The following is a 115,343-nucleotide window of genomic DNA, read 5'->3' as shown; positions in this document are numbered from 1 at the left end:
ACACGGCGGGTCGTCGAGATGGCGCATTGGGTCGGTGCCTCGGTGGAGGGTGAGCTCGGCGTGCTCGGCTCGCTGGAACACGGCGGCGGCGAGCAGGAGGACGGCCACGGTCTGGAGGGCAAGGTCAGCCGCGAGCAACTGCTGACCGATCCCGACCAGGCGGTCGATTTCGTCCGCGCCACCAAGGTCGACGCGCTGGCGATCGCCATGGGGACCTCGCATGGCGCCTACAAGTTCTCGCGCAAGCCGGATGGCGAGATCCTCGCCATGAACGTGATCGAGGAGATCCACCGCCGGCTGCCGAACACGCATCTTGTGATGCACGGCTCATCCTCGGTGCCACAGGCGCTGCAGGACATGTTCAACCAGTTCGGCGGCGAGATGCCGCAGACCTGGGGCGTGCCGGTCGAGGAGATCGTACGAGGCATCCGTCACGGCGTACGCAAGGTCAATATCGACACCGATTGCCGGCTGGCGATGACCGCGATCTTCCGCAAGGTCGGTGCGTCGTCGAAGGTCGAGTTCGATCCGCGCAAATTCCTGAAGCCGGCGATGGATTCGATGCGCGAATTGTGCCGCGAGCGCTTCGAGCAGTTCGGCGCCGCCGGCAATGCCTCGAAGATCAAGGTGCTGCCGCTGTCGGAGATGGCCAAACGCTATCGCTCCGGCGCGCTCGATCCACGAATTGGGGGAATGACTGCGGCCGCGTGAGACCCACACCACAACGACAATCAGGAGGAACACATGAACGATCAATCCATCACCGTGCGCGGCAAGGATCGCTACAAGTCCGGCGTCATGGAATACAAGAAGATGGGCTATTGGGAGCCGTCCTATCAGCCCAAGGACACCGACGTGATTGCGCTGTTCCGCGTCACGCCGCAGGACGGTGTGGATCCGGTCGAGGCCTGCGCCGCGGTCGCCGGCGAGTCGTCGACGGCGACCTGGACCGTGGTGTGGACCGATCGCCTGACTGCCGCGGAGAAGTATCGCGCCAAGTGCTACCGGGTCGAGCCGGTGCCGGGCTCGCCGGGCAGCTATTTCGCCTACATCGCCTATGATCTCGACCTGTTCGAGCCGGGTTCGATTGCTAACCTCACCGCCTCGATCATCGGCAATGTGTTCGGCTTCAAGCCGCTCAAGGCGCTGCGTCTGGAGGACATGCGGCTGCCGGTCGCCTATGTGAAGACGTTCCAGGGCCCGGCCACCGGCATCGTCGTCGAGCGCGAGCGGCTCGACAAGTTCGGCCGGCCGCTGCTTGGCGCCACTGTCAAGCCGAAGCTCGGCCTGTCCGGCCGCAACTATGGCCGCGTGGTCTACGAGGCGCTGAAGGGCGGTCTCGACTTCACCAAGGACGACGAGAACATCAACTCGCAGCCCTTCATGCATTGGCGCGAACGCTTCCTGTATTGCATGGAGGCGGTCAACAAGGCGCAGGCGGCCACCGGTGAGATCAAGGGCACCTATCTCAACGTCACCGCGGCGACCATGGAGGACATGTATGAGCGTGCCGAGTTCGCCAAGGAGCTCGGCTCGACGATCATCATGATCGATCTCGTGATCGGCTACACCGCGATCCAGTCAATGGCGAAATGGGCGCGCCGCAACGACATGATCCTGCACCTGCATCGCGCCGGACACTCGACCTACACGCGGCAGCGCGCGCACGGCGTGTCGTTCCGCGTGATCGCCAAATGGATGCGGCTCGCCGGCGTCGATCACATCCATGCCGGCACCGTGGTCGGCAAGCTCGAGGGCGATCCGAACACCACGCGCGGCTATTATGACATCTGCCGCGAGGACTTCAATCCGATGCGGCTGGAGCATGGCGTGTTCTTCGACCAGCATTGGGCCAGCCTGAACAAGCTGATGCCGGTGGCGTCCGGCGGCATTCATGCCGGCCAGATGCACCAGCTGCTCGATCTGCTCGGCGAGGATGTCGTGCTGCAGTTCGGTGGCGGCACCATCGGCCATCCGCGCGGCATCGCCGCCGGCGCCACCGCCAACCGCGTCGCGCTCGAGGCGATGATCCTCGCCCGCAACGAGGGCCGCGACTACGTGCATGAGGGCCCGGAGATCCTGGCCAAGGCGGCGCAGACCTGCACGCCGCTGCGCGAGGCGCTGGAGATCTGGAAGGACGTGACCTTCAACTACGAATCCACCGACTCGCCGGACTTCGTGCCGACCGTCACTCCCGCCGCTTAACCCGGTTCGAACCGCCGCCGCGCTGCGGGCCGGACACCGGCTCGCCAGGCTGCGCCACATCAGGAGATATCAACATGCGCGTGACCCAAGGCTGCTTCTCTTTTCTTCCCGATCTGACCGACGACCAGATCGCGGCCCAGGTCCAGTACTCCCTCGAAAAGGGCTGGGCCGTGAACATCGAGTTCACCGACGATCCGCACCCCCGCAATACCTATTGGGAGATGTGGGGCCTGCCGATGTTCGACCTGCGCGATGCGGCCGGCATCATGCACGAGTTGGCCGAGTGCCGGAAGATCTATGGCGACCGCTACATCCGCATCTCGGCGTTCGATTCCAGCCACGGCTGGGAATCGACCCGGTTGTCCTTCATCGTCAACCGGCCGAAGCATGAACCTGGCTTCCGGCTCGATCGTCAGGAAACCGTCGGCCGCAATCTGCGTTACTCGACGCGGTCCTACGCGGCCGAGCGCCCGGAAGGCGAGCGCTACTCATAACGACGGAAGCGCTGAAGTCCCCCGGGAAGAGCGGGACTTCAGCGCCGACTCTGCCGCAACGACGAAATCCGATTTGACGGCGTCCCCTGTTTGCCGGAGTTCGCGGGAGGAGCTGCCGCCAGTGCATGCGAACTTCGGCAAGCGGAGCACGGATCCATGATGCAGGCTACGCAGGCGGACGCCAGCCAGGCCACTCCGGTCGATACGATCGACTTGCGCCGCGAGTTCGAGAGCGTCGAGATCGCCCCCGTCCTGGAACAGCTCGACCGTGAGCTGGTCGGTCTTGCGCCGGTCAAGACGCGGATCCGCGAGATCGCCTCGCTGCTGCTGATGGAGCGTATCCGGCGCAAGATGGGGCTGGCGACGACCTTTCCGACGCTGCACATGTCATTCACCGGCAATCCCGGCACCGGCAAGACCACGGTCGCGCTGCGCATGGCCGGCATCCTGCACCGGCTCGGCTTCGTCCGCCGCGGCCACGTGATCAGCGTCACCCGCGACGATCTCGTCGGTCAATATATCGGCCATACCGCACCGAAGACCAAGGAGGTGCTGAAGAAGGCGATGGGCGGCGTGCTGTTCATCGACGAGGCCTATTATCTCTATCGGCCCGAGAACGAGCGGGACTACGGCCAGGAATCGATCGAGATCCTGCTGCAGATCATGGAGTCACAGCGTGAGGACCTCGTGGTGATCCTCGCCGGCTATGCCGATCGCATGGAAAAGTTCTTTCAGAGCAATCCCGGCTTCCGCTCCCGCATCGCCCATCATATCGACTTCCCGGACTATTCCGAGGGCGAGCTGCTGACGATCGCCGAGATGATGCTGGAAGGGCAGAACTACCGCTTCTCGCCGGAGGCGCGCGCAGCATTCGAAAAATATATCGCGGTGCGCCGCACGCAGCCGCTGTTCTCCAATGCGCGCTCCATCCGCAATGCGCTGGATCGCGTCCGCCTGCGTCAGGCCAACCGCCTGGTGTCGCGGCTCGACCGTGTGTTGACGTCCGATGAAGTGATGTCGATCGAGGCCAGCGACGTGCTGGCGAGCCGCGTGTTCGCGCACGGGCAGGGTAAGACGGAGGCGCAGCCATGAGTCTCGCGCTGGTGAAAAACGCCCCGCTCGACGACCTCAAGCGCCGGATCGCCGATGCCGGTGCGCTGATCTTCGATGTTGACGGCACGTTGGCGGAAACCGAGGAGCTGCATCGCGAGGCCTTCAATGAAGCCTTCGTGGCGACCGGCATCGATTGGCACTGGGGACGCCGTGTCTACAAGGAATTGTTGCGGGTGGCTGGCGGCAAGGAACGTATTCGCGCCTTCGACCAGATGCGACGGACGGGGCCGCCATTGAGCGATGCCATCATTGCCCGGCTGCATCGGGTCAAGACCGAGCGTTTTGCCGCGCTGATGGCCGACAAGGGCTGTCCATTGCGCCCAGGAGTGAGAGCGCTGCTCGACGCGGCAATCGGTCGCGGGCAGCGGATCGCAATTGCGACCACCACCACGCGGGTCAATATTGATGCGCTGCTGGCCCCCGTCTTGGGGCAGGATTGGGAGACGATGTTCGCAGCGGTCGTTGCTGCCGACGACGTCGCGCGGAAGAAGCCGGCGCCGGACGTCTACATCGAGGTGCTGTCACAACTCGATCTGCCTGGTGCAAGCTGCCTGGCGATCGAGGATTCAGGCAATGGGCTGATGGCGGCGACCCGCGCCGGCGTGCCGGTGCTCATCACGCGGAGCCTCTACTTTCACGATGATATTTTCGACGGCGCGCTCGCAGTGCTCGACGACCTCAGCGAGCTCGGCGTTTGAGGTCTTTCGATGAAGTGAGCGTCTTCAAGGGTTTCCGATGTTGTACGCCACTATGCGTGCGCATAGCTGCTCCCACAATCGCGTTCTATCGCGGCGGCGCCCAGACCGTGTAATGCGTTATCGACATGTTCACATGTCGACTCGAGGTCCGGGAGTATGGCCCGCACGCTGGCCAAGGTTAAGCGAAGTGCCGTAGCGCGGGATGCCGTGCGCGGTCGGGTGGGCCGGCCTCCGAAGGCATTGGCCGGCGACATCGAAGCGCGGATCCTGGATGCCGCGCGCGAGGTTTTCCTGGAGCGCGGTTTCGACGGCACCAGCATCGATGAGATCGCGGAACGGGCGCCGGCGTCCAAACCGACCATCTATGCGCGATACTCCGGCAAGCCGGCCTTGTTTGCGGCCATCATCGAGCGCTCCCTCAATGAACTGATGAATTTCGGCTCCTACACGGCGCCCGCCGGAACTGTTCAGGAGAAACTGGTCGGGCTGGCGACGACCATCGTCAATCGCGGGTTGAAGGAGACGCTCGGCCTGTTGCGCGTAACGATCGGAGAGGCCTATCGCTTTCCCGATCTCAGCTGCGAGGTTCACGAGGTCACGCGCAAACGTGCGGCGCACGCGGTGGCCGTGCTGCTGGCCGAAACGTTTCGCTCCCCCGGAAGCGGGGCGAGACGCCCGCCTGCAAAGGCCTGGGAGGCCTCTGCGGAGATCTTCATCGATCTGACCGTCCTGCCGCTGATGATGCGCGCGCTGATGGGATTGGACGAGAAAACCCTTCGCAAGCAGATGCCCGTCTTCATTCGCGAGCGGGTCAAGATCTTCCTCGCCCTGCAAGGCAAGGATTAGGGAGCGCGATCAGCGCCGCCGTGGCGACGTGGGCTCCAGCGTGACTTGCTTCAGATCCTTGCCGCTGACCACCACCACGACAAAGGCGAGCTTGCCGTCCTTGGTCATCAGGCCACCGCTGATGGCCTTGCCTGCCGCGGATCGCTCGGCGATCCGGATCGCATCCGACATCTTCAGAGACACCGTATCGAGCGCGGTCAGGCTGTTGCGGTCGCTTTCATTCAGCCCCTGGACCGTCGAGAACAGCACGCTGTTCAGCACCTTGGCGGTGGAGCAGTCGATGTCGGACTCCCAGATCTGTCCGCTTTGCAGCGTCCGGACCTTGTAGACAGGCACGTCGAGTCCGCCTTCGAAGCTGATGTCTGCGGTTTTCGAGCCGGGATGAATCTTCTCGGCGATCCGCAGCGCCTGGTGCAGCGACACCTCGGTGCGGCGGAACCGGTCGAGCTCGCGGTCGATGGTTTCCTGGCTCAGCGCCGGATCATTCGAGCTGGAGGTTTGCGGATCCGAGGCTTGCCCCCCCGCCGTCGAGGCGTTGGGGACGGCATGGGCCAGGGAGCTCCACGACAACAGCATCAAAGTGAACAGAATGATTCGTCTCATGGCTCCCCGCTGTCTCGGACATCGGTCGGTGCTTGTAGAGGATTCCCCGCCAAAGCAGTAAGATAAAACGAAACTGTATAGTTTTATAATTCCTTTCCTCGCCGCTGTCAAGATCGCGGCGGAGCGGGGGTCTGGACCCAGAACTGCCCGGAGCGGGCGCTGTCATAGCCAAGTGCATATAACGAGCGCATATAGTCGGTATCGAATCCCACTCCCGGGCCTTCGGGAACGGATGAGTCGATCGCGGTCATGTTGAAGGCGAGCCCGTTGTGCTTGGCAAATTGATAGGTCGCCGACAGATAGCCCTGGATCTCGCGCTTGCTCTTCATTCCCAGTGAGCGGATCGCGATTGCCTTGGTGCTGTTCTCGACGGGCTGGAATTCGGTCGAGATCCGGCCGTTCATGATGATGTAAATCGCCGGTTTCGGTGCCGCCATGCGCCGAGAGGTGTCGGGCTGCATCAGCAGGCGATCGGGAAAGGTGAAGACCTGCGTCGAAACGCCGCCGTCGACATGCATCTCCTCGATCGGCTTGCCGTCGGAGGAGGCGGCGATCAGCGATGGCGGGAAGGCGACGGGAACGCTGGCCGATGCCGTCAGCACCTGCCGGAATAAAGCGAGCGCCTGCGGCGTTCGCGCCGACGCGATTTCACCCATGTTCCATAGCACCGGGCGGCCCGCATCCAGATCGGTGGTCACGACGAACAGCCGTCGCCCCTTTGCGTGTTCCTTGGCAATCGCTTCTAGCAGTTCGGCCGTTGCATACCGGCTGATGGCGTCGCGAAGCGGCTGGTTATCGAACAGTGCGGAGCCAAATACCGCCCCCAGCGCATTGGGAGAGGCGGCGAACGAACTGGCGAGGCCGCTCGTATACATCTCCTTCAGCGTCGGATCGTAAGCCGGTCCGAGAAACGCAAACGGCGCGATCAGGGCGCCAGTGCTCACGCCCGAGACGACCGTGAATTCAGGACGCGCGCCGCTCTCGCTCCAGCCGTTCAGAATTCCGGCGCCGAACGCGCCGTCGCCGCCGCCGCCCGACAGCGCAAGATAGGCGAAGGGCCGGTTCGGCTGTGGCCTCGGCGTGAACGACGCCACGTTGAAGGTCTCGGGGGGCGCATCGGCCCACATGCGGATTGCGCCGAAGCCGTCGATGCGGGCCCGCTTGGCCTCATCCGCCGAGTAGGTCGCGCGCTGAACGGACGCGCAGGCCGAGAGCAGCAGCGCGGCAACGCAGATTGCGACGGCCACGCTGCCCGCCTGCTTGGAACCTGGTTTCACGCCGCACTCCACCTGTTAAAAACGATACCGTATAGTATTGTTCATGTATATTAATCAAGCCTGAAAGGAGCGCCGCCCATCGTGGCGCGCAGACCGGACCTCGATCGCATAAGCAGGCTGTTGAGCCCAGCGATGCATGCGCCGCGACAGCCACCGCGTAGATGGGAACCGGCTTGGGTGCGATCCAACGCCTGCGGCTAGGACATGGACGTCATTTCCGATAGGTTGCGGCGGTTCAACAGCGCGGCACAGCAATGCCGATCACCGCGTTGATCGCGCGTGCAGGCGCATGAGTCGCTCATGGAAACACAAGAGCGCTCGTGCCACAGACCAGAGAAGAGGACGGCGGAATGACCAAGGGCCAGGCCACGATCAGGACGGCTTTGACCGCGATGGTGCTGCTTGCGGGACTGAGTGGTGCGCAGGCGGCGCAGTGCGGTACGTCGCCTGCGGGCTTCGATGCCTGGAAGCGCGAGTTCAGCGAGGAGGCGAGGGCCAAGGGCGTCGGCGGCACCGCGATCGCGGCGCTGATGCAGACCAACTACGCGTCCGCCACCATCGCCGCCGATCGCGGTCAGCGCAGCTTCCAGCTGTCGCTCGACCAGTTCCTGGCCAAGCGCGGGGCCGCTGCGATCGTTGCGCGCGGCCGGCAGCTGAAGCAGTCGCAGGCGGCGATGTTCGCCTCCATCGAGCAGCGCTACGGCGTGCCGCCGGGCCCGTTGATCGCGATCTGGGGCATGGAGAGCGCGTTCGGCAGCCAGCGCGGCAACCAGCACATGCTGTCGTCGATCGCCACGCTCGCCTATGATTGCCGCCGGCCGGAATTCTTCACCGAGCAGCTCTATGCCGCGTTGAAGCTGATCGACCGCGGCGTGCTGTCGGGCAACACGCGCGGCTCGATGCATGGCGAGGTCGGGCAGACCCAGTTCATGCCCAAGAACATCCTGGCCTATGGCGTCGGCAATCTCGACGTCGCCGCCAACGCGCTGGCCTCCACCGCCAACTTCCTGCGCGCCAATGGCTGGAAGGCCGGCGCTGGCTATCAGCCCGGCGAGCCGAACTTCGCCGCCATCGAGGCCTGGAACGCCGCCGGCGTCTACCAGAAGGCCATCGCCCTGATGGGCCGCCAGATCGACGGTGGTGGCTCAGCCGCGCAGCGGTAAGACGTGCCCTCAGCGCCGGGTATGTAAACATGAAAAAGCGGCGCTTCATCGCTGAAGCGCCGCTCTTCTCTGATCCGATCGGCCGTGACGCTAAACTCAGGCCTTCAGATCGAAGCGGTCGAGGTTCATCACCTTGGTCCAGGCGGCGACGAAATCCTTGACGAACTTCTGCTTGGCGTCCGAGCTGGCATAGACTTCAGCCAGCGCGCGCAGCTGCGAGTGCGAGCCGAAGATCAGGTCGGCGCGGGTCGCGGTCCACTTCACGGCACCGGACTTGCGGTCGCGGCCCTCGAAAGTGTGCTCGCCCTTGTCGACCGGCGTCCAGGCCACGCCCATATCGAGCAGGTTGACGAAGAAGTCGTTCGAGAGCGTCTCGGTCTGCGCCGTGAACACGCCATGCTTGGAGCCATTGGCATTGGCGCCGAGCACGCGCAGGCCGCCGACCAGCACGGTCATCTCCGGCGCGGTCAGCGTGAGCAGCTGAGCCTTGTCGACCAGGAGCTCCTCGCCGGATAGCCACTGCTTGCCGCTGAGATAGTTGCGGAAGCCGTCATGGGTCGGTTCGAGCACCGCGAACGACTCGACGTCGGTCTGCTCCTGCGAGGCGTCGGTGCGGCCCGGTGCGAACGGCACTGCCACATCGACGCCGGCCTTCTTGGCCGCGGCTTCGACACCCGCATTGCCGGCCAGCACGATCAGGTCGGCAATCGAGATCTTCTTGCCACCGGTGGCCGATGCATTGAACTCCTTCTGGATACCCTCGAGCGTCGAGAGCACCTTGGCGAGTTCGGCCGGGTTGTTGACCGCCCAATCCTTCTGCGGAGCAAGACGGATGCGCGCGCCATTGGCACCGCCTCGCTTGTCCGAGCCGCGGAACGTGGAGGCCGAGGCCCAGGCGGTCGAGATCAGCTGCCCGACCGACAGGCCCGAAGCGAGGATCTTCGACTTGAGCGTCGCGACATCCTTGTCGTCGACGACGGGATGATCGAGCGCCGGCACCGGATCCTGCCAGACCAGATCTTCCTTCGGCACCAGCGGGCCGAGATAGCGCACCTTCGGACCCATATCGCGGTGGGTCAGCTTGAACCAGGCGCGGGCGAAGGCGTCGGCGAACTGATCCGGGTTCTCCAGGAAGCGGCGCGAGATCTTCTCATAGGCCGGGTCGAAGCGCAGTGCGAGGTCGGTGGTGAGCATCGACGGCGCGTGGCGCTTCGACGGATCATGCGCATCCGGCACGGTGTTGGCGCCAGCGCCGTGCTTCGGCTTCCACTGGTGTGCGCCGGCCGGGCTCTTGGTCAGCTCCCATTCATAGCCGAACAGGTTCCAGAAGAAGTTGTTGCTCCACTTGGTTGGCGTCGTCGTCCAGATCACCTCGAGACCTGAGGTGATGGCGTCGCCGCCCTTGCCCGAGCCATATTTGCTGGCCCAGCCGAGGCCCTGCTGCGCGATGTCGGCGCCTTCCGGCTCCGCACCGACCAGCGACGCGTCACCGGCGCCGTGGGTCTTGCCGAAGGTGTGACCACCGGCAATCAACGCCACCGTTTCCTCGTCGTTCATCGCCATGCGGGCGAACGTCTCGCGGATGTCGCGCGCGGCAGCCAGCGGGTCGGGGTTGCCGTTCGGGCCTTCCGGGTTGACGTAGATCAGGCCCATCTGCACGGCGGCCAATGAGCCGGCGAGCTCACGATCGCCGCTGTAGCGCTCGTCGGCGAGCCACTTGCCCTCCGGACCCCAATAGATGTCCTGCTCCGGCTCCCAGGTATCGGCGCGACCGCCGCCGAAGCCGAAGGTCTTGAAGCCCATCGATTCCAGCGCGACGTTGCCGGTGAGCACGAACAGGTCGGCCCAGGAGATCTTCTGGCCGTATTTCTGCTTGATCGGCCACAGCAGGCGACGGGCCTTGTCGAGGTTGGCATTGTCTGGCCAGCTGTTCAGCGGGGCGAAACGCTGCTGACCGGTGCCGGCGCCGCCGCGGCCGTCGCCGATACGATAGGTGCCGGCGGCATGCCAGGCCATGCGGATGAACAGCGGGCCATAATGACCGAAATCGGCCGGCCACCATTCCTGCGAATCCGTCATCAGCGCGTGCAGATCCTTCACCAGCGCGTCGAGATCGAGGCTCTTGAATTCCTTGGCGTAATCAAACGCCTCGCCGAGCGGATCGGACAGGTTCGAGTGCTGATGCAGCACCGACAGATCAAGCTGGTTCGGCCACCAATCCTTGTTCTTGAATCCCTTCACGCCGCCCGAAAACGGGCACTTGCTGACATCATCCATTTTTGCCTCCTGACCTGATCGGCATGGTTTCCCCCTACGGGCGCGGCCGGACCCTACGCGGTGAGATCGATCAGGGGAAATTGACTTTGGTGATTGTCACGATAAGATAATCTGATGATACATTTGACGATGCGACAGCTCCGTTATTTCGATGCGCTGGCGCGTCTCGGCCATTTCGGCCGCGCGGCCGAAGCCTGCTCGATCTCGCAGCCGGCGTTGTCGATGCAAATCAAGGAGATGGAGGACGCGCTGGGCGGCGTCCTGCTCGAGCGCAATGCGCGGCAGGTGGTGCTGACGCGTTTTGGCGAGCAACTCGCGGAGCGCGTGCGCGAGATTTTGCGCTCGGTCGACGAGCTCGGCGATTTCGCCCGCGCGTCTCGCGATAAGTTGATCGGCCGACTCCGCCTCGGCATCATCCCGACAGTCGCGCCCTATCTGCTGCCGCGGGTGATCGGGAGCCTGATGCGCAAGCAACCTGAGATCGACATTCATGTGCGGGAATCGAAGACGCCGACCCTGCTCGAAGAGCTGTTGGAGGGGCGGCTCGATGCCGCCATTCTCGCGCTTCCGGTGTCCGAGCCGTCACTGACCGAGGTCGCGCTGTTTGCGGAGAATTTTCTGCTGGTGCGGCCGCCCGAGTTTGAAGGCGCGCCGGTGCCGAGCAGCGAGAGCCTGCGTGAGATGCGACTGTTGCTGCTGGAGGAGGGGCACTGCTTCCGCGACCAGGCGCTGTCATTCTGCAATATGCAGGCGCCGCGCGAGATGCTCGATGCGTCCTCGCTCTCGACACTGGTGCAGATGGTCGGCGCCGGCATGGGGGTGACCTTGATCCCGGAGATGGCGGTCGGCGTCGAGACGCGCTCGGCCGCGGTATCGCTGGCGCGCTTTGCCGAGCCGCAGCCCTCGCGAACCATCGGCATGGTCTGGCGCAAGACCAGCCCGCTGGCCAAGCAGTTGCTGCACATTTCAGAGATCGTGGGCAGCGCCGCAGAGGGCCTGCGCAAACAGGCCAATGTGGGGCAGGGACGTAAGCGGCGGAGGTGAGCCGCTGATCGTATCGACCTCCCCCGCCTTGCTTGCCGCGAGGCTGTGACGCGGTGGGCATGTTCTCAGGGGCGCCTTGTCTGACGGCCGCCGCGCCGCGCACACATATCACTGACCCAGCGGCCGCCGCACGCCATCGCGCAGGACGCGACCGGCGCGCTCAGAACCGAACGTGCCAGCACCGGCCTTGATCGTTCCGGCGGTTCGAGCAGTCCGCGTCGGCACTGCGCGGATAGCCGCTATGCGCGCGGGCTGATCAGCTTTCTCCATTGGAACCCGGGTGCGTACCGGCGGTTCGTAGCGTTGAGCAACTCACGTGCTCGAGGCCGTCGCCGTCGCGACGGAGGACCGTGGCGGATGATTTTCGGCGCACGGTCAAGCGTGATGACCTTCGGTCGAGGAGTGTTGCAATGCGAAGCTTCAACTATGTTGCGGCGCTGGCCCTGTCGGGCGCGCTGCTGGCCGGTGCGAGTGCGCCGGCCTCGTCTGCGCCCATGACCGGGCTGTCCGCGGCCGCCAAGCCTGACGCCGCCGCCTCTGGCACGGTTGCGGTTCGCTATGGCGGTCGCGGTTTCGGCGGCGGATGGCATGGTGGCGGATGGCACGGCGGTGGCTGGCGCGGTGGCGGCTGGGGCTGGGGTGGTGGAGCACTCGCCGCCGGCGCCTTGTTGGGCGCAGGGATTGCCGCGACGACAACGCCCTTTGCCTGGGGTGACCCCTATGATTATTACGACGGCCCAGGCTACGGCTATGTCGGCATTGGCTACGCGCCGTATTACGCCCGCCCCTATTACGCTAGGCCCTATTACGGCCGACCCTATTGGCACCATCGCTATTATGGTGGCTGGGGCGGCCCCTGGTGGTGATCTCGGCGCTTTGATCTGATGATGATGCGAGACTGCGCGAGCCGTCACAGTCTCGCATCTCGAAGTTTGGGGCAGGACGCTTGGGCAGATGCTCATTAGGCGGTGCGCCGCCTGACGTCTGGTTCGCCGTCGACAGCGGTTGAAGTATGAATGGTCTCCGAGGTTGCATTGTCTAACGCAGCGGACAACCTGGCTACAACGTCCCCTAACCGCCAAGATCTTCTGTCGGCGCTTAGGATGCAGAACGGCGATGGGCCAAGCAGGTGACTTTTCATGAGCACATTCTATACCGACGAACAAATCCGAGAAGCTATCTTGGCCTTGGAGAATTACTCGCCGGGAATCTGGGAGATCATGAAAAAAACCGAAATCGCTGAGCCTGACCTCGAAATTTACGAGCAAGAGCAGCTCGCCATTGTACGTGCCCTGACTGTTGTCTTGCTCAGAATGCCATTTGTCTCTCAAGCCGAGAAGCCGCACTCAGCCGAGGTTCGTTTACTCATAGACGTGCGTAAGGCCGTTCGAGGTGCGGTCAATCCCAAGCGAACTAATTGCGGGCAATGCGGCGGAAGACTCACCTAAGCCACCGACACCTCGAGCTTTCGCAGAACGTCGGCGATCTTGGCCACGGCAATCGCCGAGTTGGTATCGGACGTGACGCCCGCGAAATGGATTCCGAAGCCGGGCATCTCCTGGTCCGTCCAGGCCAGCACGAACGAGCCCGAGGCGCCGCCGAATGTCGTTGCGTCATGCCCGAACACCGAGCCGAGTGTGTCGTGCTCGTCGAAACCGAGGCTGCGCCTGAATTTGCCGGGCGCGAGCCGCTTGAAGCCGAACAGGTTGCCGAACAGCGCATTGGTGACGAAATTCCAATCGACGTCCGTGCCGCCGCTCATGGGCGCGGGGCCGGGGAAACCGATCACCGCCAGGGACGGAACGCCACCATTGGCGAAGGCCGCGCGCGCGTCGAGATGGACCTGTCCTGCCGGCAGACGATCGCCCGCCGTGATCGGCTCAAGCCGCAGCAGAGCTGCGTCAACGCTGCCGAAACCTCGCCCGAAGCCGTCGGGCAGGATGGCCTCGACCACCTTGAACCGCCTCTGGTCGAGCGTCGCCGCTTCTCCGGCGAAATCGACTTCCAATCCGGCCGGTATCGACAAGCGGTTGCCGTTGGCGGTCATTGGAATCAGCCACTTCCGTCTGGCATCGTCGACGACGTGATAGTTGGTGAGCGCGAGGCCTCGTGCCGCGTCGACGATGGTGGCGGTGCCGATGAAGTTGGACGCATTGCCGTGCGTCGGCTGCACGCGTCCGACGCATCCGGCGACGCGCTGAATGTCCTCGCGCCGTGCGGCCATCGTCGCGGCCCAGATTCCGAGGAACGGATGCGACGCCGGCGGCAGCCCGTTCTCCAGCAGAAAGCTGGGCCGCGAGCCGTCCGCGATCACGATCGCCTCGAGCGCCATGCGCTCGCTGGCGGCGAAGTGCTGCGGCGGGCCGAGTCCGACGTCGGGAAGCTTGCTGAGCGCCTGGCCGCCGTGCCGGTACATGACCTCCAAGGCTTGGCCAAAGGCGACGGGGTCGCCGATTTCGCGGGGCGGCATCGCGGCCATGACCGCTGATACACGTTGAAGGATGTCGTCGGGATGCGGCATGGGCGCGTCCGGCGGCAAGGATGATTCGAGATCGATCGCATCGGCGAGCCGCAGGTCGCCGGCCCCGGCACTCTCCAGATTTCCGGTTGAGCGCTCGGCGGCATGGCGCGCCGCAATCATCTGCTTCAACTGGACGATGCGCCCGTCAGCGGGCTGTCCGGCATCGCTCCGCGCAGGACGGATCGCAGGCGCGATGCTGCTGTCGGTGACGGCCTCGAGCGCCTGCCGCACTTTGAGCGGGACCTCGACCTCCGCGCCGGCCGCCGACTCCAGACCCGGCGCGGTCCGTCTCAGTTTTTGCTGAAGAACGGCAAGGCTGGTCTCGCCGCCGAATTTCATCCAGTCGACATCAGCCTTCAGGGCCGGCGGACCGAAGGCTTCGAGGGCGAATTGCCGGAGCGATTCATCGCCCCGACGGACCATGTCGGGCGCGCGCGGCGCCTCGATGCCGATGCCGGCATCAAGACCGGCTTGCAGCAGAGCAAGCGCATCGGCGATGCCGACGCCCATGTTGAATGAATCCCAATCCGGGGCCGGCTTGCGCGCCGTGGCGCGCAGCAGCCGCCGGAACATCTCCTGCACGGTCTCCTTGCGACGGCGCGCTTCGGCGATGATGGTGCCGCGACCATGATGTGCCAGCCAGCAGGCGGCAACACCTGCGATCAGCGCCACCGCGAAACTGGTGCCTTGCCCCTGGCCGGATCGTCCAGTGGTCGCAGCGGCGCGATAGACATTCTGTCCCGGCGCCGAGATCGCGACCGTGGGGCCCCGGCAGGAGCCGATCCATGGCTTGTCGTGGAAGTCCGTTCCGGCCACGGCAATGCAGTCGTCGAAGCGCGCCGGCCAGACGACGAGCCCGACGCAATTGCCGGCCGCTGCGACCACGATCACATCGGCGGCGACGGCGCGCTCAAGCGCGCGCTGCAGCGCCCACGACCAGATGCCGCCAAGCGACAGCGAGATCACGTCCGCGCCCAATGCGACGGCCCGATCCATCGCCTCGGCGACGCTGGTCTGCGAGATGCGGACGACATTCTCGATCGCGCGAATGGGAATGTGCCTGGCCTTGGGAGCCGCGCCGACGACGTCGAGAGATTCCGGACTGATCGCGACGCTGGCGGTGGCGGTGCCGTGGCCGGGATTGCCCGCGTAGTTCAGCGGATCGGTCGGATCTTCCGGCGTCGTGCCGTCGCCGATCACGTTGTAGGAGCCTGCGCGAACGACCCCCGCCAGCTCCGGGTGGCTGATGACGCCGGTATCGATTTGACAGATCGCCACGCCCGCGCCGCGGCTGGGCCGTCCCAACTCGTCGGAAAGCTTCCATGCGTCTTGCAGCCGCAAGCGGCTGACGGCCCATGACTTGTTCTGCTCAATCTCGGATTCCTCGTCGACCCAGCAGCCTGGCGGGAATTTCTCGACCGCCTCCAGCTCGCGCCGGTCGTCGAGCTGATCGATCGGCATGATTGCGTGAATCAGCTCAGGCTCGATCGGTGCAAGGCCGAGCGCGTCTTCGAGCGCGTGCGCGGCGAGGAAAGCGCCCTGAGCGGGACCGACGAAGGTGCGGTCCGGAATGGTGATGACAAGATCGCGCGGCGCGGCGCTGGACAGCGCCGACACGGTGGCGTGCAGCGGAGCAAGCTGGGATGCGATCTTGGTCTTGGTCGCGGCGATGTCATCTCCCGCGGGCGCCACCAGGAAGAAGCGGGCAGGGGGCGCTTGCGGCTTGACGACATTCGGCGAGGTGGCCGACATGATCGCGACGATGGCGGTATCGGCTGACATCGCAAGCTCCCCGTGGCTCGACCGTTCAGGTCGAGGGGTAAATCTGAAGTCCGAGCATGCCGTCCATGACCGGCGCGTAGATCCCGTCGGCCCATCCCAATTTGCTGACCTGTCGCGCGATGAGGGCCTGCCGCGTCTTCGGTCCGAGCTGAGCGTTCGCTTGCGGCGCGATGCCGAGCGCCTGCTGGAGCGCGGCGACCCGCGCGCCGGACGAGCCGTGGCGCAGCCGGCTGATGTCCGCGCTGGTTCGTGTCCCGGCCCTGACCTGTGCGGCGACGGCGGCGTCGAGCCCGGTGAGGAGCATCATGGAAAACTGCTTGCCGTTCGAGCCGGAGGTAACTCCGAGGGCCGCCCGGAAGTCGCTCCAGATGCCGGTATGCTGGCCGTTCGCATAGAAGCCCGGCAGCGTCAGGCAGCCGGCCGACGAGAAGCCGCGTGACATCTGGCCGGGATGAACATTGTCCGCCGGCGCCGTGATCATGAACGCATCGAGCCGGTCGTAGATCGTGTCGGTCAGCGAGCGGAGAACGACGGCCGATGACGCGCCGCTGGCGCTGTCCGACAGCCGCAACACGGTGGGTATTTCCCGATTGGTGCCGGGATGATGTGTGCCGACCGTGTAGGTATAGCAGCCGGTCGGCAATATGTTGCCGGTCAGGTTGGCCGTGCTCGCGCCGACCTGAGCCATCGCATAGCATTTGAAGACATAGGCCGCGTTGGGAACGGTCGAGGCCTGATAGGCGCTCAGCGTCTTCCGCTCGCGATCATAGACGCCGATGATGCAACGGAAGTTGCGGTGATCCGGTCGCTGGTCCGTGATGACGATGCTGGTCGCGTCCTCGCGCTTGGCCGCGCCCAATGAGGCGCCGCGCAGCGCGAACATCATCTTGCCCGGCAGCGGCGCGAATTCATTGGCGGCGATCAGCGCATCGAGATCGCCGGGTGTGAGCTCGAAGGCCTTGCCGGCCAGCGACGTGTCGAGGTGCCGATAGTCCGGCTGCTCGTCATCCTTCGGGTTCCAGCGCACCGACGCCACAGTCAGGCCTGCCGCTTCGAGGTCCTGGTCGGCGAGGATCGCATTGATCTCCGCGACGTCGGCGTCATCGCTCTGCGTGGCCTCAGCGCTCTCGAACGTCTCCACGATCGGGGCGCTTTCGAGCGCGCTCTCGGTCGTCCCCGTCGCATGGGCCGCGATCCGCGCGGTCATCCGCATTTCGGCGAGCCCGGCTTCGAACAAGCGAGCCTCGCCTTCTCTCCGTTCGGAAAGACTGGAGCTGGCGCCCCAGAGGCGCTTCATGCCGCGGATCAGGTCCGGAATCCGGGCGACATCGTCCAGGCTGCCTGCGCGCATCGCGGCTCCGATCTCGCGCATCTCGGTGAAGCGCGGACCGGGCGCAGCAAAAGCCGCGCCACGATTGAATGTCAGGCTCAGCAGCGCGCCCCTGCAATGCGGATGGAGCCGGTCGAGATTGTCGAGCGCCTGATAGAACTGACGGATCAGGGCGGGATATTTCACATTGTCGAACTGGTCGATCGCCACCGACCAGGGCACGACGATATCGCTGAGGCTGCGGATCAGGGCTTGCGCCTGCGTCACCTTCGCGGCGCGACCAGGCTCGACCGTGCGAAAGCCGATGGTTGGGGCAAGACGGTCGAAATCGGCGCGCGCCAGCTGCGCGCCCCATTGCGACAGGAACTCCTGCTTCGTGTGGTAGCCGAGATCCCAGCCGCAGCCGATCGTAATGCCGGACGAATAGCCAGGCCAGATCGGGCGGCCCTTGATGACGTTCTCATAATAGGATCGTCCGCCGGTCTCCCAACGAACGATGAATTGGTATCCTGTGAGCGAGATGGTCGCACGCCAGTCCGCCGGCAGTTCGGTGGACTCGAGCTGTGGCGCGCCTGGCAGTTCGCTAATGGGGTCCTCGCGGAATCCTGCAGCCTCCGTCACGGCCTCATCAGTGATATTTCCGAGCAACTGCTCGGACAGCGGCGACAAGCTCTCCAGGGAGTCCCGTGTGGTGATCGGAGGAGGCCGACGGAGCACGCTCAGGTCCGGCAGCTTTCGAACGTAGCTGGCGACGTGATCGGCGAGCTTTGACTTGATGTCTCCGCGCACGCCGGCGAGCACGTCCGCGTCGATCGTGACCTTCCCTTCGAAATGCTTGAGCTCGGCCTCGCTGGTGCGGAACTTGAAGAACAGAACCTGGGTGAGGGTCGAGCGGGCTTCCAATCCGAACGCCATCAGCGTCACCAGGAAGCCGTGCTTGTCATCGGGCTCGGCCAGCGTCACCTGGAACCGCGCTGTCTTGCCGGTCTGGCTCTCGCGATTGAAGATCGTCATCCACGGACTGTTCGCATCCATGCTCTTGAGGGCGTCGAGCGTGGCCTTCACGACGGCGAGCGCGCCTGTGCCCGGTCCCAGCAGCGTCGTCGCAAGGCCGATGATCGCTTCATGCGCCTGAAAGCCGGCGCTGTCGGTGTGGTAGGTTGCGAACTGATCGACCTGAACGACCCAGCCGATGTTCTTCAACACGGTGAAATATGACTGGTACCATTCATAGATCCTGTTCGCGTCGGGCACCTCCACCTTGGCGACCAGCTGCGCCAGCAGCGCCGAGTTGATCAGATCCTGTCGCTGTTCGGTGGTCACGCCGTTGACGAAGGAGATGACGTCAGAGCCGACCACGGCCGCTTGATCCTTCGCCCGCGACAGCGCCTGATCGACCGGAGAGGCAGCGTCTTCCAGAACGGCAAGGCGAGGCGGCAACGGAGCGGCTTGGACGAAGTCACGCGCCTTTGAAACGGCTTCGAGACTCATGGCGTGGTCCTCCCAATGTTGAGGCTGCCTCACTTCTCCAGCGTCCAGGCGGGAGCATTAATCGACAAATGAAAAGGAATTTGCGGCCGTCAGCCAAGCATGTCGCAAAATGATAATGCAAATTGTAGTTGTAGACAATACAGAAGCCCGTGCTGCAGATGCGTCCTGCGTTCTGGTAGTTCGCGGAGCTTGCGCGCCGCATCATGAGGTCGCCTCCGGCATAGAAATGTTTTGACTGCTGAGTTGAACCGCTGCTCGTGTGACGTGACACACGTCTACGGTCGCCATTCTCGACCGTGGCATCTGATCGCGATTGTTCGATTTTCAAATCGGCATTGATCATGGTCACGGGCGAAGCAGCCAGATGGTCTGGTTGCTCGGACGTATAAAAGTCTTTTGTTTCAACGAGCGATAGGTCGCTTGTTGAGTTCCACAGGCTCGTGAAGCTCTGACGACGCCTCTTAGGAATCCGGCTCTTATATTACGGCTTTTTCGACAGTGCATTTCGCTGTCGCGTGTTGATCAATAGCAGATGGGTCAGTCTGGTTGCCTTAGCGGTGCTGGCCAGGTGACGACCGCTTGGCATGTCTTCCCGAATGAATGCTCGGAAGACAGCGGATGAATCTGATTGTGGCCTCGGCGCGGATCGCCGCAATTATGGCGATCGCAAATGGTCCTCGCTGTCACGACGGGGACTGGGAGACCTGCGGCCGCGAGCACCTGAAGCACGATAAACGCGGCAAAGCGGAGGGCACGACATGAGCGATCCGGCGAGCGGCCAAGGGCCCAATGCAAGCTTTGAGCTGAACGTCAGACCCGCGGCGGAAGTCGCGCAAGAGATCATGCGCTCGGGAGACGATCTGCATGTCGATCCCGCCGCGCCGCCGGAACCTATGCTTGAGGCCGCGGTCAGCCGCTGGCGCGTCGCGAAGTCGCTCGAACGCCTGCGCGCCCAGGTCAATGCGGCCTTTCCAAATCGCAGCACCGCCAGTGACGGTACGATCGGTGATATCCGCCACCAGAGCCGAGAATCCGACCACAATCCCTGGATCGTTGACGCGGGCATCGGCGTCGTCACGGCTCTGGACGTGACACACGACCCTGCCCATGGCTGCGATGCCGGCAAACTCGCCGAAGCGATCCGCGCCAGCCGGGACGACCGCGTCAAATACATCATCTCGAATCGCAGGATCGCCAATTCGCAGCCGGTCGGCGCCGCAGCTGCCTGGGCTTGGCGAACATATACGGGCTCAAATCCGCACAATCATCACTGCCATATCTCGGTGAAGTCGGACAAGGCAGCCTATGATGATGTGAAGGATTGGGATATTCGGCCGCGTCCTGACCTGGAATCTGCCGGTGGGGAGGCGGGTGTGGCGCCGTCCGACCTGTTCGCTGCCGCGCTTGACTCATTGCCGGGCAATGCCGACCGCCCGATCTTCGAGCGGCTGATCGATGCCCAGGACGAGATCGCGAGATTGCTGGCCTCCTATGCGACCAGTGAGCGCCCGGTTCGGGCGGAGGAGGACGAAGAGGCGGCGCGGCCAAGCTTTGACACGCTCAAGGCGGGCTATGAGGAGCTGTGGGCGAGCTGTCGGATTCGCCCGGAGCGCGCGGACAGCGTTGCCTGGCATCGCGCGAAGCTGTTGCAGAACAAGCCGCGCTACGAACAGGTCAGCGCGGCGACCGGCGCGCCATGGTGGTTCATCGGCATCGTCCATGCGCTCGAGGCCAGCTTCAACTTTCAGGGCCATCTGCATAATGGCGATCCGCTCCGCGCGCGCACGGTCAATGTGCCGGCCAATCGGCCACCGCGCTGGAACCCGCCAAACGACTGGCTGTCGAGTGCCATCGACGCCATCACGTTCGAGGGATTTGCCGGACAGTCGGACTGGAGCATCGCGCGCACTCTGTATCGCTTCGAGGGATACAACGGCTTCAGCTATCGCACGAAGGGGATCAACTCGCCTTATTTGTGGAGCTTCTCCACGCATTACACCCGGGGCAAATTTGTCCGCGATCACGTCTATGACGAGAATGCGGTCTCAGCGCAGTGCGGTGCCGCGGTCATGCTGAAGTCGCTGCAATTGGCGGGCGAGACGCTCGCGTGAGCCGATCGGCCGTTCTGCGCCGACATGGCGAAGCCGGGGTGGGAGCTATCACGCCGGTCAAGATGACGTGAGCGCGGTCCGCGATTTGAAGGTGATCGTTGGGGCTCTTCGGTTCGAAGGTCCAGGTAAAGCTCGCGAACAGGGATTGCACGCGCCGCGCTGACCGGCCGTGCTGTTCCGGATCACCGGACGAGCCAGAGCAACACCAGCATCACGGCGACGATCGCCGTGATGAACGCGCTTCTCGTCAGCGCCGCCCCGGGTGAAATCCGGTCGTCTCCCGAGTCGTCTTCTTTTTTGTGCCCGATCATCGGGTGTGTCCCCCACCGCGACGGAATTCGCATCGTCTCAGCCGAATCGGCGGCCGGGCGCGAGCTGTTGTTTTCGATAGCTCCCCCATCTGGTGGATCTATGTAAAAAAAGGTGCATAGCGCAGCGCCTGCACACGTCTGGATGGGGCTGTCTGGCGACGAATAAGCGGCGCCGGCCGTCCGTCTCAGGCCAAAAGCGGGAAAGAAGTATTATCGTAGTGGCAAGGTGGAACTGGTGCGGTCGCTCCTCTTCGTAGACGATCATCCCATCTACAGGGATGCCGTGCGCCGCACGCTTGAACTCGAGATCGAGGATCTCAGTGTGGCAACTGCGGAGAACTGCAGCGCGACACTGGCGTTGCTCGCCGCCCACGAGGTCGACCTCTGTCTTTCCGACTATCGTCTCCCGGACGGCGATGGATTGTCGCTGCTCAAGGAGGTCAGGACGCGATACCCGCTCATCGCGGTGGGGCTGCTCTGTGCAGATCTCTCGCCTGCGCTTGCGGAAGGCGCGGCGTCATTGGGCGCCGTGGTCTGTCTCTCCAAGGACAAGACCTCGGCAGATCTGGTTGCTGCCATCCGTATCGCGTTTTCGGGAGGCCGGGTCTACGACTCCGTCGGCGCCGCTTCGGACGGCACCACGCTGTCGCTTCGGCGCCGCGAGATCCTGATCTATGCGAGCCAGGGCCTGCTCGACAAGCAGATCTGCGAGCTGCTGGGCGTCAGCGAAAGCACGATCCGGGCGCATTGGGGGCGGATCTTCGAGCAGTTGCAGGTCGGCAATCGCACAGAGGCCGTCACCCGAGCTTTGCGGCAGAGGTTGATCTGAATGCCCGCCGGAACAGCATCGCGCATGCGGGCGCTCTATCGCGAGCGCATCCATCTCTTCTTCGGCACGCGGACCCTTCCTTATCTCGGCGGCATCCGCGTTCTCCAGGCGATTTCGACAAGTGGCGCGGCGTCCGCCGGACTGCTCGTCTGGCTGTTGTGCGACCTGTCGCCGGTCCGGGCGGCGATCTGGACCTTTCTCGTCGTGCTGACCGAGTGCCTCATCACCAACATCAACGACGCGTTCCGCGTCGTGTGCCCCCCGGACGAAACTCTGTGGCGCTGGGGCTGGGCCAAGGCGGCGTTGTTCGGTCTCAACGCGTTCGCCTGGTCGCTCAGTCCTCTGCTTCTCCACGTCGACGGTGCTCCCGCATCGGTGCTGTTGCCGCTGACCGCCGTCATCTTCTTCGTGACGAGTGCGACGTGGATCGTCGGAGCCGACTATACGCCGAGCATGTGGATCGTGATGGTGGCGGCGATCGTTCCGGCGGCGCTGTCGTTCCTGAGCTTTGATGGCGAGCTCGAGCGGGTGGCCGGCATCACCCTCCTGGCGCTGTTGCCCTTCGTCCTGGCGACCGGTACCAAGGCGGCGAAAAAGGCGGAGGCTGCGATCAACATCCGCCTCGACATCACCGAACTCCTCGACGTCAAGGCGCGGCAGGCGCAGCAGATCGAGGAGCTGTTCGCGGAGAGGACCCGCTTCTTCAGCGCGGCCAGCCACGATCTGCGGCAGCCGCTGAACGCGATGGGGCTGTATTTCGAACTTCTCGCACGCTCGCCCGATCAGGAGGACCGCAACGAGATCATTGCGCGGCTGCAGGATTGTGCGACGAGCCTGCTCCGGCAATTCGACGCGATCATGGGCGTGTCGGCCACTGATGCCGATATCAGGAACGCGAGCGTCAGGGCCGTGCCTGTCCATGAGATCTTTCTCAGCGTGGCTTCGACGCTCGATCTCGAGGCCCGGCGCAAGTCGTTGCGCCTGCGGGTGCGGCCGTCCGATCTGTGGTGCTCGGTCGATCCGGCTCTGCTCGAGCGTGCTCTGCTCAACCTCGTCGGCAATGCGATCAAGTACACCGAGACGGGCGCCATCCTCATCGGCGCACGCCGCCGCGCCGGAGCTGTGAGAATCCAAATCGTCGATACCGGGATCGGCATCGAGCCTCGCCATCTCAACGCGATCTTCGATGATTTCTTTCAGGTCGGAAATCCCGAACGCAACCGCGACAGGGGGCTTGGCATCGGGCTCGCCATCGTTCGGCGCCTCTGCAAGGCGATGGACTGGCCGCTCGAGGTGAAGTCGGTGATCGGACGCGGCACCAGCTTCAGCCTTACCGTGCCGATGGCGGATGCCGCACCGGCAAGCGTCGACACAGATTCGATGAATCGGGAAATAAGCGTGCCGGATCGGTCGGATCAGCCGGGTGTGCTCGTGATCGACGACGACGCGACGACACGCGATTCGCTCGGTCGGCTGCTGACCAATTGGGGCTATGAATGCGCGCCCTTCGAGGGCGGAGCGCCTGCACTTCGTTTCCTGGGCCAGGCGGCGGCACGAAAGCGATGGCTCGTCCTGCTCGACTACCGCTTGGCCGGCACGGAAACCGGGCTCAATATTGCTGACAAGATCATCGCGGCTTACGCGGACCGCACGCGGCTGGTTCTGATGACCGGAGACATCGGTCCGGAGATCGCGGAAGGCGCCCGTCAGCGCGGCGTGCTGCTGTTGCGCAAGCCGGTGCAGCCGATCCGGCTCAGCGCGCTTCTGAGCTCGGACATGGCAGCGGAATAGGACGATCGCACATGACCGTTTTTTGCGATGAGAGCGTCTGCGCGTCGCAGCGCGAGCCCGCATCCACCTTTGGTCCTTTCGACGCGAATTGGAATCACTGAGCCATGCACGTTCCGGAGAGTTCGGTCATCGCCTCTATCGGCAACATCTATCAGGCCGCTCACGACCCGAAGCTCTGGCCGCAAGCCGTCGAATCGCTCCGGACGCTGTTCGATGGATCGAAAGCCTGCCTGGTGCGGATCGGGCCCGAGCGGAGGCCCGACGACCTGATTGCGCCCAGCAACGATCCGGCCTTCCAGGACCGCTATCTCGTGGAGTTCGCCGACGAGCCCAACATCATCGAGCACGCGGTCGCAAAGGCGGAGGTCGGGGCGACCTACAGCGATCTGAGCTTCATCGGCAGGGAGACGCTGCGAGCGAGCCGTCTCTGGAACGAATGGATGGCGCCGCAGGACATGTATGGCGGCTTGACCTGCAAGCTGGCCTCGTCCGGGCCGTCGACATGGTTCTTCGACGTTCAGCGCGGCCGCAATCAACCCCCGTTCGACGCGGCCGATCTCGCGCTCCTGAGGACGATCGTGCCGCATCTCACCCGCGCGGTCGAGATCTCGCGGCAGACCAGGATCGAGCAGTTGGTGTCCACGAGCCTGTCGCATCTGCCGTTCGCTCTCATCGCCGTCGACGCAGGCCTGCGCATTCTTGCCAGGAACGAGGCGGCTGAGCAGATCCTGTCGGACCGCGACAGCGGCCTGTCCCAGAGGCGCGGCGTGCTGCTGACATCGGACATTCAGAGCACGACCAGGCTGCAGCGGCTTGTTGCCGACGCCTGTTCCGCCGGGCGCGGCAGCCTGCCGGGTGTCGGCGGTGATCTTCTCATCGTTCCGGCCCTCCCGGCGGGTGATCCGGCCGCGCTGGCGATTTCCGTCGGTCCCTCGATGGGTGTCGGCACCCCGACGATCGCTTTGGAGCCATGTGCGGTCGTGATTGCGCGCAGGTTCTCACAGGAGCTGCCCGCAGGGTTTGCCGAAGCGATCGCCCAGTTCTTCGAGCTGACACCGCAGGAGGCCCGCGTCGCCGCAGCCATTGCAGCCGGTCAGTCGCTCAAGCAGGCCGCCGGCCTGATCGGGATTCGGGTGAGCACCGCGCGTACCCATCTCGGGCGGATCTTCGGCAAGACCGGCACCAGCCAGCAGAGCCAGCTCGTTGCGCTGTTGCGAAGCGTGCAAGTGACGCTGCCACGCAACTAGGCGAGCGACCTTCCGGTCAGGTCATCAGGCGTCCACACGCCTTGGCGAGGGCCAGCGCGCCGAGCCCCATCAGCAGCAGGCTGGCCAGCTTGTTGCTCATGTTGAGGATGTCCGAATCGAAGCGCAGGCGGACGATGGCTATCGTCGTGCTCAGAAGGGTCCACCACAGCGCCGAACCGAGGAACACACCCGCCGTCAGCAGAAGTCCTGCCGAATGCCCGACCAGCGTATGCAGCGCGGCGCAGAACAGGACGATCGTAAGCGGGTTGGTCACGCCGAGTCCGATCGCGCTCGCATAGGCCCTGATCAGGCGGATGTGATCGCCTCGATCCGTGGCGGGAAGCGCGACAGGCTGCTGGCGAATCCGCATGGCGAACCAGAGCAGGGCGAAGCCCGACAGTGTGCCGAGCACGAGCGAATTGGTTTCGACCCACGGCTGGACGATCACTCCGATGCCGGCGACTGCGAGCGCGCTGTAGGCCAGGTGAACCGTGGCCGCGCCCAACCCCGTCGCCAGCCCCGCCGCTGCGCCGGAGGTCAATGTCCGCTGAATGCAGAGGATCCCCATCGGTCCGACCGGCGCCGCGACCGTCAGCCCAACCCCGACGCCGGCGATGAGCGTTGCAACAGATTGAGGCAAGGACATCCGAGAGCTACCGATTCATGTCGGCGCTCTGCTTAGCGATGCCGATGACTCGCCGCGTCATTCATTTGACTGACGACAGCAGTGTCACGACGCGTCGCTGTGGCAGCCTCTCCGTTGCCAGGAGCTCTCCTGCACGATCGAGCCGTCCCGACGCTGCCGTGAGCCAACGGATGCCGGCCTTGCGCATGCGGGAGCCAATCGCGGCAGGATCAGATCGAGCGTGGCGCTGAAATCGCTGGTGGGCCCGGCAGCCGCCATATGAAGCTGCTTTTCTTGAGGGGTTTCTTGGTCTTATCAAAATGTTGATTCAACGGGTACCAACAAAGATACCAACAAAGTTGCCAAGGGGAAGAAGATCGGTCCGCCGGCCCTACGTGCAGTCGCCAGCGGCGCTCTGGTCGTCCATCGCGTCCGATCGAACTACGAAGGTAGCTCGATCGCTATCAGTCGGGAAAGTACTTTTTGAAGTTGGTCCGGCACGAGCAGCTTGATTGTCGGTGCCACGGCGGGCTGCAGGTCAATCTTGCATTTAGGCGCTAATATCTAGCGAGGCCCGTGATCGCCCTGGCTCTCATCCGATTCGCTCAGGTGCCGAAGCCGCGCCATAAACGCGGCAAGGTCGGCAGCGTAAAACAACGTCTTTTTGCCGAACTTGACGCGTTTGAGATCACCTCGTTTGACCGCTGCGTACAGCGCAGTGCGGCCGATACTGAGCAACTCAAGTGTCTCGTCGACCGCGTACGCTACTTTCGTAAAACCGAGGGCCGAGGGGTCGATCGGATCAACTCCGGTACTCTTATCGTTGTCCACACTCGACACTGCCTTGTTCGTCGAAACGTGGTCATGGGATCTGCGAGGATGAGCCATGGTACGCATTGTGTCACGCGTCTTGGCGTAGGTGAACAGCCCAAGTCTGCGCTGTGCCACGCTATGGCGTCCGCTCAGCGGGCGGTGAGGCTGTCTGTTTGGCCACAAGCTCGGTCAGCCGGTCGGACAGGGCGCGGTGCCAACCGCGTTGCTCGATGACGAGCGCGATCTCCGCGATGGCCTTTCCTGGCTTCGGCAAGCTCGTGGCGGGTGGATTCCAATGAGCTTCGGCGCTGGCGGTTGAGTCGATTGGTTTCCTGCGAATAGGCGCGCATGACCTCGGCGTCGATCTCCGGCGTCATCATGCGCTCGCGCAGCCCGGTCAGCACGCGGCTTTCCAGCGCCTTGCGGTCCACGGCGCAGGCGTCGTCGCAGCCGTTGCCAAGCACATGGTTGGTGCAGGGCATAGCAGTCCGGATTGGGAGCGCTATCCGCCTTGTCTGCTTGGAGAGCCCAAACCGGGGCGGCGTCAGGCCGTCAAGGCCGAAGCCGCGAAGCGGGGGGCGACAGCGCCAGCCTTTACGGCCTCAGGCCGGTCCGGTTCACTGCTGTCAGCAGCAAAAGGACATGCCGCCGGATGGTCTGGCCGAAGGCAGGCAACCACTGACCTCAGCGGACTTCATCGAACTCGCCTGTCGGACGCCATCCGACAGGATCTGCGATCCAGCGGTTGATGTCGGATTCATGCCAGCCGGTCCCGTTGGTGCTGATTTTGAGCTGAGCCGGGAACGTGCCTTCGGCGATCTTGCGGTAGATGGTGGACCGGGACAGCCCGGTCCGGGAAAGGACAGTTTTCAGACGGATGATACGGTCCGGTTCGCGCATGGCCGCGCGGCCTCCTGCTGGCTGTTTCTGACGGCTGCTGAGACCAGACAGGCTGGCGTTCGAAGACGCGCAAGAGGGGTTTTTCGACTCGTTGGAGCGTGGCGGAGAGACGGCGGAAAATAGGATGGGTCAAATTCCGATGCCTCGGCCGCGGCCAAGGTCGATGCCGTGGGTAAAGGCCAACTCCTGGCCGAGCCGGCGGCCTGATTCGAACGCGATGCCGAGGTCTTTCTTGCGGTTGGCGAGGATGGATTCCATTTGCGGATCGCGTTCGAGGCTTTTGGCCATGTCGCCCATCGTCGAGCGCGTCGCGTTGTAGCCGGACATGTCGCCAGCCTGATATTGACGCTGGCTGGTGTGGTCGAGCTTCTGCCAGCGTTCCACGAAACGGTCGGCGCGGCGGCTCGGATCGGTCCGCAGCTCGGTTTCGAGCTGGAGCGCGCGGATGGCGCGGTTGACCTGGCCGCCAGCCGCCTCGCGGGCGAGTTCCGGATTCTTCTTGTAGGCGGCTTCGGCGTCGTGCGAGCCATAGGGCCGCACCCCCTCGAAGACCTTGCGGGCCTCCTGCAATTCCTTCACCTGTGTCGGGCTGGCCTTGCCGCCCCGCTCATGGATATCGAAGATCGCATCCACGGCTTGGGCATGGCGGAGCAGCGCCTTGGTGCGGGCCTTGCGCAGCGCCGCTTCCAGGTCTTCCACCGACTTCTTTTCCGACGCTTCCAGTTCCAGCCTCCGCGTGCCGTCCGGGCCAGGGACGGCGTGGGGAGACGGCCGCAGGCCGTCGAACATGTTGCGCACTTTCTCCGGCACGATCTTCTTGACAATTTCGGCAACGCGCTCGCCGAAGGTGATGCCGCGCCGCTCGGCATAGCTCTGGACCGGATCGCGCTGCTCGTAATCCAAAGCCATGTCCTTCGACCGGTCGCGCGACAGGGTGCGGGTGAGCCGGTCCCGATTGGCAAAATCGTCGCGGCCATAATGCAGCTCCACGCCGTCGCGGTGTCGTGACAGGGCGACATAGCTGCTATGGGCATCCATGCCCGGTGTCGCCAGCACATGGATGCGGTCCACCGTCATGCCCTGCGCCTTGTGGATGGTCGCCGCATAGCCATGGTCGATGCGGTTGAAATCTTTGAGATCAAAGTGCACGGATCGGCCATCGTCGGTCTGAACGGTGATGGACTGCGCGCTCACCTGTTCGATGGTGCCGAGGGTGCCGTTCTTCACGCCGAGGCCACGTTCGTTTTGCAGGAACATGACGCGATCCCCGCTGGCGAAGCCGCGGTCGCCGCGCTCGACGGTCAAACGCACCTCATTGCCGAGATCACCGGCGGCACGCATCCGCGTCCGCGCAGCCTCGTTGAGCGCGCGCACCTCGTCATTGGTATGGGTGAGGATGATGCAGGCACGGTCCGGCGATGCCTGCCGGTCGCGGTCCCAGCGGTCGATCAGATCGTCGCGCGCCTGCTCGCGTGTTTGGGCCTCATGCACCATGCCGTGAGAGCGATAGGCCTCCAGCGCATGGCCGGTTTTGCCGTTGGCGAGATCACGGGTGGCGTCCTGCTGCCAGTCCTGGCGCTGACGGCGCACCTCGCCGATCTCGGCACCGCCATGGCGTTCATGGATCGAGCGGAAGGCCGCTCCCGCTTCTATTGCTTGCAGCTGTTGCGGATCGCCGACCAGCACGACCTTGGCGCCGGCGTCGGCAGCATGGGACAGTACGCGTTCCAACTGCCGTGTGCCGACCATGCCCGCCTCGTCGATGACAAGCACGTCGCGGATCGTGAGCAGGTCGCGGCCCTGTCCCCAGCCATGTTCCATGCTCGCAATGGTGCGTGACGAGATTCCCGATCCGCCTTCGAGGTTTTCCGCCGCAATGCCAGACAGTGTTACGCCCCGGACCTCGTAGCCCGCTGCTTCCCATGCCTCCCGCGCCACGCCCAGCATCGCGCTCTTTCCCGTTCCGGCATGGCCGACCACGACGCCCAAATCGCGCCCATCCGTGACATGCGACAGCGCATCAGCTTGCTCGCTCGAAAGGACAAGGCCGCGCGCTTCCGCACGCGCCAAAGCCGCTTCGCGATCCGTGTCACGCAACTCATGGCGCTCCCGTTCCGCCATGAGTTCGGCGGCGCGGTGCAGGCGCTGTTCAGCCTCGATCATCTCGCGGGTGGTGAACCGATCCTCGCCGCGAGCGTCATTGCCGAGTTCGACAAGATCTGGAGCGCTACGCATCGCGCCCATGACCTCATTGAACTGGTCGAGACCGTCGCTGTGACGGTGGGCGAACTTCGCTATGTCTCGCTGCGTGAAGGTCGATTGCTGTCGCGTGATCGCGTCCAGCCCGAGGGAAGGATCGGCGATGATCCGCGCGCCATTGCCGCGCGCGATCTCGCGGTGCATCTCGGCGCGGTCGGCCTCGTTTCCTTCGCGCTCGATCCGTTGCGCGGGTGCGCCGATCTGGCTTTGCGGCTCCAGCGCGATCCCCTGCGCCTCGAAGCTGCGATGGTCGATCCGCGCGTCGATGTCGAGTTCCGCCAGCCGCTCATTGGCAAGCCCCGCCCAGCGTTCGCGCCAACGCTCGATCATCTCCGTGCGGTTCCAGTCCCGGACCTTGGGACCAAAGCCATTCTCGTCCATCGCGCGCATGGTCAGCATGACGTGGGCATGGGGTTTGGCCAGACCGTCTTCGCCGATGTCCCAATGCACATTGAGATCGGCAATCATGCCCAAACTTACAAACTCCGCCTGCGCGAAGTCGCGGGCCAGTTCGATGCCTTGAGCTTGCGTCATCTCGCGCGGGATGGCGAATTCGACCTCACGGGCAAGCTGGGCGTCCTTGCGAACCTCGAACGCCTCGACATCGTTCCAGAGCCGTTCACGGTCGCTCCACGCTTCCGGCGCATGTTCAGGCAGCATCACCTCGGAATGAGCGACGCCGCGCTTGCCGGAAAAATCGTGGCTGCGGTCAAGCCGCTCGTCGCGCAGCCGCGAGCCCGAGCGGTAGGCGGCCGACGCCACCGCGCTGGAGCCAGACTTGCGGCCAATGACCTTGACGTGAAGATGATAGATCGCCATCGCGACCGAATCATCTACACGGAGAAGCGCACGTCGGAACGACGTATAAGCGCGCCCTCCTTCGAAAAATTCTCGGGCGGGATTACACCGTCTCAAGCCGTCCCGGTAACCTTACAGCATTACACCGGGCGCTCGACTATCATCACTCCATCAACATTGCTGGAGAACGTGATGCGCAAGCCACGGGATTTCGATGGGGAACTGAAAGCACTTCAGGACAAGGCACGCGACCTCAAGAGCCGCAAGGTGCAGCAGCTCGGCGAAGTGGTCATCGCCACCGGAGCAGATAGCCTCGGCGCCGACGAACTGGCAGGCGCACTGATCATGCTGGCAGAGACGAAGGACACTGCAAGAAAGGAGGCATGGGCAAAACGTGGGGCCGCGTTCTTTCAGGGCCGGGCGCGGCGAACTGCACCGGCAGCTGAGCGCAACACTGGCGGCGCTCCGGCGAAACTGGGCGGCGCGCAACCGTCGCCAGGCAGCAAGGGCTCGGCATGATATGCGCACATGGCAAGTCGAGCGCCGCAAGCGCACGCGGCATCTGATCGAACTCGGCGGGCTCGTCGTGAAAGCTGGACTCATCGACCTGACCGGCGATGATCGCGCTACCATCCTTGGCGCGCTGCTTTGGATGGCAGACAAGCTCAAAAGCGATCAAGGCGCACAGGCGCGCGAGCTATGGGGCGCAAAGGGGAAGCAGGCGTTCGAGGCGGATCCGGCAACACAGAAGGGGACAGATCGAACTGTTTCAGGAGTTCGTCGTTGATGCATGACGATGGGATGTCAGCCGAACGACTGCGTGCCGGGGTAATGTTCGATCATGCAAACGTCGCCGCAGGTTCTCCGACGCAAACTGAACCAAGACGAACCAAAATCGTCCGATCAGAAGGCGTCAAATTGCTTCAAAATGATCTCTTCACACCTGTACATCAGGTCGATGCTTGGCCCGCCATCGCAATTCGCTGGCCGGTGTCGTGAGTGGCGAGTTCCTCTCAGCACATTCCAGAGGTCAGGATCGGCCTCTCCAGCAAACCGAGATTTCAGCCCGAGCGCGAATGCGCCGTAAATCAACGGTTCGAATGCGATAGTACGCAGATGGTGATTGAGCTGGTTGAGAAGACGGAAGGAGGCTCAAGAAGTCCTAAGGGCTATTGTGGCGCGTTCGTCGTGTGTGGCTTTCGCAGTCCGGCATTCTTGCTCCACCGGGCTTCTACAGCGTCATTCTCAATTCCGCGGCTTCACTCCTGAAGCGAGTGATCGACAATTCCATCAATTCCTGGGTTCGCGGATCATTGTTGACGCTGTGGGAATACAAGATCGAGGCCCCGCGGGGCACCCGCAGCATTTTGCAATCGATGCTCGTTGCGCGATCGGCTCCGACGATGGTCTCGATACGTTGAGGACTGACGCCGATCTTCTCGCACATCCATTCGTGGACGGAAGCTCCAGTAAAGCCCTCCATGAGCCACTGCGCATTAAACCCAAACAGCAATTGCCGGATCCAGCAAACGGGCTCGTCGTCCATATACCGAACGGTGGTGACCTCGCCGGTCGGGTCCCTTTGCAGGACGCGGCGACAGATCTGGAGCGAGGTGCGGGACGGGAGATCCGCGGCCGAAATCAATTCCGTTCTGGGGGTAACGCCTGCCGCCAGTGCCGACGCGGTGAAACTCGTATTGAAGGTGATACGATGGTTGAGCCGCTTCTTCGTCACGACACTCCGGGCGCCCCAGGTCGTTGAAATTATGCCCGCCTTGTTCAGCGCTTCGATCGCGCGCCGGATCGTATTCCGGTGCACATTGAACTCGTGCGCCAACGCGCGCTCCGACGGCAGCCGGTCACCCGATTTATAGGCGGCGCGGATACGTCCCTGAAGCTGCCGTGCAATGTGAAGATAGACCCCGCGCTCTTCGTGGTCCGACCGTCGCCGGGCTTGCTGCTGTTCGCTCATGATGACATCGCATCGAAGATGGTTGCTGTCGGGAATAATGCGGCTCGGTTGCGCTAACGTAGACCACTGCGCGGAGAAGATAATTTGTAATGCTTATGTCGCGAAACTGCAGCGGGTTTCGTGTCTGCTGCAGGAGTCTTTCTGCATTCATGACAATCAACACAGCCATACAACTGGTCTAAGCCACTTGTCTAATCGAACAGTCGATCCAGGCAGTATTTTTGCGCAATGGAGCGAATGTCGCACCACCGACACATACTATACACGCCCCTGTCACCGCAGAGAGCTATCAGAACAACGCGGGTTGCCAGCTAGCTTGAGTGGACAAGTGAGCGCTGGAGGGGATTTCGAACGGGGCGGCGTCGCTGATCGCGCCGCCCGTCACCAGGAAGGAGCGGAGCATGTTGACGGATCGTCACGTCGCCGAATATCACACCAAAGGTTTTACCGTCGCCGAGGGGCTCTTTGCCGAACAGGAGATCGGCGAGTTGCGGCGTGTCACTGACGAGTTGATTGTCGAAGCCTCAGCGCTAACAAGTCCGACGCCGACCTTCGAGCTCGAGCCATCCCACACTCCGGAACAACCCGCCGTTCGTCGAATCGAGATGCCGCACAGGCACTTCGACTTCTTCAGGGAGTTCGTGCGACATCCCGCCCTTATCGATAGTCTCCAGAAGCTGATCGGCCCAGACGTACGAGTACACAACTCCAAGATCAACCTGAAGCCGGGCCGGATCGGTTCGCCCGTCGAGTGGCACCAGGATTGGTGCTTTTATCCGCACACCAACGACGCGTTCCTGACGGTGGGCGTGTTCCTGGACGATATCACCAGTGTTAATGGGCCTCTGCTGTGCCTGCCTGGCTCGCACCAAGGCAAGATCTACGATCACCACAACCCTGATACCGGGTACTTCTGCAGCGCGGTCGATCTGGATGCCGATCCTGTGAACGCCACCGGCGCCGAAGAGTGCGTTGGTCCGGCAGGGACCGTGTCGTTCCACCATGTCCGTACAATGCACGCCTCCGGACCAAACATGTCCGCCCAGCCCCGCCGGTTGCTTTTGATTGGATATGCTGCGGCTGACGCGTGGCCGCTGTTGGGCGTGAGGAACTGGGACCAGTATGAAGCGGACATGGTTTGCGGACAATCGACCCGCAACCCGAGGATGGTCGCACTGCCGTGCCCCGTGCCCTTTCCGATGCCGCCCGAAGCGCAAGAACGGTTCAGCCTGTTCGACAACCAGAAGCGGGCGCGGCGCTTGCTCTACGATCGTCCCGCCGAGGTGAATTGAGCGCGCAATCCTTGGGTACAACCGCGCGCGTTTGATTCTTGCGACGTGCGGGTCAGGGCCGATGTCGCCGTCAGTTGCGAAGCCGGATTTGCGCCGCAGGTCGGGCTTACGGCGAATTTTGCGGAAGCAAGTGGAGCGATCTGGGTGTGTCCGCCCCGTTTCTGGAAACGGGGCTTGGATGAAAGAAACTCGGTCCGTGCGGTGCTGGTCGCCGGCGGAGCGCTGTACGTCGAGTTCGCGAGCGAAGGCATCAATCTACAGACCCTTAAGTTAGTCCTTATTCGATCTAGCAATGTGTGGAGACGTTATGAGCATTAACAGACGCAAGTTCCTGGCGACCACTGCGGCAGCGGCTGCGGCCACTTCAGTTTTTCGGCCAGCCATCGCGCAGACCAAGAAGCTTCGGTTCGCGGTTGGGCCGCTTCTGCCCAACCCCGAGGACACGAAAAAGGCGTTCGGACCGGTATTTGCCCACATTGCAAAAGAACTCGGTGCAGATTTCGAGCTGGCGGCGACCACCGATTGGGCCGGGATGGCAGTTGCCATGGGCGGCGGTCAGCTCGATCTGGCGTGGATGGGGCCGTGGGGCTACATCATTGCCAACAATGCGACCGGTTGTCGGGCGGTCGCCACCGCCAAATATGATGAAAAGCCGACTTATCAGGCCATCATCATTGCGCGGCCCGATCTCAAGGTGACGAAATTCCCCGACGATACGAGGGACAAGTCGATTTCCTTTGCCGACGTCGGCTCCACTTCCGGCTGGTTGATCCCGACCTTCTACGCAAAGGAAGTCTGGAAAATCGATCCCAAGGCCTTCTGGAAGTACAGTGACGGGGCCACACACGCGGCCAACGAGATCGCCGTCTCGTCTGGCCAAGTGGACATGGCTACCGACTTCGACCGCAACCGCAATGCAATGATCGCGTCCGGCCGGGTCAAGGAGGACTCAAACAAGATCATCTGGACATCAGACCCGCTGCCCAACGATGCCATCGCGGTACCCGCCAACGCTTCCGCCGAGATGTCGAGCAAAGTGCAGGCCATCCTGACCGCGATCACGGTCGAACAGGCAAAGTTGCTGCTGCCGAACCGGTACACCGGCTTCGTCGCGGCGACCCATGCCTCCTACAGGTCGATCGAAAATGCCGGTATCTCCGTCGGCAAGATCAAGGCAAAGGTGTGAGATGAACGCTACGGGAGCGGGACGTCTCCTCGACGGTGCGATCACTCGTTACGGCGGGATGAAAACCGCTGCAGAAGCGCTGGCGAAGCTCGAAGCCGCGCAACGCACATTCAGCGTTGCGCGAGTCAAAGGCTGGCTGCTCGTTGCGGCCATTGTTGCGTTCTATCTCGTGGCCGCCGATCTCGCACAACTCGACCTCGGCAAGCTCGGCATGGGTCTCCCTAAACTTTGGGACTGGCTGTCGCGGGCCTGGCCGCCGAGGTTCGACGAGCTCCCGCTGTTCCTTTGGCGAACGGCGGAGACGGTCGCGATGGCAGCGATCGGCACAACGCTGGCCACACTGATCGGACTGCCGTTTGCAATCCTTGCGAGCCGCAATATCACGCCTTTACCGTGGCTGTATTTCCCGACGAGATGGTTTCTGAATGCGCTGCGCGGGATCGATTCCTTTGTGTTTGCGCTGTTGTTCGTGGCGGCGGTCGGGCTCGGGCCGTTCGCAGGTGTGCTCGGCATAATGCTTCATACGGCCGGCACGGCCGCCAAGTTCTTCGCCGATCAGATCGAAAGCACCGACCTCGGTCCTCACGATGCGATCCGCGCAACCGGTGCGGGACGGCTTACTGCACTCACATATGGGCTCCTGCCGGATATTCTGCCGCTTCTGCTCTCAACCTCGCTGTTCTGGCTGGAGTTCAATGTCCGCGCCTCCACGGTGTTGGGCGTTGTCGGCGCCGGCGGCATCGGTCAGGAGCTGAAGAACAGCATGGACCTTCTCGACTTCTCCCGGCTCTTCACAATCATAGCGGTCATCCTCATTGTCGTGACGGCGCTGGACTGGCTGTCGGGGTGGCTGCGCAAGAGGCTCGTATGACCAATGGGTGACCCCGTGAACAGGATATCTGCCGATGGGCTCGCCTTTTGCCCGCAACCGGACATTGTCGGCAAGCCGCCGGTACTTTCCGTCGAGAGCTTCTCGAAGAGCTTCGGTGCGCGATCGGCGGTAGAGAATGTAAGCTTCACGTTGATGGAGCATGAGTTCGTTGCGGTTCTGGGGCCGAGCGGCGCCGGTAAAACCACGCTGTTTCGCTGTATCACCGGTTCGGCCAAATCGGACACGGGGCGCATTCGCTTCGGCGGCACCGAGATCGAGCGGCTGACGCCCCGCGATCTACGGCAAATCGCGGTCGTCTTCCAGCAATTCAATCTGGTGCGGCGGCTCACGGCTCTCGACAACGTACTTGCCGGGCGGCTCGGCCATTTACCGACCTGGCGGGGTGTATTCCGCCGTTTCGAACGCGCGGACAAGCTCAAGGCGTTCGAATGCCTGGAGCGTGTCGGCATGCTCGATCACGCACTCCAGCGCGCCGACACGCTTTCGGGCGGACAGCAGCAGCGGGTCGCGATCGCGCGCGCGCTTGCCCAGGAGCCACGGTTGATCGTCGCCGACGAGCCGGTTGCAAGTCTCGACCCCAGTTCGGCTGCCGGGGTCATGCAACTTCTCAAGGACATCGCCCGCGACGAAGGCGTTGCCGTGATTTGCAGCCTGCATCAGGTCGGCTATGCGCGAACCTTCACCGATCGCGTCATCGGTCTTGCGCGCGGCTGCGTTGTCATCGATGCGCCGACGCGGAGCTTGAACGAGGCTGCTTATGACGCGCTCTACGGTTCCGCGTACGCATCCGACGAGCGCCGTCTTGTCTGATGCGGTATATTTCGCGAAGCGTGTGACCTTAAGTCTAGCTTTAAGGTCATCAGGCGATGCGGGTCGAGGTTTTAGGCGGGTTGGAGCGGCGGCGGCGCTGGTCGCAAGATGACAAGGCGCGGATCGTCGAGGAAACCCTGGTACCGGGCGCCAAGGTGACAGATGTTGCGCGCCGCAACGGTGTCGCGGCCAGCGTCGTGTTCACCTGGCGCCGCCAGGCCCGTACGGTCGTGAATGACGGGCCATGTTTTGCGCCGGTGCAGATCGCCGCAGCGGTGGCACCGAGCGCGGAAGAAGCGAAGCCGCTATCCAAAGATGACCGACGGTTGCAGCCCATGCCGACCGCGCGGAGTGGCTTGATCGAGATCGATCTTGGCAACCGGCGACGCATCCGGGTGGATGCACAGGTTGATCCCGAGGCGCTGGCGCGGGTGCTCGACGTGCTTGAGCGCCGATGATTGCCATACCGGGTAATGTGCGGGTGTGGCTTGCGACCGGCCATACCGATATGCGGCGCGGATTCCCGAGCCTGGCACGTCTGGTTCAGGAGAGCTTGAAGCGGGATCCGCACGTTGGTGATCTCTATGTTTTTAGGGGCCGTCGGGGCGACCTGATCAAGATCATTTGGCATGACGGCCAGGGCGCGTGTCTCTTCACGAAGCGGTTGGAGCGCGGCCGCTTTCTGTGGCCATCGGTGGCGGACGGCGTTGTCACGATCAGCGTTGCGCAACTATCCTATCTCTTGTCCGGAATTGATTGGCGGATGCCGCAGGCAACCTGGCGGCCGCAGGCTTCCGGATAAGCTGTGGCTTTTTGACTCACGAAGGAAATCCGGCGGGATTTTTAGCGGCGAATATGATTGATTTGTCGGTGTGACGATGTCCTCCGATCCGCTTCCCGCCGATCTTGCCGCTGCGCATGCGATGATCCTTGCGCAGCGCGAGCAGCTGACGCTGGCCAAGAGCGAAGTGACCGTCGGCCGCCTGGAAATCGAGCGGCTGAAGCTGATGCTGGCCAAGGCACGGCGCGAGCAGTTCGGGCAATCTTCTGAACGCGGCAGGCTGCTGGTCGAGCAGCTTGAGCTGGCCATCGAGGATCTTGAAGAGACCCAGGCCGAGCAGGAAACCAGGGCCGAGATCGCGGCACCTGAAGCCGCCAAACAGAAGCGCGCACAAAATCCGCGGCCGCCGCGACGTCCCCTGCCAGATAATCTGCCGGTCGAACGTATCGTCGAACCCGCGCCTTGCGCCTGCGGTAAGTGCGGCAGCGAGCGGCTGCACAAGCTTGGCGAGGTTGTATCGAAGACCCTTGAATGCGAGCCGCGGCGCTGGAAGATCATCGAGCACGTCCGCGAAAAGTTCTCCTGCCGGGACTGCGAGGCGATTACCGAGGCGCCGGCACCGTCCCATCCGATCCCGCGTGGCTTCGCCGGGCCGAGCCTGCTGGCGATGGTGCTGGTCAACAAGTTCCTGCTGCATCAGCCGCTGAACCGGCAGAGCCAGACCTATGCCCGGGAAGGGATCGAGATCGATGTCTCGACCCTGGCGGATCGGATCGGGGCCTGCGTGGTGGCGCTCGCCCCAATTATTGAGGCTATCCGGACTCATGTCATGAGCGCGGAACGCATCCATGCCGATGACACGACGGTGCCCGTGCTGGCGAAACTGAAGACTGTCACCGGCCGGATCTGGACCTACGTTCGCGACGACCGGCCGTTTGGCGGTCGGGATCCACCGGCGGCGGTGTTCCATTACTCGCGCAGTCGTGCCGGGGAGCATCCGCAAGGCCATCTTGCCGGCTATGTGGGCCTCATGCAGGCCGATGCCTTTGATGGATACAACCAGCTCTACATGGCTCAAAGGAAGCCGGCTCCGATCGTTGAAGCGGCTTGCTGGAGCCACGGCCGGAGGAAGTTTGTCGACCTGGTAAAACAGGGAGAGGCGCCGGTCGCCAGCGAGGCGGTGCGTCGTATCGACATGCTGTTCGAGATCGAGCGCAGCATTAATGGCAAAACCCCGGAACAGCGGCTTCTCGTACGCCGTGAACGATCGCGGCCGCTCGTTGCCGAGCTTGAAATCTGGATGCGCCAGCAGCAAGCGTTACTCTCCACCAAGAACGACACCGCCAAAGCGATCAACTACCTCTTCAACGGCTGGGCAGCGTTCACCCGCTTCCTCGACGACGGTCGCGTCTGTCTTACGAACAACGCCGCCGAACGAGCGTTGCGGGGTGTGGCGGTCGGAAGAAGGAATTGGACCTTTGCCGGTTCAGACGTTGGCGGCCATCGGGCTGCCGCCGTCTATACCTTGATCGAAACTTGCAAGATGAACGACGTCGATCCGCAAGCCTGGCTCGCGGACGTGCTGGCCAGGCTTCCAGATCACCCCGCGAACAAAGTCAACGAATTGCTTCCCTGGAATTGGAAGGCGAACCAACGGTCAAAGGCCGCCGTTGCTGCCTGAGCGCTTCGCGGTAGTCATCGTGCCTGGGGTGCTGGCCGGATGCGTACGGTTCCGCGGACCCGCGATCGAACACTGCGACGACCGGGCACTCCGGGATGCCGGACCGCTACTCGACCGTGGAAAAAGAACGCAGCGCGGTCCTTGGTTTGGGTGATCGGGATCCCGTCTTGGTTTCCGATGGCGTTTGAGCCCGTCCGTCGGTTAGCCCCGTCGCGCAGGTGAGGATCGAAAGCGCCTGCGAGCACCAATTTTGGAGCTTGCCTCAATCGGCGCATCTTGCACCCGACCCATTCACAGCGCGGCAAGAAAATGCAACTGGTCTAAGCCAATCGCGTTCACCTTGAGCGGACTATCTCAGCCGACCATGGTTGCCGAACCCCTACGCGGACTCGGATACAGCCTCTCTCTCTCCTCCATACCAAGGAGCCAGCGCTTTGACGCAGATGTCGAACACCCTATTCACGATCAAGCTTCCCATGCCGAGAGCAATCAGGCCGACAAACATCAAGTCCACCCGGAACACTTGCTGGGAGATTTGCACGAGGTAACCAAGCCCATACACGGCACCCGCTAGTTCTGCCGCCACAAGCGTCGAAATTGCAGCCGACAAGCTCACCTTAAGACCCGTGATGATGTAAGGGAGTGCGGCCGGCAAGTGCACGAAGAAAAACATCTGCCATCGCTTTGCTCCAAGGCAAAATGCTGCCCGCACCAGAAGCGGACTAACCTCCCTCACGCCTGCTTCCGTGTTGACCCACACTGGAAAGAAGACGCTCCAGGCTACGAGAGCAATTTTGGAGGTTTCACCGATTCCAAACCAAAACACGCCGAAAGGTACGAGGGCAAGCGGCGGAATGGAGCGAAACATTTGCAGAAGTGGGTCTACATAGGCCGCCAAGCGGGGAAGCCGTGCCGTCAGAAGGCCGATAACGATTGCCGGCAGGGCGCCAACCACGAATCCGCCCGCCGCCCTTCTGGCACTTATGGCCGCATGTTTGGCGAGCTCACCACTTTGCAGAAGTTCAAGGCTGCTCTTGAATATGTCTGTCGGAGGCGGAAGCAGCACAGGGTCGACCATTTTGGTCACGCTTAGAAATTGCCATGCGGCCAGGAAAGTTGCGATGCCGATCAACCCCTTGGCCAGATTGACGCCGTTCATGCTTCCCCGGTGTTGCCTGGTCATTCGATCTGCCTCGCGCCCAACGCAGTTCCAAGCCTATTATACAATTCATTGAATTCCGGCCCTGTGCGCGATCGCGGATACTCGCTCGTCACCGGCAAATCTTCGATGATTTGGCCGCCCTGGCCGAGCACGATGATACGTGTCGCCAATGATATCGCCTCTGCAATGTTGTGCGTAACGAATACAATGGTCATTCGGGCTTGCCTATAGATCGCAAGCAATTGTTCCTGCAAATGGGCCCGCGTCATCGCATCCAATGCGGCAAACGGTTCATCCATTAACAGGGCGCGCGGATTTGCGGCCAGCGCTCGTGCAATGGCGGCGCGCTGCTTCATTCCTCCTGAAAGCTGGAACGGATAGTTGCCAGCAGCCTGACCCAGTCCAACCAACTCTAGGTACCGATCAGACGTGGCACGACGTTCTGACCTGCTTACCCCTCGCATGCGGAGCCCAAACTCGACATTCCCGCGTGTCGTTAGCCATGGAAACAGGGAGTACTCCTGAAACACCATCCCGCGCTGGGGATCTGGCCCTCGCACTCTCTGCCCTTCGACAACGATGTCGCCGGAGGTCGGCCGGAGAAAACCCGCGATGAGGCACAACAAGGTTGTCTTTCCGCATCCGCTCTGTCCGAGAACGCAGACGAATTCGCCGTTTTTGATTGTTAGACTGAGATTGAAAATGATCGATTTTGCGCCGACAGAAGCGGCGTACCCAAACGTCACCCCCCGACAATCGATCGCGGAGCGTCCGCCCGTTCGCTGTGAACTCCTTGCGTTCAGTTCAGCGAAGGGAATAGCCGGCGCCGCCGTTGCTATCATACTCGTTTCACGATGCTATCCGTCACGACCTGGTCGAATGACGGCATTTTTGCTCCAGGCTTCACGAGATTATTCGCGAATGCCCATTCAGCTTCCTTGACCAGATCAACGGTCATCGATGCGCGGTTTATGCCGACGCCGAAATGCAAGTCTTTCCAGAGCTCGGGAACAGACGAGCGCTCCAGCTTGAGCTTTGCTGATATGATGTCCATTGCCTGTTCGGGCGCGCTCTTCACGACCGCATGAGCGGCCACGAGTGTTCTCACGGCCCTAATCAGCATCTCCGGGTTACTGTCGATGGTCGATTGCATCGCGACGACGCATCCATAGGCACTGTACAGCCCCTCGCTTCGCAAACGCTTGAACGGCCCCTGCTTGAGCGCCGCGGTGATGAGTGGCTCGCTCCAAACGAAAGCGTCAATAGCGCCGCCGACGAGACTTGGGACGAAATTGGCAACCGGTAGATTCACCGCGGCAACGTCAGCTGCGGTCAAGCCTTTGCTCCTGAGCAAACTTGCAAGGTAGTAGTGAGCATTGGTTCCTTGGGAGTAGCCAATGCGCTTTGCCTTGAGTTCGTCCAGGCTCTGTATGTTTGGGCCGACGACCAGATCGAACGGCTCATACTTAATGACAGACGCGATTACCCTTACGGGAATCTCATTGATGGCAGCGAACATGACCGGTGTTTCCGCGCACGTTGCAATTTTGACTTGGCCGCTGACAAGTGCATCCAAAGCAATGCGCCCCGAGGGAAACATCGTCGAGGTCGCCTTTAGACCTTGCTTGCTCCACAGACCGAGGTCATCGGCGACATAAAAATGCGTGTAGTCGGGGACTGTGCCCTCGCCGATCTGTATCTCGATCGATTCCTGCGCGAGCGAGCGCGTGGCACCAATGGCGCCAAGTCCGCCCAGCGCGCTAATTCCCGTTAATAGCTGCCGACGGGTCGTGCCGAAAGAGAGAGGCGTCATGGAGTTCCCTTTTTTGCTCAAGACGGTGCTACGCGGGCATAAACTCGTGCTCTGACCGGATCATCATGAGCGCGGCGGTGGACGCTCCATACGAGGCGATCTCGCCCCTTACAAATTCGGCGAACGATGCCGGAGATTCGCCGTTTACAATCAGACCGAGACTGTGTGCGAATTCCAGAAAGTCAGGCTCGTGCAAACCCTCCAGCTGGTCTCCCCGGAGAGCTGGGCGGCGATCTCGGTGGCGATGTCGAACGGCCATATCGATCTCGGTTGGCTCGGTCCGTGGGGCTACGTGCTCGCCAATCATCACTCCGGCGTTGAGGTGATCGCCACCGCCAAGTACCGCGGCAAGCCGATCTACCATGCCATCATTGAAGGCCGCCCCGACCTCCCGATCAAGAACTTCCCGCAAGACGCCAAGGGGCTGAAGCTGTCTCTGAGCGATCAGGGCAACACGTCAGGCTGGCTCATTCCCTACGCGTTTTTGCTCAAGGAAGGCGTCGACCCGTCCAGCTACTTCCAATTGCGTGAGGGAGCGACCTTCGGCAACAACGTGATGATGATACAACAGGGCCTGATCGATCTCGGCTCCGACATGGATCGCGGCCGCTACGGCATGATCGAAGCCGGCGAGATGGATCCGAAGAAGGTGCAGGTCTATTGGACCTCGGACCCGCTACCGAACGACGCAATCTGTGTGCCGAAGGGCTTTGATCCGGACCTCAAGGCCCGCATTCGCGACATCATGGTTGGGTTAAGCGAGGAAAAGGCGCAGTCGATGATGGGCAGCGGGTATAACGGCTTCGTCCCCGCCGTTCACGCCGACTACAAGATCATCGAGGACGCCGGCCGGATCACCGGCAAGCTCAAGGTCTGACTCATGCGCGGGGCCCGCCCTGGGCGGGCTCCGCATCCATCCTATCGAACTGGAGCAGAGCCGTGAGGATGACCTCTTACGCGGCGGGGCGGCGCTATCTTGAGCCACATCCGCCGGTGTTCAGCCTCTCTAACCTGGCGCAAGCCGCGGTCTTCGTGCTGGTCATTGCCTTCTTGGCGGCGACCTTCATGGCGGTCGACGTCGACCTGAACAAGTTGATCGTCGGCTTGCCCAAGGTTGCCGGTTGGTTCGGCCAGATGTTTCCGCCCGATCTCAGCGACATCAAACGGATCCTGCGCGACGCCTTCCAGACGTTGGCGATGGCGACGGTCGGAACGATCTTCGCGCTACTGGCCGCCTGCGTGCTCGCGCCACTCGCAGCCACCAACACCACACCATATCCAGTCATTTACCGCCTCGTCCGTGGCCTGCTGTCGACGTTGCGCGGCACCGAAATCCTGGTGTTCGCGCTGATCTTCGTCGCCGCCGTCGGCTTCGGTCCGTTCACTGGTGTCCTTGCGATCGCATTCAACATGACCGGTGCGCTCGGCAAGCTGCTGACGGAAGTCATCGAACCGGCCGATCCGGGGCCGATCGAAGCCGTCAAGCTGACAGGCGCCGGCCCGGTCAAGACGTTCCGCTACGCGCTGCTTCCCGACGTGTTTCCGAATATCGTCGCCGTCATTCTCTACATCTGGGAATTCAACGTTCGCGCCTCGACTGTCCTCGGTATCGTCGGTGCTGGTGGGATCGGCCAAACCCTGAAGGACTCCATCGACCTTCTCGACTTCCCGAAGATGCTCACCGTGTTGGGGGTGATCCTGATCATGGTCATCGCCATCGACACGCTGAGCGGCTGGTTGCGCCGTCGCGTGTTGAACCCGGGCAGTGGTCGGTCTCGGCCGCTTCCCGTCGCTCGCCGCATCGAACAGGTCTGCGCTGAGGAGACACTGTCATGAACAGGCTGGTGAAGATCGATGTCTCGGCCGATGTGATCCCGGTGGAGCGGCTGCGGCCGGCGATCCGCGTCGACGACATCTGCAAGAGTTTCGGCGAAAAATTGATCCTCGATCGCATCACATTTGAAGTCGCGAAAGGCGAGTTCGTCGTGCTGCTTGGCCCCAGTGGCTGCGGCAAGTCGACCCTGTTCCGCTGTCTGACGCGGCTGATCGAGCCCGATTCCGGCCGCATCGTTATCGACGATACCGACGTCACCACGCTAAGGCCCAGAGAGCTCGTCCGGTTTCGCCGGCAGATCGGTTTCGTTTTCCAGCAGTTCAACTTGGTCAAGCGGCTGACGGCTATCGACAATGTGCTGGCCGCGCGCCTCGCAACCGCGTCGCTGTGGCGCGTGCTGCTCCGCCGCTTCAATTTCGAGGACCGCCAGCTCGCGCTGGCGTGCCTCGACAATGTCGGGCTGCTCGAGCAAGCCTATCAGCGCGCAGAGCGTCTGTCGGGTGGCCAGCAGCAGCGCGTCGCGTTCGCCCGCGCGCTCGCTCAGCAGGGCGATGTTGTTTTGGCGGACGAGCCAATCTCCAGCCTGGATCCGGAATCCGCCGAGAACCTCCTTCAGATCATGCAGCATAGTGCCAAGGAGCACGGCATCACGGTGCTGTGCAGCCTGCACCAGGTTGACCTCGCGGTTCGCTACGCCGACCGGATTGTCGCGCTCAAGGCCGGGCGGGTGTTCTTCAATGGCCGGCCGTCGGAATTCAGCCGCGACGTGCGCGATCGGCTCTATGTGTCCTGACCATAAATTCCGCGATTCGCGATGACCGAGACTTCATTTGCGCTTCGCATTGACGACCAGGTCGTCGATGTTCCGGCCGGGACGACCCTGCTCGAGGCGGCACGCCAGTGCGGCATCGCTATTCCGAATGTCTGCGCCTGCGACCGCACGGGCTACGCCGCCGAAGCGTCCTGCCGGTTTTGCCTGGTCGAGATTAAAGGTGAGCGCACGCTTGCGCCTTCCTGCCGCCGCGAGGCGGAGGAGGGACAGGTCGTGCGGACGTCGAGCGAGCGGGTCCTGCAGACCCGCCGGTTGGTTGCTGAGCTGACTCTCTCGGAACAGGGCCCCGAGGCCTTGCGTCCCGGCTCGCGTCTGGCTGAGGCGCTTGCCCAGGTTGGTGTTGGCGCGACGCGGTTTGGCCATCGGCCGACGATCGAGCGGGTCACGCAGCAGCATCCCGCGATCACCGTCGACCTCGACGCCTGCATCCGCTGCGGGCTGTGCCGCACGGCCTGCCAGGACGTTCAAGTCAACGGCGTGATCGGTGTGGCCGGTCGCGGTGCCGAGGCGTGCATCGTCTTCGACGCCAACGTGCCCCTGACCGACAGTTCCTGTGTGGCTTGCGGCGAATGCGTCCAGGTTTGCCCGACCGGCGCTTTGGCTCCGGTCGCGGCGCCCATCGCGGAAACTGAGCCGACGACAACGGCGGAAACGATCTGCCCGTTTTGCAGCGTCGGCTGCCGGATCGAGTTGACGGTGGCTGACGGGCGGGTGGTGCGGGCGGACGGCGCCGACGGGCCGGCCAATCGCAGCCGGCTGTGCGTCAAGGGCAGGTTCGGCTTCGACTTCCTGCACCATCCTGATCGCCTCACGGTGCCGCTGATCCGTCGCCAGGACGCGCCCAAGCATGCCGTTGCGGTAGCCGGGCCCGATGCAGTGCGCGACTTCTTCCGCCCGGCCTCCTGGGACGAAGCTTTGGACCGTGCTGCGGCCGGGCTCAGAGCTGTCGCCGACCGGCACGGCGCCGACGCGCTTGCGGTACTCGGTTCGGCCAAGGCTTCCAACGAAGACGCGTATATCTTGCAGAAACTGGCGCGCACTGTGCTCGGAACGCCGCATGTCGATCATTGCACGCGTTTGTGCGCTTCCGTGCCGCCGCTCGGCGAGGCGATCGGCTATTCGGCGGTCACGGCGCCGATCGACGAAATCGACCGCGCCGACGTGGTGCTGATGGTTGGCTCGAACCCCGAGGTGAACCATCCGGTTGGCGCGACCTTCATGAAGAACGCGGTGCGCCGTGGAACCAAGCTGATCCTGGTCGATCCCTATCGCCAATCGTTCGCGCGTCACGCCACTTATCATCTCGCCCTGAGGCCAGGGACCGACGTCACCCTTATCTCGGCCATGTTGAACGTGGTGATCTGCGAAGGGCTGTACGACCGTACGTTCGTGCGCGAGCGGATCGACGGCTTCGACGAACTCGCCGCGCGTGTGCGCGGAGTGACGCCGCAACTCGCGCAGCGACTCACCGGTGTTGACGCCGACTTGCTCGTCTCGGCGGCGCGGATGTTTGCGACCGCTGAACGAGCGATGTCCTTTTGGGGCATGGGCGCATCGCAGCACGTGCATGGCGCGGACAACATTCGCTGCGTCATCGCGCTGGCGCTGATCTGCGGCCATGTCGGCAAGCCAGGATCCGGCCTTCACCCGCTGCGCGGGCAGAATAACGTCCAAGGTTCTTGCGACGCCGGCCTGATACCGTCGTCATTTCCCGGCTACGCGCCGGTGAGCGATCCCCAGGCGCGGGCAAGGTTCACCGCGCTGTGGGGCACCGAGCTGCCAGCGAAGGCAGGGCTCACACAGGTCGAGATCCTGAATGCCGCGCATGAGGGGCGGATCCGCGGGCTCTATGTCGCCGGCGGCAACCCCGCCATGGCCAATCCCGATCTGGCGCGAACCCGCGAGGCGCTGGCGCGGCTTGATCATCTCGTCGTGCAGGACATCTTCCCGACCGAGACGGCGGCTTTCGCCGACGTCATCCTGCCAGCCGCGGCGCTTGCGGAACGCAGTGGATCGGTGACCAACACCGATCGGGTCGTGCAACTGCTCACGCCCGCCGTGCCGGCGCCCGGCGCCGCGCGCCCGGATTGGTGGATCACGGCGGAGTTGGCGCGGCGCCTCGATGCGCCGTGGCGACACGACGCGCTTGCCGGACTGTTCGACGAAATGGCGGCGGCCGTCCCGATGCTGGCCGGTACAAGCTGGTCGATGTTGGAGGGCCGTGGGGCACTCGCTCTGCCGCTTGCGTCGGCCAACGGGTCGGCCCGAAGCCTGTTTGCCGAGCGATTTCCGACGCCGGCCGGCCGCGCACGCATCGCCGCGCTTGATGGGCGTGGACCGGCGGAGGAGCCGGATGCGGACTATCCGCTGATCCTGGTCACCGGCAGGCTGCTGGAGCATTGGCACACCGGTTCGATGACGCGGCGGGCGCCGGTTCTCCACGCGCTCGCGCCGGAGCCAATGGTTCGTATCGCCGCCGACGTATTCGACGCGCTCGGGCTCGAATGCGCCGCGCGCGTCCGCGTTGCGACTCGGCGCGGCGGTGTGACCGTCGCCCCATGTCGCGACGTCGGTCTTCAGGCGGGCGTGATCTGGATGCCGTTCGCTTATTTCGAAGCGGCGGCCAACGATCTCACGAATTCGGCGCTCGACCCGACGACGCGGGTTCCAGAGTACAAATATTGCGCGGCGCGGATCACGAGCGAAACGTAATCTTGATGTGAGGCCCTCAGCTCCCGCACAATCCGGCGAGTGTATTGCCCGGTCTTCGTTGGAATGAGTTCGCGTGATCGGGCTGAAGCACCATGAAGATCAATGAGGCACGCTTCGTCCAAACTTATCGGTAACACGTTGAAATTATTTGATTCACACACTTCCGTAAAGATCGCGATACCAGCACTCTCACGATCTACCAACAACGATACCAACAAATCTGCCGGATACCGGCAAAACCGCGTGAACAGCGGCGAAGGCCAAGATGCGACCTAGGCCGGTGATTATAGGGGAAAGCGAACGCTGGCGGATGAGGGCGGATTAACCCGCGCGCGACAACGGAATAATTTTATCGCCTTCGAGAGCCAACGCAGTAATATGGTCTGCCCACCACTGCATCATTCTTCGACGATCAGGCATCCACTCCGCAGCGTTGTAGGCACGCCGCACTTCGTTTCGTTCCACGTGTGAAAGCTGGCGTTCGATCCAGTCTCGGTTGAACAAGTTGGTTTCGTTCAGGATCGTGGAAGCGACGGCGCGGAAACCGTGCGTCGTGGCGCGGCCGTGATATCCCATCCGGTAGAGGGCGTAGAGCATGGTGTTGCTGGACATGCAGTCGCCTTTTCCCGGCGAAGGGAAGATATTGGGACTGCCGCCGGAAAGCGTGCGCAGCTCGCGCAATGCTGCGACGGCTTGCCGTGACAGAGGCACCAGGTGCTCCAGGCGCATTTTCATGCGTTCGGCCGGAATGCGCCACAAAGCGGAATTTTCATCAAGGTTCTCCAGTTCGTTCCACTTGCCGGCGCGCAATTCAGTCGTTCGAAGAAACGTCAGGGTTACCAGCTTCAATGCAAGTTTGGTCTGCTGCTCGCCACTGTAACTCTCCAACTTCTGCAAGAACGTTGGCAGCTCTGAAAGCGGCATCGCTCTGTGACGCTGCGGTTCTCCGGTGGCTCGTAAAGCGTCCTTGAGATCAACGGAGGGGTCCCGCTTCGCTCGGCCGGTCACGATAGCAAAGCGAAATATCTGACCGACGAGTTGCTTCAGCCGTCGTGCTGTTTCGTTTACCCCGCGCTTCTCGACCTTGCGCAGCATGTCCAGTAGTTCCGGCGGTTCGAGTGCGGCGATCGAACGCCGACCGATCGCTGGGAAGGCATCCGCCTCCAGACGCCGGAGGATCTGCGCGGCGTAATAGGGGCTACGGGCATCCTTCCAGTTTTCGTGCCATTCGCGCGCGACCGCTTCGAAGGTGTTGCCAGTTGCAATCTTCGCGGCCCGTTTACGCTCACGTTTCACGATGGAGGGATCGATGTCGGCGGCAATGCTGCGCTTGGCATCGTCGCGCGACGCGCGCGCCTCGATAAGCCCGACAGCCGGATAGACGCCGAGCGCAAGCGTGCGTTGCTTGCCGTGCCACCGATAGGCCAAGCGCCAGTACTTGGCTCCGTCCGGAGTGATCAACAGATGCAAGCCGCCGCCATCGGAGAGCTTGCGCGACTTGATCTGCCCCTTCGCATTCCGGCACTTCGTATCCGTGAGCGGCATGTTGGTATCTCGATTCTGGCTTCGATGACCTACCAACAAATATACCAACAAAATCCCGGGATGTCAGCAACCGGTGGACGAACGGCGGCGAACGCCACAACAGCAAGATATCGTTGCAAAATAAGGAGTTTTGTAGCCTTCGGTGAACGATGGCGGATGAGCACGAACGCCGGCGGATCATCAATGTGGTGGGCCCGGCAGGACTCGAACCTGCAACCAGACCGTTATGAGCGGCCGGCTCTAACCATTGAGCTACAGGCCCCGCGGCGCGGAGGTGTTTGCGGCTGTGGGGAGGCTGGGGGCCTGCCCGGTGCGGCGGAAACGACCCGGCGACGGTGCGGGCTCCGTTTACAGCGCCGGTGACGATCGGGCAATGCCACAGCCGGATGGTTTTGTGGGCGGCAGCGCGCCGGTCGGAGCCGCCCGGTGGTCGGGGCCGGGCGTCGCCTCAATCGACCGACACGCCGGCGAATTCCACCACCTTGCGCCATTTCTCGGTCTCTTCGGCGACCAGCTTGCCGAACTCCGCTGGCGTCATGGCGCGCGGAATGCCGCCGGTCTCGGTCAGGCGGGCCACCAGCTTGGGGTCCTTGAGGGCCTCGCCGACGGCCTTGTTGAGGATCTCGACGATCTCTGGCGGTGTGCCCTTGGGCGCGGAGATGCCGTAGAAGCCGACCGATTCGTAACCCGGCACGGTCTCGGCGATCGCCGGGACGTCCGGCACCGTGGGCCAGCGCTGCGGCGAGGTGACGCCGAGCGCGCGCACGCTGCCGCCGCGCGCCTGCTCCAGCGCGGTCGGCAGATTGTCGAAGATCAACTGCACCTTGTTCGAAATGATGTCGGGGAAGGCCAGCGCCGAGCCGCGATAGGGCACGTGCAGCATGTCGCATTTGGTCATCGCCTTGAACAACTCGGCCGCCATGTGCACGGAGGTGCCGTTGCCCGAGGAGGCAAACGCGATCTTGCCGGGATTGGCCCGGCAATAGTCGATGAAATCCTTGACCGTCCTGGCCGGCACATCGTTGCTGACCACCAGCATGTTGGTGAGCTGCATGATGCTCGCGACCGGCACCGTGTCGCGGATGAAGTCGTAGGGCAGCTTCTTGTAGAGCGAGGTGCTGATCGCATTGTTCGGCGCCACGAACAGCAGCGTATAGCCGTCCGGTGGCGCATTGATCATCGCGGCGGCGGCGATGTTGCCCCCGGAGCCGGTGCGGTTCTCGACCACGAATTGCTGGCCGAAGCGCTCCGACAGCCATTGCGCCATGATGCGCGCGACGATGTCGACCGGACCGCCCGGGGCGAAGCCGATCAGCCAGCGTACCTGACGATCGGGGTAGGCGGCCAAAGCGGGCTTGGCGGCCAGTCCCAGCGCAACGATCACACCGAATAATATCGCGCGTGCCAGTTTCATCGTTGCCTCCCGATCTTGCCGTTTGCGGGTCATGTGGGCCGGCCCGACGGCACCGGCCGCCGGGACGTCAGTGCGCCGTCATCTCTTGATCAGCGGGCAGGCCGGATCGGGCGGGCCGAACGCCTCCTCGCCTTTGATGGTCGCAAGGATCTTGTAGTAGTCCCACGGATATTTGCTCTCGTCCGGCGACTTGACCTGCGCCAGCACGAGATCGTGCACCATCAGATTGTCAGCGCGCAGCCGGCCGTTGCGGGCGAAGAAGTCCTCGACCGGGGTCTCGCGCATCTTCGCGGCCACGGCCAGCGGATCGTCGCTGCCGGCAGCTCTGACCGCGTTGAGATAATGCGTGACCGCGGAGTAGACGCCCGCCTGCCACATCGTCGGCATCCGGTTCATCTTGGCGAAATAGCGCTTCGACCATTCGCGCGTCTTGTCGTCCATGTCCCAATAGAACGAGGTGGTGAGCAGGAGGCCCTGCGCCGCCGGCAGTCCCAGCGAATGAATGTCGGTGATCAGCGCCAGCAGCGCCGCCATCTGCTGGCCGCCCTTGAGCAGGCCGAATTCCGCCGCCGTCTTGATCTCGTTCATGTTGTTCGGGGGACCTGCGGCGATGCCGATGATCTTGGCCTTGGAGGCCTGCGCCTGCAGGATGAAGGAGGACAAATCGGGCGTCGCGAAGGGCGGGCGCACCGCGCCCACGACCTTGCCGCCATTAGCGGTGACGACGCCAGCCGCATCGCGCTCCAGCGAATGGCCGAAGGCATAGTCGTCGGTGATGAAGAACCAGCTGTCGCCGCCGCGCTTGACGACCTCCTTCGCGGTGCCGGTGGCCAGTGCCCTGGTGTCGAACACCCATTGCATGGCGTAAGGCGAGCAGAACTTGCCGTGGAAATCGGCCGCACCGGTCGATTGGGTGATGAACAGCCGCTTCTTCTCGGTGGCGATGGTCTGCACCGCCAGGCCGACCGCCGAGACCGGTACGTCGACGATGAGATCGACCTGCTCGGTGTCATACCAGCGGCGCGCGATCGCGGCGCCGATGTCGGGCTTGAGCTGATGGTCGCCAACGATGACGCTGATCGGCTTGTCCAGCACCTTGCCGCCGAAATCGTCGACGGCCATCTGCGCCGCGGTGACCGAGCCCTGGCCGGTCGGCGTCGAGGCGGGGCCGTTCATGTCGCTGAGCACGCCGATCTTGACAACGTTGTCGGAGATCTCGGCCTGCGCTGCCGTCGTGACCAGCAGCGCCGCGGCCGCCCACGCCGCGCGCTTCAAAGCAGTGAGCTGCATTCGTCCTCCACTGACCGCGTTTCTGACCGCGGCATGGCGCGGTTGTTGGTCGCGGCTCTGCCGGCCGCTCCACCTATCTCAAAGCAAACCGAAGCGGCCGTCAATCATCCCGGGACACCAGCCGGTGGAGGGATCCTGTGCGCTGCAGCGCGGCGCAATCGGCTCGCTCGCTCAGCACGGGCGCAAGCCATGCGCGCGATCAGGCCTTGGCGGCCTTATGCTCCTCATGCGCGGCCTCCCAGACCTCGCGCGCGGCGTCGGCGTTCATCAGCGCGATGCCGACGCCGACGATGAGATCGGGCCAGACCGAGCGCCACAGAAATGCGGTGACGAGTCCGGCGGCGATAATGGCGATATTGGCGAAGGCGTCGTTGCGCGCCGACAGAAAAGCCGCCCGTGTGAGGCTGCCTTGATGATCGCGAACGCGCGCCAGGATCAGCGCGCAACCGAGATTGACGATGAGTGCGCCGAGGCCCGTGATGGTGAGCGGCAGCGGCGCCGGCACCTCCGGCGCAAACAGCTTCTCGCCCGCGGTCCACAATCCGGCGAGCGCCGGCGCGAGCAGGATCAGCGCCAGCACTTTGCCGAGCTGCGCGCGTCGCGTGGGACTCCAGCGCAGCGCCAGCGCGATCAGGAGATTGACGGAGGCGTCTTCGAGGAAGTCGACGCTGTCGGCAAACAGCGAGACCGAGCCGATCGACAGCGCAACGGCGAACTCGATCCCGAAATAACCGAGATTGAGCGCGGCGACCGCAAGCACTGCGCGGCGGACGGGGGTCGTCGTATCCATCACGCGCCCTCAATCATCCTGTGCGGCCAGCCGCTCCGCTTCGGCGAGATCCGCGGCGGTGTTGGCGTTGAAGAAGGGATCGAAGGGAAGCACCGGCCAGGACACGCGCGCAACCTGATAGCGCGCCGTGAAGCGGGTGACCTTCCGGATGTCCTCCGCCACCAAAGCGTGGCGGAGGTCCTCGCGCAGGCTGACCGGCCACAGCCCGATCACCGGGTGTGTCTGGCCGCCGGATTCGGCCAGCGCCAGCGCGGCACCCTCTGTTGCACGCGCGCCGGCAAGCCGAGCCACCAGATCACGCGGCAAAAACGGGCAGTCGGCGGCCGCGCTCAGCATCCACGGCGATTCGGGCATCTGCGCCGCGACCCAGTCGAGGCCGGCCAGGATGCCGGCGAGCGGTCCGGGAAAGCCGGCAACGCCGTCGCGCACGACCGTGAGGCCGTAAGCGGCGAATCGCGCGGGATCGCCATTGGCGTTGAGGATGAGGCAGCTGCATTGCGGTGCCAGCCGCGAGATCACGCGCTGCAGGAGGGTCCGGCCGCCGATCATGCGTATCGGCTTGTCGCCGCCGCCCATGCGGCGCGCCAGGCCGCCGGCGAGCAGCACGCCGGGAATCGATGTCGGTGGGACGGGCTCGGTCATGGCGATCTCGACTATCACGCCTGCGCCGCGAGGTCAGCGTCCGACCTGTCGGCCGGAGCGCGGCCGCCATGCAGGGGACGAAGCACGGTCCCGCAGCCGAGCGGCATGACATTGCGCTGTCGGCATTATAGAGCTTCGGTCGGTTGGCTCGGCGGCGATCTCGGTATGCGAGCGAAGCGACGGGGATGTGAGGGGTGTGGCGGTGCCGCTGGAATTCTGGAGCGGGCGATGAAGGTGATCGGCCTCGCCGGCTGGAGCGGCGCCGGCAAGACCACGCTGCTGACGCGGACCATTCCGCTGCTGAACGCGCAGGGTGTGCGGGTTTCGGTGGTCAAGCACGCGCATCACAAGTTCGATGTCGACGTGCCCGGCAAGGATTCCTGGCGCCATCGCGAGGCGGGCGCCCAGGAGGTCCTGGTGTCCTCGGGCACGCGGTGGGCCCTGATGCACGAGCTGCGCGGCGCCCCCGAGCCGGGGCTCGACGATCTGCTCGCGAAAATGTCGCCGGTCGACCTGGTGGTCGTGGAAGGCTACAAAGCGGGGCCGCATCGCAGGATCGAGGTGCATCGGGCGGCCAACGGCAAGCCGCTGCTGTTCCCGGAGGATGCGGGCATCGTGGGAATCGCCGCCGATGTAGCGGTCGAGACCGCTTTGCCATGGGTCCATCTCGACGACATCGCGGCGATCGCGACGCTGCTCCTGCAGTCAGCGCGGCCGCCCGCGGCTTCATCGCATGCGGGGCGATGATGGCCATGAGTCCCGTGCGGTTCCCGATTGCCCGGGAACTTCATCCGAGCGCAACTTGCCGGCGGCAGAGATCAAGCCGCTTGGAAGCGTCCGGTTGCGGTTCCATTGTGAGGTAATGGAACCCGATTGCCCCGCAGGATGCGGGACCAAGGTCTCAGGATGACGATGATCAGGTTGGATTTGACGGGACTGAAATGCCCGCTGCCGGTTCTCAAGACGCGCAAGGCGCTGCAGTCGCTCGCCGCAGGAGAGCGGCTCGAAATCTGCTGTACCGATCCACTGGCCGTGATCGACATTCCCAACCTGATTCGCGAAACCGGCGATCGGATCGAGCTGCTCGCGCGCAGCGACAGCCATGTTGTGTTCTTGGTCGAGAAGGCGGCGGTTCCTGGATGACGTTCGTCGGCACCGGCAGACGCTCCGACCACCTACTAAGTAGTCTTCGACTGATCCAGGAATGTCGAAGTCAAGTGGGTAGGCTGCTTCCTATCGTCGCATCGGTGCCAAGGCGCGCTCATAACAATGCCGCGTTCTCAGTCCAGGCTTGCGCGATTGCCGTGAGGCAAGGGAAGGTTGTCTGCCGTTCACTTTTTCTGAGCAACAGCGCGCGCGGTGAGATCAGCCGACCCGTTGCCGCCGGCTGCGTTAGTTGATGAACGCTCGACGACGCTTGCCGGTCTTGCAAGCAGTCCAAGTTAATTTTGACTGCAGCCGAAAGTGGCGATGACTTCAGATGCACGTGATTTTGTGTGTCTATTAGCAGCATCGGCGTGCTGCATTGCAGTCATCCACGGCGTTTGCCGAACTATTACCATTTTACTATCGACAATTTGCCCGGATTCTGCACCAATTGGGGCGCTTCCGCGGAGGTTGCGGAAGATGAGCCCTGCCCGCTCGGGGGCGGCCTAGGTAGAACCGCGGCGTAATCATGATGAGGGCATAACTCCGTGGGTGGGGTGTTATGCGCTTGGAACCAGTTCTGAACATTTGTGCGTTGCGGAAATGCTCTGATACGTCAATAGCGGGCGGGGTGAGTGAGCGTATTGATTCTGATCAAGGGGACAGAACATGACGTTGTTGCGTTGGGCGGGAGTCCGTAGGGGAGGAATGCATGGCGAGTGTTGAAAGCGCGGGAGCGCTGCCGAGCGCACAAGCAGGGATCTTCGATCGTGAGCACACGGTCGCCAAAGCGGGTTTCAATCGCTGGCTGGTTCCGCCGGCTGCGCTGTGTATCCATCTCTGCATTGGTATGGCCTACGGCTTTTCGGTGTTCTGGCTGCCGCTGTCGCGCGCGATCGGCGTGACCCAGAGTCAGGCCTGCCCGGACATGACGCTGGTGCAGGAGCTGTTCACCACCAGTTGCGATTGGAAAGTCGCGAGCCTGGGCTGGATGTACACGCTGTTCTTCGTGCTGCTGGGCGGTTCCGCCGCCGTCTGGGGCGGCTGGCTCGAGCGGGCCGGACCGCGCAAGGCCGGCGCCGTTGCAGCCTGCTGCTGGGGCGGCGGTCTGCTGATCGCGGCGTTCGGCGTCTATGTGCATCAGCTTTGGATCACCTGGATTGGCGCCGGCGTGATCGGCGGCATCGGCCTCGGTCTCGGCTACATCTCGCCGGTTTCGACCCTGGTGAAATGGTTCCCGGACCGTCGCGGCATGGCGACCGGCATGGCCATCATGGGCTTCGGCGGCGGTGCAATGATCGGCGCTCCGCTGGCCAACCTGCTGATGAACTACTTCAAGACCCCGACCTCGGTCGGCGTCTGGGAGACCTTCGTCACCATGGGCGTGATCTATTTCGTGTTCATGATGATCGGCGCCTTCGCCTATCGCGTGGCCCCTGTCGGCTGGCAGCCCGAAGGCTGGACGCCGCCTACGGTCAAGAAGGCGATGATCTCGGAGCATCATGTGCATTTGGACAACGCGCACAAGACGCCGCAATTCTGGCTGGTCTGGTGGGTGCTCTGCCTGAACGTCTCGGCGGGCATCGGTGTGATCGGTATGGCTTCGCCGATGCTTCAGGAGATCTTCGCCGGCAAGCTGATCGGGCTGCCTGACGTCAGCTTCAACCAGCTCGATGCCGCGCAGAAGGCAACCGTCGCGGGCATCGCGGCAGGATTTGCCGGCTTGCTCTCGCTGTTCAACATCGGTGGTCGCTTCTTCTGGGCGTCGATGTCGGACCATATCGGTCGCAAGGCCACCTATTACTGCTTCTTCCTGATCGGCATCGTGCTCTATGCGCTGGCGCCGACCTTCGCGGCGATGGGGTCGAAACTGCTGTTCGTTGGCGCCTTCGCCATCATCCTCTCGATGTATGGCGGCGGCTTCGCGACGGTGCCGGCCTATCTCGCCGACCTGTTCGGAACCCAGTTTGTGGGTGCCATCCATGGCCGTCTGCTGACGGCATGGGCGACCGCGGGCATCATCGGTCCGGTGGTGGTGAACTACATCCGCGAGTTCCAGCTTGCCGCGGGCGTGCCGCGCGACCAGCTCTATAACTCCACGATGTACATCCTCTGCGCCATGCTGCTCGCTGGCCTGATCTGCAACTTCCTGATCAAGCCGGTCGATCACAAATGGAACATGAGCCCCGACGAGGTCGCTCGCTACCAGGCTGAACTCGCCAGGAACGAGTCGGCGATCCAGCACGGATCGTTCGGCATCGGCAGGGGCGGGCTCGACGCCAAGTCGGCGCTATTCTGGGCCTTTGTCGGCGTGCCGCTGGCGTGGGGTGTCTGGAAGACGCTGGAAAGCGCCGTCAAGATCTTCTGAGCGGATAGGTATCTCAGCCAAGCGGGGCGGCCGGTGAGGCCGCCCTTTTTTTTGCGGCCATGGATCCGCCTCGACCGGACCGGTTGCGCAGCCAATCAGGATTGGCAGGCTGGTATTCCGGGCGCTGTGGCAAGCCACGCGTTCAGTTCCGCCATCGCTTGCGCCACCATGGCCTGGGCGGGCTGGTCGAGCTCGGTCAATGGCAGGCGAACGTGCGGCATAGCCAGGCCCTGCAGGCTGAGGGCATATTTCAATGCTGCCGGCAGTTCGCGGCTGGTCGCCTCGCTCAGTTGCAGCAATTGCTGATGCAGCCGTCGCGCTGTGCGCCAGCGGCCGCGCCGGCAGCTCTCGAGGAGGGCATTGCAGAGCTGCGGTGCGATATTTGCTGCCAGCGAGAAACAGCCATCGCCGCCCGCGGCGGCGTAAGCCAGCGCCGTGAGGTCATCGCCCAGCAAACGGAAGCCCAGGGGGACGCGCGCGCGCAGATGCACGACACGCGCGATGTCGCCGGTGCTGTCGCGCAGGCCGATGAATTGCGCCCACTGTGCCAGGCGGATCAGCGTCTCGTCCGGCAGTCCGCGTCCCGTGCGCGCCGGACAATCATGCAGGATGATCGGCAGGGCCGTCGCGTCGCCGACCGCGCGGAAATGCGCGTAGATCCCCTCCGCGGTCGGCCGGTTATAATAGGGGACCACCGACATGATTGCGTCGGCGCCCGCGGCGGCCGCCTGCCGCGTGTTCTGCACCGCCTGCAGCGTCGAATTGGATCCGGCACCGGCGATGACGTGGATCCGGTTGCAGGCCACGGTCACGGCCGTGCGGATCACGGCCTCGCGCTCGGCTGCAGTGAGCGTGGACGCTTCGCCCGCGGTCTCGCAGACCAGGATCGCGCTCGCGCCGGCCTCGATCTGCCGCTCGCACAATCTGGCGAGGGCTGCGATGTCCAACGCCCCGCTCCGATCGAACGGCGTCGGGATATCGGCGATCGCGCCGGCGAGCCATCCGCGCGCCGCTTCGCGCTGCATAGGGGCGGCTGCGGTCATGCGACCGGTCGCCTGCCGTTGCCGAGCAGCAGACCGATGGGCGCGAGGCGTCCGTTGGTGTCGAGCTCGATCGTTCGCGACAACTCGACGATCGTCTCCGGATGATGACCGTTTTCGAACAGCGCATATTTGATCGCCTCGGCGCGGCTGACGAACAGGCCGCCATAAAGTCCGGCCTGCTCCTGCACGACCCATTGGCCGCGGCTGTTGCGGCCGATCAGGACGAGCGCCGCAGCAGACTTGCGGCACGAGGGAGGTTCGACGAGCTTCATGGCGGTGGTCCTTCCGGTTGGTGCCCGCAGCCCTGTGAGATGATGATGGCGGGGCGTTGATCGATGATCGGGATGCAGGGATAGGAATGCGAGACGGCGGGGCGCACGGCGGCATAGCCGCGGCGTAAACGGCTCTAGGATCCCGCGACTTGGTTGAACGCCATGACGGCGCAATAGAGCGCGAGGTACCCGATCAGCTCGTCCCAATGATTGAGGCCGGCGGTGAAGACGCGCTCGCGGCGCAGGATAGCGAGCACGGCGCAGAGAATGACGGTCATCCACAGCAGCGCTGCCAGGCTGCGGCCGAAGCCGATGCTGCCGAACGTCGCGAACAGCGTGAGGATCGCTGTTCGCAGGCCGAAGCGAAGCAGCACCCTGGCAGGGGACAGCGCGGCGAACTTGTCAGCCGAGAGCATCATCGCTGCGCTCGCGCGATCTCAGAAATGATCACAGCAGAGCAGGTTCGTGAGCGCCGGCTCGGCCGAGCGCTGACCCTGCGTGGGTCCCAGGCCCGGGGCCAGACGACGCGCCTCGGCCGCGGCATGGAGAATGGCGAGTGCGAGATCGGCGTGCCTGGCCTCGGCGCAATGGTCGAGCCAGTCGGGCAGCTCGCGTCGCTGCGACAGCGCGCAGTGCCATTCGCCGTCATCATAGGCGAGCCGGCGCAGGTGCCATCGCGGCAATTGCAGGGCGATCAGCTCGAGCGCGGCATCGATCCGCGCCTCCGCCCGCATCAAATGGTCGATGCGGGCCCGGCGTCGCCCGCGCGCGGACAGCGGCGAGGCGCCGTCATCGTCGCCGAGAAGGTCCGTCAGCAGCTTCTCCGCCTCCTGCGCGACGTGCGGCGGTGCGGGGACATCCAGGGTGATCGGGACCGGCATGCTGTTGCTCCATGGTCAGTGGATTGCGGCGCGAGATCGGCCGCACGGAGCATCTGGCGGCAGACGCCGTAGGAATGCGAGAGGGGGCGGGCAGGGCAGAAATAGGCGCCGCATAAACGCGCCTCGGCCCGCCGGCCAATTCCTATGCGCCGGCCGCTGCCGCCGCGCGCTTTTGGCCGGGCTGCGCCGCGGTCTTTATGGGATTCCTATAATGTTGCAGCGGGCGCTGTCTCGAAAACCTATGGATCCGGGTGCCATCTGGCCGGGTGGGACGGACCGTGTCGGCCCCGGCGCTGCTCTGTCCGCTCCACGCGCTGCGCGCATCCGACGCGCATGAGGAGCAAACCATGCTGGACATCCTGATGCTGGCGCTGGCCGCCGGCTTCTTCGCTTTGGCGATCGGCTACACCTATGCCTGCGAGCGGCTCTAGGAGACGCACCATGATCTTCGACTATTCGCTCGCCGGCGTCGTGTCGCTCGGCCTTCTGATCTATCTCACCTACGCGCTGCTGCGGCCCGAGCGGTTCTGACCGCCGTCCATCGCACCTTCAAGGACAATTCCCATGACCGTGATCGGCTGGATCCAGATCCTGCTTTATTGCGCCGTCGTCGTCGCGCTTGCCAAGCCGCTCGGCTGGTACATGACGCGCGTCTTCAATGGCGAGCGCACCTTTCTCTCGCTCGTGTTGCGGCCGCTCGAAACCTCGATCTACTGGATCGGCGGTGTCGATGAACGGCGCGAACAGCATTGGCTGACCTATACGGTGGCGATGCTGCTGTTTCACGTCGGCGGCTTCCTAGTCATCTACGCCGTGATGCGGCTGCAGGCCGTGCTGCCGTTCAATCCGGCCGGCCAGTCCGCCGTCGCGGAGGACCTGTCGTTCAACACCGCGATCAGCTTCCTGACCAACACCAATTGGCAGAACTACGGCGGCGAGAGCACGCTCTCTTATCTCGTGCAGATGCTCGGCCTGACGCACCAGAACTTCCTGTCGGCCGCGACCGGCATCGTGCTGGCGATCGCGCTGATCCGCGGCTTCGCCCGGGCCTCGGCGCGCACCGTCGGCAATTTCTGGGTCGACGTCGTCAGGTGCACGCTCTACATCCTGCTGCCGCTGTGCATCGTCTATACGCTGGTCCTGGTCTGGCAGGGCATCCCGCAGACGCTCGGGCCCTATGTCGAGGCGACGACGCTCGAAGGCGCCAAGCAGACCATCGCGGTCGGCCCGGTGGCCTCGCAGGTCGCGATCAAGATGCTCGGCACCAATGGCGGCGGCTTCTTCAACGCCAACGCCGCGCATCCGTTCGAGAACCCGACCGCGCTGTCGAACTTCATCCAGATGATCTCGATCTTCGCGCTCGGCGCTGCGCTGACCAACGTGTTCGGCCGCATGGTCGGCAATCAGCGCCAGGGCTGGGCGATCCTCGCGGTAATGGGCGTGCTGTTCATCGCCGGCGTCGCCGTCACCTATTGGGCGGAAGCAAGCGGCACCGATGTGCTGAACGCGCTCGGCCTGACCGGCGGCAACATGGAGGGCAAGGAGGTCCGCTTCGGCATCGTTGCGTCCGCGCTGTTCGCCGTGATCACCACGGCCGCGTCCTGCGGCGCCGTTAATGCCATGCATGACAGCTTCACCGCGCTCGGCGGCATGATTCCGCTGATCAACATGCAGCTCGGCGAGATCATCATCGGCGGCGTCGGCGCCGGCCTCTACGGCATGCTGCTGTTCGTCGTGCTCGCGATCTTCGTCGCCGGACTGATGGTCGGGCGCACGCCGGAATATGTCGGCAAGAAGATCGAGGCCCGCGAGGTCAAGATGGCGATGTTGGCGATCCTGGTGCTGCCGCTGATGTATCTCGGCTGGACCGCGGTCGCCGTGGTGCTGCCGTCGGCTGTCGCCTCGATGGCCAATGCCGGACCGCATGGCTTCACCGAGGTGCTCTACGCCTTCACCTCGGCGACCGCCAACAACGGCTCGGCGTTCGGCGGCCTCACCGGCAACACCTTCTTCTACAACCTGACGCTCGCCAGCTCGATGTTCGTCGGCCGCTTCTTCATGATCATCCCGGCGATGGCGATCGCCGGCTCGCTCGCCGAGAAGAAGTCGATCCCGCCCTCGGCCGGCACCCTGCCGACCACCGGCGGATTGTTCGTCGGCCTCGTCGTCGGCGTCATCCTGATCATCGGCGGCCTCACCTTCTTCCCCGCACTCGCCTTGGGTCCGATCGTCGAGCATCTCGCGATGACCGCCGGCACCGTGTTCTGATCTCGGAGCAATCTCCATGGAAACCGTCAAACTGCAGAAGCGCTCGTCGATGTCGACGATGCTCGATGCGAAGATCGTGCTGCCCGCCATCAAGGCCGCTTTCGTCAAGCTCGATCCGCGGCTGATGATCAAGAACCCCGTGATGTTCGTGGTCGAGATCGTCGCCGCGCTCACCACCGTCATCTTCCTGCGCGATGTCGTGACCGGCGGCGCGAATCTCGGCTTCACCTTCCAGATCATCCTCTGGCTGTGGTTCACCGTGCTGTTCGCGAATTTCGCCGAGGCCGTCGCCGAAGGCCGCGGCAAGGCGCAGGCGGATTCGCTGCGCAAGACCCGCACCGAGAGCCAGGCCAAGCTGCTGACCGGGACGAGCCCGGCGGATCACACCTACCGGCTCGTTGCGGGCACCAGCCTGAAGGTCGGCGACATCGTGCTGGTCGAGGCCGGCGACACGATCCCGTCCGACGGCGAGGTGATCGAAGGCGTCGCCTCGGTCAACGAGGCGGCCATCACCGGCGAGTCCGCGCCTGTCATCCGCGAATCCGGCGGCGACCGCTCGGCGGTGACCGGCGGCACCCAGGTGCTGTCGGACTGGATCCGCGTGCGCATCACGGCCGCGCAGGGCTCGACCTTCATCGACCGCATGATCAAGCTGGTCGAGGGTGCCGAGCGGCAGAAAACGCCGAACGAGATCGCGCTGAACATCCTGCTCGCCGGCCTCACCATCATCTTCGTGTTCGCGACGGTGACGATCCCGAGCTACGCGGCCTATGCCGGCGGCTCGATCTCGGTGGTCGTGCTGGTGGCGCTGTTCGTGACCCTGATCCCGACCACGATCGGCGCACTGTTGTCGGCGATCGGCATCGCCGGCATGGACCGCCTGGTGCGCTTCAACGTGCTGGCGATGTCCGGCCGCGCCGTCGAGGCCGCCGGCGACGTCGACACCCTGCTGCTCGACAAGACCGGCACCATCACGCTCGGCAACCGCCAGGCCACCGCGTTCCGTCCGGTCCGCGGCGTCAGCGAGCAGGAGCTTGCCGATGCGGCGCAACTCGCCTCGCTCGCCGACGAGACGCCGGAGGGCCGTTCGATCGTCGTGCTGGCCAAGGAGAAATACGGCATCCGCGGCCGTGATATGGCCGAGCTCGGCGCCACCTTCGTTCCGTTCACGGCGCAGACCCGCATGAGCGGCGTCGATGCCGGCGGCTCTTCGGTGCGCAAGGGCGCGGTCGATGCGATCCTCAATTATATCAGCGGCGGCACGACCCAGGTCGCGTCAGGTAACACGATGCGCGCGATCCAGCCCATGGAAAGCGAGCTGGCCCGTGAGACCAGAGCGATCGCCGATGAGATCGCCAAGTCCGGCGGCACGCCGCTGGCGGTGGCCAAGGACGGCCGGCTGCTCGGCGTCATCCAGCTGAAGGACATCGTCAAGGGCGGCATCCGCGAGCGCTTCGCCGAGCTGCGCCGCATGGGCATCCGCACCATCATGATCACCGGCGACAATCCGATGACCGCGGCTGCGATCGCCGCCGAGGCCGGCGTCGACGATTTCCTGGCTCAGGCGACGCCGGAGGACAAGCTCCGGCTGATCCGCGACGAACAGGCCAAGGGCAAGCTGGTCGCGATGTGCGGCGACGGCACCAACGACGCGCCGGCGCTGGCGCAGGCGGATGTCGGCGTCGCCATGAACACCGGCACGCAGGCGGCGCGCGAGGCCGGCAACATGGTCGACCTCGACTCCAACCCGACCAAGCTGATCGAGGTCGTGGAGATCGGCAAGCAGCTGCTGATGACGCGCGGTGCACTGACCACGTTCTCGATCGCCAATGACGTCGCCAAGTACTTTGCGATCATCCCGGCGATGTTCCTGGCGTTCTACCCGCAGCTCAACGTGCTGAACGTCATGAATCTCGCCAGCCCGCAGAGCGCGATCCTCTCGGCGATCATCTTCAACGCGCTGATCATCATCGCGCTGATCCCGCTGGCGCTGAAAGGCGTTGCCTACCGCGCTATCGGCGCCGGCGCGCTGCTCGGCCGCAACCTGCTGATCTACGGCCTCGGCGGCATCATCATCCCGTTCATCGGCATCAAGGCGATCGACCTGATCGTGACCGCCTTGCATCTGGCTTAAGCCCTCACCGCCGTCATTGCGAGCGAGGCAACCCAGGACTGTCCCGGGCCACGCGACTCTGGATTGCTTCGTCGCTTTGCTCCTCGCAATGACGGCAGAGATACAGGAGACCTCCCATGCTCAAAGAAGTTCGTCCCGCCATTCTCGTCATGCTTGCGCTGACCTTGATCACCGGGCTGCTCTATCCGCTCGCCATGACCGTCGTCGCGGGCACCATCTTTCCTGCTCAGGCCGAAGGCAGCCTGATCACGCGCAGCGGCCAGGTGATCGGCTCGGCGCTGATCGGCCAGGAGTTCAAGGACGACAAATATTTCCACGGCCGGCTGTCGGCGACGACGGCCGCCGACCCCAACGATTCGACCAAGACGGTGCCGGCCCCCTACAACGCGGCCAACTCGTCGGGCTCGAACCTTGGACCCACCAGCAAGGCGCTGGCCGACCGCCTGAAGGAGGAGGTCGACAAGCTCAAGGCGGAAAACCCGGGGCAGCCGGTGCCGGTCGACCTGGTGACGACCTCGGCCAGCGGGCTCGATCCGGACATCTCGCCGGAGGCGGCGCTGTTCCAGGTGCCGCGGGTGGCCAAGGCCCGCGGTGTGCCGGAGGCCAGCATCCGGACCCTGGTCGCGCAGCAGGTCAAGGGGCGGTTGCTGGGGCTGCTCGGCGAACCCCGCGTTAACGTGCTTGCGCTCAATCTGGCGCTGGATGCTGCCAAGCTGCAATGAGGTCCGCGCGGGCCTCGGCCTTGGCGCCGAGGTCTCTCCGCTTATAATGCCGCATGGCCAGTCAACGCCGCGATCCTGACCAACGTCCCTCGCCGGAAGCCCTGCTCGAAGCAGCCCGGCGGGAGGACAGTCCTGCCGGCAAGCTCAAGATTTTCGTCGGCGCCGCCCCCGGCGTCGGCAAGACCTATGAGATGCTGTCGAGCGCGCATGCCAAGCTGAAGGCCGGCATCGACGTCGTCATCGGCTTTGTCGAGACCCATGGCCGCGCCGAGACCGAGGCGCTGGTGCGTGGCCTCGAAGTGATCCCCCGCAAGCGCATCGTCTACAGGGACCAGGTCATCGAGGAGATGGACCTGGACGCCGTGATCGCGCGGCGGCCGAAGCTCGCGATCGTCGACGAGCTGGCCCATACCAACGCCGCCGGCAGCCGGCATCCGAAGCGCTATCTCGACGTCGAGGAACTGCTGTCGCACGGCGTCGACGTCTACACCGCCGTCAACGTCCAGCACATCGAGAGCCTCAACGACGTCGTCGCGCAGATCACCCATGTGCGGGTGCGCGAGACCGTGCCCGATTCGATCCTCGACCGCGCCGATGCGATCGAGTTGATCGACCTCACGCCCGACGATCTGATCCAGCGGCTGAAGGAGGGCAAGGTCTATGTGCCCAAACAGGCCGAGCGCGCGCTGGAGCATTATTTCTCGCCCGGCAACCTGACCGCGTTGCGTGAGCTGGCGCTGCGCCGGACCGCCGAGCGCGTCGACGAGCAGCTGCTCAACCATATGCAGGCGAACGCCATCGCCGGACCCTGGGCGGCGGGCGAGCGCATCCTCGTCTGCGTCTCCGAGGATCCGCGTGCCGCCGGCCTGGTGCGCTACACCAAGCGGCTCGCCGATCGCGTCCATGCTCCGTGGACCGCGGTCACGATCGAGACGCGGCGCAACCTCCAGCTCTCGGACAAGCAGCGTGATCGCCTCGCCGATACGCTGCGGCTGGCCGAGACGCTGGGCGGCGAGGCGCTGACGATCCCCGGCGTCGGCCGCCGCATCGCCGACGATCTCATCGGCTTCGCGCAGGCCAACAACGTCACCCAGATCATCATCGGCAAGTCGCAGCGCTCGCGCCTGTTCGAGATCATCAGGGGATCGGTGGTGCATGATCTGGTGCGACGTGCCGGCAACATCAGTATTCACGTCATTCCCGGCGAGGAGTCGACCGAGCTCGCGAGCCCGTCCGTCCAGATGCGCGCTCGCAGCGAGCCGATGCGGCCAAAGCCCTATGTGATGGCGCTGCTGATCACGGCGGCGGGCCTCGGCCTCGCCGAACTGATCCAGCCGTTCTTCGGCATCGAGAATGTCGACCTCGTCTTCCTCACCGCGGTGGTCGGCGTCGCCGCGCGCTACGGCCTGTGGCCGTCGCTGCTGGCGAGCGTCGTCGCCTCGCTGTGCTACAATTTCTTCTTTCTGCCGCCGCTCTATACGTTCACGATCACCGATCCGACCAACGTGGCGGCGTTCTTCTTCTTCATGTTGATCGCGCTGCTGGTGTCCAACGTCGCAGCCCGGGTGCGCGTGCAGGCTGACACGGCGACCCAGCGCATCCGCACCACCGAACAGCTCTACGCGTTCAGCCGCAAGCTGGCAGGCACGGCGACGCTCGACGACGTGTTGTGGGCGACTGCCTATCAGGCGGCTTTGATGTTGAAGGTCCGGGTCGTGCTGCTGCTGCCACAGGACGGCAAGCTCACCGTGATGGCCGGCTATCCGCCGGAGGATCAGCTCGACGACGCCGACCTCGCCGCGGCCAGCTGGGCCTGGAGCAACGACCGCGTCGCCGGCCGCGGCTCCGACACGCTGCCCGGCGCCAAGCGCCTGTTCCTGCCGATGCGCACCGGGCGCGGTTCGATCGGGGTCATCGGCATCGATGACGACCGCACCGGCCCGCTGCTGACGCCCGATCAGCGCCGGCTGCTCGACGCGCTGGTCGACCAGGGCGCGCTCGCGATCGAGCGCGTGCTGCTGGTCGAGGACATGGACAAGGTCAAGCGCACGATGGAGCAGGACCGGTTGCGCTCGGCGCTGCTGACCTCGATCTCCCATGATCTGAAGACGCCGCTCGCCTCCGTGCTCGGCGCCGCCTCGACGATGCGCGATCTCGCGACCCGGCTGTCGGACCGGGAGAAGCTCGATCTGCTCGCGACCGTGATCGATGAATCCGAGCGGCTCAACCGCTTCATCGCCAACCTGCTCGACATGACCAAGCTCGAATCTGGCGCGATCAAGCCGAACACCGCCCTGCACGATCTCAGCGAAATTGTCGGCAGCGCGCTACGGCGCGCGAGCAAGATCCTTGCCGGTCACCGGGTGTCGCTCGATCTGGCCGCTGATCTGCCGATGGTCGAGGTCGATGCGGTGCTGTTCGAGCAGGTCCTGTTCAATCTGCTCGACAACGCCGCAAAATATGCGCCTGCCGACACGTCGATTGCGATCCGTGCTGCGCGCGATGGCAACTGGGTCGTGCTGGACGTCCGTGACGAAGGCGACGGCATTCCCGCCGCCGAGATCGAGCACGTGTTCGACAAGTTCTATCGGGTGCAGAAGGGCGACCAGGTGCGCCCCGGGACGGGGCTGGGGCTTGCGATCTCGCGTGGCTTCATCGAGGCGATGCATGGCCGCATCTTCGCCGGCAACCGCACCGATCGGCGCGGCGCGATCCTCACCATCCGCCTGCCGGTGCCGGCGCAGGCCAAACCGCTGGATACGGCCGCATGACAGGCGCTCCCATCAAGGTGCTGGCCATCGACGACGAGCCGCCGATCCGCAAGCTCTTGCGGATGGGACTGGCGACGCAGGGCTACGAGATCCTGGAGGCCCCGAGCGGCAAGGTCGCGCTCGAAAAGCTCGCCGAGGGGCCGGCTTTGATCATCCTCGATCTCGGCCTGCCCGACATCGACGGCCACGAACTCCTGCGCACCATCCGGTCGCGCAACGAGAGCATTCCGATCGTGGTGCTGTCGAGCCGCGGCGACGAGGCGGGGAAGGTGAAGGCGCTGGATCTCGGCGCAGACGACTACATCACCAAGCCGTTCGGCATGGAGGAGCTGCTGGCGCGGCTGCGCGCGGCTCTGCGGCATCAGTTGCAGGTGCAGGGCGAGCGCCCGGTGTTTCGCACGGGTGATCTCTCGGTCGACCTCGTCCGCCGCATCGTCAAGGTCGGCGAGCGCGAGATCAAGCTGTCGCCGAAGGAATATGATCTGCTGCGCGTGCTGGTGCAGCATGCCGGCAAGGTGCTGACGCATCGCTTCCTGCTCAAGGAGCTCTGGGATGAGCTGACTGACGCCCAATATCTCCGCGTCTATGTGCGCCAGCTGCGTCAGAAGATCGAGGCCGATCCCGAGCGGCCGCAATTCGTGCTGACCGAGACCGGCATCGGCTATCGCCTGCGCGCGCCGGATTAGCAACTCTTCCTGCCGGCTGTTCCGCGATATCGGAACCTTCGCCGCGTGTGTTGATTGCTGTGCTGTCACAAGGAGACCATCATCATGGCACGAACAGCAGGCAAATATTCGAAGGGCGCGTCCCGCGACGTCGAGCGCGCGATGAAGAAGCGCAAGGCCGGCACGTTGAAGAGCGGCGGCTCCGGCCGCAAGGTGAAGAGCCGAAGGCAGGCGATCGCCATCGGCCTGTCGGAGGCGCGCCGCGAAGGCAAGAAGGTGCCGCCGGAGAAGAGCGCGCGGTCGGCGGCGAAGAAGACCGCCAAGACGGCGTCGAAGACATCGCGCAAGAAGACCGCGAAGAAGACCAGCCGGAAAACGACGAAGAAGACTTCATCGAAGAAGGGCTGAGACCGGAGCCTCATGGTTCGAGACGCGCCGCCCTCGGCACGGTTCGCTGGATTATCTCATAGGCGCGGCGCTCCTCACCATGAGGGTCCGGCTCCGAAACCGCAGCTGCAATGACCATGACGAGCCTCCTTGTGGGAGGCCGCGGGCCTGCTGCGAGCCTGGATGTGAGAAGAGGTGAGATCGCAGCGAGAGCTCAGACCCTCATGGTGAGGAGCGCCGAGCTCCCGTGCTACCAAGGTATAGAGACCCAAGACGGCGCGTCTCGAACCATGAGGCCCCGATCTGCAGGCGTGGAGTTGCATCGCGGAGCCCGGATGAGCGCAGCGATATCCGGGATCAACGGTCTAGTTCGTGAGACCCCGGATATCGCTGCGCCCATCCGGGCTTCTGTAACGGGCCTTGGTTTGTCAATCCCAATTCTGCATGTCCTCTCGCCGGGCCCTTGCTTCTGTACGGGGTCGGCGCATGGCCGCCACCTGTTGGGCTGCGTAAGAGGGAACCGGCCGGCCAATCTACGGAGAGCGTGGTTTTGAACCGACTGCCCGGATGGCGGCCTGACCGGATCCATCGTCCCGGCGAAGGGACCCTGCTCGGGGAGAGCCTGGTGTCGTGGCCCGCCCAGAACTCGATCGATGCTCCCCTAGGTCGCGGCAGCCTTGGCCGCGGGGTTGAACGGCATGTTGTCGGCGAGCATGCGGTGAAGGATCACGGCAAGCTTGCGCGCCAGAGCCACCTTGGCTTTGCGCGGGCCGGCGCGCCTGGCGACCCGCATCGCCCAGCTCTTCAGCTGTGAGCAGTTCTTGACCGGCTTGGTCAGCATGATGTGCGCCGCCTGATAGAGCGCCTCGCGCACCGACGCATCGCCGACCTTCGTGATGCGGCCGCTATAGTCGGTCTCGCCGGACTGGTACCGTCTCGGCGTGAGGCCAAAATGCGCGCCTGTCGCCTTGGAGGATCGGAAGCGCTTGGGGTCGTCGATTGCGAACATGTAGGTCAGCGCGACGATCGGGCCGACGGCCGGCGTGGTCATCAACAGCTTGGCCTGCGGATGCGCCTTCGCGAGCTGTTGCACCTGCTTGTCCAGCTTCTTGAACTCGCGCAGCAGCACCGTATGAGCCTCGAGCAGCGCCTGCACGACCAGCGTCAGTCCCGAATGGCCAGCCACCAGCGCCTCGATTCGCGTCGCGAAGCTGCGATCGGTGGTCTTGCCGACCTTCAAGCCGAAGCCCCGTAGCACGCCGCGCAAACAGTTCTCGACGTCGTGCAGCTTCGATTGCAGCAGCTTGCGTGCCGTAAGAACCGCACGCATCTCCTGCGCCTCGATCGATTTGCAATGAACCGGACGGAACCAGCCAAGCCGCATCAGCTGGGCAATACCCCTTGCATCGTTGCGGTCGGACTTCACCGACATCGCCCTGAAGGCGTCACGCACGTGCCGCGTCTCCAGCAGTTCGACCCGCTGACCCGCCTCCTGCATCGCCGCATACAGCCATTGCGACAGCGGCCCTGCCTCCAGACCGATCCGCTCAACCTCGATGCCGAACTGCTTGAACCAGCCGATCAAGACTGCCGGCTCACTCTCGACTGCCGCTTCCCGAACGATCTTGCCCGCCCCATCGACAATGCAGACCGCCGAGGATTTCAAAGACACGTCAATTCCGGCATAGTGGTTCATGGTCGTCCCCTAATGATGCGAGGAGCGGGCTTGCCCGACTCCGTTGAACACCATCAATTTGAGGGACGACCACCTTTCCGCCAACCGGGCGGCACGCGAACGCGCTCCCAAATAGCGCAGGAGTGAGCGTGCCGCTCGGGTGGTCGGCCCGTTACCCCATCTACGGCCTTCGTCAGCCTCGTCACCCCGCCTTCCTCTGCCGCGCCGCCGAGCGATGCGCCTTCTTCGCGGCGCGGCGCTGCGGGCTCGGCCGCCGCGCTGGGGCGCGCGTCCCCTTGGGGCCGCTCTTGCCCTTGAGACTCTGCTTCAGCGCGTCCATCAGGCTGACGACATTGTCCGAGCGCTGCTCCGGCTCCGGCAGCTTGATCGGCTTGCCCGCGGCCTTGCGCTTTACCAGCGTCTTCAGCGCGGTCTCATACTGGTCCTTGAACTCCGACGGGTCGAAATGCGCCGCCTTGGTCTGCAGGATGTGGCTGGCCAGTTCGATCATGTCCTTGGTGATCCGGGGCGACTTGATGTCGTCGAAGAACTCGGCTTCGTCGCGCAGCTCATAGGGAAAACGCAGGGTGGTGCCGAGCAGGCCCTTGCCCATCGGCTCGATAGCGATAACGTGCTCGCGATGCGTCAGCACGATGCGCGCCAGGGCGATGCGGTCCCGGTCCTTCATGGCGTCGCGGATCACGGCGAAAGCGTCGAGCGCGGCCTTGCCGTCAGGGGCGATGTAATAGGGGTGGTTGAGATAGCGCTGGTCGATCTCCTCGCGCGGCACGAAGCTGTCGATGTCGATGGTGTGGTTGCTCTCGATCCGCACCGCCTCCAGCTCCTCGGGCTCGATCTCGACATACTGGCCCTTGGCCAGCTCGTAGCCGCGGCCCTTCTGCTCGCCCTCGACGATGTCGCCGGTCTCGGCATCCACCATCTGCTGTTTCAGCCGGTTGCCGGTCTCGCGGTTGATCAGGTGAAAGCGCGTCTTCTCCACCGAGGTCGACGCCGGATAGAGCACGACGGGACAGCTGACGAGCGAAAGTTTGAGCGAGCCTTTCCAATAGGCGCGGGGGGCCATCGTGGTCTCCGTGAGCGATGAGGACGTGGCGGCAACGGGCGAGCATCCATCGCGGTTCCCTCCGAGGAATGGCTGCGGCAATGAGAGGGCCACGTCAGAAGCGCTGCTGATTTGTTGCTCCTCGTGCCCGGCCATGACGGTGCCGAGGGAGCGGTGATGCCTCACTCAGCATGGCGGCACCGAAGGTGCCGAGCGGCCCTCTTTGCCCGTCGGGCTGTTATGTCGCAGCTGTCGACGCTTGCGTCGTCGGGCAAATCAGATCGATGTTTTCGCGCATCCCGCCTCATGCAGAGGGCGTACGCGTCGTCACGATACGTGGAGTGCGGGAGGCGATGGACGGGACGGCAGCGTGCGCATCAGCGTGGACGAGCGCTGTCTCCCGGACGTGAAGTCGCGTGGTCCTGGCGCCCCGAAGCTGGCGTCAAGTCCGGGCCGCTGACGAGGCGGGCGGGCGACGGTGGCTAACAAGCCGGACACCGGGGAGATCGCGGAGTAAGCGTTAACACCATCGCGCAGGGAAGGCCGGTTGGTGGCCGTACCTGTGGTGACTGCCGCCTGCTTTTTTTCTGCAGGCGGGCCATGGGCCGCGGTCAGCACCCGGCCTTCCCTGCACCCTCTCGCTTCTACAGAGGGCGGACGGCAGCAAGACCTGGGCTCGTCGAGCGCTGGGAACGCGGAACTTTGTCCGGTGTTATCATGCGGATCGGCCGGTTCCACGACCCCGCCGGCTTTGCTACGCTACCGCTCAACGCGAGGGATCATCGTGGCGCTCAAGAAGCTTTCCACCTACCGCAAGAAGCGCGATTTCGAGAAAACGGCAGAGCCGTCCGGCGACGCCAAGGTCGCGCCCGCCCCGCGGCCTCGCTTTGTGATCCAGAAGCATGATGCGACGCGGCTGCATTACGACCTACGGCTGGAATTTGGCGGCGTTTTCAAGTCATGGGCCGTGACCAAGGGGCCATCGCTTGATCCGCACGACAAGCGGCTCGCGGTCGAGGTGGAGGACCATCCGCTCGACTACGGCGATTTCGAAGGCACGATTCCGGAAGGCGAATATGGCGGCGGCACCGTCATGCTGTGGGATCGCGGCTATTGGGATAGCGAGGATCCCGAGCGCGGCTTCGAGAAGGGCGATCTGAAATTCACCCTCGATGGCGAGAAGCTGCATGGCAGCTGGGTGCTGGTGCGGATGCGCAATGATCGCACCGGCGGCAAGCGTACCAACTGGCTCTTGATCAAGCATCGCGACGAGTTCGCCCGGGAGGGCGCGGCCAACGACATTCTGGAGGCCGATAGATCCGTCGCGTCGGGCCGCACGATGGCGCAGATCGCGGCCGGCAAGGGCAGGGCGCCCAAGCCCTTCATGCTCGGCAAGACCAAGCGCATGAATGCCGACGCGGTGTGGCACTCCAACCGTAGCGACAGCAAGGCCTCGCCCGCGCGGAAGCTGGCGCCGAAATCCAAACCGGCGAAGGTCGCCGGTCGGCCGAAACAGGCCGCGCCGCGGAGCGTGGCATCGCTGCCGGACTTCGTCCCGCCCGAGCTCTGCACCTCCGTGGCGCAGCCGCCGAGCGGCGAGGGCTGGGCGCATGAGATCAAGTTCGACGGCTACCGCGTGCAGATCAGGGTCGAAGACGGCAGGGCCACCCTCAAGACGCGCAAGGGCCTGGACTGGACCGCCAAGTTCGGCGCCATTGCCGAGGAAGCCGGCAAGCTGCCCGACGCGATCATCGATGGCGAGATCGTCGCGCTCGAGCAGGACGGCAATCCGAATTTCTCGGCGCTGCAGGCGGCGATCTCTGCGGGCCAGACCGATGAGTTGATCTTCTTTGCCTTCGACCTGATGTTCGTCGACGAGTTCGACCTGCGCCGTCAGCCGCTGCGCGAGCGCAAGGCGCGGCTTGCAAAGCTCTTGAAGGCAAGCATCAAGGGCAAGACGCCGCGCATTCGTTATGTCGAGCATTTCGAGAGCGACGGCGAGGCGGTGCTGGAGTCCGTGCGCAAGCTGAAGCTCGAAGGCATCGTCTCGAAGAAGCTCGACTCCGCCTATCACTCCGGGCGAACCGAGAGCTGGACCAAGGCCAAGACCCGGCCCGGCCACGAGGTCGTCATTGGCGGCTGGAAGACCACCAATGGCAAATTCCGTTCGCTGATGGTCGGCGTCACCCAGGACGATCATCTCGCTTATGTCGGCATCGTCGGCACCGGCTTCGGCCAGGACACGGTGAAGGAGATCATGCCGGCGCTGCAGGCGGCTGCGGCTGACAAGAGCCCGTTCGGCGGCAAGAACGCGCCCCGCAAGGCGCGCGACGTGCATTGGGTGAAGCCCGAGCTGGTCGCCGAGATCGAGTTTGCAGGCTTTACCGGCGACGGCAATGTCCGGCAGGCCTCGTTCAAGGGCCTGCGTCAGGACAAGCCGGCACGCGAGGTCGTCGCGGAGCAGCCGGTCGTCGCCAGGAAAGTGACGAAGCCGGTGGCGCGTGCTGCGGCGACGGTCGCGACGGGCGGCGCCACCGTGCACAAGACGCCGTCGCGGTCGAAGAGCTCAGCCACGGTGATGGGCGTTGCGATCTCGAAACCCGACAAGGCGCTGTGGCCGGACGCCGGCGACGGCGAACTGGTCACCAAGCTCGATCTGGCGAACTATCTCGCCGCGGTCGGCGACTGGATGATCGTGCATCTGAAGGGACGGCCGTGCTCGATCGTCCGCGCGCCCGATGGCATCGCTGGCGAGACCTTCTTCCAGCGGCACGGCATGCAGGGCATGTCCGACCTGCTCGAACTCGTCAAAGTCTCCGGCGATCGCAAGCCCTATCTGCAGATCGATCGCGTCGAGGGACTGATTGCCGTGGCTCAGGTCGCAGCGGTCGAGCTGCATCCATGGAACTGCGCGCCTGACGCCTATGACGTGCCGGGCCGGCTGGTGTTCGATCTCGATCCGGCGCCGAATGTGGCATTTGAGGCGGTGATGGCAGCCGCCAAGGAGATGCGGCAGCGACTGGAGAGCCTCGGCCTGGAAAGCTTCTGCAAGACCACCGGCGGCAAGGGCCTGCACGTCGTGGTGCCGCTGCGCCATGGCGCGCGCGACAGGGTGACGTGGCCGGAGGCGAAGGCCTTTGCGCAGGGCGTGTGCCAGTGGATGGCCAATGACAGTCCAGATGACTATCTGCTGAACATGTCGAAGAAGCTGCGCAAGGGAAAGATCTTCCTCGACTATCTGCGCAACGACCGGATGTCGACGGCTGTGGCGGTGTTGTCACCCCGGGCGCGGGAAGGCGCGACGGTGTCGATGCCGGTGACCTGGGCGCAGGTGAAGAACGGGCTCGATCCGAAGCGCTACACCGTTCGCACGGTCCCGGCGCTGCTGGCCAAGACCAAGGCATGGGAGGGGTATGACGACGCGGCCCGATCGATCAAGCCGGCGATCAAGAAGCTGACGGACAAATTGTAGAAGGTTGTTAGCTCGTTCGGGCAGACAGGGTATGCGCCGCGTCTGCCCGCCGAAGAATTATCATAGGTGAATCAGATCCGTCCGAGCAGGACGAGGATCAGCACGATGACGATGATCAGGCCGAGACCGCCGCCGCCATAATAGCCGGTGCCGTAGAACGGTCCGCCGCCGATGCCGGAAAAGCCGCCGAGCAGCGCGATGATGAGAATGATGAGGATGATCGTTCCGATGGACATGTACTTCCCTCCAGAGCCCGGCAGCGGGGCGGTGCGTCACTCTGCCTTCGCCGAGCAAACTGGTCGGAACTTCGAAAGTTCCCGACTTGGATCAGGTAAAATCGGAAGTGTGGCTTTGCGGTCGTCTCGGCCGATGACTACATGCTGAGGGCTGTTAGTCAGGAGATCGCGATGTCAAGACCGCTTGTCGTTTCCATTCCGCACCGCCTCGGAAAGGACGAGGCCGTGCGCCGGCTGCAGTCTGGACTCCGCCGGGCGGCGAGCAGCATTCCCGTGCTCAGCGTAGATGAGGAACGCTGGGACGGCGACAAGATGCTGTTCCGCGTCCGTGCGCTCGGGCAGGCAGCGTCGGGCCATGTCGATGTTGCCGAGGATCACGTCCGCGTCGAAGTCACATTGCCCTGGCTGCTGCAGCGCTTTGCCGAGGCGGCGCAGGCCGCGATCCGCAGCCGCGGCCAGCTGCTGCTGACCAAGAAGAGCTGATCAGGTGGGGGGCGCCAGCACAGGGGCTTGCCTGGCGCCGTGATCGGCGGAGTTCTCCACGCGGGCTGCCAGCAGGGCTGCCGGGAGGTGAGTGAACAGCGATGAGACGGAGAGCGCGCCGTCCTGCATTTGAGGGGCAGTGTAGCCTGGACTATGCACAATGGCGTCGAACGCGTCGGCGTGCGGCCAGAACCGGCCGCTGTCCGTGAACGGCGCCAAGGCACGCGCGACCACGACAATGACCGCCTCGCGGCCACGACGGCGCGCAAAGGCGATGATGTGATCGGCGTCACGGCCCGACACATCGAGCGGTTCGTAGGAACCGTCGGTGAAGACTCCGGGCAGCTGATTGCGGAGCTTGAGAAGCTGCCGCGTCCAGGCCAGCTTGATGCGACCGTCCGGCCAGTGCGCGATGAGATCGGTCCAGTCGGGCGTCTCGCTGTCGCGCAGCGCCCGCTCGCGCGCGGCGAAATCGACCGGGCGGCGGTTGTCCGGATCGACCATCGAGAGGTCCCAGAACTCGGTGCCCTGGTAGAAATCGGGCACGCCGGGCAAAGTGGCCTTGAGCGTGAGTTGCGTCAGCGAGTTCAGCGCGCCCAGCAGCGCGACCCGCTTGGCCAGGGTCTCCATGGCCTGCAGGAACTCGGCCGAACGCTCGCGATCGAGCATGCGTGCGATGAAGCTGCGCAGGCCGTTCTCATAGGCCTCGTTCGGATTGAGCCAGCTGGTTTCCTCCTTGCCCTCCCGCGCCGCTTTGAGCGCGTAGGCCTGGAGACGTTCGGGCAGGCTGTCATCGGAACCTGTCGCCGGCCAGATGCCGACGAGGGTCTGATAGAGCATATATTCGAACGCCGCCGACGGTGCGCGCATATGGCCGTCTGTCACCACGTTCGGCGCGTTCATCGTCTTCCAGCGCGCCACCGCGGAGGTCCAGTCGTTGGGCAGCTCTGTGAGCGCTGCAAGGCGCGTGCGGGCATCCTCGCCGCGCTTGGTGTCGTGGGTGGCGGTGGCGGTCATGCCGTGCGGCCAATGCTTGGCGCGCTGCCGCATGAGCGCATGGAAATCCCCGATCGACAACGCATGAGCCGCCGGATCGCCGCCGACCTCGTTGAGCGCGAGCAGCCGGTGGAACCGATAGAAGCCGGTGTCCTCCAGCGACTTGGCCATCATCGGCCCGGTGAATTGCTGAACCTTCAGGGCGAAGCGGCGGACGCGGGGAACGCTGTGGGTGGTGGTACGGTCGCGCTTGATGAGATCCATCGTCAGCGCATCGCGCAGGAAGTCGAAAATCGAGCCGTCGGACGCGAACCATTCGGCGCGGGCGCCGGCAATGGCGTGATTGATCAGCTTGCGGTCGGCCTCCGTCGGTCCAGCGCCGGTGAGGTAGGTGCGGTAGACCGGGAAGTGCAGCACGTAGAGCTCGAGCGCCTGGCGCAGGCTGTCTTCCGAATAGTCACGCGTGGCGTAATGGCCATTGGCGATGCGCGCGAGCAGCCGTGTCAACACGATGAACTCGCTGGTCAGCAGGGTCTCGAGGACGCGTCGCTTGGCTTCCTTGATCACAGGCGCGAGCTTTGGCGGCTTGTTGCTGATCTGGCGCCAGATCTCGTCCAGCGGCTCCAGCCCGTTCTGATCGATCAAGAGCTGGGTGATGACATTCATCCACTCATAGCCGGTGGTGCCATGCACGCCGGCGAAGCTGGGCAGCTTCTCATGTTCGCAGAGGATCTTCTCGATCACGACGTAGAACGGTCCTGCCGCGGGTCCGCGGGCATCACGAATGAGACGGCGCAGGCGTTGGAAATATTGCGCGGGATCGCGCAGGCCGTCGATGTGGTCGAGCCGCAGCCCCTGCAACTGGCCGTCGGCGATCAATCTCTTGACCAGCCGATGAATGGCTTCGAACGTTGCTGCATCCTCGACGCGCAGGCCTGCCAGCGTGTTGACGTCGAAGAAGCGGCGATAGTTGATGTCGCTCGACGCCAGCCGCCAGTGGCCGAGCTTGTAATGCTGCCGCTCGAGCAGATGGTGCAAGGCCTGCGTCTGGGCCGGCCGGCCCTCGCCGGCCTTGTAGGCGGACAGCCCGCGGGCGATGATCTCGGCCGCGCCCGGAATGGCCTTGAGCGCCGCCTTGAAGCCTGGCGCTTCCTTGCGATTGGGATGACGCAGGCCCGGATAGCGCGAGACCAGCTCCAGGATCGCCTTGCCGGCGTCGCTGCTCTCCTCGCCGGCCTCCTTGATGATGATGCGCAGCATCTCGCCATAGCGTTCGGGTGCGATTGGCAGCCGATGCTCGAAATACCAGCAGGAGAACGAGCCTTCGCCGGGATCGTAGCGCAGCGCGATGTCGCCGTGCTCAAGCGCGTGGCCATAGGAGGTGCCGATGATCGGCAGCAGCACGCCGCCGCGTGCGCGATAGGGCAGCTGGTCCCAGTCGATGTCGAAGGAGGCGGCATGCGGCGACGCTTGGCCCCATTCAAGCACGTCGAGCCACCACGGATTGTCGTCGAAATGTACCCCGACATGGTTCGGCACGAAATCGAGGATCAGCCCGAGATCGTTCGCCTTCAGGGCCGCGCTCAGTCTCGCAAAGCCTCCCTCGCCGCCGAGCTCGGGATTGAGCTTGGCATGATCGGTGATGTCATAGCCGTGCGTCGAGCCCTTGCGTGCCTTCATGAAGGGCGAGGCGTAGACATGGCTGATGCCGAGCGCCTTGAGATAGGGCACCACGCGGGCCGCCGCCTCGAAATTGAAATCGGCGGTGAGCTGCAGGCGGTAGGTTGCGAGCGGAATCGACGGAGGCATGATTATCCTCCGATGCTCCAGTACACGGACCAGGGCGGCAGGCGATCACCCGGCGTGCCGCCCCAGATCGGCGTGCCGTTGACGTCGTTGGATGGTCCGGCGATCTCCTTGTCCGAGACGTTGGCGAGAAGCCGCAGCTGGCTGCCATCACCCATCGTCCAATGTGCGGTCAGGCGGCCCTCATCGGTCACATCGGCTGCGCCGAAGGTCGCTCCAGGCAGAAGCGGTGCCACCTTGCTGTGCCGCACGGCGAGGAGATCGCGCACCAGCGCCAGCCGCTCGCGACCGGGCGGTTCGTTGCGCGCATCCCAGTCGATGATCGCAGATCTGAACGTCTCAACGTCGAGCGGGTCGGGAACCTCGTCGCCATATTTGGCGTACGCCCATTCATATTCCTTGCGGCGTCCCTTGCGGACGGCGTGGGCGAGATCGCCCTGGAAATCGCAGAAGAACGGGAACGGCTGCTTCGAGCCCCACTCCTCGCCCATGTACAGCATCGGCACGGTCGGCGCGAGCAGCGTGACGGCAAGGGCCGCGGCAATACCTTCCGGCGGCGCCAGCGCTTCGAGCCGGTCGCCGAACACGCGGTTGCCAATCTGGTCATGGTTCTGCAGGAAGTTCACGAAGGCGCCGGGGGCGAGATGACCGCTCGGCTCACCCCGCCGGATGCCGCCCCAGAACGCCGCCTGCTCGCCCTGATAGACAAAGCCGGAGGCGAGTGCGCGTGCGAGGCCGCCACGCGGGTTGTCCTGGTAGTCGCCGTAATAGCCTGTGGTCTCGCCCGTCAGCATGACGTGCCAGACGTGATGATAGTCGTCGTTCCACTGCGCGCGGAATTTACCACGCGGCGGCTCTTCCGCCGCGTCGAGCATGCTGGCGCGGTTGTCGCCATTTTCCAGCACGAGATGGATGTGCCGCCCGGTCTGCGCGACGAGCCTGCCGACCGCGGCGCTCAGCTCGTGCAGCATCGGGATCTCACCCTCGTTGGAGAGGATATGGTTGACGGCGTCGAAGCGCAGCCCGTCGAAGCGATAATCGGTCAGCCAATGCAGCGCATTCTCGATCGCGAAGGCGCGCACTTCGGGCCGCCGATAGTCGATGGCGCTCCCCCACGGCGTATGCGTATCGGTGAAGAAGGTCGGCGCGTAGCGGGCGATATAGTTTCCTTCCGGTCCGAAGTGATTGTAGACGACGTCGAGGAACACCATCAGCCCGCGCAGATGCGCCTCGTCGATCAGCGCGCGCAGATCGTCGGGGCGGCCATAGACGCTGTCCGGCGCGTAGAGCAGAACACCGTCATAGCCCCAGTTGCGGCGCCCGGCGAAGTCCGCGAGCGGCATCAGTTCCAGCGCGGTGATGCCGGTCTCGACGAGATGATCGAGCTTGTCGATCATCGCGCGATAGGTGCCCTCTTCGGTAAAGGTGCCGACGTGGCTTTCGAGGAACACCGCATCCTGCCACGGCCGGCCGCGCCAGTCCTTGGCGCGCCAGACGTAGGCGCAGTGGTCGATCACCTCGCTCGGACCCGAGACGTCCTCGGGCTGAAAATCCGAACCGGGATCGGGCACGTCGAGCTCGTCGTCGATGCGGAACTTGTAGCGGGTGCCGGCCCCAATGCCCGGAGCGTCAAGCGCGTACCAGCCGCCGTCACGGCGTTGCATCTCGCGCCTGCCATCATCGAGCACCAGATCGACGCGCCTGGCCGCGGGCGCCCACAGTCGGAAACTGGTGCCATGCTCGGATAGCCGCGGTCCGAATTGACGCCCACTCATGACACGCCTGCATAGGCAAGGACGGAGCGAGGCGGCGCCTTGAGATCAGCCCCAGCCGCGAAGTCGGCCGGTTTCTGCTGGATCTCGGTGGTGTCGAGGACCTGTTGCCACGTCTTGTATTCGGCGAGCTTGGGCAATTTGAATCCGATCTCTTCGGGGGCGGCGTTCAGAACGATAAAGATCGGAGCCTGCTCCTGTTCCACCGGCGCGAGGACATAGGCGAGAAATCGTCCGTCGGGAAAGGTCCAGTCGGTTTGCGTCATTTCCTCCGCCGAGGGCGTCAGCCACAGCACGCCGAAACTGCCGTCCGCGCGACGACCGTCGAGCCAGCGGCGCGCACGGATCTGGCCGAAGCGACGGCGCAGTTCGGTCATGTGGGCGATGAAGTCGGTGAGGTCGTCGCCCTCGCGACCGATGCCGCTCCAATCGACCCAGCCGACCTCGTTATCCTGGCAATAGGCGTTGTTGTTGCCGCTCTGCGAATTGCCGACCTCGTCGCCTGCGAGCAGCAGCGGCAAACCCTGCGCGAGAAACAGACAGGCAAGCTGGTTCTTGCGCAACTGCCGGCGCAGCGCATTGATGGCGGGATCGCTGCTCGGCCCCTCATGACCGCAATTGTTGCTGTGGTTGTCGTTGGAGCCGTCGCGATTGTCCTCGCCATTCGCCTCGTTGTGCTTGCTGTTGTAGCTGAACAGATCCGCAAGCGTGAAACCGTCATGGACGGTCACGTGGTTGACGCTGGCGCGCTGGGTGCGGCCGTCGTGATTGAAGATGTCCGACGACCCGGTCATCCGGCTCGAGACCTCGCCGATCAGGCTGCCTTCGCCGCTCCAATAGCGGCGCATGGCGCTGCGATAGCGATCGTTCCATTCCGACCATTGCGACGGGAAGGCGCCGACCTGATAGCCGCCGAGGCCGACATCCCAGGGCTCGGCCACCAGCTTCACGCCGGCGAGCACCGGGTCCTGCCGGACCGCGGTGAGGAAGCCGCTGCGGCGATCGAAGCCGTGCTTCTCGCGCGCGAGGGTGGTAGCGAGATCGAAGCGGAAGCCGTCGACGTGGCAGACCTCGACCCAGTAGCGCAACGAATCCATCACCATCTGCAGCACGCGCGGATGCGTCAGGTTTACCGAGGAGCCGCAACCGGTGAAATCGTCGTAGAAGCGCGGATTGTCGGGCTGCAGCCAATAATACGACGCGTTGTCGATGCCGCGATAGCACAGCGTCGGGCCGAGATGATTGCCCTCGGCGGTGTGGTTGTAGACGACGTCGAGCATGACCTCGATGCCCGCGTCATGCAGACGCGCGACCGTGGTTCTGAAGGCATCGAGCGGATTGTCCTGCGCGTAGCGCTGCTCCGGCGCAAAGAACGAGATCGTATTGTAGCCCCAGTAGTTGACGAGCTTCTTCTCGACCAGCATGCGGTCGTCGATGAAGGCGTGGATCGGCAATAGCTCGATGGTCGTGACGCCGAGCCGCTTCAGGTGCTTGATCATCGCCGGCGCCGACAGGCCGCCGAACGTGCCGCGCAGATTCGGCGGCACGTCGTCGCGTCGGTTGGTCAGGCCCTTGACGTGGGCCTCGTAGATGATCGTGTCCTCCCACGGGATTTGCGGCCGCATCTCGCGGCGGCCCCAATTGAAGGTCTCGTCGATGACGACGGCCTTGGGCATGCCGCGCGCATTGTCGCGGCGGTCGAAGGAGAGATCCTCGCGCGGCGAGCCCGCGCGATAGGCGAAATGTGCGTCGCTCCAGACCAGCCGGCCGGCGAGCCGCTTTGCATAGGGGTCGAGCAGCAGCTTGTTGGCATTGAAGCGGTGGCCGCGTTCCGGCTCGTAGGGGCCGTAGACGCGGTAGCCGTAAAGCTGCCCGGGCGAGACATCGTTGAGATAGCCGTGCCAGACATCCTCGGTGCGCTCCGGCAGCTCGATGCGCTCGATCTCGCGCCGGCCCTGGCTGTCGAACAGGCACAGCTCGACCTTCTCGGCATTGGCGGAGAACAGCGCAAAATTCGTCCCCCGTCCGTCCCAGGTGGCACCGAGACGGGCGTGACTTCCGGCCGACAGGCGCATCGCGTCAGGCTTCCGGGACGAGAAATACCGCTGCCATGGGCGGGAGGATGAGGTTGAGCTGTTGATCTTCAGAGGCATGGACCTGGCCGACGTTGCCGACATTGCTGCCGCCATAATGCGAGGAGTCGGAATTGAAGACTTCCCGCCATGTGCCGCCGAGCGGCACGCGGACCCGGTAATTGTAATACACGTTGGGCGAAAAGTTCACGACCACGACGCAGCGAGCCCGCTCATCGAAGCCCTTTCTCACCCAGGCGAAGACATTGCGGTCGGCATCTTCCGTGATCAGCCAGTCAAACCCCTCCGGCTCGCAATCCCGCTCATGCAAAGCGGGCTGATTGCGATAGAGATGGTTGAGGTCGCGGATCAGCGCCTGGATGCCGGCATATTTTGCGTCGCCGAGCAGGTGCCAATCGAGCGAGGAATCGTGATTCCACTCGCGCTCCTGGGCGATCTCGCAGCCCATGAACAACAGCTTCTTGCCCGGATGTCCGAACATGAAGCTGTAATAGGCGCGCAGATTGGCGAAGCGTTGCCAATCGTCGCCGGGCATGCGGCCGAGGATCGAGCGCTTGCCGTGCACGACCTCGTCATGCGACAGCGGCAGGATGAAGTTTTCTGAAAAGGCGTAGTGCAGGCCGAACAGGATCTCGCCGTGGTGATATTTGCGGTGGATCGGATCCTTGCCGACATAGCGCAAGGTGTCGTGCATCCAGCCCATGTTCCACTTGTAGCCGAAACCGAGCCCGCCGATGTCGACCGGGCGCGACACCTGCGGCCAGGCGGTCGATTCCTCGGCGGCCGTGGTCGCCTGCGGGAAATGGCCGAACACCTCGATATTGGTTCGCCGCAGAAACTCGATCGCCTCCAGGTTCTCCCGCCCGCCATACTTGTTCGGGATCCAGCCGCCGGACGGACGGCTGTAGTCGAGATAGAGCATCGAGGCGACGGCGTCGACGCGCAAGCCGTCGATGCCGTAGCGCTCCAGCCAGAACAGCGCGTTCGAGCGCAGGAAATTGGCCACTTCGGTGCGGCCGTAATTGTAGATCAGGGTGCCCCAATCGAGATGGCGGCCCTGCATCGGGTTGGCGTGCTCGTACAGCGCCGTGCCGTCGAAATGGCCGAGGCCGTGCGGATCATCGGGGAAATGTCCGGGCACCCAGTCCAGCCAGACCGCCAGTCCCTCGCGGTGGCAGGCGTCCACCAGGGCACAGAAATCCTCCGGGCTGCCGAAGCGGCTGGTCGGGGCGAACAGGCCGGTCGGCTGATAGCCCCAGGAGCCGTCGAACGGGTGCTCGCTGACCGGCAGAAATTCGATATGCGTAAAACCCATGTCTCGCGCATAGGCCGGCAACTGCTCGGCCAGCTCGCGATAGGTGAGCCATTGGTTGTTGTCCTTGCGCCGCCAGGACCCGAGATGCACCTCGTAGATCGAAACCGGCCTGTCCAGCTTGTTGATGTCCGAGGGGGCCGGCCGCGGTCGCGGCAGGCGCGTTTCGTCGACAACGATGGATGCCGTCTTGGGACGCATCTCGGCCGCGAACGCCATCGGGTCCGATTTCAGCGGCAGGTGCTCGCCCTGCGGGCCGATAATGTCGAACTTGTAGTGATCCCCGGCTTTGGCTCGGGGAATGAACAGCTCCCAATAGCCGTTGCCCCGCACCCGCATCGGGTGACGCCGCGCATTCCAGAAGTTGAAATCGCCGACCACGCTGACACGGCGCGCGTTCGGCGCCAGCACCACGAAGCCCACCCCGTCGACGCCGTCGAGCACCATCGGGTGGGCGCCGAGCTTGTCGTAGAGCCGCTCGTGGTTGCCTTCGCCGAGCAGATGCAGGTCGAAATCGGTCAGGATCGGCAGGAAGCGATAGGGGTCCTCGAGGTCGGTGACGTGATCGCCGAACGTCGCCCGCAGCCGATAGCGCTGCGGCCCCGACATGGTCCCGGTGAACAGGCCGGCGTCATGGATCCGTGCAAGCGGTGCCACCTCGCCATTGTCTCCGACGGCCTCGACGCGCGAGGCCTCGGGCAGGAACGCGCGGATCACGGTCCGGCCGTCGACGTCGTGTTGACCGAGATAGCGAAACGGGTCGGCATGCCGACCTTCGATGATCGCAAACGCCTCGGGAGAAAGATGGGTCATGAGGACTCGCTGGCAGGTGCTGGTACGGACAGGACGCGAAGCAGGTTGCCCAGCGCGACGCGTAGCCAGTCCGGCCGGTGAGCGAGGTCATATTCCAGTGCGCCGAGCGCTTTTTCCAGCAGGAAAAAGCTCAGGAGCGCCTCTGCTGTGTGCGGATCGTCAGGCCAAAGGCCCTGGGCGGCCTTGATCTCCCGATAACCTGCCAAGAACGCGGCGCTGGCCTGGTCGCGCCAGTCCGCCAAGGCCGTGGTCAGCTTGCTGTGATCGTCGGGGGCGGCCTGCAGGGCGTGATCGAGCGCAACACGGACCGAGCAGTCGATCGAGCGCAGGAAGCCTGCGATATCTTTCGCCGGCGGCGCCTTGCGGCGACGCTCGGCCAGCGGCTGCTCCTCGTCGCCATCGAAATCAATGATGAAGATGTCATCCTTGACGATCAGGATCTGGCCGAGATGAAAATCGCCATGCAGGCGGATATCGCAGCCGCCGACGTGGTGCGGGATCAGATGGCTCAGCCGCTCGGACAATTCGCCGCGCCTGGCGAGCACCTGATCGATGAGGCCGCGTTCCGGGTCCTTGAAGTGGTCGCGCCGCTCGATCAGTCGGGCAAGGACCCGGTTGGCCTGGGCGCGAAGCCGGTCGATCCAATGATCGAGGCTGTCGGCTGTGGTCGGCTCGGGGGCAAAATCGGCGATGTCGTTGCGGGATGCCAGGGCCGCATGCAACTCGCCGACCCGTCGGCCCGCCTGAGTCATATAGCGCAGATAGGGGGAGCGCTCCTCGTTCTGCCGCTCGTCGCCTTGGGCGGTGAACACCCGCTGGTCGTCGATGTAGCGATCGAGATAGGCCAAGGTGACGGTCCAGCCGTCGCCCTGGTTCTCGATGAAGCCATGAACACTGCCGATCGTGCGGCGCTCGTCGTCCTGGATGAACTCGACGCTGCCGAGCAATGGCGGCACGTTGGCGAAGCCGACAGTCTCGGTCAGGAAATGGCCGACGTCGATCTCGGGGTGAACGCCTGCCTCGAGTTCACGGTGGATCTTGATGAAGTAGTCGTTGTTGACGACGGCCTTGCTGCTGCAGCGGTCGGTCTCGATGATGCGAACCTGCTCGGACTCGCTGATCGGCCGGTCGGGAAATTTCGAGGTCGGACGAAATTCGAGGCGCAGCCCGTCTTCCTCCACGGTCAGCGACTGCCGGAGATTGCGCAGCAGCAGAGCGAGAAAGATCGGGCTGGTCGCGGCATCCAGTACGGTGCCTTCACGCGCGCCCTGGCGCACGGCGGCAAACGCCTGCGGATTGTAGCGCTCGCGATCGAAGCGAACCCAGTCGATCCACATCGGCAGCAGATAGCGCAGCTCGTCGTTGCGTTCAGCGGCCTTGAAGAAGATCAGCCAGGGGCGGTTGTCGCCGATGTCACAGAACGGAATGGCGGATGTCAGCGTCGGGTGGATCGCATCGGCCGACCGTTCCGGATACCAACGCGTGCGCGCCAGATGTCCGGGCAGCACGTCGCGTTCGAACAGGCTCCGCGTGCGCGCCAGCGAAACCCAGGTCGACCCGACGGGAACCACCAGCGTCTCGAACTCCGGCACGGCGCGCTGGACCACCGGTTCGGACTTCTCCCGCTCGCGCAGTTGAAACCAGTAGAATCCGTACGGCGCCAGCGTGATCATATAAGGCAGCTCGCCGATCGCGGGAAAGCGCGACCGGCCCAGCATTTCGATCGGCACGCGGTCCTTGAAGGCCGAGAGGTCGAGCTCCGTCGCCTGCGCCGACCGCGACAGATTGGCGACGCAGAGAATGACTTCGTCCTTGTATTGCCGGACATAGGCCAGCACGGAGCGGTTGGCCGGGCGGATGAAGCTCATGGTGCCGCGGCCAAAGGCGGGCGTCGATTTGCGCACCGAGATCAGCTTCTTGGTCGCATTCAACAGCGACGACAGGCTGCGCGACTGCGCCTCGACATTGACGGCCTCGTAGCCGTAGACCGGATCCATGATCATCGGCGCATACAGCCGGGCCGGGTCGGCGCGCGAGAAGCCGCCATTGCGGTCCGGCGTCCACTGCATCGGCGTGCGCACGCCGTTGCGGTCGCCGAGATAGATGTTGTCGCCCATGCCGATCTCGTCGCCGTAATAGATGATCGGCGTGCCCGGGAACGACATCAGCAGCGAGTTCATCAGCTCGATCTTGCGCCGGTCATTGTCCATCAGCGGCGCGAGGCGCCGGCGGATGCCGACATTGATGCGCGCGCGCGGATCGTTGGCATAGGTCGACCACAGATAATCGCGCTCGACGTCGGTGACCATTTCCAAGGTCAGTTCGTCATGGTTGCGCAGGAACAGCGCCCATTGGCAGGTCGCGGGAATATCCGGCGTCTGGCGCAGGATGTCGGTGATCGGGAAGCGGTCCTCCTGCGCGATGGCCATGTAGATGCGCGGCATCAGCGGGAAGTGGTAGGCCATGTGGCATTCGTCGCCCTGGCCGAAATATTCCTGCACATCCTCCGGCCATTGATTGGCTTCCGCCAGCAGCAGCTTGTCCTTGGCATAGTTGTCGAGCTCGACGCGCAGACGCTTGATGATCGCATGCGTCTCGGGGAGGTTCTCGTTGTTGGTGCCGTCACGCTCGCAGAGATAGGGGATCGCGTCGAGCCGGAAGCCATCGACCCCGGCATCGAGCCAGCGCTTCATCACCTGGATGATCGCGCTCACCACTCGCGGATTGTCGAAATTCAGATCCGGCTGGTGCGAGAAGAAGCGATGCCAGTAGAACTGGCCGGCTTCGGGGTCCCAGGTCCAGTTCGACTTCTCGGTGTCGGTGAAGATGATCCGTGTGCCCAGATATTTCTGGTCGGTGTCGCTCCAGACATACCAGTTGCGGGCGCTGGATCCCGGCGGGCTGCGCCGGGCGCGCTTGAACCAATGGTGCTGGTCGGATGTGTGATTGACGACGAGCTCGGTGATGACGCGCAAACCCCGGCGCTGGGCCTCCTGGATGAAGCGCTTGAAGTCCTTCATCGTGCCGAAATCTGGATTGATGCTGCCGTAATCGGCGATGTCATAGCCGTCGTCGCGCCCAGGGGAGGGATAGAACGGCAGCAGCCACAACGCGGTGACCCCGAGATCCTGGAGATAATCTAGCTTTTCGGTCAGGCCGACAAAATCGCCGATGCCGTCATTGTTGCTGTCGGCGAACGCCTTGACATGCAGCTGGTAGATGATCGCGTCCTTGTACCAAAGGCCGTCGCCATCGGTCGCGGTCTGGAGGTTGGGAGCGTCCAGGGATGACATCAGGTTCATGAAGCCCTCGCCTAGGAGAGAGGATGACGAATCGGCTGCGATTCGGGGGGCCGATGACCCTGACCGAAGCGGCTCTCCTCAAAAGAGGGCAGAATAGGGGACAAAGCGTCGCGAGGGATGACGCTTTCGGACGGGTGCGCAAATTTGTTCACGGTGATGCCATTGACAAGAAATCGTCGTCCCGGTTCGCTAGGCCCCGAGACAACCTTCTTACAAAGCGGCAAGCCTCGTTTGGTTCCCGAAGGAACGACGGCAGACGCGCTGCGTTAGGGGCTTATCCTCTTGCCGTCCCACAACAATTTCACGACGTACGGTCTCCTTACGTCCAGATCGCGTGCCGAATGGATCTCTTCAGCCAAGCTCATAGTCTCGGAATCCTGACAGAATTCTACGACGGTCAGGGGCAGCGCCGCGTCACCGATGAAGCGGCGCTCAAAATCATCGTCGAGGCCTTCCCCAGGCCGACGCCGCACCGACTCCTGAACGACGCCGTGGTGATTCGGGCGGGGCAGCCCGCGCGCAGCCGCCTCAACGAGGCGGCCCAGCTGCCGGTCAGATGGACGATCAAGCGTGGCGATGTCGAGGCCGCCAGCGGCGAGACGCAGGATGGGCTGCTTGAATGGCCGGCCGACCTTGCGGTGGGCAGCTATCGCGTCCAGCTGACCGATGCGTCCTCGTGTCGCGAGGACTTGCCGCTTTTGGTCGCGCCAGGCCAGGCATTCTCGGGCGATTTCGATCGTGTCTGGTTGCTGGCGGTGCAGCTTTACGGCATCCGCTCCCGGCGCAATTGGGGCATGGGCGATTTCACCGATCTCGCGCATCTGATCGAGCTTTGCGCCAAACTGGGCGCTGACGGCGTCGGTCTCAATCCGCTGCATGCGTTGTTCGACGACCGGTCGGGCGATTTCAGCCCTTATGCGCCGAACAGCCGGCTGTTCCTCAACGCGCTTTATGTCGATGTCGAGCAGGCGCCCGGGTTCCGGAACGGCCCGGACAGCAAGACGCTGGAGGCGCTGCGACAGAGCGAGTTGGTCGACTACAAGGGCGTGGCGGCGTTGAAATGGCCGGCCTTGCGCGCCGCCTTCGACCGATTCCTGGCCGCACCCGACAGCGCTGACGCGGCGGAGTTCAAGGCCTATCGCGCCGAGCGTGGCGATCTGCTGGCGCGGTTCACCTGTTTCGAGGTGTTGCGGCACCGGTTCCAGCAGCCCTGGTGGGAGTGGCCGGAGGAATGGCGGCAACCTGACGCAGCACGCTGCGCGGCGCTGCTCAATGGTCCGGATCGCCGCGAGGCCGATTTCGTCGCCTATGTCCAATGGCTGGCCGAGCGGCAGCTGCGCCATTGCAAGGATCTCGCGCACCGGCTGGGCATGAAGGTCGGGCTCTATCTCGATGTCGCGGTCGGCGTTCAGTCCGACGGCTTCGATGCCTGGAACGAGCAGGGCGCGATTTCACGGACCTTGTCGGTCGGCGCGCCGCCCGATCCGTTGAATACGGTCGGGCAGAACTGGGGCCTGGCGGGTTTCAACGCCCCGGGCCTGGAATTGAAGAACTTCGAGCCGTTCCGGGAGATGGTGCGGGCGTCGATGCGGCATGCCGGGGCGATCCGGCTGGACCATGTGCTCGGCCTGAAGCGGCTCTATCTGGTGCCGCACGGATTTCCGGCCAAGCAGGGCGCCTACGTCCAGATGCCGTTCGAGGCACTGCTCGCCGCCACAGCGATCGAAAGCGTGGCCAACCAATGCGTCGTCATCGGCGAGGACCTCGGCACCGTTCCCGAAGGTTTTCGCGAGCAGATGGCCGATTGGGGTCTGTGGTCCTACAAGGTGATGATCTTCGAGCGCGACGACAATGGGCGCTTCCGCGACGTCGATTATTACCCGCCGAATGCGCTGGTGACGCTGAACACGCACGACCTCTCGACCTATGCCGGCTGGCGCTCGTTCGGTGATCTCCGGACCAAGCGCGGCTTGGGCATCGATCCCGGCGAGAGCGACGAGGATCGCTGGCGCGCCCTCGGCTATTGGGACGAGGTGCTGCGCGACAATGGCATTGCAGCCAATGACGTCCATTCCGCGATCAGGTTTCTGTCGCGAACGCGCTCGCGGCTGCTGGCGATCTCGCTCGAGGACCTGCTCGAGGTCGTCGACCAGCCCAACATTCCCGGTACCATCGACGAGCATCCGAACTGGCGCCGCAAGATGCCGGTCGCCATCGAGGACATCGCCGCGACGGCGGGCATTGATGCCTTGAAATCCGCGACCGCCGAACGGATCAGCGCGGCCCGCGTTTAGAGAACGGGATATCGGGCGGGGGCATGTGCATGCGGATGTGGAATGCCCTGCAGGATCGAAGATTATGCGCTGATCGGCGATTGTGAGACGGCTGCGCTTGTCAGCCGCAATGGCTCGATCGATTGGCTGTGCTGGCCGGCGTTCGATTCGGACGCCTGTTTCGCGGCTCTTCTCGGCGATCGCGGCCATGGCCGTTGGCTGATCGAACCGCGGGACGAGGTCCGCGCGGTGTCGCGCCGCTATCGTGGCGACAGCCTCATCCTCGAAACCCGCTTCGAGACCCCGGCTGGCATCGTCGAACTGATCGACTTCATGCCGCCGCGCGGCAGCGCCTCCGACGTCGTCCGTCTGGTTCGCGGTGTGTCCGGACGGGTCGCGATGCGGATGGACCTGATCATCCGTTTCGGGTTTGGTGTCGAGATCCCCTGGGTCCGGCGGACCGAGGACCGCTCCGCGCTGTTCGCGGTGTGCGGACCTGACATGGCCGTGCTGCATACGCCGGTCGAGACGCGCGGCGAGAGCATGACGACGGTCGCCGAATTCGAGGTCACGGCCGGCGACACCATTCCCTTCGTGCTGACCTATGGCCCGTCGCATCTGCCGCCGCCCAAGGCGATCGACCCCGAACAGGCCCTTGCCGACACCGAGGCCTTCTGGACCGACTGGTCGAGCCGTTGCAGCTACCGCGGCGACCATCGTGACCTCGTGATGCGCTCGCTGATCACGCTGAAGGCCCTGACTTATGCCCCGACGGGGGGCATCGTTGCTGCGCCGACGACGTCCTTGCCGGAGAAGCTCGGCGGCAGGCGCAATTGGGACTATCGCTTCTGCTGGCTGCGCGACGCCACGTTCACGCTGCTGGCGCTGATGAACTCGGGCTATACCGAGGAAGCACTGGCCTGGCACAATTGGCTGCTGCGCGCGGCCGCCGGCGCTCCCGCCCATATGCAGATCATGTATGGCATCATGGGGCAGCGGCGGCTGACGGAATGGCAGGCCGAATGGCTGCCCGGCTATGAAGGCTCGCGGCCGGTCCGGATCGGCAATGCCGCCCATGCGCAGCTTCAGCTCGACGTCTATGGCGAGCTCATCGATGCGTTTCATCAGGCGCGCATGACCAAGCTGCGGCTGCAGGATGGCACCTGGGCGCTCGAATGCGCCGTGCTCGACCATCTCACCGACGTCTGGGATCAACCCGATCACGGCATCTGGGAGCGTCGGGGCGATGGCCGGCACTACGTCTTCTCGAAGGTGATGACCTGGGTGGCGTTCGACCGCGCGATCAAGAGCGCCGAGCGGTTCCAGCTGAACGCGCCGCTCGAACGCTGGCAACGGCTGCGCGACACGATTCATCGCGATGTCTGCGACAAGGGCTACGACGCCGGTGTCGGCAGCTTCGTCGATTCCTACGGATCGCAACTGCTCGATGCGAGCCTGCTGCTGTTGCCCGCGGTCGGCTTCCTGCCATGCTCCGATCCGCGCATCCGCAACACCATCGCAGCGATCGAGCGGCACCTGATCCGCGACGGGCTGGTGATGCGGCACGATCCGCGCGAGGCCCCGTCGGATGAGCAGCAGCCGATCGAAGGCGCGTTCCTCGCTTGCACGCTATGGCTCGCCGATGCGCATGTGCTCGCCGGTGACATCGCGAAGGCGGAGACGCTGTTCCAGCGGGTGGTCGACATCGCCAATGACGTCGGCCTGCTCGCGGAGGAGTACGACACGCAGGCGCGCCGGCAGACCGGCAACTTCCCCCAGGCGCTGACGCATATCGCGCTGATCAACACGGCGCAGAATCTGAGCGGCGCCAAGAAGGCCGAACACAAGCCGGCCAAGCAGCGGTCGGAGGCCTGACGCGGGGTCGCGCGCTAATCTTGCACGTTCTCCGCCACGATCATCTCCATCGCATTGGCGAAGCCTTCGTCCTGGTTGGAGGTGGTGACCCGCGTGGCGTGGCTCTTGACCTCGTCGCTGGCATTGCCCATCGCAATCGACAGCCCGCTGACCTCGAACATCGCGACGTCATTGTGCATATCGCCGATGGTGGCGACCTGGCTGAGCGGTATGCCGAGCCGCGCAGCCATGGCGGTGACGAAGGTGCCCTTGTTGCGGCCCGGCGGGGTAATATCGAGATAATAGCTCTGCGAGCGCACGGCGGTTGCTTCGGTCCCCAACAGCTCCCGCATCTCGCCTTCGCAGCGGGCGAGCAGGTCGAAATCGCGGCTCGAACCGACGATCTTGCAGGCCTTGGCCAAATACGGCGAGAAGTCGCTGGTGATGGTCGGATCTGCCCGGATGGCGCGCTGCTCGTTCGGCACGTAATCGCCGGCCGCGTTGCGCGTCAGCCAGGCATCGCTGGTAAACACCCAGATATCGATGCCGCGCTGCTGGAGCAGATCGACGCAGCGCGCGGCGGCCCCGGCGGGAATCAGGCTCTGTTCGAGCGGACGCATCGCGGGATCGATGATCGAACTGCCGTTGAACGGACCGACCGGCAGGTCGATCTGCAAGGGCGCGATCAGAAAACCCATGCCGATGGCCGGACGGCTGGAGGTGATCGTGAAGGCGATGCCGGCCTCGCGCAACTGCCGGGCTGCCTTGGCCGCGCGTTCGGTCAGAACCTTGTCCTTGGTCAATAGCGTGCCGTCGACGTCGGACACGACGAGAGCGATGCGGGTCATGAGCCGTTCCATTCGCAGTCAGGGCGGTCCTGACCGATGTGAAGCTGTTGCAGGATATCGTCGACGATGGTCTCGACCGGCGCGTCGACCGAAACCGTGACAGGATGCTCGTCGACGCCCGGTGGTTCCAGCGTCGCGAATTGGCTGTCGAGCAGGCCGGTCGGCATGAAATGCCCTTTGCGGTGGCCCATCCTGTCGCCGATCAGCTCCCGATCCCCTTCGAGATAGACCAGCCGGACGTCGCCGCAATCGCCGACCAGGATCTTGCGATAGGCCTTCTTGAGCGCCGAGCAGGCGATGATGATGGGCTCACCCTGGGCGCGACAGCGCGCAATCTCGTCGGCGATCGCCTGCAGCCAGGGCCAGCGATCCGCGTCGGTGAGGGGCTGGCCCGCGCTCATCTTGGCGACATTGGCCGGCGGGTGGAAACTGTCGCCATCCTCGAAGCGCCAGCCGAGGCGCCGGCCGAGCGCTTGCCCGACCGTGCTCTTTCCTGAGCTTGAAACACCCATGACGATGAGCGCATGCGGAAGCCCGGGCGGTGATCGATCCGCCGCAGTCTCCGGCCACGCCGCCGCATCGATGAGGAACGTCGTCTCATGGGTCGAGCGGGCGCGATTGGCCGGCAGGTCCTCGCCGGCCAGCACCCGGGTCAGGATCGGTTGCTTGTCGGCGCCCGCCACCTCGAACAGCATGGTGCGGCAGGAGGCGAGGGCCGGCAGTGTCAGGCTGACCCGCGGCACGAAGGGCGCGACATGGGCTTGGTCCACGCCCACCACCCAGCGGTCCCGGACCTCGACGGCGGGGTAGCCTGGAAACAGCGAGGCCACGTGGCCGTCGGGACCGATACCGAGCAGTACGACGTCGAACAAGGGCCGGGCCGGATCGAGCTGGTCGGCGCCGTAGAATGTGATCAGCTCGCGCGCATAGGCGTTCGCGCTGCGTTTGGGACTGCCCGTATCCGTGGGGATCGGATGGATATTGGCGGCGGGCGCGCAGGCATCAAGGAAGGCGTGGCGCGCCATGGTCATGTTGTGCAGGGCGTCGCCTGCCGGGACGAACCGTTCGTCGCCGATGAACCAGTGCACGCGCGGCCAGGGGATGCGGTCGCGATAGGCCTGCGTCGCCAGCAGCTCGTAGAGCTGCTTGGGACTCGAGCCGCCGGTCAGGCAGATCGCGATCCGGCCGGCATTTTCGGCGATCCGCGCCAGCAGGAGATCGGCGGCAGTCCGCGCCATCGCCGCCTTGTCGGCGACGCGCACCAGTTCGGGAGAGGGCGGGCCCATGGCTTTAGGCCAGCTTTCGCCAACTGCGGCCGTCGCGCGCGAGCAGATCGGCTGCCGCCTTGGGCCCTTCGCTTCCCGCTTCGTACGTATGCAGACCGTCGCGGCCGGCCTTCTTCCAGGCTTCGATGAACGGCTCCACGGCCTTCCAGCCGGCCTCGACGCTGTCGGCGCGCTGGAACAGGATGTTGTCGCCGATCATGCAGTCATAGATCAGCGTCTCGTAGCCGGTGGCGGGCTCGGCCTGGAAATAGTCCTTGTAGTTGAACTTCATCTGCACGCCGTCGGTGCGGATGGTCGGGCCGGGGATCTTGGTGTTGAACTGCAAGGTGATGCTCTGGGTCGGCTCGATGCCGATGACGAGATAGTTCTCCGCCAGCGTGTCGATCGGCGTGCAGCTGAACATCGCGAACGGCGCCTGGCGGAATTTGATCGCGACCTCGGTGCGCTTGGCGCCCAGCGCCTTGCCGGTGCGCAGATAGAACGGCACGCCCGCCCAGCGCCAATTGTCGATGGTCAGCTTCAGCGCCGCATAGGTCTCGGTCGCGCTGTCGGCGCTCACATCCTTGGTGTTGCGATAGTCGGGCAGTTCGGTGTCGCCCACCAGCCCTGCCTTGTATTGGCCGCGCACGGAGTTCAGCAGTGCTTCCTGCTCGCTGAGCGGCTGGATGGCCGAGAGCACCTCCGCCTTTTCGGACCGCACGGTGTGCGCATCGAAGCGTGCGGGCGGCTCCATCGCGACCAGCGAGAGCAGCTGAAACAGATGGTTCGGCACCATGTCGCGCAGCGCGCCGGTGGCGTCATAGAAACTGCCGCGGGTGCCGACGCCGAGCTTCTCCTCGACGGTGATCTGCACGTGATCGATGTGATGCCTGTTCCAGATCGGCTCGAACATGCCGTTGGCGAAGCGCAGCACCAGGATGTTCTGCACCGTCTCTTTGCCGAGATAGTGATCGATCCGATAGATCTGGTGCTCGGTCACGAGCTCGAGCAACTGATCGTTGAGTTTTTTCGCCGACGCCAGATCGGTGCCGAACGGCTTTTCGACCACCAGGCGGCGCCAGGCCTTGCCGTCCTCCTTCAACAGCCCGACGCGGCCGAGCTGCTGCGCGATCGGCGCGAAGGCGGCAGGCGGCGTCGCCAGATAGAACAGCCGGTTGCCATGGGTCTCCCGCGCGGCCTCCAGCTTCTCCAGTCGCTCCTTCAACTGATCGAAACTGTCCGGCTCCTTCGGATCGGCTTCGATCGCGGTCACGCATTGCAGCAGGCGCTGGGCGATCTCGTCCTCGACCGGACGCGTCGCGTATTTGCGCAGGCCCTCCATCAGATTGACGCGCAGCTGCTCGCTCGACATGCCCTTGCGGGCGATGCCGACGATGCAGAACCGATCCGGCAGCAGATTTCCGGCGGCGAGATTGTACAGCGACGGCAGCACCAGGCGATGGGTGAGGTCGCCGGTCACGCCGAAGATCACGAAGGCGCAGGCGTCGGGCTTCTGGTGAGGCGGCTGGTGCGGATGCAAGGGAGTCACGCGCGGTCCGCCTTCGGCTTGACGATCTCCGGCGCGCTCTGCCGCGCTGGATCGGGATGCTGCTCGGGCTCCTTATGTCCGCCGAAGCCCTCGCGCATGGCTGACAGAATCTTCTCCGCGAAGGTATGCTCCTGGCGGGAGCGGAAGCGGGCGAACAGCGCCGCGGTCAGCACCTCGGCCGGGACAGCCTCGTCGATCGCGGCATTGACCGTCCAGCGGCCCTCGCCGGAATCCTCGACATAGCCGGAATATTTGTCTAGTCCCGGCTGGCGCGCCAGCGCGCTTGCCGTGAGGTCGAGCAGCCAGGACGGAATGACGCTGCCGCGGCGCCAGACCTCGGCGACATCGGCGAGATCGAAGTTGAAGCGATGCGCCTCGGGCAGCGCCTCGCTGTTCGCATTCCTCAGAATGTCGAAGCCTTCCGCATAGGCCTGCATCAGACCGTATTCGATGCCATTGTGGATCATCTTGACGAAATGGCCGGCGCCGGTGGGGCCGGCATGGATGTAGCCCTGCTCGACACGCGGATCGCGTCCGTCACGGCCCGGTGTGCGCGGGATGTCGCCGATGCCGGGCGCCAGCGTGGCGAAGATCGGATCGAGCCGGTCGACCACCGCCTTGTCGCCGCCGATCATCATGCAATAGCCGCGCTCAAGTCCCCAGACGCCGCCGGAGGTGCCGACGTCGACATAATGCAGCCCGCGTTCGCTGAGCGCCTTGCCGCGGCGGACGTCGTCCTGCCAGAAGCTGTTGCCGCCGTCGATGATCACGTCATCGGCGGCCATCAATTCGGTCAGTTGCTCGACGGTGGCTTCGGTGATCTTGCCGGCCGGCAGCATGATCCAGGCGTGGCGTGGTGCCGCGAGCTTGCCGACGAAGTCGTCCAGGCTCGCGGCGCCAGTGGCGCCTTCGGAGACCAGCGCGGCGACCGCCTTGGCATCGCGATCATAGACCACGCAGGAATGTCCCGCGCGCATCAGGCGGCGAACGATGTTGCCGCCCATCCGCCCGAGACCAATCATTCCCAATTGCATCGATGCGGGCCCTTCCTAGCTCAGTGCTTCGGTGATGGCGCTGTCGAGCATCTTCAGGCCCGATTTGAGATTGCCCTTCAGGTGCACCCGCAATGCGCGCCGGCCGCGTTCGGTGAGGACATCGAAATCGCCGCGCGCTTGCGCTGCCTTGATCACGCCGAAGCTCGCCTTCTGGCCAGGGATCGGCAGATCCTGGGCATCATCGGCGGTGATCTGCAGAAACACGCCGCTGTCCGGTCCGCCCTTATAGGCCTGCCCGGTGGAGTGCAGGAAGCGTGGCCCGAACTCGGCGCAGGTGGCGAGGTGTTTGGCGTCGCGCAGCTTGAGCCTGATCCGTTGCAGGGCGTCGGTGTTGGCGCCATTGTGCTCGATATAGCCGAGCAGAGCGATGTAGTCGCCGTCGCTTGCGCGGCCGAGATGGGCCTTCAGCCAGGAGGCGAGCGTTCCGTCCGCGCCATGCTCGCGCAGGCTCTCGGCATTCTGCGCGTCCGTATAGAGCTCGCAGCCCTTGACCGAAATGACCGGCTCTTCGGCGGGAAGCGCGCCGGTCTGCTCGAACGCTGCCGTCAGCTCGCGGGTTTTGATCTTGGCGGATTCGACATCCGGCTGGTCGAACGGGTTGATGCCGAGCGCGGCGCCGGCGACGGCGGTCGCCATTTCCCAACGGAAGAACTCCTGCCCGAGCTGATCGATCGAGCTGATGACGATGCGGACCACCGGATGACCGGCGTCTTCCAGCGCGGCGAGCTTCGCGTCGTGATCGGGGATGTCGTCGCCCTCGACCCTGATGTCGATGAAGAAGCGGTCGCTGCCATAGTCGGCAGGATCGCCGATGGGCTCGCCATCGATCGGGATCAGGCCCTTGCCTTCCTTGCCGGTGGATTCCGCGATCAGCTGCTCTGCCCAGGCGCCGAAATCAGCGATCCTCGGCGAGGCGAAGATCGTCACCTTGTCGCGGCCGTCCAGGCCGGCAAGACCCATCGCCAGACCGAGCTGTACCCCGGGGTTCTGCAGCGGCGGCACGTCGGGGCCGCAGGAGCGCACCATCGCCTGCGCGTTGGTGACCAGCTTGCGCACGTCGATGCCGGCGGTGGCCGCCGGCACCAGGCCGAAGGGCGACAACACCGAGTAGCGGCCGCCGATCGAGGGCTCGCCGTGGAAGACGCGCGCGAAGCCTTGTGCTTTGGCTGCCTTCTCCAGCGATGAGCCGGGATCGGTGACGGCAATGAAGCGATGACCGGCCTTGTTTGCCCCGATCGCCTCGCTGACGCGGGCGAAGAAATAGTCCTTCATCGCATTCGGCTCGGTGGTGCCGCCGGATTTCGAGGAGACGATGAACACCGTCTTTGAAATATCGATGGCCTTTTCCATCGCGCGCACCTGCGCCGGGTCGGTGGAGTCGAGCACGTGCAGCCTGGGGAAGCCGGCCTTGCGCGGGAAGGTCCTGGCGAGCACCTCCGGCCCGAGGCTGGAGCCGCCCATGCCGAGCACGACGGCATCGGAGAACTTCTGCCCCTTCACGCGCTGGGCGTAATCTTCATAGTCGGCGATGTCGGCTTTCTCGACGCAGGTCAGCCAGCCCAGCCATTTGTGCTCGTCCTTGCCGGTCCAGACCGAGGAATCCTTGTGCCAGAGCCGGCGGATCTTGGCGGTCTTGCGCCAATCCTCGGTCGCGGCCTGGACCTTCTTGTCGAGATCAGCAGCAACCGCGATCGACTGCTGCCCAAGTCGCTCGCCGAGCACGACTGCGCGCTTGTGCGCGACCGCGCCATAGAGCTTGTCGGCGGCGTCGGCGAACTGCTTGACGCCGTCGATCACCAGCTCCGCGGTGATCTCGTCGAGCGAGATGCCGGTCTTGGCCAGCGCTTCGAGCGCCGCCTGAGCCGCCTCGACGTCCTCTTCGAGGCTGTCGCGGACCTTGCCGTGGTCGCGGAAGGCGTCCAAGGTCGCCGGCGGCACGGTGTTGACGGTGTTGGGACCGATCAACTCCTCGACATAGAGAACGTCGCTGTAGTCCTTGTTCTTGGTGCCGGTGGAGGCCCAGAGCAGCCGCTGCGGCTTGGCGCCCTTGGCCGCCAGCCGCTCCCAGCGCGCACCGGAGAACAGGCGCTTGTAGTCCTGGTAGGCCATCTTGGCGTTGGCGATGGCGATCTTGCCCTTGAGCGCGGTCAGCCGCTCCTTCTCGGTCGGATCGTTGGCCTGCGCGATCTTCTCGTCGAGCTGCTTGTCGACGACGCTGTCGATGCGGCTGACGAAGAACGAGGCCACGCTAGCGACATGCGACGGATCGCCGCCATCGGCGACATACGCTTCAAGGCCGGCGAGATAGGCCTCGGCGACCTGCCGGTAGACCTCCTGCGCGAACAATAGCGTGATGTTGACGCTGATTCCCCGGGAGATCAGGTGCTGGATGGCCGGCAGGCAGGCCTCCGTCGCCGGCACCTTGATCATCAAGTTCCGCCGGTCGACCGCCTTCCACAGCTGCTCGGCTTCGGCGATCGTCCCCTTGGCGTCCATCGCCAGATAGGGCGATACTTCGAGGCTCACGAAGCCGTCATTGCCGTTGAAGCTGTCATAGACTGGCCGGAGAACGTCAGCGGCGTTCTGGATGTCCTCGACCGCGACCGCTTCGAACAGCTGCGTCGGGGAGCGGTCGCCGCCCTTCAAGGCTTTGGCAATGGGGGCGTCATATTCGTCCGAGCTGCCGATGGCCTTCTCGAAGATCGCCGGGTTGGAGGTGACGCCTTTGACGCCGTCCTCGTCGATCAGCCGCTTCAAGTCGCCCTTGGCGACAAAGCCGCGCGCGAGGAAATCGAGCCAGACCGCCTGGCCGTGTTGTTCGAGAGCTTTGACCGGGTTCATGATGCCTATCTATGTGCGTCGGCTTGCTTTTCTTGGGTTCCAGTCCCGGCATCGTGCCAGACCGACATGGACCTCATATGAACGACTATGCGTCACGTCTTCGGATAACGCCATTCATAATGGATTGATCCCTCTGAAATCCCAAGCGGATCTTGCTCGGAGGAGATTGCCGGGATAGGGGCTCAGGAGGGGGCGGCGCGCGGGGAATGTTGTCGCGCTCGGTGGGCTGGGTGAGCGGCGCAGCGCTTCCGGTCGCGAGGGGATCAGCGAATTGGCCACGTCTCCGGGCGGGCTCCGGACACTGCGCCTGAGGGGTCGCGAGAGCCGGGCTGACCTGTCGATGCCATTCGCATGGATTTCATTCAAATGGATGGTGACGCTTGGCGGCCGTTGCTCGGCGCTCCCCGGCGTGTCCGGCCGCGCCTGTATCACGATGGTCGCCCTTCGCCTTGCAACGCCACGCGCGCACCACATCTATTTTCAGACGTCGCATCCGAGTCGGTCTGTGCCGAGATGGTGCGCAAGGTCGCGACGTTGACAGCGTGCGGGCTCTTCAGCCTGGACGTCAGGCGGATCCGGCCATTGCAGCGTGGATCTCACGCGTCAGGTGAAGATGCTGACGTCAATCATCGCGCCCGTGAGACGGCAGCGAGAGGTTCGCACAAGTCAGCTCTTCGGCGCGGTGAGTGCTGCGACTGATATCGTTTGTCTCGAGCTGTGACTCCTGCGCATCACGGCGACGAACGGCGAAAACGTTCCAATCTTCGCGCGCTTCGCAGAGAAAGATTGACGTTCACTTGCGGTTCACCTCGACAGAGACACTGTTTTGCTGCTTCGCGGGGCCAGGTTCACGTGCTTTCACAACGCCTTGCGCGCGCGGGAAGACTACGGTGCCGGGGTATTGCGGATGTTGCGAAGCGGAGACAATGGGTTACAAATAGGGTCGATTGGCGCCGTTTTGCCGAACTATTGAGCGAAGTGCATGTTGATAGGGCATATGCTGCATGCACTTTGCGTTGCGGAAGAGGACCAAGAGGGTGCCCAATAGGGGCTAGCGCGCTTCACTCTGAGTCGTTCGAGAGCGGAGGAACGTACTTCGATCTCGGCTCGTTGCAGCAGTGCGGCGGAACCTACGTGGAGAGGGATCATGTACAACGATTCGTTGTTCAACGCGTTCGCGAGGTCGTTCGAGGCACGAAGCCAGACCGACATGTCGATGCAGGAATACCTTGAATCGTGTCGAACCGACCCGATGCGATACGCGAACGCCGCTGAGCGACTACTAGCTGCGATCGGTGAGCCTCAGATGATTGACACGGCCAAGGACCCACGCCTTGGCCGTATTTTTTTGAACCGGACGGTTCGCCTGTATCCTGCCTTCGCCGGCTTCTACGGCATGGAAGACACGATCGAGCGCATCGTTGGCTTCTTCCGCCACGCCGCCCAGGGCTTGGAAGAGCGCAAGCAGATCCTTTATCTGCTGGGTCCCGTCGGCGGCGGCAAGTCGTCGCTGTCCGAGCGGCTCAAGCAGCTGATGGAGGTGCATCCCATCTACGTGCTGAAGGCCGGCGATGAGCTGAGCCCGGTGTTCGAATCGCCACTCAGCCTGTTCGACCCCGACACTTTGGGCCCGATGCTGGAAGAGAAGTACGGCATTCCACGCCGCCGTCTCACCGGCCTGATGAGCCCGTGGTGCTACAAGCGGCTCGAAGCCTTCGGCGGCGACATCTCGCAATTCCGCGTCGCCAAGATCCAGCCGTCGCGGCTGCGCCAGATCGGCATTGCCAAGACCGAGCCCGGCGACGAGAACAACCAGGACATCTCCTCGCTGGTCGGCAAGGTCGACATCCGCAAGCTCGAAACCTATGCGCAGAACGATCCCGATGCCTACAGCTATTCGGGCGGCCTCAACCGCGCCAATCAGGGCATCCTCGAATTCGTCGAGATGTTCAAGGCGCCGATCAAGATGCTGCATCCCCTGCTGACGGCGACGCAGGAAGGCAACTATATCGGCACCGAGAATATCGGCGCGATCCCCTACAACGGCGTGATCCTCGCCCACTCCAACGAGTCGGAGTGGCAGAGCTTCAAGACCAACAAGAACAACGAGGCCTTCATCGACCGTATCTGCGTGATCAAGGTGCCGTACTGCCTGCGCGTCACCGAGGAGCGCAAGATCTACGAGAAGCTGATCCAGGGCTCCGAGCTCGCTGCCGCACCCTGCGCGCCGGCGACCTTGGACACGCTGGCCCGCTTCTCGGTGATGTCGCGGCTGCGCAAGCATGAGAACTCGACGCTCTACGCCAAGATGCGCGTCTATGACGGCGAGAGCCTCAAGGAGTCCGATCCGAAGGCGCGCAGCGTGCAGGAATATCGCGACGCCGCCGGCGTCGACGAGGGCATGGACGGCATTTCCACCCGCTTCGCCTTCAAGGTGCTGGCGGCGACCTACAATCACGACACGTCGGAAGTCTCTGCCGACGCCGTGCATCTGATGTATGTGCTGGAGCAGTCGATCAAGCGTGAGCAGTTGCCGGAGGAGATCGAGAAGCGCTATCTCGAATTCATCAAGGCCGATCTGGCGCCGCGCTATGCCGAATTCATCGGCCACGAGATCCAGAAGGCCTATCTCGAATCCTACTCCGATTACGGCCAGAACCTGTTCGACCGCTACGTCGATTATGCCGATGCCTGGATCGAGGATCAGGACTTCAAGGATCCCGATACGGGACAGTTGCTCAATCGCGAGCTGTTGAACCAGGAACTGACCAAGATCGAGAAGCCGGCCGGCATCGCCAACCCGAAGGACTTCCGCAACGAGGTTGTCAAGTTCTCGCTGCGCTCCCGGGCCCAGAATGGCGGAAAAAATCCGTCCTGGACCTCCTACGAAAAGATCCGCGAAGTCATCGAAAAGAGGATATTCTCGCAGGTCGAAGACCTTCTGCCGGTCATCTCCTTCGGCACCAAGAAGGACGGCGAGACCGAGAAGAAGCACGCCGACTTCGTCCAGCGCATGGTCGAGCGCGGCTACACCGAGCGGCAGGTCCGCCGGCTGGTCGAGTGGTACATGCGGGTGAAGCAGGCGGGTTGATCATGGTCCGGCGCCGGTGTTCACTGCATGTGCTGCAGGCCATCGGTCTGACATCGGCGCCTGGGCTGTGAATGACGCGACAGGTTCGACGCCGAGCTTGGCTGGAGCGTCGAACAAGAGGTGATGCAGGTGCCGTGTCCGATCTGACGCTGCACCGCGGCATCGCGGCGGGGGAGAGCAGGAGTCGAAGCCGCTGCAGCAGGAGGCGTATGGAACGTGGTCATGCACATCATTGATCGGCGCCTGAATCCGGGCGGCAAAAGTCTCGAAAATCGTCAGCGATTTTTGCGCCGCGCCAAGGCCCTGGTTCAGGGAGCGGTCAAGAAGACCTCGCAGGACCGCGATATCAAGGACGTGCTGGAGGGCGGCGAGGTCTCGATCCCGCTGGACGGCATGGACGAGCCGCGCTTCCGGCGCGAGGGCGGCACCCGCGACATGGTGCTGCCGGGCAACAAGAAATTCATCGAAGGCGACATCCTGCCGCGCTCCGGCGACGGCAGCGGCCGCAAGTCGGGGCCGGGGCAGGGCGACAGCGAGGACGCCTTCCGCTTCGTGCTCAGCAAGGAGGAGTTCGTCAATCTCTTCCTCGATGATCTCGAACTGCCGGATCTTGCCAAGCGCAAATTCGCCGAGGCCGAGAGCGAGGGGCTGGTGCGCGCCGGCTATTCGACCTCGGGCTCGCCGGCCAACATCTCGATCAGCCGCACCGTCACCCGGGCGATGGCCCGCCGCGTTGCGCTGCGCCGGCCGCGGCCCGAGGCGATCGCCGAGTTCGAAGCCAAGATCGCCGAGGAGACCGACGAGGAGAAGAAGGCCGCGCTCGTGGCCGAACTGGAGGCCTTGAAGGCGAAGGCCAAGCGCATCCCGTTCATCGATCCGATCGACATCCGCTATCGCCGCTTCGAGGCGGTGCCGAAGCCGATCGCGCAAGCGGTGATGTTCTGCCTGATGGACGTCTCCGGCTCGATGTCGGAGCACATGAAGGATCTCGCCAAGCGCTTCTACATGCTGCTTTACGTGTTCCTGACCCGGCGCTACCGCCATGTCGAGATCGTGTTCATCCGCCATACCGACCGCGCCGAGGAGGTCGACGAGCAGACCTTCTTCTACGGCCCGGCCTCCGGCGGCACCCTGGTGTCCAGCGCGCTGCAATGCATGCACGACATCGTCCGCTCCCGCTTCCGTCCGTCGGACTGGAACATCTATGCGGCGCAGGCCTCGGACGGCGACAACGCCACCTCGGACTCGGAGAACGTCGCGCGGCTCCTGACCGACAACATCCTGCCGGTGTCGCAGTTCTTCGCCTATCTGGAGGTCGGCGAGTCCGGCACCTATTCGTTCGAAATGCCGGACTCCGCGCTGTGGTCGCTGTATGAGCGCCTGCGTGCCAACGGCCAGCCGCTGTCGATGCGCAAGGTGCGTGACCGCAGCGAGATCTTCCCCGTCTTCCACGACCTGTTCCAGCGTCGCGGCACCACGCAGGAAAGGGCGGCATCATGAGCGGATTGCTGTTCGAAGGCGCCGACTGGAATTTCCTCACCCTGCAGCGCATCCATGATGCCTGTGAGAACGTGGCGCAGAAGGAGCTCGGGCTCGACACCTATCCGAACCAGATCGAGGTCATCACCGCCGAGCAGATGCTCGACGCCTATTCCTCGGTCGGCATGCCGCTGTTCTACAAGCACTGGTCGTTCGGCAAGCATTTCGCCTATCACGAGGCGTCGTATCGCAAGGGCCTGATGGGTCTTGCCTATGAGATCGTGATCAACTCCTCGCCTTGCATCTCCTATCTGATGGAGGAGAACACGGCGACGATGCAGACGTTGGTGATCGCGCATGCCGCGTTCGGCCACAACCACTTCTTCAAGAACAACTATCTCTTCAAGCAGTGGACCGATGCCGACGGCATCCTCGATTATCTCGACTTTGCCCGCGGCTATATCGCGCAATGCGAGGAGCGCTACGGCCGGGTCGCGGTCGAGCACACGCTGGACGCGGCGCATGCGCTGATGTCGCATGGCGTCGACCGCTACCCCGGCAAGAAGAAGCTCGACTTCCGCGAGGAGGAGAAGCGCGCCGGCAAGCGCAGGCTCTATGAGGAGGGCACGTTCAACGATCTCTGGCGCACGGTGCCGACCGGTCCCGTCAAGACCAGCGCGGTGCTGAACGTCGAGCGCCGCAAGGCGCTGCTCGGCCTGCCGCAAGAGAATCTGCTGTATTTCCTGGAGAAGACCGCGCCGCGGCTGGCGCCCTGGCAGCGCGAATTGCTGCGCATCGTCCGCCACATCGCGCAGTATTTCTATCCGCAGGGCCAGACCAAGGTCATGAACGAGGGCACGGCGACCTACGTGCACTACCGGATCATGAACCGCCTGCACCAGGAAGGCCGCCTCACCGACGGCAACTTCCTCGAATTCCTGCAGTCGCACACCAACGTCGTGTTCCAGCCTGAGTTCGACGATCCGCGCTTCTCCGGCTTCAACCCCTATGCGCTCGGCTTTGCCATCATGCAGGACATCGAGCGCATCGTAAAGGACCCGACCGAGGAGGACCGCGAATGGTTCCCGGACATCGCCGGCACCGGCGACGAGATGGCGGTGCTGCGCGACGTCTGGGCGAATTATCGCGACGAGAGCTTCATCAGCCAGTTCCTGAGCCCGAACCTGATCCGGCAATTCCGGCTGTTCCACCTGCATGACGACCCGGCCGAGCGGGCCGGCATCCTGGTCGACGCCATCCACGATGAGCGCGGCTATCGCCGCATCCGCCGCGAACTCTCGAAGCAGTACGATGTCGGCTACATCGATCCGAACATCGAGGTGGTCGATGTCGACCTCGCCGGCGACCGCCGCCTGATGCTGCGGCATACCGTGGTCAAGGGAGCCCAGCTCAGCGAGACCGACACCAAGCGGGTGCTGCAGCATCTCGCCGATCTCTGGAGCTACGACGTGTCGCTGGTCGAGGTCGATGCCGCCACCGACAAAGTCTTGAAGGAGTATGTGCTCAATCCCCGGATACAACCGGCGGCCGCGTAGCGCGGCCGCCAAGCCCTAGATGTCCGCGTACACCTCCAGCAGATTGCCGTCGGGATCCCGGAAGAACAGGGTGCGGTGGCCGAAGGACTGATCCGTGGGCGGCTCCGTGAGAGCGATGCCCTTTCGGGTCAGCTCGGCGGCACAGCGATCGACATCGTCGCGGCCCACCTTGAAGGCCAGTTGAAGCGATGCGCTGCCCATTGGTGTCGGCTGATCCGATGCCAGCCGTTGCGGCCGGGCTAGCGTCAGAATGTTGGGGCCGACCTGGTATTCGACCCAGCCCGGGGACAGCTCGCGCAGCAGCCGAAAGCTGAGGATCTCCTCATAAAAATTGCGCATGGCGTGCCAATCGCGCGCCAGGATGACCGTGTAGTCGATGGCACGAACGGCGTTGAACGCGGATTTGGTGCGCCGCGTGTCTGTCATGATCGTTCCCCTGTCTCCCGAATTGCGAGTTCACGCGCTTGAGTAGGCAAACGCGGCTTCTGCGAGAGTCCTCGCTGCGTCATGGCCGGGCCTGACCCGGCCATCCATCTCCTTCGGAAATTTTGGAAAGGCGTGGATGCCCGGGTCAAGCCCGGGCATGACGAATGATGCTGGCCACGGCGGGCTAGCCAAAAACGACGGGGCCGCCTAAATCTTCCGACGAGATCAGGAAGCCGGCCAGCAGGATTTTGCAGCGAGTGGCGCAAGGTCGATCGGCCGGCTATGGTGCGCGCTAACGGCTGGCTGCTGAAATGCCGGCGAGTGCAGGACGGCAATCGAAGCTCAGGCGTAAGCGCGTGGTTGAGGCAAAGGTGACGGCGAGCCGGCGGGACCGGTTCATTCCAGTGCGCAAGTCCGACGTGCTCGATGCGGTCATTTTGCATGGCGGCCTGGACGACGTCCAATCCAGCGATCTGCGCGAGCTCGTCCGGATGCTGGGCGCCATACTCCACCATGAATATTTCGACGAGCTCGATCGTCTCCGTGACGCCTATTTCGACTTCGACCCCGAGGTGCCGGTCGGGCGCCATCGCTCCTCCCGGGAGCTCGATGCCGCCTATGACAGCCTGACCGACGAATTCGTCCGGGTGCTCGGCGACGCCAATTTCATCGAGATCGCGCATGACGAGATCGAGCGCGCGTTTGCGGAGCATGCGCTGGTGCGCGTCAAGCTGAAGGCGCCGATCTCGGACTACCGTGCCGTCCGCATGTTCCGGCGCGGCCAGCATCAGGAGACGATCGAGGTCCCCGCGCTATATGGGCTGCGGCGTCGGACCCAGGAGGTCGAGGTCTATGATGACATCGTCCTGATGGTCGCAACCAAGCCCGACGAGCCGGCCAGAAAGAAGCGCAAGATCGCCGCCTGGCGCGGCCGCAACAAGATCCGCGGCGGCGCGGTGCTGTTCAAATATTTCCGCCATATCGCCCGCTTCGACCTCGAGGCGCTGCTGCCGAACGTCCGCGTCGTCATGGGCTTGCGCGAGCAGCTGACCTTGGGGGTGCCGGCGCTGGTCGGCGGCGTGCCGATCCTGCTCAAGCTGGCCTCGACATTGACGGTGCTGTTCATCGTCGCCGGCTTCTATCTCGGCCTCAGTGGCACCGTGCACGACAACGACACCGAGCAGGCGCTGGCGGCGCTGTCGGGCCTGTTCGCGCTCGGCGCCTTCATCTTGAGGCAATGGGGCAATTTCCACCGCCAGTCGCTGATCCATCAGAAGCAGGTCACCGACAACATCTACTTCCGCAACGTCAACAACAATTCCGGCATCTTCAACTACCTGATCGGCGAGGCCGAGGACCAGGACTGGAAGGAGGCGGTGCTGGCCTATGGCGGCCTGATGCTGGCGTCCGTGCCGCTGAGCCGCGCCGCGCTGGGCAGCCACGTCGAGGAATTGCTGCAGCAGATGTTCGGACTGCAGCGCGCGTTCAATGTCGAGGAGGCGCTGATCAGGTTGCGGGAGTTCGGGCTGGTGACGGGCGGCGACGACGCGCTGTCCGCACTGCCGCTGCCGGACGCTATCGCGCAGCTCGAACGGGTCTGGGCGCAGGCGCTGCGGCGACCTTAAGAGCTCTATCCATTTCAACGATCAACGGCTTGTGGTGAAGCGGATCCGTTGCCGCGATCTCCGTCCACCTCTCCCCGTCGGGGAGAGGTGTGCTTCACTGCTGCTGCCAGCAGGGGCGTCGCGACAACCGTCAGCGCAGGCTCGCATTGATCTTGTCGAGCACGCTCTGCCCCGGACACAGATCCGCCGCCCCCAGCCGGTTGAGCGGCCGCTCCACAGTGTTGAGGTGGCTGTGCAGATCGTCGGCTTCGGGATCGACATAGAGCAGCCCGGTCACGATCTGGCCCTGCGCCGCGTGCTTCTGCAGGAAGGTCATGGCGCCCAGGCGGTCGTGCGGATCGTAGTCGGCGTCGATCTTGCGCAGCGCCAGCCGCGAGCCGTCGTGCTGCTCGACGATCTGCACCGTGCCGGGATCCTGGTCGATCTCGATCGGGTCGCGGCCGGTCAGCACGTCGAGCCGGTTCACGGCGTCATTGTGCTCGCGGACATAGTCAAAACTCTTGGTCGAGCCGGCGTGATTGTTGAAGGCGATGCACGGGCTGATCACGTCGATGAACGCCGCGCCCTTGTGCCGGATCGCGCCCTCGATGATCGGCACCAGCTGCTTCTTGTCGCCCGAGAACGAGCGCGCGACGTAGGTGGCCCCGAGCTGCAATGCGATGCCGACGAGGTCAATGGGGTTGTCGGTGTTGGTGACGCCCTTCTTCGACTTCGAGCCACGGTCGGCGGTCGCCGAGAACTGGCCCTTGGTCAGGCCGTAGACGCCGTTGTTCTCGACGATATAGGTCATGTTGACGCCGCGGCGGATCGCGTGCGCGAACTGGCCGAAGCCGATCGAGGCGGAATCGCCGTCGCCGGACACGCCGAGATAGATCAGCTCGCGGTTGGCGAGGTTGGCGCCGGTCAGCACCGAGGGCATGCGGCCATGCACGGTGTTGAAGCCGTGCGAATTGCCGAGGAAATAGTCCGGCGTCTTCGACGAGCAGCCGATGCCGGAGATTTTTGCCACCCGATGCGGCTCGATCGACAGTTCGAAACAGGCCTCGATGATCGAGGCCGTGATCGAATCGTGGCCGCAGCCGGCGCACAAGGTCGAGATCTTGCCTTCGTAGTCGCGATGGCTGTAGCCCAGCGCGTTCTTCTTGATGCCGGGATGCTGGAATTTCGGCTTTGCGATGTAGGTCATGAGAGCACCCTGTCGCCCACGGCCGTCATGGCCGGGCTTGTCCCGGCCATCCACGTGGGTGCCCGGAGAAAGATAGACGTGGATGCACGGGCCTTCGCCGCGCCGAAGCGGCTTCGGCCGCGCAGGCGGGACAAGCCCGGGCATGATGGTGGAGAGAGCGGGGCCATCACGACACTGCCTTGCGTAGCGGGGTGACCTTGATCTGGTCCTGGTGCGTGCCGATCGAGGCCGCGATGAACTGTGCGGTGATCGGCGTGCCGTCATAATGCAGGATCGGCACCAGGCGCACCGGATCGATGCCGTTCTCGTTGACGATCAGCTGGCGCAGCTGGGCGTCGCGGTTCTGCTCGACGACGTAGACGAAGTCGTGCTCGGCGATGAAGCTCGCCACGCTGGAATGGAACGGGAAGGCGCGGATGCGCAGGCGGTCGAGCTGATGACCGCGCGCCTCCAGCAGGCCAATCGCCTCGTCCATGGCCGGCGCGGTCGAGCCGAAATAGATCACGCCATATTTGGTCGGCTTCGCCGCGTTCGCCTGCAGTGGCCGTGGCACCATGTCCTGCGCCGTCTGGAACTTGCGCAGCAGGCGCTGCACGTTGTCGGCATAGACGGCGCCTTCTTCCGAATAGCGCGCGTAGCGGTCGCGCGAGGTGCCGCGGGTGAAGTAGGAGCCCTTGGTCGGATGCGTGCCGGGATAGGTGCGGAACGGAATGCCGTCGCCATCGACGTCGAGGTAGCGGCCGAAATCGCGGCCTTCCTCGAGCATGTCTGCCGTCATCACCTTGCCGCGGTCATACTGCTTGGCATCGTCCCATTTCAGCGGCCGGCACAGCCGCTGGTTCATGCCGATGTCGAGGTCGAGCATCAGGAAGATCGTGGTCTGCAGCCGCTCGGCGAGATCGAACGCCGCGGCGGCAAACTCGAACGCTTCCGCCGGATCTTCGGGGAACAGCAGCACATGCTTGGTGTCGCCATGCGACGCATAGGCGCAGGCGATCAGGTCGCATTGCTGGGTGCGGGTCGGCATGCCCGTCGAGGGGCCGGCGCGCTGCACGTTCATGATCACGGCCGGGATCTCGGCGAAGTAGGACAGGCCGATGAACTCGGTCATCAACGATACGCCGGGGCCGGACGTCGTGGTGAAGGCGCGGGCGCCGTTCCAGGACGCGCCGACCACCATGCCGATCGAGGCGAGCTCGTCCTCGGCCTGCACGATGGCATATTTGGCCCGGCCCGTGTCCGGATCGTGCCGCAGCTTCTTGCAGTGATTGGTGAAGGCCTCCGCCAGTGACGACGACGGCGTGATCGGATACCAAGCGCACACCGTGGCGCCGCCATAGACCGCGCCGAGCGCGGCGGCATTGTTGCCCTCGATGAAGATGCGGTCGCCGACCTTGTCGGCCTTCCGAATGCGCAGCCCGATCGGACATTTCAGATTCTGCAGCGCCCAGTCGCGGCCGAGATGCAGCGCATGGACATTGGAGGAGAGCAGCTTTTCCTTGCCCTTGTACTGCTCGCCGATCAGCTGCTCGATCAGCTTCGGATCCATGTCGAGCAAGGCGGAGAGGGCACCGAGATAGATGATGTTCTTGAACAGCTGGCGCTGGCGCGGATCTGAGTAGGTCGAGTTGGTGATCGCCGTCAGCGGTACGCCGATGACGGTGACGTCGTCACGGAACTTGCTCGACGGCATCGGCTTGGTCGAATCGTAGAACAGATAGCCGCCCGGCACGATGCCGGCGACGTCATTGTCCCAGGTTTGCGGGTTCATCGCCACCATCAGATCGGTGCCGCCGCCGCGCGCGCCGAGATGGCCCGCTTCAGTCACGCGCACCTCGTACCAGGTCGGCAGGCCCTGGATGTTGGAGGGGAAGATGTTGCGCGGGGACACCGGCACGCCGTGGCGGAGCACGGCGCGCGCGAACAATTCATTGGCGCTGGCCGAGCCGGAGCCGTTGACGTTGGCGAAGCGAACGACGAAATCGTTTACGCTGCTGAGCGGCGCTTGCTGGGACATGCGTGACCTGCGTGAGTCGTCTCGATGAAATATTTCTGCATGTCCCACGCACCGGTGGGACAGCGTTCGGCGCACAGGCCGCAATGAAGGCAGACGTCCTCGTCCTTGACCATCACGCGGCCGGTCTTCAGATCCGACGACACGTAGAGGCTCTGGTCGGGATGAACAGATGGTGCCCTCAGCCGGGAGCGAAGATCCGCTTCCTCGCCATTGTCGGTGAAGGTGATGCAGTCCATCGGGCAGATGTCGGCGCAGGCGTCGCACTCGATGCACAGCGTGTTGGAGAACACCGTCTGCACGTCGCAGTTCAGGCAGCGATGCGCCTCGCCGAGCGCGAGCTTGACGTCATAGCCGAGCTCGACCTCGGTGCGGATGTCCTTCAGCGCCACGACCTTGTCGCGATGCGGCACCTTATAGCGCTTCTCCGGCGAGACGTCGTTGTCGTAGCTCCATTCGTGGATGCCCATCTTCTGCGAGGAGATGTGCACCTCGGGCAATGGCCGCTCGGTGATGTCCTCGCCCGAGAGCAGGCGATGGATCGACAGCGCGGCCTCGTGGCCCTGCGCCACCGCCCAGATGATGTTCTTCGGGCCGAATGCGGCGTCGCCGCCGAAGAAAACCTTTGGATTGGTCGAGACGAACGTGGTCGGATCGACCTTGGGCATGTGCCGCTTGTCGAATTCGATGCCGCAATCGGCCTCGATCCAGGGGAACGCATTCTCCTGGCCGACCGCGACGAGCACATCGTCGCAGTCGTAGGTCACATCAGGCTCGCCCGACGGCACCAGCAAGCGGTCGCCCTTGTCGTCATAGACGGCCTTCACCTTCTGGAAGGTGACGCCGGTGAGCTTGCCATTGTCGTGAGTGAAGGCGACCGGCACGAGATAGTTGAGGATCGGGATGTCTTCATGCAGCGCGTCCTCCTTCTCCCAGGGTGAGGCCTTCATCTCCTCGAAGCCGGAGCGCACGATGACCTTGACGTCCTCGCCGCCGAGCCGGCGCGCGGTGCGGCAGCAATCCATCGCGGTATTGCCGCCGCCGAGCACGATCACGCGCTTGCCGATCTTGTCGGTGTGGCCGAACGAGACGCCGGACAGCCAGTCGATGCCGAGATGGATGTTAGCGGCGGCCTCCTTGCGGCCGGGAATGTTCAGCTCACGGCCGCGCGGCGCGCCGGAGCCGATGAAGATGGCATCATAGTTCTCGGCCAGCAGCTTCTTGAGGCTGTCGATGCGATGACCGGCCTTGTAGTCGACGCCAAGACTGAGAACGTAGCCGGTTTCCTCGTCGATCACGCTGTCGGGCAGACGGAACTTTGGAATCTGCGAGCGCATCATGCCGCCGGGCCTGGGATCGGCGTCAAACACGGTGCAGTGATAGCCGAGCGGCGCGAGGTCACGCGCCACAGTCAGCGATGCGGGACCGCCGCCGACCAGCGCGATGCGCCGGCTGTTTTTCGGGGCCGGGCGCGGCATCCGCTGCTGCACGTCGTCCTTGAAATCGGCGGCCACGCGCTTGAGGCGGCAGATCGCGACCGGGCTCTCCTCGACACGGCCGCGCCGGCAGGCGGGCTCGCAGGGGCGATCGCAGGTGCGTCCGAGAATGCCGGGGAAGACGTTCGACTTCCAATTGATCATGTAGGCGTCGCTGTAGCGACCCTCGGCGATCAGGCGGATGTATTCGGGGACCGGCGTGTGTGCGGGACAAGCCCATTGGCAGTCGACCACTTTGTGAAAGTAGTCGGGGGCCGAAATATCAGTCGCTCTCATTCCTACCCTGTCCGCGCGGCGAACCACGAGCGCGCGGCCTTCCTGACATGAGGACGACTATTTGTTCAGGATCAGCAGAGGATCGGTTGAGGTCCGGAGCAGGCCCTGGTCGTCGCCCTTCTGTTTTTTGAATGGCTCAATTGAATAGTCTTATCAGACTAGAGCCATTCCAAGGCGCGCACAAAGGCAAATTTGCAACGCTGCTGGTCATACACAGTGGTGCGCTGCCGCATTGCAGGCGCGATACTGCCATGTGTTGCGATGCGGGATGTGACGATGGGAATGAGTGGGTGAAAAAGAGTGTGCCAAGGAAGCCGCCGCGCACTCAGTCGTCATGGCCGGGCTTGTCCCGGCCATCCACGTCGTTCGGCATCCTGAGCGCGGCGTGGATGCCCGGGCCTTCGCCGCGCCGAAGCGGCGTCGGCCGCGCAGGCGGGACAAGCCCGGGCATGACGCGTGGTAAGAGGTGCGCTACTCATGCGCCGCGATGTCAGCCCGGCTCAGATCCCACATCAGGCGGTAGATGCCGGCCGAGATCTGCGTCGCCAGCGGACCATCGATCGCGGCGAAGCGCGTCGTCATCAAGGTGGCGATGGCGTGGCTGTCGGTGCCGTCAATCAGGATGAACCAATCCGCGTCGCGAGAACTCGCGGGCACGCCTGCGGCAGGCCCTGAGAGATCGGCATCGCCCTCGAGCAGGTGCATCGAGATCACGCCCTTGAGTTCGCGCGGGTCGAGCTCGATCTGCAGCGCGTCGCGCAGCGCCTTGTCCTGTCCCGGCTTCGGCCGCAGGCGGATGATGCCGAGGACGGCGCCGCGCCCCGCGCCTTTGGAAATCGTGATGCGGGCGACACTGCGGATCATGTTCTTGAAGCGCGCCATCACGGTCTTCGACCATTCCGTCGGCGCATCCAGCCGCGCGCGATAGGGCGCGCTGTCGAGCACGTCGATGGTCTCGGTCGAATACAGGCAGAGATATTTCGGGCTGCCCTGCTCGGCGACATAACGCCGCGCCTCGATGAAGCCGGGGATGGCCACGCGCTCTTCGAGATGCTCGCTGTCGTACCAATGGTTGAAATCAGCTTCATGCTCGGCATCGATGTTCATCGATGTCAAAAGCATGCCTTTCCCGGCGATGGGCATCTTAAGGCTCCTGTGCATGTGGCTGATCCTCATCCCGAGGAGGCCGCCATAGGCGGCCGTCTCGAAGCATGAGGCCCGGAGGGATCGCGGGCCTCATGCTTCGAGACGGCGCTGGCGCGCCTCCTCAGCATGAGGGGAAGAAGGGGTGTGTTTAAGGCGCGGCCGTGCGCTTAGCCATATCGCAGATGGCTTTCATGACCGCATCGCGGATGCCGGGGTCATAAAGATTGTGACCTGCGGCCTCGACGACACGGATTTCGGCGTCGCGCCACACCTCCGCCAGCCGCGCCGAGGTCGAGGGCGGACAGAGCAGGTCGTAGCGGCCCTGCACGATGATGCCGGGGATGCCGGCGAGCTTCGTCGCGTCGCGCAGCAGCTGGTCCGGCGCCATGAAGCTGTCCTGCGAGAAGTAATGCGCCTCCATGAACGGCGTCGCCGGCAGCGCGCTGCCGGAGCGGATCGCGAGCCGGTCGAGATGGCTGCGCGCCGGCTTGACCTCGGACAAGGCGCGCTCGGTATCGTGCCAGGCGCGCGCGGCGGGGCCGTGGATGGCCGGATCCGGATCGAGGATGCGGCGGAAATAGGCGTCGCACGGATTGGCACGCTCGGCTTCCGGCAGCATCTCCAGGAAGTCGCGGTGCAGCGTCGGATGAAACCGCGCCAGCGTCTCGCCGAACGCTGCTTCGACCTCGGCGCGGGTGCCGAGAAAGGTCGCGCGCAGCACCAGACCGGTCACGCGCGTCGGATGCGCCTCTGCATAGGCCAGCGCCAAGGTCGCGCCCCAGGAGCCGCCGGCGACGAGCCAGCGTTCGAAGCCGAATTTCGCGCGGATCGCCTCCATGTCGGCGATCAGGTCGGGCAGGGTGTTGTTGTCGCGGCTGCGCGTGGGGCGCGAGCGCCCGGCGCCGCGCTGGTCGAACAGCACGGCATGGAAGCGCTCGGGATCGAACAGGCGGCGGTGATCCGGCTGGCAGCCGGAGCCCGGCCCGCCATGCAGATAGAGCGCGGGAATGCCGCCGACGCGGCCGGCGCTCTCGACATAGATCTGATGGCCGCCGGAGACGTCGAGCCATTCCGACGTCAGCGGCGTGAACGGATCGGTGCGGCGCGCGGCGGCGCGGCCGGCTTCGGCATCAGGCATCGTTGCCGTTCTCCGGCGTGCCGCCGGCAAAGTTGCGATAGAGGAAGCGGTCCTGGCCCGAGGCCGCGTCGCGCTCGGCCTGCTTGAAGATGCTCTCGTGCAGCGGCGACAGCGTGCAGGCCGGATCCGTGTTGGCCGCATCGCCGGTCAGTGCGAAGGCCTGGCAGCGGCAGCCGCCGAAATCGATCTCGCGGAACTCGCAAGATTTGCACGGCTCCTTCATCCAGCCGGTGCCGCGATAGCGGTTGAAGGCCTCGGAGTTCTGCCAGATCCAGGCGATCGAGTTGTTCGAGCGCACCGACATGAAGTCGAGCCCGGTGATGCTCTCGGCAGCATGGCACGGCAGCACCTTGCCCGACGGCGAGATGTTGAAGAACTGCCGGCCCCAGCCGCCCATGCACTTCTTCGGCCGCAGTGCGTAGTAGTCCGGCACGACGTAGTCGATGGTCAGCGTGCCTTTCAGCCGCTCGCGCGCCTCTTCGACCAGGCGGTCGGTTTCCTCCAACTGTTCGTAAGTCGGCATCAGGCTGGCGCGGTTCTTCAGCGCCCAGCCGTAATATTGCACATTGGCGACCTCGAGCCGGTCGGCATCGAGATCGACCGCCATCTGGATGATGTCCGGCAGCTGGTGCAGGTTCTGCCGGTGCATCACAGCGTTCACCGTCAGCGGCAGGTCCAGCTCGCGGGTCCACTTCGCGACCTCGAGCTTCTTGGCATGGCCGCCCTTGTAGCCGCCGACGCGATCGGCCACGACGGGCTCGTTGCCCTGGAAGCTGATCTGCACGTGACACAGCCCGGCATCTGCCAGCTCCTTCAGCCGCTCGCGCGTCAGCAGCACCGCCGAGGTGATCAGATTGGTGTAGAGCCCGACGTCATTGGCGTGCTGCACCAGCTCGACGATGTCCTTGCGCGCGGTCGGCTCGCCGCCCGAGAAATGCACCTGCAGCACGCCGATCTCGGCGAGCTCCGACAGCACCTTCTTCCATTCGGCGGTGGTCAGCTCCTGGCCGGCGCGATCGAGCTCCAACGGGTTGGAGCAATAGGGGCATTGCAGCGGGCAGCGATGCGTGAGTTCGAGCAGCACGGCGAGCGGAATGCCGTAAGTCTCGGCCACGGAACCGCGCCGCTCCAGCACGGCGAGCCCGTCATTCGCGTCGACCTGCGGCGTCGTCTCAGTCAGCTCGGTCATGAGGTCGTCTCCCGAACCTCGGTCAGAAAGCCCTTGTCGGCGAGATCCTGTAGCATGGCCACGACGTCGGTCGCGATCACGTCGCGCGGCGCGGCATATTTCGTCGCCAGCTCGTCGATGATGCCGGCAACGCTGCGCACGCCGTCGCACAGTTTGAGCACCTCGACCGCGATCTCATCC

General features: G+C 64.1%; 93 protein-coding genes and 1 tRNA gene (2 of these 94 only partly in view). 48 read left to right on the top strand and 46 right to left on the bottom strand.

The features are described 5' to 3' along the window. The 6 genes from fba to BBTA_RS29945 all read left to right on the top strand — a co-directional run. Positions 1–711 carry the 3' portion of a class II fructose-bisphosphate aldolase gene (gene fba, locus BBTA_RS29970; RefSeq protein ID WP_012046249.1) on the top strand. The gene continues 372 nt to the left of window position 1, outside the view, so 711 of the gene's 1,083 nt are visible here — the last part of the coding sequence; its start codon lies off the left edge, out of view; it ends in the stop codon at positions 709–711. 33 nt (positions 712–744) lie between these two features. Beyond that, positions 745–2,205: a form I ribulose bisphosphate carboxylase large subunit gene (locus BBTA_RS29965; protein WP_012046248.1), complete on the top strand. Its 1,461-nt coding sequence runs from the start codon at positions 745–747 to the stop codon at positions 2,203–2,205. A gap of 74 nt (positions 2,206–2,279) precedes the next feature. Further along, positions 2,280–2,699: a ribulose bisphosphate carboxylase small subunit gene (locus tag BBTA_RS29960; RefSeq protein WP_012046247.1), complete on the top strand. Its 420-nt coding sequence runs from the start codon at positions 2,280–2,282 to the stop codon at positions 2,697–2,699. Positions 2,700–2,858: 159 nt separating this feature from the next. Then, on the top strand, positions 2,859–3,791 hold the full coding sequence (gene cbbX / locus BBTA_RS29955; RefSeq protein WP_012046246.1) for a CbbX protein: 933 nt from the start codon (positions 2,859–2,861) through the stop codon (positions 3,789–3,791). Next, positions 3,788–4,510, top strand: a complete 723-nt coding sequence (locus BBTA_RS29950; protein WP_012046245.1) for an HAD-IA family hydrolase — start codon at positions 3,788–3,790, stop codon at positions 4,508–4,510. The genes cbbX and BBTA_RS29950 overlap by 4 nt, the downstream gene beginning before the upstream one ends. Before the next feature lie 156 nt (positions 4,511–4,666). Beyond that, positions 4,667–5,356, top strand: coding sequence for a TetR/AcrR family transcriptional regulator (locus BBTA_RS29945; RefSeq protein WP_012046244.1), 690 nt, complete (start codon positions 4,667–4,669; stop codon positions 5,354–5,356). Between the two features lie 9 nt (positions 5,357–5,365). Here the strand turns inward: BBTA_RS29945 and BBTA_RS29940 are convergent, their stop codons facing one another. After that, positions 5,366–5,959: a PepSY domain-containing protein gene (locus BBTA_RS29940; RefSeq protein WP_012046243.1), complete on the bottom strand. Its 594-nt coding sequence runs from the start codon at positions 5,957–5,959 to the stop codon at positions 5,366–5,368. Positions 5,960–6,066: 107 nt separating this feature from the next. Beyond that, entirely contained in the window at positions 6,067–7,236 is a 1,170-nt protein-coding gene (locus tag BBTA_RS29935; protein ID WP_012046242.1) for a patatin-like phospholipase family protein, read from the bottom strand. 350 nt (positions 7,237–7,586) lie between these two features. Between BBTA_RS29935 and BBTA_RS29930 the strand changes: the two genes are divergently transcribed. Then, the gene (locus tag BBTA_RS29930; RefSeq protein ID WP_041750976.1) at positions 7,587–8,399 is read left to right on the top strand and encodes a lytic transglycosylase domain-containing protein; all 813 of its coding nucleotides are present in this window, start codon (positions 7,587–7,589) and stop codon (positions 8,397–8,399) included. Between the two features lie 96 nt (positions 8,400–8,495). On the opposite strand, the gene katG is transcribed toward BBTA_RS29930, so the two are convergent. Then, positions 8,496–10,676: a catalase/peroxidase HPI gene (katG, locus tag BBTA_RS29925; protein WP_012046240.1), complete on the bottom strand. Its 2,181-nt coding sequence runs from the start codon at positions 10,674–10,676 to the stop codon at positions 8,496–8,498. A 114-nt stretch (positions 10,677–10,790) separates the two neighbouring features. Here katG and BBTA_RS29920 point away from each other — a divergent pair, with 114 nt between their 5' ends. The 3 genes from BBTA_RS29920 (at position 10,791) to BBTA_RS29910 (ending at position 13,168) form a co-directional block, all read left to right on the top strand. Next, positions 10,791–11,720 carry a hydrogen peroxide-inducible genes activator gene (locus BBTA_RS29920; protein WP_041750975.1) on the top strand — a complete coding sequence of 310 codons (930 nt, stop codon included), beginning with the start codon at positions 10,791–10,793 and terminating at the stop codon, positions 11,718–11,720. 410 nt (positions 11,721–12,130) lie between these two features. Next, positions 12,131–12,586, top strand: a complete 456-nt coding sequence (locus tag BBTA_RS29915; RefSeq protein WP_012046238.1) for a hypothetical protein — start codon at positions 12,131–12,133, stop codon at positions 12,584–12,586. A 273-nt stretch (positions 12,587–12,859) separates the two neighbouring features. Then, positions 12,860–13,168: a hypothetical protein gene (locus BBTA_RS29910; RefSeq protein ID WP_041750974.1), complete on the top strand. Its 309-nt coding sequence runs from the start codon at positions 12,860–12,862 to the stop codon at positions 13,166–13,168. On the opposite strand, the gene BBTA_RS38280 is transcribed toward BBTA_RS29910, so the two are convergent. Both BBTA_RS38280 and BBTA_RS38275 read right to left on the bottom strand, forming a co-directional pair. Beyond that, complete coding sequence (locus BBTA_RS38280) at positions 13,165–16,023, bottom strand: S8 family serine peptidase (RefSeq protein ID WP_012046237.1); 2,859 nt, start codon at positions 16,021–16,023, stop codon at positions 13,165–13,167. The genes BBTA_RS29910 and BBTA_RS38280 overlap by 4 nt on opposite strands. Before the next feature lie 25 nt (positions 16,024–16,048). Then, positions 16,049–18,844: a hypothetical protein gene (locus BBTA_RS38275; protein ID WP_049795412.1), complete on the bottom strand. Its 2,796-nt coding sequence runs from the start codon at positions 18,842–18,844 to the stop codon at positions 16,049–16,051. A 618-nt stretch (positions 18,845–19,462) separates the two neighbouring features. On the opposite strand from BBTA_RS38275, the gene BBTA_RS40955 reads away from it, so the two are divergent. Together BBTA_RS40955 and BBTA_RS39235 are read left to right on the top strand one after the other, a co-directional pair. Beyond that, the gene (locus BBTA_RS40955; protein ID WP_168167927.1) at positions 19,463–19,606 is read left to right on the top strand and encodes a hypothetical protein; all 144 of its coding nucleotides are present in this window, start codon (positions 19,463–19,465) and stop codon (positions 19,604–19,606) included. Next, complete coding sequence (locus tag BBTA_RS39235; protein ID WP_012046235.1) at positions 19,603–20,955, top strand: hypothetical protein; 1,353 nt, start codon at positions 19,603–19,605, stop codon at positions 20,953–20,955. Before BBTA_RS40955 ends, BBTA_RS39235 begins: the two co-directional genes overlap by 4 nt. Before the next feature lie 182 nt (positions 20,956–21,137). Here BBTA_RS39235 and BBTA_RS41690 read toward each other — a convergent pair whose 3' ends face one another. Continuing rightward, positions 21,138–21,266, bottom strand: a complete 129-nt coding sequence (locus BBTA_RS41690; protein ID WP_256374679.1) for a hypothetical protein — start codon at positions 21,264–21,266, stop codon at positions 21,138–21,140. A gap of 235 nt (positions 21,267–21,501) precedes the next feature. Here BBTA_RS41690 and BBTA_RS29885 point away from each other — a divergent pair, with 235 nt between their 5' ends. The 3 genes from BBTA_RS29885 (at position 21,502) to BBTA_RS29875 (ending at position 25,133) form a co-directional block, all read left to right on the top strand. Continuing rightward, entirely contained in the window at positions 21,502–22,095 is a 594-nt protein-coding gene (locus tag BBTA_RS29885; protein WP_041751668.1) for a response regulator, read from the top strand. Further along, entirely contained in the window at positions 22,096–23,886 is a 1,791-nt protein-coding gene (locus BBTA_RS29880; protein WP_012046233.1) for a hybrid sensor histidine kinase/response regulator, read from the top strand. A gap of 104 nt (positions 23,887–23,990) precedes the next feature. Next, entirely contained in the window at positions 23,991–25,133 is a 1,143-nt protein-coding gene (locus tag BBTA_RS29875; protein WP_012046232.1) for a helix-turn-helix transcriptional regulator, read from the top strand. A 16-nt stretch (positions 25,134–25,149) separates the two neighbouring features. Here BBTA_RS29875 and BBTA_RS29870 read toward each other — a convergent pair whose 3' ends face one another. The 5 genes from BBTA_RS29870 to traA all read right to left on the bottom strand — a co-directional run bounded on the left by BBTA_RS29870 (position 25,150) and on the right by traA (position 30,549). Further along, positions 25,150–25,779 carry a LysE family translocator gene (locus BBTA_RS29870; RefSeq protein ID WP_012046231.1) on the bottom strand — a complete coding sequence of 210 codons (630 nt, stop codon included), beginning with the start codon at positions 25,777–25,779 and terminating at the stop codon, positions 25,150–25,152. A gap of 543 nt (positions 25,780–26,322) precedes the next feature. Beyond that, positions 26,323–26,589 carry a helix-turn-helix domain-containing protein gene (locus BBTA_RS29865; RefSeq protein ID WP_041750973.1) on the bottom strand — a complete coding sequence of 89 codons (267 nt, stop codon included), beginning with the start codon at positions 26,587–26,589 and terminating at the stop codon, positions 26,323–26,325. Positions 26,590–26,720: 131 nt separating this feature from the next. Further along, positions 26,721–27,053 carry a hypothetical protein gene (locus BBTA_RS29860; RefSeq protein WP_041750972.1) on the bottom strand — a complete coding sequence of 111 codons (333 nt, stop codon included), beginning with the start codon at positions 27,051–27,053 and terminating at the stop codon, positions 26,721–26,723. A 202-nt stretch (positions 27,054–27,255) separates the two neighbouring features. After that, entirely contained in the window at positions 27,256–27,471 is a 216-nt protein-coding gene (locus BBTA_RS29855; protein ID WP_012046229.1) for an AlpA family transcriptional regulator, read from the bottom strand. 129 nt (positions 27,472–27,600) lie between these two features. Continuing rightward, positions 27,601–30,549: a Ti-type conjugative transfer relaxase TraA gene (gene traA, locus BBTA_RS29850; protein ID WP_012046228.1), complete on the bottom strand. Its 2,949-nt coding sequence runs from the start codon at positions 30,547–30,549 to the stop codon at positions 27,601–27,603. Between the two features lie 171 nt (positions 30,550–30,720). Between traA and BBTA_RS29845 the strand changes: the two genes are divergently transcribed. From BBTA_RS29845 to BBTA_RS40340, 3 genes are read left to right on the top strand one after another with little or no spacing between them, the layout of a single operon-like run. Then, complete coding sequence (locus BBTA_RS29845; protein ID WP_063996990.1) at positions 30,721–31,047, top strand: conjugal transfer protein TraD; 327 nt, start codon at positions 30,721–30,723, stop codon at positions 31,045–31,047. 1 nt (position 31,048) lies between these two features. After that, complete coding sequence (locus BBTA_RS29840; protein ID WP_041750971.1) at positions 31,049–31,315, top strand: conjugal transfer protein TraD; 267 nt, start codon at positions 31,049–31,051, stop codon at positions 31,313–31,315. Further along, a complete protein-coding gene (locus BBTA_RS40340; protein WP_148221526.1) occupies positions 31,312–31,527 on the top strand; it encodes a hypothetical protein in 216 nt (71 codons plus the stop codon). Before BBTA_RS29840 ends, BBTA_RS40340 begins: the two co-directional genes overlap by 4 nt. Before the next feature lie 232 nt (positions 31,528–31,759). On the opposite strand, the gene BBTA_RS29835 is transcribed toward BBTA_RS40340, so the two are convergent. Continuing rightward, the gene (locus tag BBTA_RS29835) at positions 31,760–32,500 is read right to left on the bottom strand and encodes a GntR family transcriptional regulator (RefSeq protein WP_012046226.1); all 741 of its coding nucleotides are present in this window, start codon (positions 32,498–32,500) and stop codon (positions 31,760–31,762) included. A 401-nt stretch (positions 32,501–32,901) separates the two neighbouring features. Between BBTA_RS29835 and BBTA_RS29830 the strand changes: the two genes are divergently transcribed. The 7 genes from BBTA_RS29830 to BBTA_RS29800 all read left to right on the top strand — a co-directional run bounded on the left by BBTA_RS29830 (position 32,902) and on the right by BBTA_RS29800 (position 39,142). Continuing rightward, positions 32,902–33,792 carry a phytanoyl-CoA dioxygenase family protein gene (locus BBTA_RS29830; protein WP_012046225.1) on the top strand — a complete coding sequence of 297 codons (891 nt, stop codon included), beginning with the start codon at positions 32,902–32,904 and terminating at the stop codon, positions 33,790–33,792. Positions 33,793–34,099: 307 nt separating this feature from the next. Further along, positions 34,100–34,978, top strand: coding sequence for a phosphate/phosphite/phosphonate ABC transporter substrate-binding protein (locus BBTA_RS29825; protein WP_012046223.1), 879 nt, complete (start codon positions 34,100–34,102; stop codon positions 34,976–34,978). Positions 34,979–35,036: 58 nt separating this feature from the next. After that, the gene (gene phnE / locus BBTA_RS29820; protein WP_041750970.1) at positions 35,037–35,849 is read left to right on the top strand and encodes a phosphonate ABC transporter, permease protein PhnE; all 813 of its coding nucleotides are present in this window, start codon (positions 35,037–35,039) and stop codon (positions 35,847–35,849) included. 3 nt (positions 35,850–35,852) lie between these two features. Further along, positions 35,853–36,680 (top strand): phosphonate ABC transporter ATP-binding protein, encoded by an 828-nt coding sequence (phnC, locus tag BBTA_RS29815; RefSeq protein WP_012046221.1) that lies wholly within the window; start codon positions 35,853–35,855, stop codon positions 36,678–36,680. A 56-nt stretch (positions 36,681–36,736) separates the two neighbouring features. Continuing rightward, positions 36,737–37,138 carry a transposase gene (locus BBTA_RS29810; protein ID WP_012040935.1) on the top strand — a complete coding sequence of 134 codons (402 nt, stop codon included), beginning with the start codon at positions 36,737–36,739 and terminating at the stop codon, positions 37,136–37,138. Continuing rightward, a complete protein-coding gene (gene tnpB, locus BBTA_RS29805; protein WP_012040934.1) occupies positions 37,135–37,482 on the top strand; it encodes an IS66 family insertion sequence element accessory protein TnpB in 348 nt (115 codons plus the stop codon). The genes BBTA_RS29810 and tnpB overlap by 4 nt, the downstream gene beginning before the upstream one ends. A 76-nt stretch (positions 37,483–37,558) precedes the next feature. After that, positions 37,559–39,142 (top strand): IS66 family transposase, encoded by a 1,584-nt coding sequence (locus BBTA_RS29800; RefSeq protein WP_012040933.1) that lies wholly within the window; start codon positions 37,559–37,561, stop codon positions 39,140–39,142. A 379-nt stretch (positions 39,143–39,521) separates the two neighbouring features. Here the strand turns inward: BBTA_RS29800 and BBTA_RS29795 are convergent, their stop codons facing one another. From BBTA_RS29795 to BBTA_RS29785, 3 genes are read right to left on the bottom strand one after another with little or no spacing between them, the layout of a single operon-like run. After that, a complete protein-coding gene (locus BBTA_RS29795) occupies positions 39,522–40,301 on the bottom strand; it encodes an ABC transporter permease (protein ID WP_041751665.1) in 780 nt (259 codons plus the stop codon). 20 nt (positions 40,302–40,321) lie between these two features. After that, a complete protein-coding gene (locus BBTA_RS29790) occupies positions 40,322–41,146 on the bottom strand; it encodes an ABC transporter ATP-binding protein (protein WP_012046219.1) in 825 nt (274 codons plus the stop codon). Continuing rightward, the gene (locus BBTA_RS29785; protein WP_012046218.1) at positions 41,143–42,117 is read right to left on the bottom strand and encodes an NrtA/SsuA/CpmA family ABC transporter substrate-binding protein; all 975 of its coding nucleotides are present in this window, start codon (positions 42,115–42,117) and stop codon (positions 41,143–41,145) included. The genes BBTA_RS29790 and BBTA_RS29785 overlap by 4 nt, the downstream gene beginning before the upstream one ends. 190 nt (positions 42,118–42,307) lie before the next feature. Between BBTA_RS29785 and BBTA_RS29780 the strand changes: the two genes are divergently transcribed. From BBTA_RS29780 to fdhF, 4 genes are all read left to right on the top strand, one after another. Further along, complete coding sequence (locus BBTA_RS29780; protein ID WP_200948543.1) at positions 42,308–42,994, top strand: phosphate/phosphite/phosphonate ABC transporter substrate-binding protein; 687 nt, start codon at positions 42,308–42,310, stop codon at positions 42,992–42,994. 68 nt (positions 42,995–43,062) lie between these two features. Then, positions 43,063–43,953, top strand: coding sequence for a phosphonate ABC transporter, permease protein PhnE (gene phnE / locus BBTA_RS29775; protein ID WP_041750969.1), 891 nt, complete (start codon positions 43,063–43,065; stop codon positions 43,951–43,953). Continuing rightward, complete coding sequence (gene phnC / locus BBTA_RS29770; protein ID WP_012046215.1) at positions 43,950–44,744, top strand: phosphonate ABC transporter ATP-binding protein; 795 nt, start codon at positions 43,950–43,952, stop codon at positions 44,742–44,744. Before phnE (BBTA_RS29775) ends, phnC (BBTA_RS29770) begins: the two co-directional genes overlap by 4 nt. A 21-nt stretch (positions 44,745–44,765) precedes the next feature. Next, positions 44,766–47,495 carry a formate dehydrogenase subunit alpha gene (fdhF, locus tag BBTA_RS29765; RefSeq protein ID WP_012046214.1) on the top strand — a complete coding sequence of 910 codons (2,730 nt, stop codon included), beginning with the start codon at positions 44,766–44,768 and terminating at the stop codon, positions 47,493–47,495. A gap of 321 nt (positions 47,496–47,816) precedes the next feature. On the opposite strand, the gene BBTA_RS29760 is transcribed toward fdhF, so the two are convergent. The 6 genes from BBTA_RS29760 to mobA form a co-directional block, all read right to left on the bottom strand. Beyond that, positions 47,817–49,040 carry an integrase arm-type DNA-binding domain-containing protein gene (locus tag BBTA_RS29760; protein ID WP_012046213.1) on the bottom strand — a complete coding sequence of 408 codons (1,224 nt, stop codon included), beginning with the start codon at positions 49,038–49,040 and terminating at the stop codon, positions 47,817–47,819. A gap of 186 nt (positions 49,041–49,226) precedes the next feature. Next, positions 49,227–49,302 (bottom strand) — tRNA-Ile (locus BBTA_RS29755). 186 nt (positions 49,303–49,488) lie between these two features. Then, the gene (locus BBTA_RS29750; RefSeq protein ID WP_012046212.1) at positions 49,489–50,454 is read right to left on the bottom strand and encodes a tripartite tricarboxylate transporter substrate binding protein; all 966 of its coding nucleotides are present in this window, start codon (positions 50,452–50,454) and stop codon (positions 49,489–49,491) included. A 78-nt stretch (positions 50,455–50,532) separates the two neighbouring features. Then, the gene (locus BBTA_RS29745; protein ID WP_012046211.1) at positions 50,533–51,744 is read right to left on the bottom strand and encodes an ABC transporter substrate-binding protein; all 1,212 of its coding nucleotides are present in this window, start codon (positions 51,742–51,744) and stop codon (positions 50,533–50,535) included. A gap of 199 nt (positions 51,745–51,943) precedes the next feature. Further along, the gene (locus BBTA_RS29740; protein WP_012046210.1) at positions 51,944–52,534 is read right to left on the bottom strand and encodes a cation transporter; all 591 of its coding nucleotides are present in this window, start codon (positions 52,532–52,534) and stop codon (positions 51,944–51,946) included. 9 nt (positions 52,535–52,543) lie between these two features. Beyond that, entirely contained in the window at positions 52,544–53,176 is a 633-nt protein-coding gene (gene mobA, locus BBTA_RS29735; RefSeq protein ID WP_012046209.1) for a molybdenum cofactor guanylyltransferase MobA, read from the bottom strand. A 228-nt stretch (positions 53,177–53,404) separates the two neighbouring features. Between mobA and mobB the strand changes: the two genes are divergently transcribed. The 3 genes from mobB to BBTA_RS29720 all read left to right on the top strand — a co-directional run bounded on the left by mobB (position 53,405) and on the right by BBTA_RS29720 (position 56,690). Next, positions 53,405–53,923, top strand: a complete 519-nt coding sequence (gene mobB / locus BBTA_RS29730; protein ID WP_012046208.1) for a molybdopterin-guanine dinucleotide biosynthesis protein B — start codon at positions 53,405–53,407, stop codon at positions 53,921–53,923. A gap of 159 nt (positions 53,924–54,082) precedes the next feature. Next, the gene (locus tag BBTA_RS29725) at positions 54,083–54,319 is read left to right on the top strand and encodes a sulfurtransferase TusA family protein (RefSeq protein WP_041750968.1); all 237 of its coding nucleotides are present in this window, start codon (positions 54,083–54,085) and stop codon (positions 54,317–54,319) included. A gap of 715 nt (positions 54,320–55,034) precedes the next feature. Beyond that, a complete protein-coding gene (locus tag BBTA_RS29720; protein WP_012046206.1) occupies positions 55,035–56,690 on the top strand; it encodes an OFA family MFS transporter in 1,656 nt (551 codons plus the stop codon). A 95-nt stretch (positions 56,691–56,785) separates the two neighbouring features. Here the strand turns inward: BBTA_RS29720 and dapA are convergent, their stop codons facing one another. From dapA to BBTA_RS29700, 4 genes are all read right to left on the bottom strand, one after another. Further along, the gene (dapA, locus tag BBTA_RS29715; protein WP_049795410.1) at positions 56,786–57,733 is read right to left on the bottom strand and encodes a 4-hydroxy-tetrahydrodipicolinate synthase; all 948 of its coding nucleotides are present in this window, start codon (positions 57,731–57,733) and stop codon (positions 56,786–56,788) included. Continuing rightward, on the bottom strand, positions 57,730–58,005 hold the full coding sequence (locus BBTA_RS29710; RefSeq protein WP_012046204.1) for a hypothetical protein: 276 nt from the start codon (positions 58,003–58,005) through the stop codon (positions 57,730–57,732). Before BBTA_RS29710 ends, dapA begins: the two co-directional genes overlap by 4 nt. Before the next feature lie 134 nt (positions 58,006–58,139). Next, complete coding sequence (locus tag BBTA_RS29705) at positions 58,140–58,424, bottom strand: hypothetical protein (RefSeq protein WP_012046203.1); 285 nt, start codon at positions 58,422–58,424, stop codon at positions 58,140–58,142. Between the two features lie 18 nt (positions 58,425–58,442). Further along, positions 58,443–58,886: a hypothetical protein gene (locus BBTA_RS29700; RefSeq protein ID WP_012046202.1), complete on the bottom strand. Its 444-nt coding sequence runs from the start codon at positions 58,884–58,886 to the stop codon at positions 58,443–58,445. Between the two features lie 278 nt (positions 58,887–59,164). Between BBTA_RS29700 and BBTA_RS40950 the strand changes: the two genes are divergently transcribed. The 8 genes from BBTA_RS40950 (at position 59,165) to BBTA_RS29665 (ending at position 67,854) form a co-directional block, all read left to right on the top strand. Continuing rightward, positions 59,165–59,317: a hypothetical protein gene (locus BBTA_RS40950; protein WP_168167925.1), complete on the top strand. Its 153-nt coding sequence runs from the start codon at positions 59,165–59,167 to the stop codon at positions 59,315–59,317. A 10-nt stretch (positions 59,318–59,327) separates the two neighbouring features. Next, the gene (locus BBTA_RS29695) at positions 59,328–59,417 is read left to right on the top strand and encodes a K(+)-transporting ATPase subunit F (protein WP_012046201.1); all 90 of its coding nucleotides are present in this window, start codon (positions 59,328–59,330) and stop codon (positions 59,415–59,417) included. Between the two features lie 33 nt (positions 59,418–59,450). After that, on the top strand, positions 59,451–61,154 hold the full coding sequence (gene kdpA, locus BBTA_RS29690; protein ID WP_012046200.1) for a potassium-transporting ATPase subunit KdpA: 1,704 nt from the start codon (positions 59,451–59,453) through the stop codon (positions 61,152–61,154). A gap of 16 nt (positions 61,155–61,170) precedes the next feature. Further along, complete coding sequence (gene kdpB / locus BBTA_RS29685; protein WP_012046199.1) at positions 61,171–63,288, top strand: potassium-transporting ATPase subunit KdpB; 2,118 nt, start codon at positions 61,171–61,173, stop codon at positions 63,286–63,288. A 116-nt stretch (positions 63,289–63,404) separates the two neighbouring features. Continuing rightward, complete coding sequence (locus tag BBTA_RS29680) at positions 63,405–64,010, top strand: K(+)-transporting ATPase subunit C (protein ID WP_012046198.1); 606 nt, start codon at positions 63,405–63,407, stop codon at positions 64,008–64,010. A gap of 53 nt (positions 64,011–64,063) precedes the next feature. Further along, positions 64,064–66,781: a sensor histidine kinase KdpD gene (locus BBTA_RS29675; protein WP_012046197.1), complete on the top strand. Its 2,718-nt coding sequence runs from the start codon at positions 64,064–64,066 to the stop codon at positions 66,779–66,781. Continuing rightward, positions 66,778–67,467, top strand: a complete 690-nt coding sequence (locus BBTA_RS29670; RefSeq protein ID WP_012046196.1) for a response regulator — start codon at positions 66,778–66,780, stop codon at positions 67,465–67,467. Before BBTA_RS29675 ends, BBTA_RS29670 begins: the two co-directional genes overlap by 4 nt. 84 nt (positions 67,468–67,551) lie before the next feature. Beyond that, positions 67,552–67,854, top strand: a complete 303-nt coding sequence (locus tag BBTA_RS29665) for a DUF6496 domain-containing protein (RefSeq protein ID WP_012046195.1) — start codon at positions 67,552–67,554, stop codon at positions 67,852–67,854. Between the two features lie 640 nt (positions 67,855–68,494). On the opposite strand, the gene BBTA_RS29660 is transcribed toward BBTA_RS29665, so the two are convergent. Both BBTA_RS29660 and BBTA_RS29655 read right to left on the bottom strand, forming a co-directional pair. Beyond that, positions 68,495–69,529 (bottom strand): IS110 family transposase, encoded by a 1,035-nt coding sequence (locus BBTA_RS29660; protein ID WP_041750297.1) that lies wholly within the window; start codon positions 69,527–69,529, stop codon positions 68,495–68,497. A 181-nt stretch (positions 69,530–69,710) separates the two neighbouring features. Beyond that, entirely contained in the window at positions 69,711–70,592 is an 882-nt protein-coding gene (locus tag BBTA_RS29655; RefSeq protein WP_012046194.1) for a Ku protein, read from the bottom strand. Between the two features lie 763 nt (positions 70,593–71,355). Between BBTA_RS29655 and ligD the strand changes: the two genes are divergently transcribed. Further along, positions 71,356–74,043: a DNA ligase D gene (gene ligD, locus BBTA_RS29650; protein ID WP_012046192.1), complete on the top strand. Its 2,688-nt coding sequence runs from the start codon at positions 71,356–71,358 to the stop codon at positions 74,041–74,043. Positions 74,044–74,114: 71 nt separating this feature from the next. Here ligD and BBTA_RS39225 read toward each other — a convergent pair whose 3' ends face one another. After that, positions 74,115–74,279 carry a DUF3309 family protein gene (locus BBTA_RS39225; protein WP_006614022.1) on the bottom strand — a complete coding sequence of 55 codons (165 nt, stop codon included), beginning with the start codon at positions 74,277–74,279 and terminating at the stop codon, positions 74,115–74,117. 171 nt (positions 74,280–74,450) lie between these two features. On the opposite strand from BBTA_RS39225, the gene BBTA_RS29645 reads away from it, so the two are divergent. Continuing rightward, on the top strand, positions 74,451–74,762 hold the full coding sequence (locus BBTA_RS29645) for a polyhydroxyalkanoic acid system family protein (RefSeq protein ID WP_012046191.1): 312 nt from the start codon (positions 74,451–74,453) through the stop codon (positions 74,760–74,762). On the opposite strand, the gene treY is transcribed toward BBTA_RS29645, so the two are convergent. The 5 genes from treY to treS are packed head-to-tail and all read right to left on the bottom strand — an operon-like array spanning position 74,763 to position 86,856. Continuing rightward, entirely contained in the window at positions 74,763–77,567 is a 2,805-nt protein-coding gene (gene treY, locus BBTA_RS29640; RefSeq protein ID WP_012046190.1) for a malto-oligosyltrehalose synthase, read from the bottom strand. 2 nt (positions 77,568–77,569) lie between these two features. Then, on the bottom strand, positions 77,570–79,339 hold the full coding sequence (treZ, locus tag BBTA_RS29635) for a malto-oligosyltrehalose trehalohydrolase (protein WP_012046189.1): 1,770 nt from the start codon (positions 79,337–79,339) through the stop codon (positions 77,570–77,572). Beyond that, positions 79,336–81,411 carry a glycogen debranching protein GlgX gene (gene glgX, locus BBTA_RS29630; protein WP_012046188.1) on the bottom strand — a complete coding sequence of 692 codons (2,076 nt, stop codon included), beginning with the start codon at positions 81,409–81,411 and terminating at the stop codon, positions 79,336–79,338. The genes treZ and glgX overlap by 4 nt, the downstream gene beginning before the upstream one ends. Positions 81,412–81,415: 4 nt before the next feature. Next, positions 81,416–83,554, bottom strand: coding sequence for a 1,4-alpha-glucan branching protein GlgB (glgB, locus tag BBTA_RS29625; RefSeq protein WP_012046187.1), 2,139 nt, complete (start codon positions 83,552–83,554; stop codon positions 81,416–81,418). After that, positions 83,551–86,856 carry a maltose alpha-D-glucosyltransferase gene (treS, locus tag BBTA_RS29620; protein ID WP_012046186.1) on the bottom strand — a complete coding sequence of 1,102 codons (3,306 nt, stop codon included), beginning with the start codon at positions 86,854–86,856 and terminating at the stop codon, positions 83,551–83,553. The genes glgB and treS overlap by 4 nt, the downstream gene beginning before the upstream one ends. 341 nt (positions 86,857–87,197) lie before the next feature. Here treS and malQ point away from each other — a divergent pair, with 341 nt between their 5' ends. After that, positions 87,198–89,150 carry a 4-alpha-glucanotransferase gene (gene malQ, locus BBTA_RS29615; protein ID WP_012046185.1) on the top strand — a complete coding sequence of 651 codons (1,953 nt, stop codon included), beginning with the start codon at positions 87,198–87,200 and terminating at the stop codon, positions 89,148–89,150. Between the two features lie 42 nt (positions 89,151–89,192). Then, positions 89,193–91,004 (top strand): glycoside hydrolase family 15 protein, encoded by a 1,812-nt coding sequence (locus BBTA_RS29610; protein WP_012046184.1) that lies wholly within the window; start codon positions 89,193–89,195, stop codon positions 91,002–91,004. A gap of 14 nt (positions 91,005–91,018) precedes the next feature. Here BBTA_RS29610 and BBTA_RS29605 read toward each other — a convergent pair whose 3' ends face one another. Genes BBTA_RS29605 through BBTA_RS29585 form a run of 5 tightly spaced genes read right to left on the bottom strand, consistent with a single transcriptional unit; the run spans position 91,019 to position 98,541 of the window. Further along, positions 91,019–91,831 (bottom strand): Cof-type HAD-IIB family hydrolase, encoded by an 813-nt coding sequence (locus BBTA_RS29605; protein ID WP_012046183.1) that lies wholly within the window; start codon positions 91,829–91,831, stop codon positions 91,019–91,021. Then, positions 91,828–93,117 carry a 6-phosphogluconolactonase gene (pgl, locus tag BBTA_RS29600; protein ID WP_012046182.1) on the bottom strand — a complete coding sequence of 430 codons (1,290 nt, stop codon included), beginning with the start codon at positions 93,115–93,117 and terminating at the stop codon, positions 91,828–91,830. Before pgl ends, BBTA_RS29605 begins: the two co-directional genes overlap by 4 nt. Before the next feature lie 4 nt (positions 93,118–93,121). Beyond that, positions 93,122–94,645: a glucose-6-phosphate dehydrogenase gene (zwf, locus tag BBTA_RS29595; RefSeq protein ID WP_012046181.1), complete on the bottom strand. Its 1,524-nt coding sequence runs from the start codon at positions 94,643–94,645 to the stop codon at positions 93,122–93,124. After that, positions 94,642–95,679, bottom strand: coding sequence for a phosphogluconate dehydrogenase (NAD(+)-dependent, decarboxylating) (gene gnd / locus BBTA_RS29590; protein ID WP_041750967.1), 1,038 nt, complete (start codon positions 95,677–95,679; stop codon positions 94,642–94,644). The genes zwf and gnd overlap by 4 nt, the downstream gene beginning before the upstream one ends. Positions 95,680–95,694: 15 nt before the next feature. Further along, positions 95,695–98,541 carry a bifunctional transaldolase/phosoglucose isomerase gene (locus tag BBTA_RS29585; protein WP_012046179.1) on the bottom strand — a complete coding sequence of 949 codons (2,847 nt, stop codon included), beginning with the start codon at positions 98,539–98,541 and terminating at the stop codon, positions 95,695–95,697. 1,147 nt (positions 98,542–99,688) lie between these two features. Here BBTA_RS29585 and BBTA_RS29580 point away from each other — a divergent pair. From BBTA_RS29580 to BBTA_RS29570, 3 genes are all read left to right on the top strand, one after another. Beyond that, the gene (locus BBTA_RS29580; RefSeq protein ID WP_041750966.1) at positions 99,689–101,632 is read left to right on the top strand and encodes a PrkA family serine protein kinase; all 1,944 of its coding nucleotides are present in this window, start codon (positions 99,689–99,691) and stop codon (positions 101,630–101,632) included. Positions 101,633–101,854: 222 nt separating this feature from the next. Next, positions 101,855–103,132, top strand: a complete 1,278-nt coding sequence (locus BBTA_RS29575) for a YeaH/YhbH family protein (protein ID WP_012046177.1) — start codon at positions 101,855–101,857, stop codon at positions 103,130–103,132. Further along, the gene (locus tag BBTA_RS29570) at positions 103,129–104,667 is read left to right on the top strand and encodes a SpoVR family protein (protein ID WP_012046176.1); all 1,539 of its coding nucleotides are present in this window, start codon (positions 103,129–103,131) and stop codon (positions 104,665–104,667) included. The genes BBTA_RS29575 and BBTA_RS29570 overlap by 4 nt, the downstream gene beginning before the upstream one ends. Before the next feature lie 15 nt (positions 104,668–104,682). On the opposite strand, the gene BBTA_RS29565 is transcribed toward BBTA_RS29570, so the two are convergent. After that, on the bottom strand, positions 104,683–105,093 hold the full coding sequence (locus tag BBTA_RS29565) for a VOC family protein (protein ID WP_012046175.1): 411 nt from the start codon (positions 105,091–105,093) through the stop codon (positions 104,683–104,685). A 356-nt stretch (positions 105,094–105,449) separates the two neighbouring features. On the opposite strand from BBTA_RS29565, the gene BBTA_RS29560 reads away from it, so the two are divergent. Next, positions 105,450–106,718, top strand: coding sequence for a TMEM143 family protein (locus tag BBTA_RS29560; RefSeq protein ID WP_041750965.1), 1,269 nt, complete (start codon positions 105,450–105,452; stop codon positions 106,716–106,718). 130 nt (positions 106,719–106,848) lie between these two features. On the opposite strand, the gene BBTA_RS29555 is transcribed toward BBTA_RS29560, so the two are convergent. The 7 genes from BBTA_RS29555 to pqqD all read right to left on the bottom strand — a co-directional run. After that, complete coding sequence (locus BBTA_RS29555; protein WP_012046173.1) at positions 106,849–107,904, bottom strand: 2-oxoacid:ferredoxin oxidoreductase subunit beta; 1,056 nt, start codon at positions 107,902–107,904, stop codon at positions 106,849–106,851. Between the two features lie 166 nt (positions 107,905–108,070). Then, positions 108,071–109,921 (bottom strand): 2-oxoacid:acceptor oxidoreductase subunit alpha, encoded by a 1,851-nt coding sequence (locus BBTA_RS29550; protein ID WP_012046172.1) that lies wholly within the window; start codon positions 109,919–109,921, stop codon positions 108,071–108,073. Further along, a complete protein-coding gene (locus tag BBTA_RS29545; RefSeq protein WP_012046171.1) occupies positions 109,891–111,690 on the bottom strand; it encodes an FAD-dependent oxidoreductase in 1,800 nt (599 codons plus the stop codon). Before BBTA_RS29545 ends, BBTA_RS29550 begins: the two co-directional genes overlap by 31 nt. A gap of 471 nt (positions 111,691–112,161) precedes the next feature. Continuing rightward, entirely contained in the window at positions 112,162–112,833 is a 672-nt protein-coding gene (locus BBTA_RS29540; RefSeq protein ID WP_012046170.1) for a DUF4286 family protein, read from the bottom strand. A 151-nt stretch (positions 112,834–112,984) separates the two neighbouring features. Further along, a complete protein-coding gene (gene pip, locus BBTA_RS29535) occupies positions 112,985–113,974 on the bottom strand; it encodes a prolyl aminopeptidase (RefSeq protein ID WP_012046169.1) in 990 nt (329 codons plus the stop codon). Beyond that, positions 113,967–115,163, bottom strand: coding sequence for a pyrroloquinoline quinone biosynthesis protein PqqE (gene pqqE / locus BBTA_RS29530; RefSeq protein WP_012046168.1), 1,197 nt, complete (start codon positions 115,161–115,163; stop codon positions 113,967–113,969). Before pqqE ends, pip begins: the two co-directional genes overlap by 8 nt. After that, on the bottom strand, positions 115,160–115,343 hold the 3' portion of the coding sequence (gene pqqD / locus BBTA_RS29525; protein ID WP_012046167.1) for a pyrroloquinoline quinone biosynthesis peptide chaperone PqqD. The gene runs 125 nt beyond the window's last position; the window shows 184 of its 309 coding nt (coding positions 126–309); the start codon falls outside the window, past its right edge — the gene reads right to left on this strand; its stop codon occupies positions 115,160–115,162. The genes pqqE and pqqD overlap by 4 nt, the downstream gene beginning before the upstream one ends.

Source organism: Bradyrhizobium sp. BTAi1, assembly GCF_000015165.1.
GTDB classification, from domain to species: Bacteria; Pseudomonadota; Alphaproteobacteria; order Rhizobiales; family Xanthobacteraceae; genus Bradyrhizobium; species Bradyrhizobium denitrificans.
This window is presented reverse-complemented; position numbering and strand designations above follow the sequence as displayed.

What these genes read in the sequence shown, in the direction of transcription:
- BBTA_RS29845 (WP_063996990.1), top strand. Translation starts at nt 30,721, where the DNA reads ATGCGCAAGCCACGGGATTTCGATGGGGAACTGAAAGCACTTCAGGAC.
- mobA (WP_012046209.1), bottom strand. Translation starts at nt 53,176, where the DNA reads ATGACCGAGCCCGTCCCACCGACATCGATTCCCGGCGTGCTGCTCGCC.
- BBTA_RS38275 (WP_049795412.1), bottom strand. Translation starts at nt 18,844, where the DNA reads ATGAGTCTCGAAGCCGTTTCAAAGGCGCGTGACTTCGTCCAAGCCGCT.
- treY (WP_012046190.1), bottom strand. Translation starts at nt 77,567, where the DNA reads ATGCCTCCGTCGATTCCGCTCGCAACCTACCGCCTGCAGCTCACCGCC.
- BBTA_RS40955 (WP_168167927.1), top strand. Translation starts at nt 19,463, where the DNA reads ATGAATCTGATTGTGGCCTCGGCGCGGATCGCCGCAATTATGGCGATC.
- BBTA_RS29725 (WP_041750968.1), top strand. Translation starts at nt 54,083, where the DNA reads ATGACGATGATCAGGTTGGATTTGACGGGACTGAAATGCCCGCTGCCG.
- fdhF (WP_012046214.1), top strand. Translation starts at nt 44,766, where the DNA reads ATGACCGAGACTTCATTTGCGCTTCGCATTGACGACCAGGTCGTCGAT.
- pip (WP_012046169.1), bottom strand. Translation starts at nt 113,974, where the DNA reads ATGCCTGATGCCGAAGCCGGCCGCGCCGCCGCGCGCCGCACCGATCCG.
- BBTA_RS38280 (WP_012046237.1), bottom strand. Translation starts at nt 16,023, where the DNA reads ATGTCAGCCGATACCGCCATCGTCGCGATCATGTCGGCCACCTCGCCG.
- BBTA_RS29545 (WP_012046171.1), bottom strand. Translation starts at nt 111,690, where the DNA reads ATGAGAGCGACTGATATTTCGGCCCCCGACTACTTTCACAAAGTGGTC.
- BBTA_RS29550 (WP_012046172.1), bottom strand. Translation starts at nt 109,921, where the DNA reads ATGTCCCAGCAAGCGCCGCTCAGCAGCGTAAACGATTTCGTCGTTCGC.
- cbbX (WP_012046246.1), top strand. Translation starts at nt 2,859, where the DNA reads ATGCAGGCTACGCAGGCGGACGCCAGCCAGGCCACTCCGGTCGATACG.
- BBTA_RS29910 (WP_041750974.1), top strand. Translation starts at nt 12,860, where the DNA reads ATGAGCACATTCTATACCGACGAACAAATCCGAGAAGCTATCTTGGCC.
- glgX (WP_012046188.1), bottom strand. Translation starts at nt 81,411, where the DNA reads ATGCGCCTGTCGGCCGGAAGTCACGCCCGTCTCGGTGCCACCTGGGAC.
- BBTA_RS29670 (WP_012046196.1), top strand. Translation starts at nt 66,778, where the DNA reads ATGACAGGCGCTCCCATCAAGGTGCTGGCCATCGACGACGAGCCGCCG.
- treZ (WP_012046189.1), bottom strand. Translation starts at nt 79,339, where the DNA reads ATGAGTGGGCGTCAATTCGGACCGCGGCTATCCGAGCATGGCACCAGT.
- kdpA (WP_012046200.1), top strand. Translation starts at nt 59,451, where the DNA reads ATGACCGTGATCGGCTGGATCCAGATCCTGCTTTATTGCGCCGTCGTC.
- mobB (WP_012046208.1), top strand. Translation starts at nt 53,405, where the DNA reads ATGAAGGTGATCGGCCTCGCCGGCTGGAGCGGCGCCGGCAAGACCACG.
- BBTA_RS29940 (WP_012046243.1), bottom strand. Translation starts at nt 5,959, where the DNA reads ATGAGACGAATCATTCTGTTCACTTTGATGCTGTTGTCGTGGAGCTCC.
- BBTA_RS29655 (WP_012046194.1), bottom strand. Translation starts at nt 70,592, where the DNA reads ATGGCCCCCCGCGCCTATTGGAAAGGCTCGCTCAAACTTTCGCTCGTC.
- katG (WP_012046240.1), bottom strand. Translation starts at nt 10,676, where the DNA reads ATGGATGATGTCAGCAAGTGCCCGTTTTCGGGCGGCGTGAAGGGATTC.
- BBTA_RS29860 (WP_041750972.1), bottom strand. Translation starts at nt 27,053, where the DNA reads ATGCCCTGCACCAACCATGTGCTTGGCAACGGCTGCGACGACGCCTGC.
- treS (WP_012046186.1), bottom strand. Translation starts at nt 86,856, where the DNA reads ATGAACCTGATGTCATCCCTGGACGCTCCCAACCTCCAGACCGCGACC.
- BBTA_RS29575 (WP_012046177.1), top strand. Translation starts at nt 101,855, where the DNA reads ATGCACATCATTGATCGGCGCCTGAATCCGGGCGGCAAAAGTCTCGAA.
- BBTA_RS29570 (WP_012046176.1), top strand. Translation starts at nt 103,129, where the DNA reads ATGAGCGGATTGCTGTTCGAAGGCGCCGACTGGAATTTCCTCACCCTG.
- phnC (WP_012046215.1), top strand. Translation starts at nt 43,950, where the DNA reads ATGAACAGGCTGGTGAAGATCGATGTCTCGGCCGATGTGATCCCGGTG.
- BBTA_RS29610 (WP_012046184.1), top strand. Translation starts at nt 89,193, where the DNA reads ATGCCCTGCAGGATCGAAGATTATGCGCTGATCGGCGATTGTGAGACG.
- BBTA_RS29930 (WP_041750976.1), top strand. Translation starts at nt 7,587, where the DNA reads ATGACCAAGGGCCAGGCCACGATCAGGACGGCTTTGACCGCGATGGTG.
- phnE (WP_041750970.1), top strand. Translation starts at nt 35,037, where the DNA reads ATGAAAACCGCTGCAGAAGCGCTGGCGAAGCTCGAAGCCGCGCAACGC.
- BBTA_RS29605 (WP_012046183.1), bottom strand. Translation starts at nt 91,831, where the DNA reads ATGACCCGCATCGCTCTCGTCGTGTCCGACGTCGACGGCACGCTATTG.
- BBTA_RS29665 (WP_012046195.1), top strand. Translation starts at nt 67,552, where the DNA reads ATGGCACGAACAGCAGGCAAATATTCGAAGGGCGCGTCCCGCGACGTC.
- BBTA_RS29705 (WP_012046203.1), bottom strand. Translation starts at nt 58,424, where the DNA reads ATGATGCTCTCGGCTGACAAGTTCGCCGCGCTGTCCCCTGCCAGGGTG.
- traA (WP_012046228.1), bottom strand. Translation starts at nt 30,549, where the DNA reads ATGGCGATCTATCATCTTCACGTCAAGGTCATTGGCCGCAAGTCTGGC.
- BBTA_RS29680 (WP_012046198.1), top strand. Translation starts at nt 63,405, where the DNA reads ATGCTCAAAGAAGTTCGTCCCGCCATTCTCGTCATGCTTGCGCTGACC.
- BBTA_RS29965 (WP_012046248.1), top strand. Translation starts at nt 745, where the DNA reads ATGAACGATCAATCCATCACCGTGCGCGGCAAGGATCGCTACAAGTCC.
- BBTA_RS29945 (WP_012046244.1), top strand. Translation starts at nt 4,667, where the DNA reads ATGGCCCGCACGCTGGCCAAGGTTAAGCGAAGTGCCGTAGCGCGGGAT.
- BBTA_RS29700 (WP_012046202.1), bottom strand. Translation starts at nt 58,886, where the DNA reads ATGCCGGTCCCGATCACCCTGGATGTCCCCGCACCGCCGCACGTCGCG.
- BBTA_RS29875 (WP_012046232.1), top strand. Translation starts at nt 23,991, where the DNA reads ATGCACGTTCCGGAGAGTTCGGTCATCGCCTCTATCGGCAACATCTAT.
- BBTA_RS29585 (WP_012046179.1), bottom strand. Translation starts at nt 98,541, where the DNA reads ATGAACCCGGTCAAAGCTCTCGAACAACACGGCCAGGCGGTCTGGCTC.
- malQ (WP_012046185.1), top strand. Translation starts at nt 87,198, where the DNA reads ATGGATCTCTTCAGCCAAGCTCATAGTCTCGGAATCCTGACAGAATTC.
- glgB (WP_012046187.1), bottom strand. Translation starts at nt 83,554, where the DNA reads ATGACCCATCTTTCTCCCGAGGCGTTTGCGATCATCGAAGGTCGGCAT.
- BBTA_RS29825 (WP_012046223.1), top strand. Translation starts at nt 34,100, where the DNA reads ATGAGCATTAACAGACGCAAGTTCCTGGCGACCACTGCGGCAGCGGCT.
- BBTA_RS29745 (WP_012046211.1), bottom strand. Translation starts at nt 51,744, where the DNA reads ATGCAGCTCACTGCTTTGAAGCGCGCGGCGTGGGCGGCCGCGGCGCTG.
- BBTA_RS29915 (WP_012046238.1), top strand. Translation starts at nt 12,131, where the DNA reads ATGCGAAGCTTCAACTATGTTGCGGCGCTGGCCCTGTCGGGCGCGCTG.
- BBTA_RS29720 (WP_012046206.1), top strand. Translation starts at nt 55,035, where the DNA reads ATGGCGAGTGTTGAAAGCGCGGGAGCGCTGCCGAGCGCACAAGCAGGG.
- BBTA_RS29660 (WP_041750297.1), bottom strand. Translation starts at nt 69,529, where the DNA reads ATGAACCACTATGCCGGAATTGACGTGTCTTTGAAATCCTCGGCGGTC.
- BBTA_RS29555 (WP_012046173.1), bottom strand. Translation starts at nt 107,904, where the DNA reads ATGACCTACATCGCAAAGCCGAAATTCCAGCATCCCGGCATCAAGAAG.
- BBTA_RS29920 (WP_041750975.1), top strand. Translation starts at nt 10,791, where the DNA reads ATGATACATTTGACGATGCGACAGCTCCGTTATTTCGATGCGCTGGCG.
- BBTA_RS29835 (WP_012046226.1), bottom strand. Translation starts at nt 32,500, where the DNA reads ATGAGCGAACAGCAGCAAGCCCGGCGACGGTCGGACCACGAAGAGCGC.
- BBTA_RS29675 (WP_012046197.1), top strand. Translation starts at nt 64,064, where the DNA reads ATGGCCAGTCAACGCCGCGATCCTGACCAACGTCCCTCGCCGGAAGCC.
- BBTA_RS29540 (WP_012046170.1), bottom strand. Translation starts at nt 112,833, where the DNA reads ATGCCCATCGCCGGGAAAGGCATGCTTTTGACATCGATGAACATCGAT.
- BBTA_RS29740 (WP_012046210.1), bottom strand. Translation starts at nt 52,534, where the DNA reads ATGGATACGACGACCCCCGTCCGCCGCGCAGTGCTTGCGGTCGCCGCG.
- gnd (WP_041750967.1), bottom strand. Translation starts at nt 95,679, where the DNA reads ATGCAATTGGGAATGATTGGTCTCGGGCGGATGGGCGGCAACATCGTT.
- tnpB (WP_012040934.1), top strand. Translation starts at nt 37,135, where the DNA reads ATGATTGCCATACCGGGTAATGTGCGGGTGTGGCTTGCGACCGGCCAT.
- BBTA_RS29785 (WP_012046218.1), bottom strand. Translation starts at nt 42,117, where the DNA reads ATGACGCCTCTCTCTTTCGGCACGACCCGTCGGCAGCTATTAACGGGA.
- BBTA_RS29810 (WP_012040935.1), top strand. Translation starts at nt 36,737, where the DNA reads ATGCGGGTCGAGGTTTTAGGCGGGTTGGAGCGGCGGCGGCGCTGGTCG.
- BBTA_RS29880 (WP_012046233.1), top strand. Translation starts at nt 22,096, where the DNA reads ATGCCCGCCGGAACAGCATCGCGCATGCGGGCGCTCTATCGCGAGCGC.
- BBTA_RS39235 (WP_012046235.1), top strand. Translation starts at nt 19,603, where the DNA reads ATGAGCGATCCGGCGAGCGGCCAAGGGCCCAATGCAAGCTTTGAGCTG.
- phnC (WP_012046221.1), top strand. Translation starts at nt 35,853, where the DNA reads ATGGGTGACCCCGTGAACAGGATATCTGCCGATGGGCTCGCCTTTTGC.
- pqqE (WP_012046168.1), bottom strand. Translation starts at nt 115,163, where the DNA reads ATGACCGAGCTGACTGAGACGACGCCGCAGGTCGACGCGAATGACGGG.
- BBTA_RS29645 (WP_012046191.1), top strand. Translation starts at nt 74,451, where the DNA reads ATGTCAAGACCGCTTGTCGTTTCCATTCCGCACCGCCTCGGAAAGGAC.
- BBTA_RS29795 (WP_041751665.1), bottom strand. Translation starts at nt 40,301, where the DNA reads ATGAACGGCGTCAATCTGGCCAAGGGGTTGATCGGCATCGCAACTTTC.
- BBTA_RS29855 (WP_012046229.1), bottom strand. Translation starts at nt 27,471, where the DNA reads ATGCGCGAACCGGACCGTATCATCCGTCTGAAAACTGTCCTTTCCCGG.
- BBTA_RS29800 (WP_012040933.1), top strand. Translation starts at nt 37,559, where the DNA reads ATGTCCTCCGATCCGCTTCCCGCCGATCTTGCCGCTGCGCATGCGATG.
- BBTA_RS29870 (WP_012046231.1), bottom strand. Translation starts at nt 25,779, where the DNA reads ATGTCCTTGCCTCAATCTGTTGCAACGCTCATCGCCGGCGTCGGGGTT.
- BBTA_RS29830 (WP_012046225.1), top strand. Translation starts at nt 32,902, where the DNA reads ATGTTGACGGATCGTCACGTCGCCGAATATCACACCAAAGGTTTTACC.
- dapA (WP_049795410.1), bottom strand. Translation starts at nt 57,733, where the DNA reads ATGACCGCAGCCGCCCCTATGCAGCGCGAAGCGGCGCGCGGATGGCTC.
- BBTA_RS29760 (WP_012046213.1), bottom strand. Translation starts at nt 49,040, where the DNA reads ATGCCGCTCACGGATACGAAGTGCCGGAATGCGAAGGGGCAGATCAAG.
- BBTA_RS41690 (WP_256374679.1), bottom strand. Translation starts at nt 21,266, where the DNA reads ATGATCGGGCACAAAAAAGAAGACGACTCGGGAGACGACCGGATTTCA.
- BBTA_RS29565 (WP_012046175.1), bottom strand. Translation starts at nt 105,093, where the DNA reads ATGACAGACACGCGGCGCACCAAATCCGCGTTCAACGCCGTTCGTGCC.
- pgl (WP_012046182.1), bottom strand. Translation starts at nt 93,117, where the DNA reads ATGGGCCCGCCCTCTCCCGAACTGGTGCGCGTCGCCGACAAGGCGGCG.
- phnE (WP_041750969.1), top strand. Translation starts at nt 43,063, where the DNA reads ATGACCTCTTACGCGGCGGGGCGGCGCTATCTTGAGCCACATCCGCCG.
- kdpB (WP_012046199.1), top strand. Translation starts at nt 61,171, where the DNA reads ATGGAAACCGTCAAACTGCAGAAGCGCTCGTCGATGTCGACGATGCTC.
- BBTA_RS29750 (WP_012046212.1), bottom strand. Translation starts at nt 50,454, where the DNA reads ATGAAACTGGCACGCGCGATATTATTCGGTGTGATCGTTGCGCTGGGA.
- BBTA_RS29790 (WP_012046219.1), bottom strand. Translation starts at nt 41,146, where the DNA reads ATGATAGCAACGGCGGCGCCGGCTATTCCCTTCGCTGAACTGAACGCA.
- BBTA_RS29580 (WP_041750966.1), top strand. Translation starts at nt 99,689, where the DNA reads ATGTACAACGATTCGTTGTTCAACGCGTTCGCGAGGTCGTTCGAGGCA.
- BBTA_RS29710 (WP_012046204.1), bottom strand. Translation starts at nt 58,005, where the DNA reads ATGAAGCTCGTCGAACCTCCCTCGTGCCGCAAGTCTGCTGCGGCGCTC.
- BBTA_RS29950 (WP_012046245.1), top strand. Translation starts at nt 3,788, where the DNA reads ATGAGTCTCGCGCTGGTGAAAAACGCCCCGCTCGACGACCTCAAGCGC.
- BBTA_RS29960 (WP_012046247.1), top strand. Translation starts at nt 2,280, where the DNA reads ATGCGCGTGACCCAAGGCTGCTTCTCTTTTCTTCCCGATCTGACCGAC.
- BBTA_RS29695 (WP_012046201.1), top strand. Translation starts at nt 59,328, where the DNA reads ATGATCTTCGACTATTCGCTCGCCGGCGTCGTGTCGCTCGGCCTTCTG.
- BBTA_RS39225 (WP_006614022.1), bottom strand. Translation starts at nt 74,279, where the DNA reads ATGTCCATCGGAACGATCATCCTCATCATTCTCATCATCGCGCTGCTC.
- BBTA_RS29840 (WP_041750971.1), top strand. Translation starts at nt 31,049, where the DNA reads ATGCGCACATGGCAAGTCGAGCGCCGCAAGCGCACGCGGCATCTGATC.